Raw genomic sequence first — 115,343 nt, forward strand, 5'->3', positions numbered from 1 at the left:
CAATCCGATGAATCAAAGCAAGACAGTGGATCGGATAAAAATGATGCAGGCAATCAGAGCCCAGAAGATAAGAATAACGATTCTGAGATGCAAGCGGATCCGGACAAGCAGCAACCACAAGACAACTCACAAGCAGATTCTAAAAAAGATAAGCCAAAGAGTGATCAGAACAAACAAGCCGGCAGCGACGATAAGCAGCAAGAAGAGCAAGAGCAGCAGGCTGCTTCTCAAAATACTCAAGCAGCCGATGAAAATTCAGAAGATGCCCAAGCAAAGGCCCAAGCTACTCAAATGCAAGAAGGGCCAGAGGAGCTTCCTCCAGAGATGGAGCGAGCGCTAAGAGGTTTGGTCGATGACCCTCAAGTTTTACTGAGAAATAAGATGCAACTCGAATATCAAAAACGTGCAAGACAAAATACCAACTCTAAGGATCAGCAGCAATGGTAGTTTCCAGACGTTTATTACTAGCCTTAGTGACGCTAGTTTTCTCCATCCCCACTTTTGCCATTAGCCAGCTGGAAACCTCTGTCGATAGAAATCCTGCCGTTGAAAAAGAATACTTAGTACTGACCATCAGTGCCGACGATGATGTCAAAACCGGAGACTTAGATACATCCGCTCTGCTCAAAGACTTCATCGTGGGACGCACCAGTGTCAGTCGTAGCACTCAGATAGTTAATTTTGACTCGAAAAAGCAAACTCGTTGGCAAATCCTCCTAGCACCTAAACACGCAGGAACTCTTGTTATTCCATCTTTGAGCATAGACGGAGTCAAATCTACACCGATTAAACTGAATGTCGTGGCTTCAGGCAGTCAAGCTACACAAATGAAGAACTTGTTTATACGCACCAGCTTATCCACTGAAGAAGCTTATGTAGGACAACTCATTACCTATAAAGTAAAATTATTCTTAGCGGTTGATCTTCAGCGAGGCGTATTAAGTGCCCCTAACTTAGACGGTGCACAAATCAAGCAACTGGGTGAAGATGTCGATAAAACAGAAATTTTCAACGGTCGCCGCTATCGTGTCATTGAGCGTACTTACGGCATCATTGCCGATCAACCAGGAGAACTGACCATAGACGGCACAGGTTTTTCAGGTGATGTCCTCATACAAGGCTCTCGTCGAGGAGGCATGTTCTCTTTCAATGAAAGCCGGCCCATGGAAGCCAGAGCCGCAAAGTCTATCTTACTGATTAACCCTATCCCCAATGAGTATCACGGCGAGTGGTTAGTGTCAGATTTGGTCGCTCTGAATGAAGACTGGCCGGAAGAGACTCAGGAATATCAAGTCGGCAACCCTATCACCCGCACCATTAGTTTACTGGCATCAAATACTGATGAGACTAGCTTACCTGAGATTCTGATACCTGTACCCCAAGGCCTTAAAACCTACCCAGAGAAGCCGGTACGTAAAACATTCTTGCGAGATAAACAAATGGTGTCGCAGCTGACTCAAACCTTAGCCATAGTGCCAACCAAAGCCGGTGAATACACCTTGCCCGCTATTTCTGTGCCTTGGTGGAATCCTCACACCAAGCGTCAGGAGCAAGCGACGCTTCCCGCCAGAACCATCACAGTCATAGGCAGCGATGCACCAGAAGTGAGCCTGCCTCAGAACAATAATATAGCTGAAAACAATACATCGGGTTACTGGCCTTGGTTAAGCTTAATATTTGCCACCCTATGGTTAGCGACCTTAATGCTCTGGCAGAAGAGTCGTATCCAGATTAAAAGGATCACAACAGATCAGGCTGAATTGGCATTGGCCCAACATGTTACAGATGCAGTATCCAGCAAAGAGAGTTTTCCCCCTCAGGCCTCCCCTGTCCTAACGGCTAAACAACAAACGAATCTGTCTATGTTAGAAGCGGCCTGTAAAGAGGAAAACCCAGGAAAAGTTTTGACGGCGCTTCAAGCTCACTATGGTGAACAATATTCTCGTTCCATGAGCCTTGCCGATATTGCCGGATTATCCCTTGAATTAAACAAGGGAATTTCACAACTACAGATCAGCGCATTCAGCAAGGAGCAAACTCCTCTGGATTATCAAATGATCATCGAAGCAGTCAAGTCATCAACAACGAGTAAGGTTCAGCAGCAGACCTCTACACTGGTAGAACTCAATCCTAGCTAGGCCTCTCAACGTCTATGGCAAGAAGTTAACCTAATATTCTTTTATAGTTAACTTCTTGCCATTCCCTTCAAGCAGGTTAAGCTAGCCACTATTGTGGTAGTTAATCGAGCACTAATTTAAAAATGTTTAATCGCCTGCGAAATAAAAAACCCGATTCCTCGGTCAATTCTGACATGCTAAGTAAACAAAGACGATACGATAGCCTTGTCAGGGCACTCCATGCCGATATCTTCCGCTATGCCTATTGGCTATGTGGGGATAAGCATATTGCGGAGGACATCACTCAGGAAACCTTCCTAAGGGCATGGCGCTCACTCGAGTCACTCAAGGATGATAAAGCCGCTAAAGCTTGGCTTATTACCATAGTGCGAAGAGAGAATGCCCGTCGATTCGAGAGGAAGCAATTTGATTACTCTGATGTCGAGCAGGAGCAACTGGAAGATCATATATCCAGTAGCACCGAAGATAACGCTGAACAGCACCTGATCCGCAGACAGATCTCAAAATTAGAGATCGAATACCGTGAACCATTAATTTTGCAAGTTATTGGTGGTTTCAGCGGCGAAGAGATTGCAGATATATTAAAGCTCAATCGTAATACCGTGATGACTCGGCTCTTTCGAGCCAGAAATCAGTTAAAAGAGTTAATAGAACAACCACAAGTAAGAGGTCAATCCAATGGATGAGCTGAAGTTTAGACGCCAGGCCTATGGAGAGCCAAACTGTCAGGACGATGATTTTTTAGCGGCCATGCAAGCCGCTCCTGAACGCGAAGCTTTCGTCAATGATTTAAAGAAGCTCGACAGCAAGCTTGAGCGCGCCTTAAAAATTGATGTCCCTGAAGATTTAGCAGCTAAGTTACTGCTTAACCAACAGCTGCATCAACATCAGACACAGAGGCGTAAATCAGGTTTTACTCTGGCGCTTGTTGCATCAATTGCTTTTATCGCAGGAATAAGTTTCACCCTACTGAGGATGGCCCCTGTTGATTTAGGACAGCATGCCCTCGCACATGTATATCACGAAACGAATGCACTGACCGTAGATCAAAATATCAGCTTTCAGGATGTCAATTTTCAATTGGCCTCTCTGGGCACACTCGGCAATGCGAAGTTCACTCAACAGCCAGGTAAAGTCTATTACAGTACTTTTTGTGACTTTCAGGGCGTAAGAAGCTTACACCTTGTAGTGCAGGGAGAGCATAGCAAGGTGACTCTTTTTATCGTCCCTATTGAGGAGCGCATGGTGCTCGAACAAGCCTTTGCCGATAATAAGTACAAAGGACGAGGTTTCACAACCGACAACGCCTACATGTTGCTAGTCGGTGAAGAAAATGCAGACCTTAGTTACGTAAAAAAAGAAATTCAACAAATCTTCATCTAACCTCGTAACATCCTGTGGTGACATCAGGCCACCACAGGACCGATGAGCTTCACATTTCCAATCAATATTGAGCTTCACATCTAACATCTGCTAGCATGTCGCCCACATTTAAAAATAAAAATTAATGGCATAAGCATGAATATTGAATTACCTATATTAATCACTTTCATCGGCTACCTCTCCCTAATGATGGGGATCGGCCTATGGGCTTATAAAGCAACAGACTCAGTTGACGACTATATTTTAGGTGGCAGAGGCATGGGACCGGCCGTCACCGCATTGAGTGTTGGTGCATCAGACATGTCAGGCTGGCTACTGCTAGGTCTGCCCGGTGCTGTTTACTTGGGTGGACTCGGTGAAGCCTGGATCGGTATAGGTCTGGTCTTCGGCGCTTGGTTAAACTGGCTATTCGTCGCAAAACGTCTTCGTATATACACTGAGTTTACCGATAACGCGCTTACCCTACCCGACTTCTTCGAGAAACGCTTCGAAGACACCAAAGGCTTACTCAAGTTGGTTTCGGCGGTTACGATTCTCATTTTCTTCACCTTCTATGCTTCATCTGGCATGGTAGGCGGTGCAATACTGTTTGAAAAAGTCTTCGGTCTGGATTATACCTTAGCCTTGATTATCGGCTCGACCATTATCGTCGCATACACTTTTGTCGGTGGATTTTTTGCCGTCAGCTGGACCGATTTCTTCCAGGGCTGTTTGATGTTGGTTGCCCTATTAATCGTCCCAGTCGCTATCTTCAGTCAGCCTGAAACCCAAGACGGTTTAGCTAATATCGATCCGGCTATGTTGTCTATGTTTCATGAAAATACCACCTTCATCGGCTTAATCTCACTTCTCGCATGGGGCTTAGGTTATTTCGGCCAACCTCATATTCTGTCTCGATTCATGGCCATCAAGAGTGCTGATGATATTCCGGTATCACGTCGCATCGCCATGAGCTGGATGGTAATCGCCCTCATAGGTGCATTGGCAACGGGTATAGCCGGTAGTTTGTACTTCGCAAACGATCCATTGGCCAATCCTGAGACCGTTTTCATCCATCTGGCACACGCGGCATTTAATCCATGGATCGGCGGACTGCTTATTGCCGCGATTTTATCGGCCATCATGAGTACCATCGATTCACAGCTCTTGGTCTGCTCTAGTGTTATCACTGAAGATTTCTATAAGAAGTGGTTACGCCCACAAGCCAGCAGCAAAGAGTTAATGTTAGTGGGCCGTATCGGCGTACTCGCGATTGCCATTATCGCGGGTATTGTTGCACTCAACCCAGAAAGCAGCGTACTTGGACTAGTCAGTTATGCATGGGCAGGTTTTGGCGCAGCATTTGGTCCTGTAGTGTTGCTCTCGCTATTCTGGAGTGCTTACAGCCGAAATGGTGCGGTAGCAACTATCATAGTCGGTGCGTTCACGGTTGTGATTTGGAAACAGCTTTCTGGTGGTATCTTCGATATCTATGAAATCTTACCAGGCTTCATTTTAGCAACCCTTTCAGGCGTGATTGTGAGTAAAATATCAGCCCCTTCTGATAGGATTAAAGACCAGTTTAGAGTATTTACTTCAAAACTATAATCACTAATAATAAGGCCTTAGGGTCTTAAAAACCAAAAATAGCGTACAGGTGTACGCTATTTTTATTATTTATTTTCACCCCCATCTTTCACAAGCCCGCAACTTAAATTCAAATCAAGTAAAAGCCTTGATACGCCTCGCGATGGGCGCTCCAGCTCACGGTTAAAATACACACACATCATTAGCCTTAAAACCACTGATTTAATTAACAAAAATGCAACCAGCATTTACAACTGGTCGGAGTTGTTGACAGATAAGACCAACCCTAAGATGCACTGGTCTAACAAGTTGACTCGCATCAAACAATAAAAAGCAGATAAAGCTGAGTTTGAATTCCCGGGCCTAAAATTAAAGAGATGATAATGATGAAAAACTTTAACAAGACTCTATTAGCTATCGCCGTTACGCTTGCAAGTACACAAGCTATGGCCGCAGGTTTTCAATTAAACAGCCAATCAGCTACGGGTATTGGCCGTGCTTTCGCTGGTGACGCCGTCATCGCTGATAACGCTTCTGTGCTATCTCGTAACCCGGCCGCCATGGCGTTGTTCGATGAGAAGCAACTCTCTATGGGTCTGACTTACGCCGATGTAGAAGTACAGGTTAATGATGTTACTCATGGCGGTACAGGTCTGGTCTATGGTTCTGTCGATGATGCGGCAGAGGCTAAGATCATCCCTAACTTTTACTATATCAATCCAGTAAACGACAAATTCGCATACGGCGTCGCTATGTTCAGTAACTTCGGTACAGGTACCGATACAACGGAACTGTCTAACAACATCATTGGTGGCGGACAAATACCAGCTCCAATCGATCTGCTTGGAAAAACTGAAGTCACCACAATCAACTTCAACCTAAGCGCATCATACCGCTTCAACGAACATTTCAGCGTCGGTGCCGGTGTCGATGTTATTTATGGTGAAGGCACCCTGACTCGTGGCGGTGCTGTACCAACTGGCGGAGATCCGGTACATATGGATCTCGTCGATGTTGATGCCGATGGCGTCGCATTTGGCGGTATCGTCGGTGCAGTTTATGAAATCAATGCTGATAACCGTTTCGGCATCAGTTATCGTTTCAGTCCAGAAATGAGTGCTGATGGCACAGTGAACTACGGTGGAATTGACTATGAAGAGATCAATATCCCGATGCCTGATATTTTCCAGGTTGCAGGCTTCCACCAGCTCACTGACAAGTTTGCCGTTCACTACACGGCTCAACTAAGTACATGGGGCGATTTTGATGAAATTTCAGTTTCGGACCCAGGTGATGTTCAACTTAAACATTACGCATGGGATGACTCTTGGTTATTCAGCGTCGGTGGTACTTACACACTGAATGATACCTGGACACTTCGTGCCGGTTACATGCATGACCAAGGTGTCGTCGGCGAGCTCAGCTCTATCTCTATCCCGGACTCAGATCGTAACTGGTATACAGCGGGTGCAACTTACAACCTGTCTAAACACACCAGCCTAGACTTCGGCATAGCATTTGTCCGCGGTGAAGATGTATCACTGACAGAAATGAGTGCACTAGTAAATGATATTCATGCCAACACTCGCTCTGATGCGACTTACTACTCTATGCAGTACAACTACAAGTTCTAAATTTATTTAGTCCTTGCTAGTCATAAAAAGCCGCACTCAGTGCGGCTTTTTGCTACCTGAAAAAAATCTTCACTCCTTCCACTTATTAAAAGATCTTAACTAGATCGAAAGAGCAAAAAAAACTATATTACGCCTTCAGATTTATGCCCAAAGGATTGATTTAACCATGAACAAAAACAACACAATAAGTGCACTGATATTAGGCTCCCTACTCTGCCTTGGACTGGCACTGTTAGGCTATGGCATAGGACACAGCCTGATTGAAATGAAATCCATGGAGAGAACGGTTACCGTCAAGGGGCTTGCCGAACAGGAAGTAAAAGCCAATATCGCTATTTGGCCAATTCGCTTTACCGAAGTCGACAATGATCTCACGACCTTATATCAGACGGTACAAACTCAGACAGACAAGGTGATCTCCTTCCTATTGAAACAAGGTTTTACTGTCGATGAAATATCAAGTTCTCTGCCCTCTATCGAAGACAGGCAAGCACAAGGATATGTTGACCCCAATGTAAAATATCGCTACGCGGCTAAAGTGACTATCTCTATTTATACTAAGCGGGTCGATCTACTCTTAGAAAGCAGACAAAATATGCTCGAGCTAGCCAAAGAAGGCATTGCTATCTCCAGTCAAGATTACAACAGCAGAACAGAGTTTCTCTTCACTGAGCTCAACTCCGTCAAGCCCACTATGGTGCAAGCCGCTACGACCAATGCCAGACAAATAGCCGATAAGTTTGCCCAAGACTCAGATTCTGTACTCGGCAAGATAAAAAGTGCCTCACAGGGCCAATTCAGCATATCCGATAGGGACAGTAATACTCCTTATATCAAACGTGTAAGAGTTGTCTCTACCTTGACGTATTACCTCAAGGATTAGCTCGAATTGGACAAGGAAGCATGGGGGATACATTTACCCCATGTAACCCGAACGCTATACTGATTAATGAAGCCTTAGATTGCTAAAATCCCCTGTCATGCTTAATGCTTCAGAATACGCTCACGCTTATAAGTGTGAGCGTAGAGTCTAATCAGGCACATTCATAAATATAAGGAATATAAAGTGAATAATCAGATAAATGCCGCACACAGAAGTATGAAAAATCGCAGCTTTATAGTCATCTTTACGTTACTTAGCCTCTTAGTGAGCCAATTCGCTTTGGCGGCAGATAAAGACCCGAAAGTCACCTGGGATAAAATAGATGCGGGAGCCACAGTGATCGATGTTAGAACGGCTGAAGAATTCGCAGCGGGACATCTAGATAACGCAATCAACATTCCTTTCGAAGAGATAGCCGCTGAAATCAAAAAACTCGATATAGCCAAGGATACCCAAATTGTGCTCTATTGTCGCAGTGGTAGACGTAGTGGCATCGCTTTCGATACCTTAGTTTCTGAAGGCTACACTAATAGCTACAATGGCGGCGGATTCGAAACCTTAAGTCAATTCAAAAAAGCTCAAAAACAAACCTTCAGGGATAACTCGGACAACAAGTGCCGAGTTATCCCCTGAACTCAAATTTTCCTCCCACAACAATCAAGCACGATCCCTTAAAGCATTCAATCCCGCTAATTATTTCAAGAAGATAAGTATTTTCCCTAGTGCAACACATTAATTTTTAGAGTTAAAACCCTACCCCTTACATTAGAGTATTACTTTTAAGAATAAGTTATAACCACAAACCAATTTATACATTACCTGTATTAATTCATTAGCTTACCTTAAAAAAATTCGATTCATAATTCATATCCACCAAAAAGTCATATTGCATACAAAACACTATGAAATATTAAATTACGCATATCGATGCGAATCCCTCCACGACTTACTGACAATAAATGCGTTTTAAACGCAATAATTATGCAGTAAAGATTTCATTACTCTCCCCTCCTTAAAGAACACCATACAGTTAACGTTAATTTTACATTTTAATTACATGCAGTTACATTCACTCTCGAGTAACAGGTTTATTTTAGTTTCGACTAAAAAACCATCTAATAATAATGATTAATGCTAATTAACATGGAAGACAATTATGACAATAAGCAAAACAACATCTGTTGCACTCAGCTTATCAGCCTTGGCTATCGCCATTTCAGCGAATGTACAAGCGGCGCCGACCTTTACCCCGGGGCTTCAATCAAGCGCAGCTGATTTTCAACAACACTCTCCGCTACCAAAGCGCTATATAGTAAAGTTTAGAAATGCTCAGGCAGCTTCAAGCTTTCAATCAGCAAGCGATGAAATGGGCGCAATGAGCTATGTACCTAGAACCAACGAGGTCTTCTCGCATCACAGAACACTCAATAGCGTTTCAGCGAAAGAAATGAAACGAATTGGTCGCAGTAACAGCTATACAGCTAAACTTGACTCTAAGAGCATTCAATCCCTTCGCCTTCGTTCAGATGTTGATTATGTTGAAGAAGACATGCCTAGGCAGCTACTGAGTGAAACAACACCTTGGGGTCAAACCTATGTAGGTGCAACTAGCTTGAGTGACTCAATGGCAGGTAATCGCACTATCTGTATTATCGATTCAGGCTACGATCGCGATCATAGCGACTTGAGTGGCAATAATGTCACAGGTACCAATAATTCGGGTACTGGTAACTGGTTCGATCCTGGTAACAACAATGCTCATGGTTCCCATGTGGCAGGCACTATTGCTGCCATCGCCAACAACTCCGGGGTTGTCGGTGTGATGCCTAACCAGACTGCTAACATTCATGTTATCAAGGTATTTAATGAAGCAGGTTGGGGTTACTCTTCATCTTTGGTCTCAGCCATAGATACCTGTGTCACCAATGGCTCAAACGTCGTCACTATGTCTTTGGGTGGCAGTAGCTCAAGCACCACAGAAAAAAATGCCATGACGGCTCATGCAAATAATGGCGTACTATTAATTGCCGCAGCGGGTAACGCTGGTGATAGCACTCACAGCTACCCAGCATCTTATGATGCGGTAATGTCTGTAGCAGCCGTTGATAACAACAAAGATCACGCTGCATTTTCCCAATACACCAATCAAGTTGAGATTTCTGGCCCCGGTGAAGCAATTCTATCCACGGTGACATTGGGTGAAGGACGTTTAGCCGACATTACCATTGATGGCCAATCTTACTTTGATAACGGTGTTGTACCACACAATCGTTATGTAAAGTCGGGCACCAACCATATTGGAACCCCAATCAACGGCACTGTAACGGGTGAACTAGCAGAGTGTACTGTCTCTGGTAGCAGCTTTAACTGTGGCGATATGACCGCTAAGGTTTGTTTGGTCGAACGTGTCGGTAATCAAGGTGCAAGCTACCCTGAGATAGATGCAGTTAAAGCCTGTAACTCGGCGGGTGCAAGTGCGGTTATCGTCTATGGCAATACCGCGCTTCCAGGCCTTCAAAACCCTTTCCTTGTGGATACTAATAACGAAGCACCACTGGTTTCTGTATCAGTTGATCGCGCAACGGGTCAGGCACTTCAAGGGCAAGTAGGTGCCAGTGTGACTGTCGCTAATACGGCAAACGAAGATTACGAATACTATAATGGTACTTCGATGGCTACCCCTCATGTCTCGGGTGTTGCCACTTTAGTCTGGAGCTATCATACAGACTGTAGTGCCGGCCAAATCCGTAATGCATTGAAAGCCACCGCAGAAGATCTCGATGTTGCTGGCCGTGATGATAAGACTGGTTATGGCCTTATCGATGCGGTGGCAGCTAACACCTACCTGGATGCCTCTTGTGACGGTCCTACCGATCCGGGAACAGGTCCTGGAGAGTCGGTACTTGAAAATGGTGTAGCTAAAAACAGCTTAGCTGCAGCTAAGAATGACGAACTTCACTTCTCACTCGATGTTCCTGCAGATGCAACAGACTTGAGCTTTACCATGAGTGGCGGCAGCGGCGATGCGGATCTGTATGTACAATACGCAGCGGCGCCCACCACAGGCAGCTATGATTGTCGCCCCTGGAAAGGTGGCAACAGTGAGTCTTGCCCTATCAGCAATGTACAAACAGGTACTTACTACGTGATGATTCAGGGTTACAGTGACTTCACCGGAGTTAGCTTAGTGGCTAATTTCACTGAATCGACTGGCGGCGGTAATACAGGTGGCCCCGCAACCTACAGCAACAATAACAGCTACTCAATTCCTGATAACAGCTCAGTGGGTATCACTAGTCCGATATCAGCCACTCGAACTGGTGATTCTGGAACTGTGACAGTGAACGTGAACATCAGTCACACCTACATTGGCGATCTGCAAGTTGAGCTGCACAGCCCATCGGGTCAAGTTGCTATCTTACATGATAATGCTGGCGGTAGTTCAAACGACATAGTCAAGAGCTACACCGCCGATATGGCAGGTGTAGAATCTGCAGGTGACTGGACACTAAAAGCAGTCGACAGTGCTCGCCAGGATACAGGCAGTATCAACAGCTGGGAGTTGACTTTCCAGTAAGTCTGTTCTCCTTTATAAGTTTTTATGAGGGCGCATGCGCCCTCTTTTCCTCCCCAATAACGCCTCCCCTATTCAATCTTGCTCGTTAACTGATATAATTAATTCAATATCAATTAATCTAATGAACTCATGACCCAAGTAAACAATCCACTACATGGTATCAAGCTAGAAGACCTACTCACTGACTTAGTCGAACATTATGGCTGGGAAGAGCTAGGCGCTCGCATCGATGTTCGTTGCTTTAATCATGATCCAAGTATTAAATCCAGCTTGCGCTTCCTGCGTAAGACTCTTTGGGCGAGAGAAAAGGTTGAATATCTTTATCTTAAGATGAATAAATTACCTTTACCAGCAAGAAAGCCCAAAGATGACCACTACCAAGCCAGTGATAAGAGCTTACGCGCAGCCAGTGACAGATCAAATGCTAAATCTGATAAGCATAGCGATGATGACAAACAGCTCAATTCAAATATCTGGGGAAGTTAACACTTTCAATTAATCATAAAAAAAGCCGGATAGACCATAGCGTCTATCCGGCTTTTCTATGTCAATAATACTGATTGGTACTAACCTTTAAGCGGGTAATCCTTACCATCTTTCGCCGTAAAAAGTTGCGAGGCTTGTGAGCCTTCAATATTTCGCTTCTCTTCAATATTAAGCAAGCTAATCCAGTACTCATGCCCTTCTAATCTGACATCATCTATGTGGGCCTGATCTTTATTACCCGTTTTCCCGCCGCGATCGAAGCTCAGTTCCACATGGGTGCCATTACTGTTAAGCAAGATAGCTTCAGGTTCACTCTTATGGCCGTTTAACGCGACAAATTGCCCTGAATCTTTCAAACCTGTATGGGTTCCGTCGGTAAAAAACATCAAGAGTTGCTGGTAATAAACGACGTAACTGCACACCTCTTTATGGGAACCGTTAGCTAATGGAAATGTGTTATCCAGAAACTGCTTGGCATTTGCCATTGTGTCAGTATCTGTGACTGCTTCTGCAGTTTTCACATTGACAATTCCGGCATTGATAAGGTTTGTAAAGTTCTGCTCGCCATACTCATTACTGATAGTTGATATATCCATAGCCTTATCCTCTCAAATCAATCTCGGGTTATTTTCCATTATTAACAAACGACTAGAATTTTCCTGTTAAATTATCACGTAATTTTTCATTTATGTTTAACGTGAGTCACTCATATTCATTCTTTCTCGATTGCTTGATTTGTAGTCTAGCTAATTTTTCACTACAATTTCACAATTAAAATTTTACAGTGTGAATTTTACAAAATGAGAACAACAAAAAGCTTAATGCGAAAATCACATTTTCTTGGTACTAAGATCCGCAACCTAAGAAAAAGAAACCATCTCACCATGGAAGATCTTTCGGCCCGCTGCGTGCGAGTCGACCCGGAATCCGCACCATCGGTATCATACCTATCCATGATAGAACGTGGTAAGCGAGTCCCCAGTGCTGGCATGTTAGCTGTTATCGCGGCAGTGTTTCAGAAAGAGGTAGATTGGTTTTTAGATGATGCACCGGAAGATCAAGCAATTACGCCAGAGAAAGGACGCCGTGGTGGTATAAACGGTATGGCACTGGAGCCAAGTTTCTTGTTTTCCAAAGATATATTACAGATAGCCATACCCGAAATGTTGTCACAAACAGGTATCACCGGACGACAGTTTGCCCATCTTTTGATCCGCGCCCATCAAGAACATCATCAGAATCACTTCCCAGATCTCGAACGTGCAGCCGAAGAGATAGGTCAAAAACGCCTACCACTCGCATTGGAAGATATTATGGATATCGCCAAGGGAATGGGGCTCAAGATAAAATGGGTCGACCGCGCCCCAAAGGATGTTACTGATGAGATGGGAGCAACATCCACTCAACTAGTGACCTCATTTTTTGAACCACCTTCAACCATCTATATCAATAAACACCTGAAAACGAATTCGACTCGACTCAAGTATGATCTGGCCGTACACATAGGTCACTGTGTATTACACAACAAGGATGGATTAAAGTCAGTACTCACCACAGGGCGGAGTCAGGTCAGCACTGAGATGGATAATGGCACACCACAGTCTTCTACAGTCAATGCACAAGATATTCTTCACGCCTGGCGTGATTTCGAATCCAGTTTCTTCGCCGGTGCCCTACTTTGCCCCAAAGTCCCCTTCAGACAGATGTTAGATCGCCATGGCTATGAGATTAATGTTCATGAGAAAGTGGGGGTCTCCGCATCGGTCGCCATGCGCCGTATGACGGTTGTCTCGCCCTATCCGCACTGGCACTATTTCGATGCCTATGCGCCGGGAAAATTAAAGGCCGTATATCGTGGCAATGGTATTCCCCTTCCCTGGGGAAACATGCGCTTAGTTCAAGACCCCTGTCAACATTGGGCTGTCTTTAGAAAAATCAATGAAGCCAGTGCTGGCTCATCTGCACAGTTGTCGATACTCGATGTCGATAATGAGCCTAGGATCTACAGCTGTGAATCGGTAAGAGTAAAGGATATGGCGGATAACAATCACGTACTCTGTGCTGGCATAGATCTTAACCCCGCTATCGATGCGCAAGGAGGAGACGCCAATGCATTAGCCTCTGAATTAAAACAAGCTTGCGTTAAACATGGTGGTGAAGCCGAGATCCCTAGGGCCATAAAGAAGAATTTGATGAGTGTGGCTAAAATTCTTAATATCAACTGGGTCGAGCGAGGCATAGATACTCAAGCCAGACTCATCTGCTCAAGAGGCGCTGTCTGTCCACGTCAGCCTACTTGTTATGAAGCAGGCAAGCCTCAATGTGAGTAGATAATTGAATTAATGAAACAAAGAGCCACAGAACACAATTACGGCTCTTTATTGTGATAATACCGATTGGTATAATTAAAACTAACAAACACGAGTTAGCTCAGATCTTAAACTGCTGTACTAAGCTGGCTAAATGTCGGGAAAGTTGCAACAAGTTTTCACTGGCCGACACGGTATTTTCTACGGCTTGAGTCGTTGAGATAGACCCATCACTGATTGACACTACATTTTGATTAATTTCAGCCGCCACTAGTGCCTGCTGCTCTGCAGAAGTATCGATCATGGCATTAAGCTCATTTATTTCGCTGATTTGATCTTCAATAGTCTTCAGGGCGGTACCGGCTTTTTCCGCTTGTTCAACAACAGATTTAGCATCCTCATCACCTTGGGACATGACGCTTACTGCTTGCTGAGTGCCTGACTGCAGGTTACTGATAATCTTATTTATCTCTTCTGTTGATTCATGAGTCCTTTTGGCTAATGTGCGTACCTCATCGGCAACGACGGCAAAACCTCGACCCGCTTCACCCGCCCTAGCCGCTTCAATCGCCGCATTGAGTGCCAGAAGATTAGTCTGCTCAGATATACCTCGAATAACATCCAGTACAGTCCCTATAACATTGCTGTCTTTCTCAACCCGAGCGATAGCCTGATTAGCATCTGAAATCATATTTGAGAGGCCTAAGGTTTGCTCTACCGAATTCTCTACCATTTTACGGCCATGGCTCGCAGCATCGGTCGCGTTAAGGGTCGCCTGCTTTGCATGCTCGGTATGTTGGGCCACTTCTTGTACCGTAGTGGCCATTTGATTTATTGCCGCAGCGACTTGCTCAGTCGATTGCTGCTGTAGCACCACTCCCTGCTTGGTCTCCTGCATTATGCTCACCAGTTCGGAAACCGCTGTATCGAGTTGCTGACAAGCATCGGTCACCTTGCTCACGATAGTGGAAAATTGCTCCATCATGCGGTTGAAAGCGACCCCTGTAACGCCAATTTCATCCATACTTCTCACTTCGAACCGGCTGGTCAGATCCGATTGTTTTTCGATGCGCTCAACGGTGCTTCGAAGCCGCTCTATGGGCGAACAAATCTCTCTACGCATCACATAGGTATAGATAATGCTCAATATAATAATGATGATAAGTAATATCAAAGACAGGGTGAACAATTCAGCAGTCTTATAAACTATGCTATCAGCCGCCTCCCTCACTTGATTACCGGAACGAGTCACTTCTAAATTGGCCGATTTGGCTTGCAGACTGACCTGTTCGAAATTTTTATCGGCAGTTTGTTGAAAATGTAATATCAACAGTTCTATATCCTCAGCCTGCTTTCTGCTACCAGCAATCAATGAGTTACCTTTAACTCGGTTGTCATCGACATAAGCATCTACAGCCTCAAGCATCACATCATAAAACGCCTGTGTTTTATCTGTGAGTATCTTAGCTAAGTCCCCATCTTGGGTCGCCAGCTCCGCAAGTTTGCTATTAAGGTTCTCCTGGGTGGTATTTGCCTGATCTTCCGCTTCATTTAACCAGCTAACCGACAAGTCCAATAGCCAAGCCCTCAGCTCCCGAAACTCTTTATCGATCTCACTGGCCAGTAAGTATTTATTACGCTCGTCTCTTTGTAGCAGCTGCATCTCTTCTTGGTGTTTAATCGCGCTAATCTGCTGCTCGACCAACTCTTGCTGTTCAACACTGATCGAAGAGATACTTTCAACCGTTGTCAGCACATAAATCAATGCAAAAGCCATTACAGCCGAAAAAACAAAGCTGCCTGCAACCAATTTGGTCGATATCGTCATATTTTTAAACATACCACTACTGCCTCTACTGGTAGATGACCAAACTGATCGCTCCACCTAACTCACCTAAAACACCTCCCTCTTTCTTACCACCGGTAATGTCCCTCTCTCCTTTTGGCATCCCATGACAACCTAAACATGACTTGCCATAGTATTCAGGCAAGATAAACCTAAATGCATCTTTCCCCTTGACCTTTGAGTCCTCAGAAAATGATGCACCTTTGGTATAATCGGCACTCTTAAACAGAGTTTCTATGACATTATTTTCCCATTTATCAGGTCTGTTAGCCCGGTTTCTCACATAACTCTTAGGCGCTGTAAGTTTGATTTTCATCTTTCCAGCCATGCTGGAACTGAATTTATTAGCCACCTGCCTAGCAAAAATTGCGGGTAAGAAACCTTTAAATCCCACGCCTTTCTCATTGATTAGATCTTGGTTTTCATCCATGACAGCCACCACCGCAGACAACATGGCACTCTGGGCGTCGGTAAGATTTTCTGTATCTAAGGGAGTACCACTAGCTTCAGCATAATTTACAAGAGCTTGCTCCCTGACCGATGCACCCGAAAATCCTTTATCACCTATGGAAGCATCGTTGATATGCTGTTGATTTTCTGAGATAACTTTCCTAGCTGCACGATAGAGCGTAGTAAGCTCTTGGCTTATCTCTGAATTTGAATTTGCCACTGCGACTTCGACGTCAGTAAAGAAAAGTAGGAAAACGCAGATTAATGACCCCAATACACGTGATGTGAACATGGCGACCGTCCTGTTAAAAGCGCTCCCCAGCCAAGTTAAAATCGACACTTAACTCAGTTCAGGGCAGCTGACTAAACATCTTTTAATTATAGTAACCATTCACTCAAGTGTTTGGTTTTTGACCACCTATTGGTTGTCTAAAAAGTAATAGAAATACCAAAGAAAAATAGTGCACTCTGGTTAGTTGCATAAAGAAGGAGAGCCACGACCAATCCGTGCTCCCTCCTTTAGTCAAACGAAATGCTCTACTACGCCCTCAATGCTATTTTTCCAACTGCGGCGCCAGATTCTAAACGTGCATGAGCATCGGCAACTTGCCAGATAGTAAAGTCAGATTCATCGAGCAAGGGGATAATTGCACCAGAATCTACCAGTTTAGCTATCTGAGTTAAGATCTCACCATGTGATTGCCGATTAATCCCTTCGACCATAGGGATAAGCATAAGTACACTGTGAAAGCTCAAACTTTTCAATGCCACCTGTAATACGTTATCTATGGGTAAAGTGGTGGCTACAGCACCATTAAACCGAGCGGCCTCGAAGCTAAGCTGAATATTGTCACCGGCTACAGTATCAAATATGGCATCGAACCCCACGCCGTCAGTATACTGCTGAACGTAGTCGGTGACAGATTGCTGCTTGATATCGACTAAGTTATCGGCGCCAATACCGGCAGCAATGTTCATATTACGCGGCGTCGATGTCGCGGTGACTTCGGCGCCAAGATGCTTGGCCAGTTGGATAGCTATATGGCCTACTCCACCCGTCGCGCCATGGATCAGCACCTTATCACCTTGCTTGACTCTTAGTTTATTGCACAAGGCTTCCCATGCCGTAATAGACACTAAAGGAAGCACCGCAGCCTGCTTCATGGTCAAGGTTTTAGGTTTAATAGCCATTAAGTCAGCATCGACCAACATAAATTCCGCTAACGCCCCATCGATACCCGCTATCCCCCCCGCACAGCCGTAAACCTCATCGCCCACCTTGAAATGACTCACGTCATCGGCCACTTCGGTCACTACTCCTGCTACATCACCGTGGAGTATTTCAGGTAAATTTGCAGACCAAGGGGTATCACTCGAGCGCAACATGGTATCTAACGGATTAACGCTCGAGGCCTTCACTTCCACCAGCATATGGCCAAGTTTCAATACCGGCTTAGCTTTTTCGGTCAGTTGAAACACATCGCTGGAACCCAGTTGTTTTATGATCATAGCTTTCATATTTATCGTCTCTGTCATTGAATGGTTACTCGTTAATGGGGTTATTCTAGTTATTGCCTAACAAACCATCAACGCACCACAACGCAAACCATTTTTGTCTTTTAGACAACAATGGTATTCTAGTCATATCACACTAATATTGAGGTACACTCATGAGCATGCTCACTCGATTGCACTACTTTAATTGTGTCGTAGAAAGCGGCAGCATCTCGAAAGCGAGTCGAATCTTCGATATTCAGCCCTCCTCCATCTCCCGGCAATTGATGGCATTAGAGAAAGAACTTGGCATTCGCTTACTTAATCGCAATACACGCAATATAGGCTTAACCGAAGCAGGCTTAACCTATTATCAGTATTCTCAACGTATCGTCTCCGAGCTTGATGAAGCTCATAGGGCGGTAAATGAATTACAACAAAACCCTAAGGGTCATTTGAAAGTCAGCATGACCGTTGGCTTCGGTGAAAGCTGTGTGCTGCCATTGATCCCAGCATTTATACGCCAATATCCGGAAGTGAAAATTGAACTGGAACTCACCGAGCGAGTCATAGATATGGTGGAGGAAAATGTCGATATTGCTATACGAAGTGGTCATCTACCTGATTCAAATTTAATCGCCCGTAAACTGACCGATAATAACTTCTTGCTCTGCTCAAGCCCTTTATACATTGCCAACCGTGGACAGCCGAAGTCATGTGATGACTTGCATAAATTTGATTGTATTAAATATGGCTATGCCGGCTGGCGAGATTGGTTCGTGATGCAAACTGAGGCTCCCCATGCTTTTCAAAAGGTAACCATTTCTGAAGGGCTCACGGTCAACTCGGTCAATGGCCAGAAGCAATTATTATTGAATGATGCAGGCTTTGCCCTGATCCCACGATGGGCGGTTAAGGAGGAGTTGAGCAATGGTAGCCTAGTCCGAATTCTGGAACAGAACACCTTTAGTCCCTGTACCCCTTTGAGTTCGACGTTTGCGCTTTATCAGAAACGGGAATTAATCTCGCCAAAAATCCGGGTGTTTTTGGATTTCCTTAGGGACAAACTAGATGCAGAAACCTAGCTCTAGAAACTAAGCCAAAAAATAAAGCCTAGATAGGAAACTCGAAGATCAAACGCCAGACCTTGACGCCATCGCCGGTACGGACACTGAGCCCCAACCTGTCTATTCCCATCCAGTCCCAGAGGATTGGCTTTGAAAACGCTAAGGTCGCGCCTACTTCTAAACTATTTGATACCAAGACATCTTCACCGAATGGCGTAGCAAACCTGAGCTTATCGAAGTACCAATACCCAGCAGCAAACACCCTAGGCTCGACATCGACGCCTAACCAATCCCAGCGCCAATGAATATTAGTGCCTATATCGATACCGGATTGCAGTGCAGAATATGTCTCACTCTGAGTCCCATCGAAACTCGCATAGCCAGCAAAAAACAGTCGATTAACCCAGACAGGGTCTGATTGTCTTAATTCAAGATCCAATAAGCTGGAGACCCCTGCTGAATAGATAGCGACATTGGTACCCGAGGTAAAATTATTACCATAACCGAGATCTAGGTAAGTTTGAAATTCATGATTTTCAGAGGTGCGGGTACGATATTCGAGCCCCGGAGTTATCGTCATCGTGCCAACGCTTGAAGGCAAGTCGGCCTCAGGAAGATCGCTCCATTTAAAATTGAAGAAGCCCAGAGATATCGGGGTGCGTAGGGTCAGAGATTCAGTATCATTGCTATAAAGTTCGAAACTGATAGGGATATTCACCACGGTGGCGTTCTGCCCTGAGGTTTTATAGATACCACTGCCTAGGTAATTTGCGAATGCGTAATGGGTAAAATCTTCTTCAGCATAGACAGAAAAAGAACCCAGCAGTGTTAAAGTGATAAGGAGTGATCTCAGAACCATATATAATACCATTCCATATAAGTATCTGGTCAGTTCAGAGACTCTCGTTTTTTCAATTCAAGGCACATTGATGAAGAAATGGTTATTCCCTTTTAAGTCAATGTAACACAGAAGTGGAAACACTGAGAGCCTCACGCAGTGCGGGCTTCAAAGCCCTTTATGCTACGTTGAATGTTTTCGATATAGAATAACTATTAGCTTCAAACATTCGCCTTGCCTACAGTGCTTTGAACTCCCGCTGAATGATCAGATACTTACTCGGAATGGCATAAGATACATAAATTATATTATTAGTATGACTCTGAATATAGCGACAGTATGGAGGAAAATCTACAACTTACGTTATTCTTTGCCTTCATCAGCAAAATGATATTCGGACATCAGATGACCCAATTGCGTAGACTTGGTCTTTAAGTAAGACTCATTATAACGATTCTTGCCCACTTGTAGCGGAATACGCTCAACGACCTCTATGCCAAGCTCTTTCATCGCTTTTACCTTGCGCGGATTGTTCGTCATCAACTTGACTTGTTCAACGCCAATCTTCTCCATCATGGGTAAGATCATATCGTACTTACGCATATCGGCGGCGAAACCCAGTTGTTCATTGGCTTCGACGGTATTGGCTCCTTGATCTTGCAGCTCATAAGCTCTTATTTTATTGAGCAGACCTATACCACGCCCCTCTTGACGAAGGTAAAGGATGAAACCTTGGCCCGCATCGGCAATATTTTGCATCGCAGTCTGCAGCTGAAAGCCACAATCACAGCGTAGGCTGAATAGAGCATCACCCGTTAAACATTCTGAATGAATACGCCCAAGGATCGGGCTCTGGCTGTCCAGTTCACCCAATGTCAGCGCAACATGCTCTTTTCCAGTCTCTGTATCTTCAAAACCATGCATAGCAAACACGCCCCAAGGCGTCGGGAGTTTTGAAGAAGCGATATACTTGATCGACATGAAATAACCTTAAAGACTCTCTTTCCCTGAGATGACTATAATCAGAAAAAACAACGAGAATGACCTGTGTCTAAAAACGACGGTTTTATAATCCTACCCTTTCACTCTATCTTGCAGTGAAGGGAGGAATATTATCTGGTTTTACCAGTAAGTGAAATACCCTAGCATTTTAATCGGCTATTGATTCACCTAATAATACTAGCATTCACCTTATAGAGTAGGTAGGAATGATACTACTAGCTACTAGCACTCACCTTACATAGGGAGGAATCATACGCCTGACGAGGACAGAAAAACATGATGTCGCTCACTAAAGAATAACCGTCTAATCGGAATAAGTTAGATAGTTAAAACTCTTTTGGTGCAAAGCCTGTCACAACCTTGATACCCATTTCACGGCCGAGTGCTGTCATAGGATGAACCACGACGAGTCCTTTTACGGATTTCTTAAGTTTACCCATGTCGGCCTGTTCTGCTTTTGTCAGGGGACGATTGAATTTTAAGCTCACTACTGAGCCGCCTTGCTTACTCAACTCGCGGGTCTGTTGAGTCTTAGCGCTGGCAATACGCTTATTCACTGCGTTTATTTCCTGTCTAAATTGCAACATGATGCCTTTATCTCCGCGCTTTTCTGCTGCGGCTAATTTACGACGAAACTGTTCTAGCTTGTCGTTAAGTCCATGAAGCTCTTCTTTTAAATTCATGCTCGTGCCTTAAAAATATTCTGTAAAATGCAAAAACAGCCTCAATGCGCGGCTGTTTTTTAAAATGATTTGAAACCTATGGTCGTCATTATAACAGTAACTGAATGAATACAGTTATCGCTTTTCTGCCAGATTGTGAATTACCTGATTGCTGCTACCATGAAATACCAGACTGACATCTGCATTTTCCTGCTCAAACTTGCCATCCACGAGCACATCGACATAATCTAGCACCCTCTTTTGCTCAGCCGACAACTCAGCTAGCTTGTATCCAGTCCACAACCAAATGTCTTTGCCGGGACACTCATTTTTAACTCGCTTAACTAGGGCGAGTATCTCAGATAGGTTCTCTGGATAAAGAGGGTCGCCACCTGAGAGTGACAAACCTCTGCGTTTGATCCGGCTATCTTGAAGATCATTAATGACTCGTTGCTGCATCTGTAAGTCAAAACGATGGCCATGTTGTGGATTCCATGTGCTCTGATTATAACAACCACGACATTGATGCTCACAACCAGAGACAAACAGAGTCGCTCTGGTTCCAGGTCCATTGATGACATCTACGGGAAAATATTGATGGTAGTTCATAGCACAATTCCAACCTGTCGGTTTAACAGCCCCAGTAAAAAACAAGGCGCCACCGACTCAGTAACGCCTTGTTTTTTTGTTGTATATTATAAGCCAAGCAGATTGATTACAGATGCTTAACCCTGCGCTTCACTTCTTCTTGCTTACCGAAGTTAAAAGGCCTCGCATCAGGGCTACCTAAGTAACCGCAGACTCGACGGGTCACAGAGACTCGGCTCGGTTCATGGTTGCCACACTTAGAACAGGTAAAGCCCTTGCTGGTACATTCAAACTCACCAGTAAAGCCACAGTCATAGCACTCATCGATCGGCGTATTGGTGCCGTAATATGGCACTCGGCTATAACTGTAATCCCATACATCTTCCAATGCTTCGAGATTGTTCTGCATATTGGGATATTCACCGTAACAGATGAAACCACCATTGGTTAACGCAGGATAAGGCTGCTCAAAATCCAGTTTATCGTATGGATTAACTTGCTTTTCAACATCGAGATGGAAGCTATTGGTGTAGTAACCTTTCTTTGTCACACCTTCAATCACACCAAATACCTGAGTGTCTAGCTTACAAAAGCGGCTGCAGAGGTTTTCACTCGGTGTGCTGTAAAGACTGAAGGCATAGCTAGTCTCCTCTTTCCACTTGTTGGTCGCCGCTTTCATATACTCGATGACGTCAATGGCTTTTTGACGCAAGGTTTCGCAATCATAGACATGCTTATCTGTACCAAAGAGGGCATTGATCGTCTCGTGTAATCCGATATAACCCAAGGAAATAGAGGCGCGACCATTTTTGAAGATACTTGAGATATCATCATCGGCACGAAGCCTTACTCCACAAGCCCCTTCCATATATAGGATTGGCGCCACACGGGCTTTAACACCTTCTAAACGCTCAATTCTGGTATCCAGAGCCTTACGGGCGATAGCCAGACGTAGATCTAAGATACGATAAAACTCTGTTTCATCGCCCTTGGCTTCCAGCGCAACCCTTGGCAAATTCAAACTCACCACGCCTAAGTTATTTCGGCCTTCGTGGATCAGCTCACCATCTTCTTCATAGGTACCCAGAAAACTGCGGCAACCCATAGGGGTCTTGAAGGAACCGGTGATTTTCTCTACTTGCTCATAATTGAGAATATCCGGATACATGCGGGTCGTGGCGCATTTAAGCGCAAGTTGCTTGATATCATAGTTACAATCACCCGCCTTGTGATTAATGCCGTCACGAATAGCAAACACTAATTTTGGGAATACCGCCGTCTTGCGATTCTTACCCAAGCCCGCAATCCGTACCTTCATCATAGATGACTGAATAAGGCGAGACTCCCAGGAAGTGCCTAAACCGAACCCAAAAGTGACAAAGGGAGTCTGTCCATTGGCCGTATGTAAGGTATTGACCTCATACTCCAATGACTGAAACGCATCATGACATTCTTTTTCAGTTTGCGCGGTAGCGAAGGCTTTCGCATCAGTGATCCCCCAGTCTAACGCCAGCTGATACTGTTTATCGTAGCTTTTAGCCACAAAGGGAGACAAGACTTCATCAATTCGATTAATGGTGGTACCACCATAGATATGACTGGCTACCTGAGCGATGATCTGCGCTGTCACTGCCGTTGCTGTAGAGATAGACTTAGGCGTCTCAATCTCTGCATTCCCCATCTTGAAGCCATTAGTCAACATGCCACTGAGATCGATCAGCATGCAGTTAAACATGGGGAAGAAAGGTGCATAATCGAGATCATGATAATGGATCTCACCGGACTCATGAGCGGCAACCACATCTTTTGGTAAAATATGGCGGGTAGCATAATGTTTAGCCACAATACCCGCTAACAAATCGCGCTGAGTAGGAATAACTTTAGCGTCTTTATTGGCATTTTCATTCAACAGTGCCGCATTGGTCTGCTCGACTAAGCCGCGGATTTCCTGGTTCAATCGACTGCTTGTTTCACGATGTAAGTCTCTATCATGACGGTACTCGATATAGACGCGAGCGAGAGACTTATAAGGCCCTTCCATCAAATGATTTTCGACTAAGTCTTGTAACTCGTGAATATCTATCTCTGCATGCTCAGCCACACATTTAGCAACGGAGGCGGCAACACTCACCGCATAACTCTTGTCTTCAATACCTGCCGAGTTAGCTGCAGCCACTACAGCATCTCTAATCCTTGTTTCGTCAAAAGGCGTGCGGTAACCATCCCGCTTAATAACCACTGGCATTGTTCAATCCCTCCTCAAGTGACGTCGAAATAACACCATATATAGTGTTTAAATTATAATAAAGCACAATATATTGAGTATTAGGCTACAAAGTCATGAAAAGAACATTGATCGAGATCATGATTTTGGGGATAGGTTTTAACGAGAGTTTATTCCTGCAAACAAGACCACTTATTGATGAAAGTGGTCTTGACGGTCCGGAAAAAGCAAGATAGATGGGAGATTTTAAACTGTAATAATCTAAACAATACGAATATAAATGGCATTAAAAAGCATGCATGTCCTCTAATATTTACCTAGACTTAGGTAACTATTGACCATGCCAACTGCTTGTTGATTTTCCCCCATAGATGACGCCAATTGCATCATAGATTTAAGTCCCTGCCACTGCTCACGGTCGCTCGATGACATCTGAGTATCACTTTTAAGGTAAATATTCAATTGAGCCGATACCCTGGTCGCTTTCTGCCCTACCTCTTTACTCTGAGCATTATCCATCTGATTGAGTACGCTCTGGGCATCGTCTAGCAGGCTAACCAAAACACCTGTCATGCCTTCAGTGTCACCACTCGCTGTTAATTCTTCACGCTTATCTTGAATAAACGCCTTAAAATCATCAGGTTGACCTTGAACTTCCGGTAAATCGAAGCCCCCTTCTGACAAACGATTCAGCTGGGTATCCGACAAGATCCCGTCTTGATGCAGTCGTTGAATAAGTTTTGGCAAGTCGGCAGCAGAGAAGTCGCCCTTAGAGAAAAAATCTTTCGCCATTGATTCAATTTTTTGTGCCCTGGCTGCACGAGGAGAAAGCGACACCGACTCATCTTTAATCCCATCCCTATTGAGTCCGGTCGCCGCCTCTTTCGATTGACTCAGGCTGACCTTATCACTGCTCGACCCAGCTTCAGTCTGATGACTGTTAACACCATAATTGTCGGCCAAACTGGTACTCTTAGCCCCACCATTATTGGCATTGCCTCCGGCAATAGTCCCTGAGTTAATTTGACTGGCAAGGTTAGTGATTGGATTCATTGTCAAAATACCGACATAAAAAGAGATATGCAGGTATTAAGCAGGAAGCATGCCGAAAAGAGATTAAATAACGAATAGTAAAAATAAAAGCGTGGGCATGCTGAATCTAGCTCACTCTTTCCTGTTTAAGTCTTGAGTCAATGTCATGCACATTTTTCTCAAAGATTCAATTTCAGGCTCAGACAGAGTGACTTTATCCAGTAAAACTTGCTTGAGTGCTAATGCCTCTTGTTTCAGTGCGAGCCCCTCAGGAGTGGTTCTAATGGCCTTCTTACGCTCATCTTCTGCGTCAATAGCACGGATCAATAAGTCTTTATTTTCTAACCGCTTGACTATAGGAGTTAAGGTGCCTAAATCCAGACGTGTTGCCTGAGACAGCTGAGTCAGACTTACGCCATCATTTAACCAGAGCGCCTGCATCACCAAGTATTGTGGATAGGTTAAGCCACACTCATCCAGCAAGGGACGATAGGCACGCACTAGGGCATTACCTGCTGTATAGAGTGCAAAACAAACATTGTCTGACAAACAACTGCTTGCTTGTCGATCGTCTGTACTCATTTTTGAATGGATAATTTTGGTCACTAACTCATACCTTCAATGTTATGCAGCATTTAGCTTAGTTAAATTTACATCAGATTTAATTTGCGCGCAAACTAGTTGCACAGCAAAAAGTTTAGGTGTAGAGTTTACCACAATTAATTAGCGCGCAAAGCAAAGAGGTTTTATGAACGCCACACAAATACTATTAGATTCTCGTCCTGAGGGTATGCCAACTGCTGATAACTTTAAGCAGACATCAGTGGAATTGCCAGCTATCACAGACGGTGAGTTCCTGGTTAAAAACCTATGGATGTCTGTAGATCCCTATATGCGCGGTCGCATGATAGACAGAGAGAGCTATATTGCACCATTCCAGATAGGTCAAGTACTGGAAGGAGGCTCTATAGGCGAAGTGGTTGAGTCCAATAACCCCGAGTTTCCTATAGGCAGTAGAGTCAGTGCCATGCACGGCTGGCGTAGCCACTATGTCACCGACGGTAGCGATCACACTAGACTCCCGCAGATCCCTTTAAGTGAGTCTCATTTCCTCGGAGTCTTGGGGATGCCAGGCATGACAGCATGGACTGGATTGACCCGAATTGCCGCCTTAAAAGAGGGAGACACCCTATTTGTTTCTGGCGCTGCGGGAGCTGTCGGTAGCGTCGTGTGTCAGCTCGGTAAATTAATGGGGGCTAAAGTTGTCGCTTCCGTTGGTAGCGACGAGAAGGCCGCTCACCTACGAGACTTAGGTGTCGATGCCGTGATTAACTACAAGACGACAAAAGATCTCAGTGCGGCACTAAAACTGGCTGCTCCTCAAGGCATAGATGTCTATTTTGAAAATGTTGGTGGCGAGCATCTTACTGCCGCTCTGAACAACATGAATGACCACGGCAGAATCGCCGTATGTGGCATGATCTCTCAATACAATGATACAACACCGACACCAGGGCCGAATAACCTTGCCATGCTCATTATCAAGAAACTTAAAATTGAAGGGTTTATCGTATTCGAACACTGGGATCATTATCCAGAATTTGCTCAACAAATGGGGCAATGGTTAGCGACGGGAGCGGTCAAGGCCGAACAAACCGTCTATGAAGGACTCGAACAGGCACCAGCTGCCTTTATCGGCTTATTCGAAGGAAAAAACCGCGGGAAGATGGTAGTAAAACTGAATTAATACCATTCAGACTATTTAAGATTCTAGTTAATAAAAAGGGCCTGAACAGGCCCTTTTGTATATGGATGCACTTATTCCAGAGACCATTGAATTCCTAAGAAAGGATTGATTTCCACCATATTAGTTTTCTCTTAGTACTTGCTTAGCACTGCCTCAATCTGATGCCTGGCGTGTTTCACCGCCAGTTCTCCCGCAGCTATCGCCTCACCGGCACGATGAAATTCCATGGTTCCAATATCGCCAAGATCTGGGATCAGGCAAATATCGGGTGGATCGCCCATGAGTCTGGCGCGCTTATGACGTTGCTCTAGAATATCCATAGATTGTGACATCACCGCCAACATACCGGGATCTGAGCGGCTACCTTTGGTGAATTTGTCGCTCAGGTGACTGACATATTCCCGACCACGAGCAAGCAAATCCATAAAGCCGGTATCTTGATGCTCTTGTGCTTTAACACTTTCCTCTAGTGATGGTTTATTACAGGTCATATCCACTGGCAAGACCTGCATTCGACCACGGCGCTGACCGTTAAGATCTACCGCAATGACTACATCGACGCCCATGGCTCTACTGACAGATACAGGGACAGGGTTGACCACTGCGCCATCCACCAACCAACGTGCACCGACTTTAACCGGCGGTAATATGCCTGGCATTGAGCAGGAAGCGCGAATGGCATGGCGAAGATCTCCATCCCTAAACCAGATCTCCTGACCCGAATAGAGATCGGTAGCAACGGCGATCATGGGCTTTTTTAGATCTTCTATCTGTAAATCGCCAATACGGCTCTGAATCACATCGAAAACTCTATCGCCTCCGATAAGCCCTCCCTTACGCCAACTTAGATCCATCAGACCCAAAACATCCCAGCTGGAGAAACTTCTCACCCAGTGTTCAAGTTCATCGAGCTGCTCATTGGCATAAGCTGCACCGACAAGTGCGCCAATTGAGCAGCCTGACACTTTATCTGGATAGATCCCCATCTCGGCTAATCCCTTGAGTACGCCAATATGAGCCCAGCCCTTGGCTGCACCGCTGCCCAGTGCGATTCCAACTGTCGCCATTCATTCTCTCCAAAACCCATTATTCTAGATGCAAAAAAGCCGATATAAAAAAAGCCGATGTATAACCATCGGCCAATATTACACATTTACCTGCCTTATCCAATCTATGACAGACAAGCATGAAGAATAATTAACACAGTATCACTGAGCAGGCTCAGCACTGTCCAAGCTTAATGTTAACTCTGGGATAGTGATATACACCCGGCGATTATTGGCTCTGTGCGCTTCGGTGATGTTATCGACCTCAGGATGAGTCTCACCTAATGCCTCGACGCTTATTTGTCCTTCGCTCACCCCTAACTCTTTAAGGTAACTGGCAACAGACTCGGCACGTCGCTTAGAAAGCTTAAGGTTATAGCCTGAAGCACCAACGGCATCAGTGTAACCCTGAAGCACGACCGATGAGCTTGGATATTGATTCAGATGCTCGGCAACTTCAACCAAGATATGCGTCTGCAAAGGGACTTCACTATCGAAATCGAAATGTACTGCCTGTGTCATAGCGGTGATAACAATGGAGCTTGGCGTGATGGCAGGCGCAATAACCTGCTCCACTGGTGCTGGCAGAGTTACAGCTTTAGCCGCCGACTTAGTTTGGCCGAAGCGATAGCTGAGTCCTAAACTGGTGAAGTGGATATTACTCCCCCCAAGCTGATCGCTGCCGACCGAATCGAAATATTGATACTCAACACGCGCAGCCCAAGACGGAGTGAGCTTATATTCTAAACCTATGCCAACCATAGGGGACCAGCCATTGTCGCTGCTATAGGAAAATGGGCCAGTGTTGTCACCGTCCCATCTTAATGTTCCGGCTTTACCAAATAGATCTAGGTTTTCGGTGAGTGGCAGGTTGCCCTTCAAAGAGAACTCCCAGCCTTTCATGGTGCCTATATACTCGTTAAGTAACCCAGTTTCAGGGTAAATTGCCGACGCTTGGCCAAAATCATCGTAACCGGCCTCAACTCCCCAATTTCGGTGAAATTGATAACCCGCGAACCCGCCCCAAGCGGTATCGTTGGCATCACAATCGACGGCCTGAGCTTCACAGGCATTTTGATAGTTAACCCAACCGCCTTTGGCACCTAGATAGAAGAAACTATCATCTTGTACAGTTAAGGCATCATTTGCCTTAACCTCATTAACTTGAGCTATGTTGTCTGCAACAGCAAAAAATGAACTGCTTGCCAGCAGTGACAAGGCCGATATTTGAACAAGAGAGGAAGTGCGCTTCAACGAATACATTATCTAATCCTTTATCTAATCTTTATCTGAATCCCTCAACAAGCGGACAAAGCGTTACTCAAGGTATAGCTGAACATGAGAACACTAAGAGATTTTAAGCGTAAGCCATCAAAATAACAAAGAAATTCTCATCACCGGGCCAGTTTGATGACTAATTTATTTCTATTTGATTCGTCATCATCGAGCAGATAAAGAAACTGACTATTTTAAGATATGCTGCCACCTCCGCTTAAAGAGCACGCAAACCGATCAAGATTGAGGGATGTTTATAGCCCAATCTAGCAAAGTCGGGTTATAATACTCAGTCAAATCAAATTTGGAGTACACCTTTGCAATTTACCGATTTTTCACTGGATAAACGTCTGTTAGACACGCTCGATCATATGGGCATTGAAACGCCTACAGAGATCCAGCAGCAGGCTATACCAGTAGGTCTATCAGGAAAAGACCTGATGGCGTCATCAAAAACAGGCTCAGGTAAAACCTTAGCGTTTTTGTTACCGGCGATGCAGAGGATTATTTCGACAAGGGCATTGAGCAAGAGAGACCCTAGAGTGTTGATTTTATTGCCAACACGAGAGCTTGCTAACCAAGTATACAGTCAGCTACGCCTGCTAGTCGCCAACACCCAATACAAGGCAATGAAAATATTGGGCGGCGAGAACTTTAACGATCAGGCAAAGCTACTGGCCCGCGACCCACACTTTGTAGTGGCGACTCCTGGTCGCTTGGCGGATCATCTAGCTCAGCACCATTTACATCTAAACGGTCTCGAGCTGCTCATCTTAGATGAAGCCGACCGTATGTTGGATCTCGGTTTTGCCGAACAGCTAAAAGCCATTAACAAAGCCGCCGATCATAAACGTCGTCAAACCTTGATGTTTTCGGCAACATTAGATCATGGTCAGATTAATGAAATTGCCGCCGAATTGTTAAAGTCTCCAGAGCATGTAGATATAGGTGCAGGCAATATCGAAAATTTAGATATTACCCAGCGCATCTATCTTGCGGATCACTTAGATCACAAAGAAGCCCTGCTAGACAGTATCTTAAACAATGAGACTCATAAGCAAATCATTATCTTTACCGCGACTCGTGAAGATACAGACAGATTAGCGGCTAAATTAGCCGCATCAGGGCACAGTACCGCATCATTGAGCGGTAACTTGAAACAAAATGAGCGTAACCAGATCATGGATCAATTTAGCCGCGGTCTGCAGAAAATTTTGGTCACCACAGATGTTGCATCACGAGGGCTAGATCTTCTCAATGTCTCCCTGGTGATTAACTTCGACATGCCAAAATTTGCCGAAGAGTATGTCCATAGAATTGGTCGTACGGGTCGTGCCGGGGCTAAGGGTGATGCCATCTCTTTCGTCGGACCTAAAGACTGGCTCAGCTTCAAGCAAGTACAGGTATTCCTACGCAAGACATTCGAATTCACTATTATCGATGGTTTAGTCGCTAAATTCTCTGGCTTGAAAGATAAGCCAAACACCAACAAGAGAACTAAGACTACAGCCAAGAAATCGACGGCAAAGAAAACCAAGAATACAGCAAAGGCTAAACCTAAGAAGCAAGACAAGCGCTTCATTACTGGTGTCGATATCGGTGACGCTCCTATGCTAAGAAAACCAAAATCAAAGCTTCAGGAAACACCTGAGTAAACCAAACAGTTAAATAGTCGTTAAATGAGTTTGGCGGCTAGATATCAATTACGATTATCGGCTAAGGTTAAGTCGCTTGGTCAAGAATATTTTAAGGGTTAACATGAGAGTTTGTGGCGTAGAATTAAAAGGCGGAGAAGCGGTAATTAGCTTATTGAGCTATGAAGGTGAGACATTTAATATACCTGATTGTCGTCAGCAATCATTCATCATTTCACATTCAGAAACTACCGAATCGATTCGTGATTTTCAATTCGCTTTTAAGAAGCTAATGGAAGATTACCATGTCGATAAAGTCGTTATCATTTCACGAGAGCAGAAAGGTAAACTTGCTGGCAGTGCTACCACCTTCAAGGCCGAAGCCGCCATTCAGTTGCTCGACTTACCGGTTATTTTGATATCACCAGTGACAGTCAAAGAACGTCTGAAGCGAAATCCACCTCAGGTAGATTTCGAAGGTCTGGGGCTAAAGCGTTTCCAAAAGCCTGCATTTGATGCGGCATACGCTTATCACAACCAGCATATCTTTAATGTTTGGGGCAATGAAGAGTCAGAAAGCTAAGTTTTTTAGACTAAATGCTAAGTTAATATGAGGGCTAAACGCCCTCTTTTTATGCCCTTAACAAAATAATTTATATTAGATTAACTCATGGAAAATCAGCTTAAATACCTAAACGGTTATCGCCAAGAAATAAAAGATCAAGTTTCTAGCTTGCTTGAAAGTGGAAAGCTTCAGTCTGTACTGCTGAGCCGTCATCCCCAAATCCATGATATTCGCACCGACAAGGCTCTATACGATTACACCATCGAGATTAAAAACCGTTACCTACGGAAATCTCAGCCCCTATCGAAGATTCAATATGATGATAAAATATCCCTCAGCCATCAGGCTCTGGGATTACACTCCTTCGTATCTCGGGCACAAGGACGCAAGACTAAGGCGAAGAATGAAATTCGCATTTCATCACGGTTGAAGCGTGTCCCTGAATCGCTACTACGTATGGTGGTGGTTCACGAGCTAGCCCACCTGAAAGAGAAAGATCACAACAAGGCCTTCTATCAGCTCTGCTGCCATATGGAGGGAGATTACCATCAGTTGGAGTTTGATCTCAGGCTACTGTTGACCTTAGTCGAACATAATCAAAACCCTTACACTTAATTGCCATCATGTCATTTGACTTAAGTTATCTTGATTGCGATACCAATCCATATAAAGACAAGGTTTCATGCACAAGTTATTTTATAATGGAATTTCGTCAGGATTATGAAATTTAGTTGGCTCAGATGACAAGAGCGCAGAGCCTAAGTAGCGCTCGAAGATCTGTTTATATTCCTCACTCTCCATAAACTTAGGCAACTCTCGATTAAACGCATCTCTAAGAGATTCATTATGAAAAGCGGCACTGGCAGCGACTGGTGCAATCAATTTATGCTCAGTGAAAATAGACACGTCTCTGGACTTTTCATTGAGCCGATAGAAATAATAAAAAATGTATTTGTCGAGCACGGCAAAATCATAGCGCCCTTTGGCCAATAACTCTGAAATAGCCTCCATATCCGTAAGCTCAGTGTAATATTCTCCCTCGGCAAGTACCTCGAAATCGGCACCAAAATAGCCAGGTGCTCCCTGAAAGGTCACCACGCTATGCCCTTGCATATCTAAAATTGATGCAGGCGCAAGGTTTGCGCTCTTAAGGGAGAACACCATAGGTTGATATTGCACTATGGGTGATGAAATATAACTGCCAGCGACATCAGACTGCATAAAGATAGGTGCACTAACATCCACACGCCCCATCTCAACTTCACGCTTAGCCCGTTTCAAGCCCATAAACTGATAGTCGACTTCATATCCAAGCCGTCTGAGTACCGCCTCGACAATATCAAGATCGATACCGTGATGAATATCATCGATCGTATGAGGAGGCCCCTCGCTCGAAGCGATGACGAGTGGCTCAGATTGTATCGACAAGCAAACCAACAGCAGTAAGCCAGATGATATTTTAAACAGGTGATTTAACGTCAAGTTCATAGATGAGAAACCAAGATATGAGCCCATTGATATCAGTATACATGCTCCCCCCTGTGATCTTGCTGTTCATATCAAACTTAAGCAGAGCCGATATCTGGCAATACAAATAAAAACTGCAACAAAAAAATCTCGGCGGCCACAGACATGTAAGCGCTTTCTCGCTAATATAAACGCCATATAAGCATAAAAAATAATAAAAGCTTAAGGGATGGTTCATGAATACTGTGCTGTTTAACACCCACGATATCGTACTGCTGATCACCCTATATCAGTGCGCATTATTCGCTTTCTTTCTACTCACTTTCAAGCAAGGAAATAAACAGAGCAATACCCTCTTGGCGCTGTTTCTCCTGTCATATGTCGCAATCCCTCTCGATACCTTAATCAATTATGGCGCTGCATTCAGAGCCTATGTCATCGATATATCTCCCAATATTTTTTACGTTTTTGGTCATGCCTATTGGTTAGAGGCCGTACTGCTACTGTTTTATGTCCGCTCACTGATTTATAAAGAGTTCAAATTACAACAACAAGATGCATTGCTATTTGTGCCATTTTTGCTTTACTGTTTTTATCAAATTAACATCTGGTACCTAGTGGACCACTCAAGCAAAATGGCAATACTAAACAACTACCAAGTGGCAGAAGAGCCCCTGTATACTCGTTTTATAGGCCTATTCAGAGAGTGCTTCCGCTTGTTCTGTGGTGTGCTCTGCCTGATTGAATTACAGCGCTATCAGACGAAGATCAAAGATAAGTTTGCCAACATCGAGGAGGTAGATCTGACATGGCTTAAAATTCTGGTCATAGGCTTTCTCTTTATACGTACCGATGCAATATTAGTTTCACTTGCCATGTTCTCTACATTCGAGTTCGACCTTATTATCGATTATGAGTTCTTAGGATTAGCCTCAAATTACACCGTACTTCTGCTAATCAGCGTACTTATTTTCTTTAGTCTTAGCTTTTCCAGTGTCTTTAAAGGCATAGAGGCCGATAAAAAAGACACAGCAACGCTGGATAAAAAACCATAGATATTGAGACGATAAACATGGTGTTAGAGTATATGAAAACCAATAAGCCTTATCTCAATCACTTGCTCACTCTCGAGAACCTGGCGAATCAATTAGACTTGACATCGCGCTCCCTGTCTCAGATTATAAATCGACATTTCAAACAGAATTTCTTTGAATTTATCAACAGTTATCGTATCGATGAAAGCAAACGACTCCTGGAACAAAATGAAAATACCAACACGACTATGTTACAGATCATGGAACAAGCCGGGTTTAACAGTAAAGCGACTTTCAATACTTTCTTTAAAAAAACGCTAGGGTTGACCCCAACTCAATATCGAAAAAATTACCGCCAAGCTACACAAAAAATCACTTAACTAAAACTAACAAAGTGCAGCTAGCCTGATTGCTAAAACTAGCTGCATGATAAGGAGTGAAAGTTAGCGATAAGTAAATCTCGCTTTTTGACGTATATCTTCCACCGATGATCCTAACATCACCTCAAACTCTCCAGGCTCAGCTAACCAGTTATTGGTTTTGACATCCCAAAAAGACAGGTCGCGTTGATTAAGAGTTATCGATATTTCACCACTTTCACCCGCTTTAAGTGCAATTTTACTAAAGCCTTTAAGCTCTTTAATGGGACGAGGCACACTAGCATCAATATCGTGAAGGTAAAGCTGCACAACTTCACTGCCATCTCGCTTACCTGTGTTGGTCACCTTAACGGTTACAGTCAGACTGGCATCTTCCTCGAAACTAGCCGAAGAAAGCTTAATATCACTGTATTCAAACTGGGTATAAGACAGACCATGACCAAAGGGAAATAGTGGCTTAATATTTTGCTGTTCAAACCAGCGATAACCGATAAACACTCCCTCCTTATAAAGGGACTCAACGGCATTGTAGTCATCCAGTGCGATAGGCGCAGTATCAGCAAGCTTAACCGGCAAGGTTATGGGCATCTTGCCACTAGGGTTAACATCTCCAAATAGAATATCGACGTAGGCGTTACCTGCCTCCATGCCCCCATACCAGCCCCAAACTATGGCTTTGGCCTGCTGCGCCCAGGGCATCTCTACCGCCGAGCCACCATTTAAGAAAACGACAGTATCAGGATTAGTGGCGATAAGCTTAGCAATAACTTTATCTTGACCATTGGGTAGCTTCATATCGGCTCTGTCTATGGCTTCTCTGTCATCTGCATGAGATAAGCCGCCAAAGTAAATCACCGCATCAGCCGATTTAGCCGCGGCTAAGTACTCACTCTCAGGAGTAAACAAGGCACTAGGGGCTTCCCACCCCAGAACCACACTGCCACTGCCGTTATAATTAAGTTCGAAATGATATCCTTGGCCCGCGTTGAGCATTATCGAATGTTCGATAATGGTTAAAGATTCGCTTTGATGTGTGAGTACCTGCTTACCGTCGATGGATAAGCTTGCCTGACCATCCAGTGCTAATTGTAATTTATGACTTCCTGTGGCTAGAGGCTTAATTAGAGTGCTTAGTTGCACATACTCGGCCTGTCCAGGCTCGCTGACTCGATAAGCTGAATTGGCTATCCAATCATCGGCTCTTAGTATTTTTTGATGCAGGCGATCAACAAAGCGTGTCAGCTCCCATTGGGGAGTTCCCGTCCAATGGCGAACCGCCATATAATCGGTGGCAATGGGCGACACCGCCGCACCGCTTTGTGCTCTCATTACCGTTATTTCAACCTTGTCACCGAATCTATCTTTGAGCCCTTGTACTGGTGAGATTTCATAGAGCGACTTTACTTCAGATGAACCACCACCTTGACTATGGAGCATCTCAGCATTTGGGCCTAGAACCAATATTGTCTTAATCTTGTCCTCATTAAGCGGCAGCACCTGATCTTCATTTTTTAAAAGCACAACTGCGTTAGCGATAATGTCCCGCGCCGCCTGATGATGCTCCGTAATATTGCGCTGACCGGACAAACGCTTCTTATCCATCATGCCTATGGTCAGCTGCACCCTAAGGATACGCCTGACTTTGTCATCCAGTACGGCTAAGGGCACCTTGCCGGACTCAATCATCTCCAGCAGAGGTTGAGCCAAAAAATAATCATCATAATTTTTGACATTTGTGCCCATTTCGATATCGAGACCGTTCATAGCGGCATCATAGGTATTAATATCAACATTCCAGTCGGTGAGCAAAATACCTTTATAACCCCACTCTCCTTTTAAGATATCCATTACCAAGTGCTTACTCTGGTTAACATTGGTGCCATAGTAACGATTATAAGATCCCATGATAGTTTGAGTGTTGCCCTCTTTCACTGCCGCTTCAAAAGCCGGAAGGTAGATCTCTCGCAATGTACGCTCGTCGGGTTTAGCATCGACGCCAGTACGATTAAGCTCTTGAGTATTAAGTGCATAATGTTTAACTGAGGCGGCAACATCGTTACGCTGAATAGCTTTAACTTGTGGGACCACCAGCTTAGCCGCTAAATAGGGATCTTCACCCAAGTATTCAAAATTGCGCCCGTACAATGGCAAGCGAGCCAAGTTAACTCCAGGGCCTAAGATCACATCTTTTCTGCGATGACGAGCCTCACTACCCAGCACATTACCGTGAAGGGTCGCCATTGCAGGATCCCAACTGGCCGCCACAGCGGTGAGCGGTGGAAGGTATGTCGAGTAGTCATCTTTCCAATTGGCTGAATTCCAGCTATAACGCTCTATCTCATGACGCACCCCATGTGGACCATCAGACATCCACATTTCATGGATCCCTAGTCGTTCGATGGACGCGATTGAGAATTTAGCATTGGCATGGGTTAAGGAGATTTTCTCCTCTAGAGTCAGCAGAGCAAGCAATGCCTCCACTCGCGTTTCCACTGTTGCAAGCCTCTCAGCTAGCCTTTCATCATCTTGCTTGGCCTGACTGACAGCTTGGTGAGCATCTTGTTTCTGAGGGCTGAGTTTTTGAGGGCTTAGTTCTTGAGTGTTTTGGCTATTGTTGCAAGCTGCTAGTGCAGTCAGTGCTATAGGAAGAATAATGCCTTGTAACTTCATCTGTTCGCCTTTTATTGTTATTTAAGCTCTTTCATAGCGAAAGAAAAACTTGTTAACCTAAAATATCAAACAGACTGAACACACTCGACTAAACACAGACAAGTGAGTTAATTTAAACGTTCAACTTTATACATGGAGAAAGTTGAACTTATAATCACTTGTTATTTAAAGATAAAAATATAACCTCTTCGTAATAAAATCTAGCGATGATCTATAGATATGAATATAAGCACCAAAAGTAGGACAAAAAATATCAGCCATTGGCTGATATTTTTTGTCATTCATTTCATTGAAAGCGTAAATCAAATAATAAGCTTAAACTTGGCCCATCATCATCTTGCGAACCTTGACCAGTTGCTCAAACTCAGTCATCTGCTTTTTAGACAGCTTACTGGACATAGGAATATTAGCTGTCATGGGGTTCACAGGACGACCATTAACATGGAACTCATAATGAAGATGCGGGCCGGTTATGCGCCCGGTGTTCCCTGAAAGTGCTATAACCTGGCCACGAGTAACACGTTGGCCTTTATGAACTAAGGCTTTCGACAAGTGCAAATAGCGAGTTCGATACTTATTACCATGCTCTATCACCACATACTTACCGGCATATCTATGATCAGTCACCAGAGAGACGATTCCGTCACCGGGAGCGATGACTTTAGTACCAATTGGCGTCGCGAAATCAGTACCATTATGAGGGGATATTCGCCCTGTCACAGGATGATGGCGATGACGATTAAAGCGTGAACTAATCCGGTAATTCTTCAACAAAGGAATACGCTGAAATGCACGTGACAGGCTACGGCCCTTATCATCGTAAAAGTTACCGTCGCTGTTTTGAAAAGCGGTAATATCACTGCGGCCACGATGAATCGTGATACCTAAGATATCACTGGCACCTGTAGCCGTGCCATCGATAAACTGATCATTCATCAATACCGAGAATCGGTCACCGGCACGTAGATCCCGAGCAAAATTAAGTTTCTCTTTTAGCAGGGATTCGATACGTTGGATCTCTCCAGCATTTAAACCTATCTTCTTGGCCGAAACATAGAAAGAACCATGGATCTCACCTGAGACATTACGATTGCGCCAGATCCCTTCGATATTGTTCTCTTCGACATTGTAACTACCGTCATCGAAACGAGTAAACACCACCTGACGTGCCGCAGAAAAGTAGAGTTCTAACTTTTCAAGCTCTCCCTTGTCATCGAGCCAGAACTTTATTTGGTTACCAGGCTTTAACGTATCTAATGCCAACACATTCAAGTCGGCCTCTAAAACACGATGCATGGTTTGCTGATCCACGCTAGCCTGCATGAATAGACCACTGAGCGTATCACCACTAGTGATCTGATGAATAAAATCTGGCCGTGTGATGACACTTTCTACTGGAGTAGTCGGCTTAAGCTGATCAATCACTGACTCGATATCTAAATCGATCGGAATGCGTTGTGGTAGTGATTCCTTATTCGTGGGCCATAGAATGGCAGCGGCAATAAGTAGCCCCCCGCCGAGCATGACTTTCTTGTGAAAACTAGACTCTTGTAAAGACAAGAATGCCTGAATATTCGATAGGGGTGACTTTAAAAAAGAAACCTTAAAAAATGAAAATTTACCCGTTTGCAACTTGAAGCCCCATCTTACTTATTTTGTTTTAGCACAAAAAACCGGAGCTATCCTGTCAATAAAGTGTCATCCATTATTGGTGTTAGTGACATAAGTGTTGTTATATCAAGGCATGACACACGGTTTTGTTACATTTGTATAAATTTGGATTGTTTATCCACAGGGATAAGCAATCGAGATAATTTATACCAAAATTAAGCCAAAGTACAAACTGATCGGCTAGAAAATTTTGAATAATTATTCTTAATGTGATTTTTATTGCATTAGAGCCATTCGTTTCAACAGAACTAATGCATTAGTTATCCAGCATTCAGAAAGCGCTAATCATACTACGGCAGTACTATGGCCGTTTCGCTGCCAACAGCAGTCTTTATGATATCGATGCGGGTGCCTATCTGCTCCTTCATCTCGGATACATGGGAGATCACCCCTATCATGCGGCCGGAAGATTGCAAATCCATCAAGGTGCGGATAGCTAAATCCAGTGAGTCTTGATCTAAGCTGCCAAAGCCCTCATCGATAAACAGGGTATCTAGCTTAATTCCCCCGGCATAGGCCTGCACAACTTCAGATAAACCCAATGCCATAGAAAGCGCCGCCATAAAACTCTCACCGCCACTCAGGGTCGCCACAGGGCGAACCTTAGAGGTATAAGCATCTTCGACTTCAAGCTCAAGCCCCGAGGCCTTATTGCCTTTTGCACGATCCTCTTTGCGTAACAGACGATAACGGCCTTTACTCATCAGCTGCAGCCGATGACTCGCTTCTAGCAGCACATCATCTAGCAGCACACTTAACACAAAGCGCTGTAAGCTTATCTTGTTGCCCGTCTGTCCATTGGCAACATCAGATAAAGTACCGATAACGGCGTATTCATCCTCTAACTTCTTAGCTTGTGCGTCTGCATCACTCAGCTGCTTTTGAGTCTCAATAAGTTGAGTCACTCTGCTCTGTATAGTCTGCCATCTATGCTCAGCTTCTTGTTGCTCAGTTTGGCTAGTGGATAAACCAGCCTCTATGTCTGTTAAATCTGGCTTAACTTTCCCGTCAAGCTTATCGTTTATTTGAACAAGGGTCGTCTGATTGGCGACACACTCCTTCTGGTACAGAGCTATTTCATCGGCTATTTGCTGTGATTCTTCACCGGATAACAGGGCTTGAATTAACGCCTGTTTATCACTGAATCCAGACATTGCTAATTGAGCCTCAAGCTCGACTTTCGCCTTTTCACTTTGATCTTTTGCCTGCACTAAACTGGACTCGACAGCTATCAATGCCGCGCCATGTGCCGCATTTTGCTCCACCGCTTGAGTATGTGATTGACGAATATCTTGGATCTGCTTCTTAAAACCTGCAACGCTGGATTGTGCTCGGTTAATTGCGGCATTAAGCGCATCTAAACTACGATATTCATCGGGTATTGATGCTGATGCTTGCTCTAACTGGCCCTGAAGAGAAGCGACGCGAGTTTGCACTGCTTGGTATAGCTCCCGTTCAGTCTCGAGCACAATTCTAAGCTCCTGCTCTTTGAACTGCCAAGTTTGCAACTGCAGCCTAAGCTCAGTCAGTTGCTGCGCAGCTGCATTTGCCTGACTCACCTGCTGCTGTAACAGCTGCCAATGGGATTGAAGCGACTCCAGGGTCTGAGATGCCTGTTCGCCTAGCTTATATTGATAATCACCGACTTGTCGCGACTGCTCCAGGTGCTTAGTCTTTAAACCTGAATACTCGGCTCTAGCTTGATTTAATGACTCATTTGCCAACTCTTCATTGCGCTGCGCTTGTTGCAACCCATCTTCTGTCGGCAGTATTTGCTCACTCCTGGTAGGGTTTGGATGCTCCTCACTACCACACACGGGACATGGATCCCCAGCTTTAAGCTGTATGGCCAAACTCGCCGCCTGACCGCGATGCCAAACAAGCTGTAATTGTCGATTATGAGTTTGAGCTTGGGTAAAACTCAAGCGTAACGCTTGTCCCTTCTCTTGAGCGTGTCCTAGGAGCCGCTCTGTTTTCCCCGCTTCTAAACTAGCCTGTTGCCACAGCTGGTAACGCTCAATCAAGTCGCTTTGTGAAGTGAGGGCTTGCTGAGCATTGACCTGCTCACCTGCGACTTGCTCTAACTGAGGAACACGTTGCTCGGCGGCTTGCTTATCTAAGGTTAATGCATCTAACGCTGACTTCGCCTTAGTGCCTTTATCTTTAGCTTGATTGAGTTCAAGTGATGCTGCGCTTAGCTCTTTTTGCTGGCTTTCTAGTCCCTGAAGTTGAGGGAATAAGGCATGTAATTGCAGTTCATCATTCTGGGCTTGCTGTAATTTCAGCTCTAACTCACCTAAGCTGTCGAACTTGGCTTGGCTAAGAGTTAATGCCTGTTCACTCAATTGTTTTGCAGATTGAGTCCTAGTTACCACATCTTGAGCCTGATCCAGTTCAGACTCCCTTGCCACCAGCACATCAACAACCGGCTTAAGCTGCAGAGCTTTGTGCCCACTCTCAAGTCTGAATTGGTGTTGATCAATATCCTTTTTTTTCTCGGCCAGTAATATCGCTGACTGTTTTAATTTATCCTGAACGTCAAAATCATTGACCAGCAACTTAGATGATTCAAGCCGCTTACTTATTTCAATAAGCGCCGAAGTCGCCTTATCTTTGTTCTCTAAGGCAATCGCTAACTCGGGCGATGCCAGTGCAAGCTCAGCGTTTAACGCCTCATCTGACTCGAGGGCAATATTGTGCAACATGCCATCCCGTCTATTACGATGATCACGCACTGCGGTGCGGATGGCAGAAGCCTGAAACTTGAGCTTATCTTCAATCTTGCGATAAATTTGAGTCTGAAATAGCTGGCTGAATATCTTCTCTCTGTCTTTAGAGTCCGCCATCAGGAGTTCGCGGAACTTGCCCTGAGGCAGCACCATTACCTGACGGAACTGATCAGCATCTAGGCCTGTTAGTTGCTCTATTTCAGCGGTCGCTTCTGACACCTTACTCGCCACCAGCAGATGTTCGTTACCGTCACTGTCGATACGATACAACTGAGCCTCAGGTTTCTGCACTGTGTAACCATCACCACTTTTCTTGATTCTTTGCTGCTCGGGTACCCGGCGGATGTGGTATTGAATATCACCTAAGGCAAAACTAAAAGTCACCTCAGTGAGTAGACTGTCTACAGCCAAGTCGCAGCGCATTTGACTGCCTTCACGTTCATCACCTGTGGTCTTGCCATACAGGGCAAAACAGATGGCATCCAAAAGCGTCGTTTTACCCGCACCAGTCGGCCCATTGATCAAGAATAATGGATTTGTGCCCAGCGCCGAAAAATCGGTTTCCTGAGTCGATGCGAAGGGACCAAAGGCCGACATCACCAGCTTTAATGGCCTCATGATGCATTCTCCACTTTGTGTAACTCATCAATCGCCGCGGTCATCGCCTGTTGTTGGGCCTCAGTCATTGACTCACCAAATACCTGAGAGAAGAAGTCACTGAACATATCTAACTCCCCCTTCTTGATATGATCCCGGCTTAGTTCCACTTTGCCATTATCTGCCATCAAGCCCGTACGTTCCAGGTGAAGTACATTAGGATAAACGCCTCTAAGCTTACCCATGGCATCTAAAATGGCAGTTTTATCTAACAGTCTCACCATCAGGTAATCTTCACGATTCAGATCTGTTTTTCCTTGCTCGAGTAACTCAGCCAGCTCTCCTTCGATGATACGCACATCTCTCATCGCAGCCAGTGGCAATAACTCGAAGCTCGCCTGACCTGCATCATCTAACTCGACCAAGGTGACCGATTTATGCTGATGTTGCTCACTGAAAGAGTACTTAAGCATGGAGCCTGAATACCTGACATGCTCAGCTCCCTTATACTGAGGCCCATGAAGATGACCCAGCGCCGTATAATTAAACGGAGTAAATAAGCTTGGGGAGATTTTATCTGCGCCGCCTATACTCAATGGACGTTCAGATTCAGACTCACTGCCGCCATCGAGGAAGCAGTGGCTAATCACGACTTTGGGTAAGCCTTGACTATCGTGGTCATGTACTTGCTCAAGCAATTTAGCCATCGCCTCTTCATGACTACTCAACTCACAATCGAACACATGGCGCACAGTGGCGGGGTCGGCGTAGGGCAAGCCATAAAACACAGCATCACCATTTTTACCCGAGAGAGTAATGGCTGCAATATCCTTACTCAGTGGGCCGATGATGTGTAAACCACTATCAATCATCTGTCTCGAAGCAAAACCCAGACGCTCATGGCCATCATGATTACCCGCTATCATGATAATGGGGATTTTAAGCTCATTAACGAGACGATTCACTACCTCATCGAGCAGCGCCACTGCATTGGCTGGCGGAATGGATCGGTCATAGATGTCACCGGCAATAATTACGCCGTCGACGTCATGTTCGACAGCAAATTCAACGATCTGATTTAAAACGAAGCGCTGATCGTCGAGCAGATTCTGATTATGAAGCTGCCTGCCGATATGCCAGTCAGAAGTGTGGATAAATTTCATGCATTCTCGTTTAAAAATGAGGGAGATAGTGGAGAGTTTCTATTTTGCTATAGTAAGAAAACTCGACCCTTTTCACAAGAACAAAGGCTCTTGCCAGATAACAAATAGGATCACTTGTATGAGAACACCTCTAAGTGCCTAACTGATGAATATTTTACTATTTTCCGAATAAAACATGAGATATTCCAAATTAGTCACAAAAAAATCAAATAATGAGTGCGTTTCTCACTAAAAATTGTTACTACAGGCATTCATAAGCAATTACGGTTTTAGGTATTAGGGTCATGCAGTTTTCAAAGTTTGGTGAAAAATTTAATCGTTACTCAGGGATCACCCGTCTGATGGATGATCTCAATGAAGGGCTACGTACACCTGGCGCCATTATGTTAGGTGGTGGCAACCCTGCGACAATTCCGGCGATGCAGGATTACTTTCACCAAGCAACCACTGAGATGCTTGCTAATGGGGAGCTAGTTTCGGCATTAGGTAACTATGATGGCCCCCAAGGTAAAGATAGCTTTCTAACAGCCTTAGCAGGCCAGTTACGAGATACTTATGGCTGGGATATCAGCGAGAAAAACATCAGTCTGACCAACGGTAGCCAAAGTGCTTTCTTCTATCTGTTTAACTTACTGGCGGGAAAACAACTTGATGGCAGCCATAAGAAAATACTCTTGCCTTTGGCACCTGAATACATAGGATACAGTGATGCGGGCTTGGATGATGATATTTTTGTCTCCTATCGGCCAGATATCGAGTTGTTAGATAACCGCATGTTTAAATATCATGTGGACTTTGAGCGTCTGGAAGTCGATGATTCAGTGGCTGCCATTTGTGTTTCACGCCCAACGAATCCCACAGGCAATGTGTTAACCGACACAGAAATCTCTAAGTTGGATCAGTTGGCACGTGAAAAGGGCATCCCCCTCATCATAGATAATGCCTATGGTACGCCTTTCCCTAATATCATCTTCGAAGAGGTGACTCCGTTTTGGAACAGCAACACCATCTTATGCATGAGTTTGTCAAAACTTGGACTTCCCGGAGTGCGTTGCGGCATAGTGATCGCCAATGAGACGATCACTCAGGCACTGACCAATCTTAATGGCATTATTAGTCTAGCCCCCGGAGGATTCGGCCCTGCAATCGCCAGGCATATGATAGATTCCGGCGATCTGCTGCGTTTAAGCGAAACGGTAATCAAACCTTTCTATAAAGAAAAGTCAGAGTTTGCAGTGTCTTTATTACAGCAATCTATTAGTGATAGCAGATTTAAAATTCATAAGCCTGAAGGCGCTATCTTCCTCTGGTTATGGTTCGATGAGTTGCCGATCCCCACGATGGCGCTTTATGCCAGGTTAAAGGCTCGAGGTGTATTGATCGTGCCCGGAGAGTACTTTTTCTTTGGACAAAAGGAAGACTGGGATCACGCTCATCAATGTTTGCGAATGAACTATGTCCAAGATGAAGCCAAGATGCGTGCGGGAGTTGCCATTATCGCCGAAGAAGTCACCAAGGCTTATGCTGAAAGATAAGTAAATCTTCATTCTGAACTACAGGGAGCAAACTTAGCTTGGCCGTATACCAAAGCTAAGTTTACCTTAAGGCTAGTCCCTGTATAAACTCAATGGGTGAAATCTGTTAGCTGATAGGATTATCTTCCATACTCTGTAGTTTATCCCCTTCGACAAGATGAACATTTGTAGTGTAATTAGCTGTGCTATATTCAATGTTTAGTGAAAAATACAGGCTTTGTTTAAACTCCTTTTTCACTTCTTTTGCTATTTTCTCACTTAATGTGTTGGTAAATTCTTGGTCTCGATGTGGCTTAGTTAATAAAGATACGATTATAAGTACGTGAGGGTATTTGTACTGAGAGCATGGATAGGCTCTTGATTTACATACACCAGCACTTGCATCCTGCGAGTTGATGATGAACTCTACAAGATCAAACACCTTGTTGGTATCGATATCTAAATCATCAGAGTATTTTATTTCTACATGGGGCATATTAATTTATTCCTTTTGTGCATAACAATTTATTACCGAGCCTTCTAATTTTCTCAAACCAGCCATAAGATAGAAGCTCCGCGTCGTGATTAAACCCAAGCAAACAGATCATATTGAGTCGACAGTAGCTTCACACTCATGGCGATAGACATAGTCACTACCAGTGGCTTGATGATTTTTGTTCCTTTGGTAACAACCATACGAGAGCCTAAAGTGGCGCCGATTGCCTGGCCGACAAGCATAATACCTCCGAGTATCCAAAACACCTTACCACCGATGGCAAAGAAGATGAGTGAAGCGATATTAGTCGAAAAGTTCAGCACTTTCGCATGAGCAGTGGCTTTAGCAAGACCAAAACCAGCCAATGAAACAAAGGCTAATGCGAAGAAACTACCAGTGCCAGGTCCAAAAAATCCATCATATAGCCCCACACCGAATGCAGCGGTAAAACCAAACATGACTGGTGTAACAACTTGATGTCTGTCTTCTTCGCTGATCTTCTTTGAAAACAAAAAGTAGCCACCGATGCCTAAAATTAAGAAGGGTAATAATGTCTCTAAGAAAGCCGTATCGATCATCTGTACGGCTATGGTACCGAGCGCGGCTCCGACGAAAGCACACGCTATGGCCAACTTCATTTCTGTGAGTTTCACCATGCCTTTACGCACGAAATAGAGACTGGCAAAGAAACTTCCACCACAGGCTTGCAGCTTATTGGTCGCCAATGCAGCAGTAGGGGGAAGACCTGCCCACATGAGCGCTGGAATAGTAATTAAACCGCCGCCTCCGGCAATTGCGTCGATAAAGCCTGCGAGCATGGCCACGCCGAACAAGAGTGCGATAAGTTCATAGGATAATTCGAATGGCATAAATAAATCTCACAAAAGATAAGGTCTCAATAATGGCGCTATTAGACGATATTTGCACAAGATGCGCAAAGGAGTTATCGTCCACTTAGGGTGAGATATTCTCACACAAATAGTCAATGGAGACATGATGCACTCACCTCTTCCTCCTCTCAATTCGCTCTTGGCTTTTGAATCTGCTGCAAGGCACTTGAGTTTTAGCAAAGCGGCCGACGAGCTTTTTGTTACTCATGGAGCCATCAGCAAACAGATCAAGGGATTGGAATCATTTGTAGGCGTCCCCTTGTTCATTCGTCAGCATAGAAAGTTATTGCTTACAGATGATGCCCAGCGCTATCTAACACAAGTGCAATCGGCACTGCAGACCATAAACCATGCAACCGATGAGATAAAGTCACAACAGATGCGAGCACAAACACTCTCTATCAACGTCTTGCCTAGCCTCACCATTAATTGGCTTATTCCCCGCATGGAGGAATTCAAACGGCGCTATCCTCATCTTTATGTGGATCTTTCCATCGGTGATTTTGCGGTCGATTTTAATATTAGCCGCTGTGATATCGCCATCAGAAGTGCCCAACATGAGCCGACGGACGCCAACTTTATCAAACTGATGGATGAAGATCTCTGCTTGGTTTGTTCTCCTCAAATAGCAGAGCAACTTAACACAGTCGAAGACATCAATAAGATGACCTTGCTTAAGCACACGACCAGACCTGAGCTTTGGCCGTACTGGTCACAGCAGGTTGGCTTGTCTCTGACCACAGATAAGAAATTTGGTATGGAACATTTCTATATGCTTAGCCAAGCTGCGGCTGGAGGCATGGGAGTCGCACTTATCCCAAGATTTTTTATCGAAGATCAGTTAGCCGATGGGAGCTTAGTGATCCCCTTCGATACAGGGTTCACCAGTCCCTACACTTACTACGTGCTGACCCCAAAATCGAGTAATCTGCCACTAAAAGCCCAAGCGTTTATTAATTGGTTATTAGAGATTTTTGCCCCCTACCGTAGCTCGTAGCCAGAATATTAAACATAAAAAAGAAGCTCAAACAGCGCTTCTTTTTTCGACTTTAGAGGGGGCTGAGGCCCTTTAAACTAGACTATCTACCACATCGAAGGCTTGCAGATAATTCATTCCCGGCGCAGCGTCAAACTCAAAATTTAATACCTTCATACAAGTATCGAAGGTATTCTCACCAAACCACTCCTTATCGAAAGAATTAAGTGCTTGAATAATCCCCTCCCTTCCACCGTCTCCCTGTAATGATACTGGAGTCAATGTGGAGATGAAGCTGGCAACTAAACCATAAAGGTCTTTCTCGGCATCACCTTCAGCAGCCCAGAGTTTAGGGTCGGCGTAGCGACTGGCATAGTGACTCGTCGCTATATCTAAGCCTATGCCAAAGTTGACTAAGATAGCTTTCTCTTGGTTACAGATGATATTTTTAGGACATATGGCACCATGGTAGATATCCATCTGATGCATATATTGCAATCCGCTAAGCAGCTGCGTAAACCACATCACAGGTTGCCCCAGCTGAATTTCAGGTAACTCATCCAGAGATACGCCATACTCCCATGCCCGGGCGATAAACAATTCGTCACTCTGGGGTAACTGGCCAAAACCCAACACTTTTTCTACATGGGGGTGATGTAATTTAGACAGGCTCCGATATAAGTTACTCAAGGTGGGCCATTTGGCCTCTACCTTAGTATAAATCGAGATACCACTCTGATATTGCCCCTGAATGTGAGTTGCACGCCAGAACTGGCTATTAGGCGTCGCCGCGATAAATTGCTCCAGCCTATAGTGGTGATCGATAATCGCCCCAGTAGTGACTTCTATACGCTCCGGCAGAGTATCGCAAACGCCATTATCTATCAGAGCCGACAGATCGCACCTAAGGGCATCAAGATCGACTGTGCCGCCTTTAGACGCCAAACGATACCATTGATATATACGCGGTTGTTTAGTGTGCTCGGCTAGAGAAAGGAACCCTTCTGCATAGGCTTGGATATCTTCACTGCTATTAAGGCTGTCTTTAATATCAATAAACTCGACATCCCCCAGATCAGATACAAACACACAGTTCCCTGTCCAGCCACCAACAGTATATCCTCTGCGGTGGATCTGCTGTAGGCCAGAGACCGAACGTCTTAAGATCTCAAGTAGCTGATAAGTCGTTAATGATTCTGCTTCAAGTATGTTTAGCGGTAAGCCTCTAGGCATCCTTATTGGGAGTACTAGCTGCTCACCATCCTGTATAAGCGGTGCACAATAGGGGACGCCACTACAACCACTGAGTGCTTGCAAACGCTTAAACTCAGATCGTAAACGACTCTCATGTTCCTCTGATTGATCTTTATCGGCAAACTGAGTTGGTATAAGAATTTTAAGCAGCCAAGGAGCCGTCCATCCCCCTGGGTTATATTCAGCCTGCCAGACCTCCAAACCGCTCTGGATAAATAGACATTTGAGTTTAGTGAAATCCTGGATCTTATTATTACGTTGCTCAACAAGGGCTACCTGACCTATGGTTTTAAGCACCATCTCTTTCTGCTCATCGGTCACCTGATGACTACGAGGCGCAGTTAAGCCCCACTCCTTAGTTAAAGCGGCAACGATCTGTTGTGGCGTATAGATACTCAAAGATCCTTGCTGCTTCTCCAGTTCAATCTCTTCCCCCTTGCGACCGGTAACAAACACCATCCCCTGACACCAGGGCGCATAAACTCCTACAGGGATCTTATGCTTGACGTTACCCGCCAGAACGCGAGCAACATAGTTGGCCTTGGCCAAACTGTTATCTACCTGCCTACCATCTAAAGACCAGGCATGAAGCCCCGCGTCTAAACGGCCTATATAGCCTTTAACATCGACGACATAAACGCCCCACTCGCCGATAACCAGAGCATCAACTTCCATGGCTTGCCCTGATTTAGTCGGGATCTCCACATTAGTGAGTAGTATGTAATTATCAGGCAGTTCATCGGCTAATAAGGAAAAAGCCCACCGTTCGGCATCATTGACTGGAGTTCCAAAACTTATCTGTTTTGCCATTTTACTTGGTCCTTCTGTGGCAATTGACCTATCCAGCTCATCTAATGGGGAATCGCCCATGTTAATCAAGATGGTGTCATGTAAACAACTTACCACTATCATGAATTACAGGCATAAAAAAAGCCACTCAAATGGTGGCTTAATACAAAATATCTCACATCTCATGGTTTAGGGATGAAAACGCCACGCAGTAGCATCAATCGAGATGCGCAGCAGAGCGATTAGTGCTTACACTCGTCACTACATTCGTGCTCATCATCGGCAAATTCATCATCGCCTTCTTGATGCTGCATTACACCCCAACCATCGGTGACACCACCAAACTCTTGAGCAAATGTATTGAGCTTAATTTCTTGATCGACTATGGCCTGATACTCAGGAACCATGGGAATGCAAACAATCAGCTCCCACTGGCCAAGCTCGTCATTGAGATGAAGCTCAAATTCACCTTCAAGCTCAGACTTTGCCAGCTCTTCACTGGCATATTCGGCATCTCTTTGGTCATCAAAAACAAGGAAAAAGTCGACATCGAGTTGCTTGGTCAGATCGATACCTGCATCGGCCATCGCAGCGAGCATCTTGCCATTGTCATCATCTGGGAATTGCATTTTTTACTCCACTTAATTGTTATTCAATCACCAATTAAGGTGCAGTGACTATCTGTACGGACTCGCCATTAAAAGAAACCACTTCACCAGCCCGGACTTTTTTACGTTTACGGGTCTCGACTTCACCGTCAACGGTTACCTTGCCTTCACTAATAACGAACTTAGCTTCACCGCCCCCGCCAATCATGGCCTGGACTTTCAAAATTTTATATAACTCTATGTATCCTTCACCTGGCAATAGGGCCAAGGTTTCTATTTGTGCTGTCACACGTTTTACCTTTAATCAAAATTCTTATGAGATTATAGCACCGAGCTTAGACAAGGATAATACCTATTCGCCTCTTTCATGGCTCAATAGGCCATAAGTACAATCATCAATCCAGGTATCATCGATTTTATAGTTGTCCCTGAGCACTCCTTCGAGCTGGAAGCCATTTTTTTCTAACACTTTTGCCGATGCGATATTGTCTTTCGCGCACAGGCCGATAAACTTGTGCACCTGAAAGCTTAAGCACGCCCAGTCAATGACCGCCTTCAGACCCTCAGTAGCATAACCCTTACCTTGACCTTCATTGGCTAACATATAGCCCACTTCGGCGTGGCCACAATCGTGATTAACACAATATAATCCGGTATAGCCGATAAACATATCGGTTCCGATCTCCTCTATGACCAGAGTCAACCAGTCACCGGATTCATATTGCCAGGGTGCTAATCTATACTCAAACTTTGCAAAAATCACAGACTCCTCAAGGGGACGTCTAACAAATTGATTGATAATTGGGTCTTGATGAAGCATCAAGAAATTATCCCAATCATCGGCTCTGAGACTGCGAAGCCTGAGCCTATCGGTATAGAGTTCGAGCATAGAGTATGACCTTTTGCTAATTATCCGCGGCTTGTCACTTCAAGCAGGTGATAACCAAACTGTGTCTTAACAGGGCCTTGAACTTCATTTAGAGGCGCATTGAACACGACTTCATCAAACTCTTTAACCATCATGCCTGGGCCGAAAGAACCAAGGTCACCACCTTGAGCGCTCGATGGGCAAGATGAGTTAGCCTTTGCCACATCACCAAAATCTGCACCTGCTAAGATTTCCTGCTTAAGTGCTTCACATTTCTCTTCGCTGCTAACTAGTAGATGTCTTGCTGTGGCTTGTACCATGGTGTAACTCCTAACGTTGTGGTGAATTTGCCTGCCTGTATCTAAATACCTTAGCAATGACAAATTTTAGAAAAAAATAAACCCAGCTAGTATATTGATAAAAGCTGAGTTTAAAAAGACTTTAACTTATGAAAATATGTTTAACTTATCTCGTATTTCATTACTTTTGAGTCTCTACCCAATGATGGATCTTAAGCTCCATCACAGCCATAGGCAGAGAGCCTGAGGTTAAGATCTGATCATGGAAGGCTTTTAGGTCGAACTTATCGCCTAATGCAGCTTCAGCTTCAGCTCTAAGAGAAAGAATTTTAAGTTGACCAACTTTGTAGGACAGTGCCTGTCCAGGTATAGCCATATATCGCTCAACTTCCGCGACTATGTCTGACTCAGCCATAGGCGAGTTGTCTTTCATATATTGAATCGCTTGTTCACGGGTCCAGCCTTTAGCGTGAAGCCCGGTATCGACCACAAGGCGCATAGCACGAAGCATTTCATCAGACAGCTTTCCAAAATACTGATAGGGATCCTTAAACAATCCCATCTCTATCCCTAAGTTTTCGGCATACAGAGCCCAACCCTCTTCGAACGCCGTGTAGTTACCAAAGCGTTGGAACTCAGGCACACCCGTTAACTCTTGCTTGATGGCGATCTGGAAATGATGTCCAGGGGCGGCCTCATGCAAAGACAGGGTCGTCATTCCCCACTTAGGTTGGGCTTTTAAGTTATAGGTATTGATATAAAATACGCCAGGACGAGAACCATCCACCGCAGGAGATTCATATGATGCACCTGCTGCTGACTGTTCACGGAAGCTTTCTACAGGCTTGACCACGTAATCGGCCTTTGGCATCACATTAAAGTACTTAGGTAGCTCGGCATTTATCTGATCTTTAAGGGTCATATAGCCATCGATAAGACCTTGTCGATCGGAGAAGAAATATTCTGGCTCAGATGATAAAGAGGCGAAGAAAGCCTTCAAATCTCCCTCAAATTTTACCTGCTCACGAACTTTGTCCATCTCAGATAGTATACGGGCGACTTCGCTCAGACCAATCTGATGGATTTCATCCACTGGCATCTGAGTAGTCGTGTGAGAATTTGCAAGATGTTGATACCAAACTTTACCGTTAGGTAAGCCCCACCATCCGTCGCTCGCTCGCGCAACCGGTAGGTATTTAGTCTCGAAATACTCGGTTAAGGAGGCTAATGCCGGGATTAAATCTTGATTAATAAGCTTAGTATAACTCGCAGTAAGCTCGGCCTTATCCGAATCAGAGAAGCTCGAAGGCAAGTTATTAATTGGCGTGTAAAACAAACTCTGACTCGCCTCATCAACAAGCTGAGCCTTAAGTTGAGGAATGATACGTTCCACTAATACCCGAGGTAAAACGACCTTGCTTCTTGCTCCCTCATCCATACGCTCTTGTGCAAGCTTAGTCCAAGTGATGAATCCCGATAAACGAGATGCCCAGTTATTGTAATCTTCTACGGTATTAAATGGTTGAGCGCTCTCGCCACTGCCAAGCTGCACCATACTGATAACTGTGCTGTAAAACTGATTCATTGGCATAAAACGAGATGGGAATGTTTCATCTACCAGAGCAACATTTCTATCATAGGCAAACATGTCATAACTTAACTGTAGTTCGGCAGATAAGGCACTTCTGTCTATCTTCTCTACTCTCGCAAGATAGCTAGTGTTTAAGTCGTGACGCGCCTTTAAGTACTCATTTGTCAAATCGCCGCCAAATTGATCGTTATAATCATTAACTCCAACAAATGTGGCATAAATGGGCTCAAGTTTTAGGTAGTCTTTAAAGAATTCATCCACCAATGCTAGATAAGCCTGTTCTACTGGAGTCTGATTATTTTGGCTCGCTTGCGTTACTTCAGAAGAAGCGCTTATGGCTGTTGAACCTGTATCCTTACTCACAGGATTATCATTGTCTGAACAGCCTGTGATCCCCAGTACTAACCCTATTGATACTGCTAAAAAAGCTCTTCTCATGTGTTTCTTTCCCTATATTCGTGCAATTGCTTGTTATTTTCTATACTTATTGCAAACGTTCAACATTATTTGTACTGCTATATTTATACAACTATCTCAATCTTCTTCTTTATAGGACCGAAAGGAGCCAGTCAATGATCTATTCATTTCGCAACTCAGGTTTCAGAGATCCAGAAACTGGCGTCTATAATCAAACCTACTTTATGGAGGTATTTAACCGCGAATGGCATCGCCATATCAGAGACCAGCAAAGTCTGGCTCTATTGTATCTGTGCCCGCATATACATGAAACAGTTAAGCAACCTCATCTGCTCGAATTCTTTATGAAGCAGGTACAAGAAGCCATCTTAAGAACAACAGATTTGGTCGCAAGGCTCAACAATAACAGCTTTGCTTTAGGCTTATTCAACATTGATGAGGCAGGCACTCAGATTGTGTTACATAGAATTGAAGAGAAGATTGAAATTTTCAATTTAGAATATGCAAAAAAACACACGAGTCACGTCGATTATGAGCTCGCTGGTTATACCTGCACACCAGCTAGAAATCTAAGCATTGAGTTGATTTTTAAAGATGTAGAAAGTTTAACTCATGAATTAGAATTGGAAAAACATAGACATATTGAGTTAAGACAGATGCAATAAAAAAGCCCCTTGCGGGGCTTTTAAAAACTCATGTAATCAAGAAAAAGTTACAGCGTTACGTTATGAACACGTGCCTTCTCTTTGATGTAAGAGATATAACTTTTCGCTGAACGAGCCGTCTTCTTATCCTTCGCCGCTAACTTAGCACGCGAATAAGCAGACTTATATTGCTTTAGGTTTAGATAAGCAAGTGCTAGCTCAAATTGAGCCTCACCTGGATTATCAATTCCAGCATCGAGTGACTTCTTAAGCGCAGCAACAGCAGATTTTGACTTACCGTCGAGAGAGAGAATTCGTCCCTGTCTTAGGTAGTATTTACCGTTGTTGCCCGCATCCGCAGCCTTGCCATAATATAAAGCAGCTTCTTTCAACTCTTTCGCGTTGTGATAGAAACCAGCCAAAATCCCAAGAGTCTTCTCTTCCTCTTTGATCATGCCCGATTTCATGTGCTTTTCATATATTTTGGCCGCACGGTATGGCGAACCATTTTGTGCCAATAGCTGAGTTAAACGAGTAATGTTACCCGCAGTCTCAAGAAAACCATTCTTATAAGCAAGATCATAAGTGGCTAACGACTTAGTGTACTTTTCAGTCATCAGATAAAACTGAGCTAACTGAACCCAAAGACGTTTATCGTCCTGGAAAAGTGGCACCATGGTCTCTAGCACTTTTACCGCTTCTGGATACTTCTTCTGGTTGAAGTAAGCCGTCAGCTTCATCTGATACAGACCTTTATCAGGCTTATCTGACAGTCCTAGTCCCTTGTTAGCGACCTCAAGAACCTTGTTCCAGTTCTTCTGTTCTGAGTAACCGATACCTATACGACGATAGACTTGAGCATCCTCTTTACAGGTAAACTCCATCCATTTGTAATAATAAGTGATCGATTCTTTAAACTTCTTCTCTTGAATCAAGAGATCAGCATAAAGTCTCAGAGTTGCAGCATGATCGGTTCCACCCAAGATATCCGCATCGACAGCAGTCTTAAGATACTTGATTGCCGTACCCATCTGAGCTTTTTCGGCGTAGAAATTACCCAACATACGGGCTATATACGCTTTATCGAAATCGTTCTTAGGGTTGGCTTCAAGCAAGATTGCGATAGCGCCGTCGAGGTCACCTTCAGTGTAAGCTTTGAAAGATTTCTGCACTTTTTTAGCTGCACTTTGACCAACGGCTTTAGACTTACGTTTCTCGATAGGACATTTCTCGGCAGCAGATGCTGCCGGAACTAGTGCAAGACTACCACCAAAAGAAAGTAATAAAGCTGCTGCAATGCTAGTTGATTTAAAACTAAATTTTCGCATCCTTATCTACCTCCTTTATCTAGGGTGAAGTCCAACTGAACTGTCATACCTTTCTGCTTAAGAGCCTTACCGTCAACAATCTTTGGCTTGTACTTCCACTTTTTAAGTGCGCGCCTTGCTTCTTTGTTGAACAAGCGCTTAGGTTCAGCCTTGATAATTTTAACGTCTTCAACACCGCCGAGTTCGTTAATCGTAAAGCTAAGTTGTACCCAACCTTCTTTACCATCACGTGCTGCAGCTATTGGATACTGAGGCTCGATTCGTACGATAGGTGTAGCATCACCATCTCGCGTCATCATGTTGCCTAGTTTGAAGCCAGTATTTGCACCACCAGCATCAACACCACCCATGTTAAATGACATGTTCATATCTACATCAGATGAACTATCAGGCGGAGTCGTATCCGGCTTAGGGGGTTGCTCTGGCGGCGTAGGCGGCTTCGGCTTTACCCTTGGTTTCTTCTGTGCTGATGCATCATCTTTGTTCATGGTAATTTCAATGACAGGTGATTCTGTCGAGGCATCGTGGCGGGTTGGACCGCCACCTACCAAAAATGCCATGAAAACAAACAAAGCAAAAGTCACAGCAGCACCAATTATCAGTGATACTATTCCTCTTAGCATATTAATCAGCCCCCGCCGATACAGATATCTTATCGATACCAGCCGCTTTCACGTTATCCAATACTTTAACCACTAAGCCATGCTTGGCATCTTGATCAGCTTGAATAAGTACAGCAGCTTCGGGTGCTTCTGCAAGCATACGTTCAACGTTTGCAGTTACACGCTCGATATCAACCTGACGGTTTTCCATCATAATGACGCCAGTCTTGCTCACACCAATAAAGATGTTAGCTGAAGGCTTCTTCGTCGCTTGCGACGCCTCAGGCTTGTTATAATCAAGGCCTGATGGCTTAACAAACGATGTTGTTACAATGAAGAAAATAAGCATGATAAACACGATGTCGAGCATCGGTGTCATATCAATCTCAGCTTCCTCGTCTACGCTTGAATGCTTTCTACGTGCCATAATCAATCTCTCTCTAGTGGTGCGGCAGGCTGTCTTTTAGCTTTTCTAAACTGATTTTCATTTTAGCGTCAAGACGAGTACTGAAGAATACTCCTGATAACGCTGCAACCATTCCCGCCATTGTCGGCATGGTTGCCATTGAAATACCAGCCGCCATCATACGAGCATTACTCGTGCCATGAACTGCCATCACATCAAACACTGATATCATACCGGTTACGGTTCCTAGAAGACCTATCATAGGACAGATTGCAACTAGCGTTTTGATAAGCAGCATACGTGCCGTTAAATCTTGCTTCGCTTGGGATAACCAAGCTTCACGGATGCGGTGTGCATACCAAGAGGTCGAATCCTCCCGTGCTTCCCATGCCGTAATGATTGCTTTATGTTCCTTTGGTGATATCCAATTTAGATACCAGTAACGTTCAAGCATCAATACCCACATGACAAACAATACACCAGCAACTAGCCAGAGGATGTCGCCTCCGGCAGCCATGAAGCCCCTGACGGAATCCCAGATATCCATCAGGAATAACATTAGGCTTTCCTCTTCTCAGCGTGTGATGCAACGATTCCCGCACTCTGCTCTTCTAGAACCTGTACGATTGACTTACTACGTGCAATAACAACGGCATGCATTAGCATTAGCGGTAGTGCAGCAACTAGACCCTGAACTGTAGTCATAAGCGCCATAGAGATACCACCAGCCATCAGCTTAGGATCACCCGTACCGAACAACTGAATGCTCTGGAAGGTCGCGATCATACCGGTTACGGTACCAAGTAGACCCATCATAGGCGCGATAGCCGCTAATACCTTGATGATAGAGATACGAGTCTCAAGTGCCGGAGTTTCTTTCAGAATTGCTTCATCAAGTTTCAACTCAAGAGTTTCAACATCGACATCTTTGTTGTCTTGGTATGCTTTAAGTACACGACCTAATGCGTTGTTACCTGGATTATCTAAGTTCTTACGCTGAGCCTTAACTTTAGCGCCAACAACACCAAGGGTAACCAAACGCTCAATAGAGATTAGAGCACCAAGAATAAGCAGGGCGATAATGATGTAACCAATGGTTCCACCCGCTTCGATACGCTCTTCGATTGTCGCCTTCTGAGTAAAGATGTTCAGTAACACACCTTTAACTGGGTCAATGTAGAGTTTAGCGACGCCAGAAGTTGTATCTTCAAATGAGCCAACAGTCTTAACTTGATAACCATCAGGTTGCTGAGAAAGCTCCTGAATAAGGCCAAGGTCAGCGTTATAAACAACATACTCACCATCAGCTAGAAGGTTGAATGTACCAACACGAGTAATTGTCGTGTTACGAACACTGCCATCAATCGCAGTTACAGCACCTTCAAACTTTACAACCTTTCCAGATTCAGCCATCTCAAATAGCTGCTCTTCCCAGAAACGCTCTAGCTCATCAATTTTCGGAAGCTGCTTACGAGCACCAAGATCAGCGATGAATGCTTCACGGCCTGGATACTGAGCAGTGATGTTAGAACCAGCTAGCTTACCAGCGAAATCACCAGCATCACCTTTAACAACACCGAACATCTCACCCAAGTCACCTTGAGCCGTCTTCAAATTCTCTTCTAACTCGCCAATCTTGCGCTCGTTATCGAGGAAAGCTTGGTTAAGGTCTTTGCCACGCTGTCTTTCGGCAGCTAAAGCATTTTTTTCACGTTTAAGTAGAGCCGCTTTATCGCCACGCTCATTTCTAAACTCTTGCTCACGCTTCTTGTTTGTCTTAGACGCATTAGCACGATCTGTCTGAACCTGCTTAAGCAGCTGATCGATTGTCTTAGGCGCATCTGCTGCACTTGCAATACCTGAAGATAGAGCCAGGGTTGCAGCAACGATAGCTGTAGTAATTAACTTCTTCATTATTGTGCAGCCTCCGCAGCAGGAATTGGTAACGAGAATAGATCCGGTGCAGCTTGTTTACGTGCTATACGGATACCTTTAGTGATATCACGTAGATAGCTATCAGCTAGCGTATCCCAACCTTTAGTGTCTTCGTTATATACCCAACCAGTCTTTCCATCTAGACTCAGTGCATATAGAGCAACACGGCCTAAATTGAAGAAGTCGACGAGTATTTCTTTACCATCAATCTTCAACTGACCAGTCTTAACGGCAATGAAGCCACCATATTCACGCTCAATGCTATATGCATCAAGGATGAGACGATATTTCTCAGCCAAAGTCACTTCTGCACTATTAAGAAGAGTCTTGAGATTGTTTACACGCTCAACACGAGTCTCTGTGTTGAAAGGAAGATCCAGAGCCACGAACTGCTCTAGTGCATCAACCATCTTAAACATAAGAGGTACAACACCTTGACGAAGAGTATCTACGCCATTGATGTCACTTTGAATTAATTTCATAGTTGCTTCTTGATCTGCGACCAGACCTGCAACGTAATCGTTATAAGATTTCAGTGATTCTCGCTCATCTGCAACTGAACCATACTCGAACACCATGTCCTGAGCTTGGTCAAAGTACTTATCTACTTTCTTTTGAGATGTTGCAGCTTCAGTGTGAATTTTGCTGTCAGCCTTCTGAACGTCAGAAAGAGGATCTGCAATCACTAAGTTTGAGCCTGCTAAGGCTAATGCGCCTACGAGCGCTGTAGCGATTTTTGTTTTATTGCTTACCTTGGACATAGTTCCCAACCAATTTGAAGTAAAATTAAAAAGGTTTAACTTATTAACAACATGGAATTCCGCTTATGTTTGCGATAATTTCCTGCTTATAAGTATGTCTTTCTCTTGTGATTGTTAATTATTATCTTATTTTTCTACACCGCAAAGGTGTAGCACCGCTGGCATCATTTCACAAAATGTTGACCTGTGTCAACAATTGAAACGGTCTAAAACTAGTGGAAAAAGGCACTAGAGGGGGAAAAAGCGGCAAAAGGCAGATTTTTGAACAAATACATAAAAAACATATTAACAACTCTGTGCACCATAGAGAGCAAATAAAGACATAACCACCTGATTAATTGAAGTTTAACCATAAAAAAAATCACCGTTTAAATTTAACATACTGTTAACCTAAACTAGTTAAACCAATAAACAATCTCACTATTTTTATTCGAAATTCACGAAACTAATGATTTTTTAGCTGAATTGACCTAACCAATTACACGAAAAAAAAACACCCCCTCCCCAAGTCACACTTAAAGCCGAATAAGAGACCTAAGTCACATTGAGCATTCTACTAATTACTTTGAACACATGTAACAAAGATGACATCTCATAATGAATTTTTAATAACAGCAAAGGCTCTTAGCCTTTAAATCTATTCGACTTTTTTTCACCTCTGACACTTTCACATCTAAAGCAACGGTCACTCTTTCACTTTTCTCTAATAACGGATTAGTGCCATGCCACATATAAGAAGGGAAGATAACCAGACATCCAGCTTCGGGCTTAATACAATAATCTGGTTCTAAATGTATCCATCGGCTCAATTCTGGCTGACCTAATTTTAACCAACCTTGACCACCACAATGAACTGCGTCTGGCACTGTAACGTAGTAGCTAGCGCTAAATGTTCCTTCACTGTGAAAGTGATTTTTATGATGACCTCCCTGCTTCAAAATTACAGACCAAGATCCTGAATAACTAAAGTTTTCAGTAAGCTTCCTATCCATAAACTGCTTTTCAGATAAAGACAGCTCATGTAAAAATACTTTTATTTCAGTATCAATCTGCTCTTTGAGCTGTAGAACCAATGCTAGGTCAGTATTAAATAACTGCCCTTCTGTTTGAGTCCCCATTCTCAATGATTGGTCTAAAGGATGCCTTCTTGATAAATGTAATTTCTCAAGTTCAACTTTTAAATTTTCATTGAATTTTGATTGAATTAAAGACGGGATTGAAATGACCTTTACCAAATGCTGATAATCATAAAGTTGATTGTATCTGTCAGCTTCTCCATTGAGTTTCAGACATGTTGCAAGTAGCGCTCTCCCACCCTGATTATTTGGATATAATAGGGTCAGCTCTTCCGCTAATTTTGTAGCGATGGCAAATTGATTAAGACACAAATGGGTGATACATCTCTCATTGAGCACTGACGCTAAAGACAGATCTTGTTGCCTTATACTTTTTAAAGTTTCCAATGAGTTGGAAAAGCCTCCTAATTCTCTCTCGATATGCCCCTTAATAAGTAATGCTTCAGTATGATAAACATTGACACTGAGAAAAGGCTCTATTTTTCCTAACGCCAACACCAGTTCATTATTTTTAACCAGCTTTTTTACCAACTCTAGTACTAATGAATTTACAGGGGCGATGTCACAAGCGCTATGATAAAATTGAAACGGCTCCGGCTCTCCATTTGACCAAAGCAGTTTGAATAATTCGTCATGTATTCGATGATCGAATGGATTATCTTGTAATAGATGGGTCAGGACATTAGTCGCTTTATCAACTTGTTTGAGACTCACTAGTAATGACGCATATTTTAGCAAAAATAGTCGATTTGAAGGTGACAGTTTAATGCACTTTAAGAGGATTACTTTATAATTTTCTTCATCATTAGTACTCTCATATATACAAGCTAACGAGTAAAGAACATTACTTGAGTTAGGATAACGATTTAAAAATGCTTTGTAATGAACAATCGCTTCACTAGCTTTATCTAGCTTTATCAGACATTGCCCGTAACCGATGCATGCATCAACATGGGAAGAATTTAATCTATGGGCCTTTAGGTATGAACTTGCAGCACGTTCATATGAGGCTAGACTCTGCTCCAACCGAGCCAGGTTATAGTGAGAATCAAAATAATTAGAATCTATCTTAATCGCTTCAATGAGAAGTTTTTTCGACTTCACAGATAGCTTTATCTCAGCAAGCATATTTGCATAGGAACAAAAATAACCGGGATGTTTATGTAGCAAAGTCAGCTTTTCAAAAAACTCGACACTTTTTTCAAACTCTTTGAGTTGCCGATAACACGAAGCAATGTAAAGTAGAATATTTGGCTCTCTAGGCGCAATACTAAAAAGGGGCAGCAACAAAGAAAGAGATTGTTCATAATCACCTTTTTTAAACAAGTTTACACTTAATTGTAGGTCTTGATTAGCTCTTCTCCGATCCATACATTTACTCGACTACAACTTTAAATATTCAAATTAGCATAAAAAAGGTCAGCAATAAGCTGACCTTTTTAATTTACACTTTTAATAACAGCTTAGAAACTTACATTAACTCGCGCATACCAGTACTGACCAGCAGTATCGTAAGATGCAGGAATCGTGTTCATATCCTGATTGTTAGTAATATATGGAGCATCTTGGTCAAACAAGTTCTTTATACCCATAGTTAACGAAGTATTCTCAAGAACAAAGTAAGTACCTTGAATATCATGATAGAAAACGGCATCAGCAATATTATCTAGGTTATCTTCGCTTGCGAAGTAATCTTCACCTTCTGACTGATAACGAGTCTGCCAAGTAACACTCCAATCATCCATAACGTAGTTTAAGGTCAAGTTTGTGCGCCATTGAGAAAATACTGCAAGCGTAGTTTCCCACTGATCTGCAGCTACTTTACCAGCAGTTTCAACTTTCTCAGCACCATCAAACGGTACATAGTTATATTTATCTAGATAAGTACCATTCAGTACTGCTCCAAAATCACCAGATCCTATAGATGTCTTATAAGAGATATCGAAATCAACACCGCTTGTTTGGAAAGTTGATAAGTTAGCGTTAGTCAATACGACACCAGCAACAGGACCTAAAGCAGTACGGTAAGGCGATGTAGAATGAGGTGCATCACCTGTACGCCCAGGACCTTCAACGAAGTCACATAATGGACTTGAGAAGTTAGCACTTTCCCAACAACCAGATACTACGTTATCTGTACCAGCAGTACCGATACCGTTAGTTATCTCAATGTCAAAATAATCTATACCTATACTAAAGCCACTGTCATGACTGTATACCACACCTACAGTTAAGCTATCGGACTCTTCAGGTTTAAGATCTGGGCTACCACCTGTGATAGTACTAGATTGGTTTGATGAAAGTTCGAAATCTCCTGGAAGCCCCTCGGCAGCACAGTTAGCCTTTACGGTCGCACTTTGGCTACCAGTACCATAACCTTCACATGGGTCATTATAAGCAAGGTTTGTTTCTGACTGCGGAGAGTAAAGCTCTGATACGCTCGGAGCACGGAATCCTGTAGCAACGGTAGAACGAAGCAATAGACCTTCGATAGGAGCCCATTCTAAACCAAACTTTGTATTTGTAGAGCTGTCATCTAAGAAGTCAAAGTCAGAATAACGAATTGCAGCAGTGAAACGTAACGACTCAGCAAAAGCTACGCCAGAAAGTATTGGAAAATCCATTTCAGCATAGAGTTCATCTACAGAATAGGCACCTTCAGTCGCTTCACCAGCAACACCATAAATTTGACCAATTGAAGCCGCGCCATCAGGAGTACTTGAATACTCTTCCCAACGTTTCTCATAACCGGCACCAAACATTACTTCGCCGCCCTGGAGCTCTAAGCCAAATAGTCCACCAGATATGTTAGCTTGTAATTGGCGAGTCTCACCGCGAACAATAGGAGAGTTTGGAACAAATGCATAATCGATCATATCTTGAGAAAGCGTACCAGCTTCAGTGATATTCCAAACCTCTGGACATTCAGCATCTGCATCACATAAAGCAGGGTCAAGAAGAGTATCGATACGATCTGGGTTTACACGACCTTCATCAAGACGAGCATCAACAAAACGTGCGAAGTTATACGAAACGTCCCAATCGTAATCCTCAAAAACCACACCTTCTAGACCGGCAACCATTCTGTAATCAGAAAAATCCTGAGTAAATGCACGACCCGCAGTTTCACGTAAACGACGAACCACGAAAATATCTTCGCCCACTGGGTTATACGGGTTCGATGCTGGCATCGTCGGTCCCCAGAAAGTACCTTCTGGCGCCATTAGCTGATCTGATTTACGGTTTGTGAATCCACCTTCAATAAAAGTACTTAGCGTATCGGTAATATCGAAACGACCTGCACCATTGATGCTGAATACTTCCTGAGGCGTTACCATGTAACTTGTAGTCGCATAGTTAAAGCCATCAATAGCTTGATCAAATGGACGTACTTCACCAGTTTCAGGATCTTTTACATGACCACTGTAATTATCATTGAAGAACTGACCATAAGGAATTGTACCTGAACCACCGCATACTTTCTCGCCATCACGCTCGAAAATAGGACACTCAGAGAATCCACGATCACCTTGAAGAATCTTCTTACGTTCAGTGTATTGTAGAGATAATACAACATTACCACGGTCGCTAGAAGCACCTGTAGTTAGTGAGAGAAGAGTCTTTTCCCCATCGCCTTCACTTGCTTGATCGTACTGAGCTTGAAACTCAACACCTTCGAAGTTTTTCTTGGTAATAAAGTTAATTACGCCGGCAATAGCATCTGAACCGTAGATAGTAGATGCACCGTCACGAAGAACTTCTACACGCTCAACATATGCTGTGGGGATTGAGTTCAAATCACCGGAAGCAAAACGACGACCGTTAATCAGTACAAGTGTACGACCTGAACCTAGACCACGAAGTGACGCAGTAGCAAAACCACGGCTACCGTTGTTCACTGAAGAACCTTCTGCACCACCATTGATCGCTGGAATCGTTTGAATGAAGTCTTCCATTGTTGATACACCTGTAGCGGCGATATCAGCAGCAGAGAATACTGTAATTGGGCTAGCAGTCTCAAGATCAGTTCTTTTAATGCGTGAACCAGTAACCTCGATACGTTCAACTGTCTCTTCTTCAGCAGCCATTACTGTTGGTGCTGTAAATGCAGCTGCAGCTGCACCACTAATTAGTGCGAAGCGCACTGAATTAGCTAACAAGCTATTCTTGTACATGTTGTTTCTCCCTGGACTCTTATTTTTTATATTTTTTAAATGTATCAAAACAAACACAAAGCGTTACATTGAAATACATTCGCAAACAAATAAGACCACACCTGAAACATTTAATCAACAATACGCTGCCAGTTTTTACAACTGTCATCTCCAGCCGATTATTTTGTATACACTTAATAGTTGAAATCTGATTTGGATGCTGTCAATAGTTGAAATTAATTGACCAGCGATGAGAAAGGAATGGGATAGAAAATGGGTTTAGTTTTCGAGTACAGTAATTATCGATGTAAAAACAGCATATTAGAACAATTCAAGAGTATATTTATCGCTCTATTCTTTCTCATTGCCTCAAAGGTAAGCATAAGTTCATACTCGTTTCACACTCTTAAACTTGTATAAATTGACTCAGCCTCTTTACCAGATATCTCGTTTACGTAAACTTTAATGTACAGTTTGTCCATTTTTTGTTTCTCAATCTAGAGAAAAGAGTCTAGGAACTAGTTAGCCGGCCATTCTCGCCAGTTAAACTATTGTTAAATTTACACGTTGAATTTTCCATGTATATTGTCTTTGCACATAAAAAAACGCCCATATAGGGCGTTTCAAGCAAGCTAAGTAGCTAGCAATATTACATGTAGTATCTGATACCGATTGCTACGCCATCACTCTCATCAGGAGTCTGGTTTGCAACGTTGAAGTCACTCATGTCTTTACGAGCTTCGATGTAAAGCATTGTCTGCTCATCCCAAACATAGTGAAGGCCCGCTACGATGAACTGACGCTTAAATTCGCCGTCATTGTAAAGTGCTTCATAGGCATCACCAGCCTTTAGGTAGTTATAAGCAAAGATAGGCTTAAGGCCATTATCAAACTTATAGCTGAACAGTGACTCAAGACCTACGGCATCTGGCATTAAACGACCAATGTTATCAGTATCATGGTATTCGTTCTTGTTGATGTTAATCGCCGCATAGAATCCAGGTTGTTCAAACCCGCCCCAAGTCAAACCAGCACCATAGATGTAATCTGTTTCAGAGATACCTTCACCAGACTCCAACGTACCGTCAAATTCACCTAAGTTAAAACCAGCAGTAAGCGTTAACATATCTGTAGCAGCATAAGTGATAGAACCACCAACAGTATTGTTGTATTCAATTGTACCTAAAGATTCACCAGTAATAGCCACTGGGCTACCGATCATGAAGCTATTATCAGTGGTTGAGAGCAATGCAGAGTCATCTTCAATCAGATCAAAGCTATCTTGCTTTAGCTGCACCTGCAGACCGAAGCTGACATCACCGAATGAATTACGGTATTGAACTGTGTTATCACCACGACCAGTACCGTTTACCGCACCATCGGCCTTGTTGTAAGTGTAAGTGCCCGAGGCATTACCATCCCAAGTGTTTACCAGGTTAGTATTATAGACTACGTCGTACCATACGCCCCACTGCTTACCGATAGAGAGTGAACCATACTTATCGTGTGCAAGACCTGCATAACCAAGACGGTTGGTAAGAAAGTCACCGCTTTGAGATTCGAAGTTACTTTCGCTACTGTAAACAATGTCACTTGTCCCAAATGGGTTTACACCCCATTCAAGTTTTACAAATGTTTTCCAGTCATTATCCATGTCACGGGTAAAACCAAAGTTGATACGTGATGAACCGTTTACCACCTCTGTAGCACCTTGAGTGTTGATGATGCGGGCATCCATCCAACCGCCGATCTCTACTGAGTTTTTGTCATCTTTATAGATTTCAATTGCCGATACTGACGGTACAAATATGACGGCTGCCAATGCCGATGCTACTAAAGTTCTTTTCATGTGATGTCTAACCTTTATGTTTTCAGTCTGCTTGGTTCTATTTTTTATCATTCCATTGTTCTATGTCTTCCTAGTTGCAGCTGAGGTTAGCAAAAGATTAGTTATCGCTCAAAGACGAAAGTCACAAAAACCACCTGTTTTTTCATCAATTTAACCAAGGAAACCATTTTGCAGCAGACGATAAACCATTTGTTAACATAAAAACAGAACAATCTTAAGATAGCACTCACTAAATTAACGACATCTGCTTAGATGCGATGTCCGAGAAGCGTTTATCGAGCAGACCTAAAACAGGTTCGGCGATGGGGGCAAGCTGTCTAGTTAGATAGTAATGATAATCAATAGTAGACTGCCGATATTGAATAGGTTCTGCACCATTAAGCGTCATAAGGTACTCAACCTTAGTCCCCCTCTTTGAGAAACGCTCAGAGCCTGAAAAATCGCACATCATTTTGGCCGCCTTAACGTGTGGAGATGACTTAGCGGTATAATCGGCTATATCTCTACGCAGGCGTTTACTAAAGACGAGTTCTTCATCTAGCTTGCCTTGCATCAGGTCATTGACCACCTCTTGTAAGAAGGCCATCACATCTTGTTTAGAAAATAGGCGGTAATAAAGTGATTCTTGTATGCGCCTGGCCAACGGACTCCAGTCACTGCGTACTTGCTCCATTCCCTTAAAGACGAGCTGCAGTTCTCCTTCATTATTAGTAAGCGCACCTACATAACGTTTCTTAGAACCTTCAGTTGAACCTCTGAGGGTCGGCATGAAGAACTGCTCATAATGACATTCAAATTCTAACTCTAGATGACACGCTAACTTCATCTCTTTATCTAGCTTATGTTTCCACTGGGAGTTAATCGTTTTAACTAATCCCTGCCCTATTTTATCGACATCGATATCCTCAGGGTCTTGTCCCAGCCAAACGAAGGTCGAATCGGTATCGCCATAGATGACTTGGTAACCTAGCTCCTCAATCCAGGCTCTTGTCTGTTTCATTATCTGATGACCCCTAAGGGTGATAGAACTGGCAAGCCTAGCATCATGGAATACACAGCCACGGGAGCCTAATACGCCATAGAGAGAATTCATGATTATCTTAATGGCCTGTGACAGCGGCGCATTCTTCTCCGCCTTCGCTTCTTCCCTATGCTCCGAGAGTGTTTTAATCAATTCGGGTAATATGGGCGAGTCTCGGCTAAATTTCGCCCCCAAGAAACCATCAACATTATCGGCTTCAGGTTCACTGAGTCCCTTAATAAGACCTTTAGGGTCAATGAGAAAGGTTCTGATGATAGAAGGATAAAGGCTCTTAAAGTCGAGCACTAAGATATGTTTATAAAGGCCGGGGATAGAATTCATCACATATCCGCCCGGACTTTCTAGTCCTTGACTCATTGCCATAGCGGGTGCGACGAAGCCAGCTCTATGCAGATGAGGCAAGTATAAGTTATTGAATGCGGCGACTGATGCACCGACTCTACCAAGTTCTAACCCGGTCAGCCTTGAACGTTCTAAGGCAAATTCAAACAATTGAGTTTTTTTGAAAACATCCCACACCAAACGGCTGTCAGTTAAATTATAGTGGGCGAGCGCAGCTTTATCGTGATGAAAGAGTTCAGTGATCTCCTCACCTCTATTCTGAACACCTTTCTCACCACTGGGCAAGGCCTTCCCCTCCTCGAGCAAGGCACGCGAAACAGACTCCAGTGAGAAACTATCGAATCGATAAAATGCCGCCTTTAGCCAATCTATTCCGTCTAACACGACCCGCCCTGGCAAAGAGAGAGTCTCAGGACGATATTTATCTGGAACCTTCCAGCTCAGAACCGTCCCGCCCCTGCCCAATGTCAACTCGATCCCAAGTAACTTTGCTCGTCTATAGATCAGGGCCAGATCGAACGTTACCACCGCCCAGCCTATGATGATATCGGGATCATATTCGTCAAACCAATCGATTAACCTAAGAATGAGCCCTCTCTCATCTGCTACCCATTGAATATAATCAGTCTGGTCATCGGCTATGGTCGACTCATCACTACTGATCTGCTTAGGTGAGCCCACCATAATCACTTTTTTATACTCGACATCCATCGCCTTGCCGTAGAGTCCGACCGAGTAGAGCTCGCCCGACATACTGCATTCAAAATCTAGGGAGATGGCTTTCAGCTGGATATCGACAGCGCTTTTTCTGGCCCGAGTGGCAGTAAATCTGGCCAATTCGCCCTGTGTTTGAGGTTCTAATTGACCAATAAACTCTACATCGAGCGCTATGTACCTTTCTATCAAGTATCTATGTTCGGGCCGAACATCGGTTTCAAACAGAGGAATGGCGAGATCGACCGCACCTCTGATCACATGCCTAAATACCTGTGATGAGCTCGTATAAATAGCCGTAACAGGATCACCATTGAAATTTGTCAGTGACAGCTCCACTTGTCTTACTTTTGCTAATTCCGGTAATGCTTGTAGTCGTAGCAGATCTTTAGTTGCACAAAAACACACATATTCAGCTTGAGGAACTCTAACTAATATGGGGCCATCGGAAGTTTTAATATAATAATGCAACCAAACCATGCCTGAATGCTGCACCGTATGGCGAGAAAGTATCCGCCCCTTAACCGATGAGGTTCCGCTCAACTCTGATGAGGGCTTTACTGGCATAATTTGTCTATCCAAAACAGGGACTCGATGAAAATGGGATCACATTTAGCTCAATAATATAAAATTAGAGTAGTTAAGGCTATGCAATCACTGTTATTATGTACAGCTCTATTTCTCTTGCTTATATACCTATGCTATCGGCCGACGTAAAAACACAGATCCGTTCTATATACAAAGGTATCGCTTCAGCACTACCTGACTTTCGTTCGAGACGGGAGCAAAATTATATCGTCGCCGAGATTTCTAAGACCTTAGCCGGTGAGTACGATAAACACAGGCGTATAATAGTGGTTGAAGCAGGCACTGGTATAGGTAAATCATTAGCCTATATATTAGGCTCTATTCCATTAGCATTGGCCAGCAAGAAAAAGGTCTGTATCGCCACTGCGACTGTGGCACTACAAGAGCAACTGTTGCACAAAGATCTGCCCTTCTTTTTACAGCAATCTGAGCTGGACTTTAGCTTTGGTTTAGTAAAAGGTCGTCAACGCTATGTTTGTCTATCTAAATTAGAGATGTTAATCGGGGCCGATAACGGCACTCAGATGGCGATGTGGCAGACCAAACCCGACAATAGCCAGATCAAGCTACTGCAAACTTTATTAAAGCAGTACCACGAAGGAAAATGGAATGGCGAGCGTGACACTTTAGTTGAACAGCTCCCCGACCACCTATGGCAACAGATTGCTTGTGATAAACACAGCTGCCATAGACAACTCGCCAGCCACAGAAATTGTCCCTTCCATAAAGCACGTGAAGATATCGATAACTGGGATGTGTTGATTGCTAACCATAGCCTCTTGTTTGCCGATCTGGAATTGGGCGGCGGAGTCATTCTGCCGGATCCCGAAGAACTCTATTACATCATAGATGAGGCTCATCACCTTCCTATGGTTGCCAGAGATTTCTCCAGCGCACAAACCACACTCAAGGGTGCTGTGGATTGGCTGGAAAAAATCGATAAGACCTGCAGCAAGTTACAAAATCAAATAAAGAGTAATCATATCATAGGCCCAGCGCAGGCAATGCAGGACCATATTACCGACCTTACTGGCCTACTCACCCAGATAGCCCACTTTTGTGACACCCAAACCCACAGGTTCGACAATCCCGAAAACCGTTTACGCTTCGAGCATGGCAAGTTACCCCAGGCGTTACTCATCCAGGCAGAGAACTTAGCCACAGTATCAACTACCGCCCTCAAGCAATTCAATAAGATGTTAGTCTTGCTCAGCGAAGCGATAAAAGATGGCGATATTCCTAAGCATCAGGCCGAGCAGCTGCTCACAGAAACAGGCTTCATGTTACAGAAGCTGGAAAATTTACAGAAACTGTGGAAGATGATGGCGAAGGAAGATCACCCCAAAGGTGCGCCTATGGCTCGTTGGATTGAGCTATTAACCGGTAAACAGACTGATTATCTGTTCAGCGCATCTCCCATCGAAGTCGGCTTCATGTTAGAAAAGCTACTTTGGGACAAGGCTGCTGGGGTGGTACTTTGCAGTGCGACATTGCGAGCCTTAAATAATTTTAATCATTTCACCCATCAAGTTGGTCTATCACTCAACGACGGTAGCCGTTTTTTAGCCATGGATTCTCCCTTCGACTTTGAACAAAATGCGACCCTGTTTCTGCCTCAGATGAACTATGAGCCCACAGACGAAAAGTTCACCGAAGAACTCGCCCAACAAATTTTGGCACTGATAGAGGGTGAAATGGCCACTTTAGTCTTATTCGCATCTTATTGGCAGATGGAGAAGGTCGTCGATATGGTCGAGAATAAGGTTAAAACAGGCTTACTGATCCAAGGCACTATTTCCAGACAAGAGATTTTATCGGCTCATAAGAAACGATGCGATAACGATGAACCGAGTATCATATTCGGCACGGGTAGTTTCTCAGAAGGACTTGATCTACCGGGCGATTATCTAACGAACCTGATCATCACAAAACTGCCTTTCGCGGTGCCGACCTCTCCCGTTGAGCAGGCTCATGCGGAATATATCAAAATAAAAGGTGGAAATCCTTTTATGCAGCTAACGATCCCCGATGCTTCGCGCAAATTGATACAGAGTTGTGGTAGATTACTACGCAAAGAGCAGGACTATGGACGCATCACGATTTTGGATAGGCGTTTAGTCACTAAACGGTATGGAAAATCACTGCTTGATGCACTTCCCCCCTTTAGACGCGTAATTGAGTAGGATTTATTTTTGGATTTACTGTTTGAACCCAATACTTGGGTAATTCTAGCCGGGATCGGCTTACTCGCAGGTTTCATCGATGCCATCGCGGGAGGTGGAGGTTTACTCTCTATACCAGCCCTACTCGCATTGGGTATTAACCCTCATACGGCATTGGGCACCAATAAATTAGCCGCATGTTTTGGCTCTTCTACGGCTGCGTATACCTATTATAAACAAAACCTATTTACGCCCCACTTGTGGTACTACACCTTTATAGCCACTTTTTTCGGTGCGATAACCGGCACCTTTATTGTCTCTCTTATCGAAAGCCATTGGTTGGAAAAACTGCTTCCGCTGATGATCATGATTATTGCTATTTACACGCTACTCAAACCCAATGCCATGGGCTGTAGTACATTCACGCCACTTAATAAACCAGCATCTAAAATGAAACAATGGCTCCAAGGCTTTCCGCTTGGATTCTATGATGGCTTCGCAGGTCCTGGTACAGGTGCATTCTGGACCATAACCAGTACGACTTACCATAAGCTACCTCTTCTTCACAGCTGTGGTTTAGCCAGGGCAATGACTTTCACCAGTAATCTGACCTCTTTAGTGATCTTTCTCACACTTGGGCAAGTGAATATCATAATCGGTCTTTCAATGGGTCTATGTATGATGCTAGGTTCCTTTATCGGTGCAAGAACGGCGATAAAATTTGGCGTCCAGTTTATCAGACCCGCATTTATCACTCTGGTATTGTTGATCGCAGCCAAGTTAGCTTGGGATGCGTGGGTGTAATAACGATGAAGACAAATGAACTCCTAAGGCAATTATCAGTCCAACTGAAGCAACTAGAGCGGGACGTGCTTCAACACGATGCTAATTTACCCAATAGGGAGCAGAAACTGCTTCGGGATACCGACAGGTTTAACGACGAACTATTTATTCAATCAGGCGCTAAGCTTGCGCCCTGTATAGAACAAATAAACAAGAGTATTAAGCAGCTAGGTAAACTGATCAAAGGTAACATATCTACCGATACTATAGCCTTGAGCTGTGAACGTATTCAAGACAAGTTTACTGCCGTCAGAAGAGCGCTCAATACCACCTCATTAGGGGCCAATTCAGCATCGCAGCAAAGAGCTTTTCGAGTTGCTCAAGCAAAGAAGCGTAGAAATAAGTCCCATAATGAAAGCGGCTTTAATTGGATAGCCGCCGGAGTCATGCATAACAGCCATCAACTGTACGCAGAACTCAACAAACATCTTAACTGGGTGAGTGCATTTGAACAAAAAATACTCACCTTACAATCGCAGCTGGATAACTGTCCTAGTGCCGACAAAATCCAGATGCAAAATGAGCTCCTTTTGGTTCATCGACGACTAGGAAAGTGTCGACAAGCCATCAGTTATATAGAAGATCGCATTCAAGCGTTTGAGCGACCATTCTCTCAAACCTATAAGCCTTTTAATCGTTAAGGAAAAACAATGAAGTCACTCATGTCTATCACCGCAATCTTGGCTCTACTGGGTTCATCTTCGGCCCTGGCGGCTAATTTGAATATCCCCATGTCATTTGAATACCTGGCCATCGACGGTAAGAAAGTCGAAAGCAGCTTATTCAGCCATAAATCAGATCTGGAATTAAGCCAAGGCACCCACAAGATTGCGATCCGTTACCACGACATGGTTCAAGATGATTTCAGTGACAGTGAGAGCTTTGTCAAGTCGTCTCCCTTTATCGTTACTCTTGCAGTCGATGGTGACCATGACTACACATTGAAGCCCGCCGATGGCGATATCGTAAAACAACCTAAATCTTTCGCGAAATCACCACAGGTAGAAATAACTCGCAGCGACAAAGGTGCTGTAATCTATAAAGTCACTCAAACAGACTTCACCGAAGACTCCTTCGTGACTAGCCTGTTTGGTGGGGGAAACAAGCAAGACATCGCAGCTGTAACGACAGCAGCAACTGGCGGCGCGGTTTTAGCAGCCTCGGCAAGTGCAACACCTACGGCTCCTGTCAGTATTCCGGCCCCAGTTGAGGCTATGCCCATGACTCCAGCTTCAGCTGATAAAGGCGAGCATGCCCAGCAAATGTTGCAGTACTGGTGGCTGCATGCCGATGATAAGACCCGTAAAGAGTTTATGAGTTGGGCCATTCAACAGCTATAAGTAACACACTTTATTCGTTTAAAGCGCTAATGCCAGCACATATTGCTGGCATTTTTGTATTTTATAACTGATTAAATACCAAGATTATACTCATTGTCTGAAACCAGACTCTTATTTCAAAGCACTAAGACCAAACAAGCGCTAAAATTATCTTTGAAGATATTGCATTTTTCTATTGCTGCTATTTAAATATGGTTGCAAACTGAACTATCTTTTCTTGTTCGCTATAAACAGCAATAGACACTAACGGTCACGGAGCATCTGTATGCAATTAGAAATTCGAAACTATTACGAAGTCCTTCTTATGGAACTCTTGTCCGATGAAGGCTTACTCGATGAATTACCGGAAGACTATCTGGCAGATCTTTGTTGTGTCACCCTAAACCAACTTCCGGTCCGTTATATACGGCATCTGGTCGATACCTATTTTTTTGAAGATTACAACGAACTGTCCAAGATGAAGTCTGAAATTCAAACTGCATTGGAAAAATCTAGAGCATTTCTCAAGGCTAACCTGCATAAAACAGTTGAAAAATAATATACCATTGAAGAGCTAGGTTTAAAAAGAGTACGCTTAGAACAGAGAGGGGATCTGGAGGTTCCCCTAGAGCCACACGAGTCACTTGCTGCGGTTGCTCCCTTCTGGGTTAGAACAATTCTTCAGTTATCATTATTGGTCATGCGAGTTGCCTAGAGTAGGACGCAAATATTCAGATAAGACAATATGCGCATACCAGATGCCATGACGAGATTGAAACAAATATGGGGGTTTTTAGATAAACTATATCTCATCGAGTGTACCGCCAAGTGTACCACCTGAGGTTATTCTGAACTAAGAGATTGATGTACTAGGAGATTGGAGGTTCCCCTAGAGCCACACCCCGGCACATGAGTCACTTGCTGCGGTTGCTCCCTTCCAGGCCTGGCCGAATTCACGAGTTATCATTGCGGGGGGACCCTAAGGTCACCATTGCTTTCTTTGAGTAAAATACCTCAGAGAACGGCGAGCATTATCTACTAAGCCCGCCAAGCAATCAAGTCCTAAACAGCAACTATTGCCTTGTTGACTGCTGACTGCTGTTTCTATAAACAGATAGTCTATAGATCTGAGCTATAAGCTTAGAAACACCCTATTTTTCTCAACAAGCTTAGGCCCGATCCCCTTCACATTTGAAAGGTCAGCAATCACCTTAAATTTGCCGTTACTCTCTCTATATTCGACAATCGCTTTCGCTTTTGATTCACCAATTCCCTTAAGTAAAACCAATTGCTCTATTGAAGAGGTATTAATATTCACATTTAGTTGTTGAACCTGATGTGTATTTTCATTTTTATTGGGGGTTTTCGATTGGCTAGAAACTTCACCGGCGTAGACGCTGAGTGAAAAAAATGCAGCCATAAGTGTTGCAGAGACAAGTGTTCTCTTCATGGGTAACTCCTTGGTTAGTTATAATCCATTAAAATGCAGCCATTAGTCCATTTATTCCTTGGCCACCCATTAAATGTAGATCAAGCCCGCACTTCCTGCCATTTTTAGATCGAACGACAGCCTAAGAGAGAACAAACACGACAAACGTCACAGTTTTAAATTTTAGAAATTTTCATTTCAACTAGATTTTAAGGAGACAAATGTAAGTTTGTAATTCAATCACATATTTTTTCGATCACTAGGGCGTAATACTTGTCACACACATGGATAGAACACCATATCAGTCACTCAGTTAGGTCTTCTTGAGTGTAACAAAAATACACCTAAAATTATTATGTCGAAATCCTTCTCTAGGTTAGTGTGTGCTAAATATAATAATGAGAAAGAAGGTCTAACTGAGATGGAACAGCTCCAAAAAAATCCCGGCAACTCCCAAGCTAGTTTTAGTCCCCCACAAAAAAAACTAATTATATTATTCGCCGATATCGTACTTTTTATCATGCTCTATAACTTTCTTCCTTTTGAAGAAGGCATTAATACCGGTTTATCCATTCTCATCTTCGCCGCCATCTTGTGGCTAACGGAAGCGATCCATATCAGTATTACCGCAATACTGATCCCTATCCTTGCTGTTGTCCTCGGCGTATTTGAAACCAAAGAGGCGATGAGTAACTTCGCTAACCCGATCATATATCTTTTCTTCGGTGGGTTTGTGTTAGCTGCAGCCTTAAACCATCAAGGAATCGATAAACTCATAGCACAAAAGGTGTTAACGGCCTCTAAGGGGAAACTTAGCTTTGCTTGTATGTTACTTTTTGGAATAACGGCTTTACTCTCTATGTGGATAAGCAATACAGCAACCGCTGCTATGATGCTGCCTCTGGCACTGGGGATTTTACATCAGCTGGATTTTAAAGAGCATAAAAGCACATATCTGTTTATGCTTCTGGGTATTGCCTACTCCGCCAATATCGGCGGTATAGGGACTTTAGTCGGTAGTCCACCCAACGCCATTGCCGCTGCACAAGTTGGTTTAAGTTTCATTGATTGGCTTGAATTTGGCTTGATCACCGTCGCCTTGATGCTGCCAAGCATGCTTATTGCTTTATATCTGTTCCTTAAACCCGATCTTTCAGTGGTATGTAAAATACCGGTCTCTGATAATAAGCTAAATTTTCAAGGAAAATTAACACTCTTAGTCTTCATTATCACAGTCTGCTGCTGGATATTCAGTAGGCCCCTCTCTCAGGCACTTGGAGGCATAGCACAATTTGATACTGTGGTTGCACTCGGCGCTGTCGTCACGTTGGCGGGTCTTGGTCTGGTTGAATGGAAGAAAATTGAGCGAACCACAGACTGGGGCGTGTTGATCTTGTTCGGTGGTGGTTTGACATTGAGTGCAATTTTAAAAGCCACTGGCACCAGCGTATTTCTGGCATATTGGGTTACTGATATTTTCGGTAATACCCATATGGCGCTATTCACTCTTGCCGTTATCTTCTTTGTGGTCATGCTCACCGAATTTGCGAGTAATACTGCCAGTGCCGCACTCTTGGTGCCCGTATTTGCAGCAATTGCCGAACCTCTAGGTTTATCCCCTATCATGATATCTGTGCTTATTGGTATTGCAGCCTCTTGCGCCTTTATGTTGCCAGTAGCAACGCCTCCCAACGCCATTGTTTACGGCTCAGGTTTTATCAAACAATCTGAGATGATGCGGGCGGGTGTCATCATTAACTTTATCAGTATGTTAGTCCTATACGTGGTGGCTCATACTTTTTGGAGTTTTTAGGTTATAGCCATAAATGAAAGCCGCTTCATGCAATGGCATGATGCGGCTTTTCATATAAGCGCTCTAATTACATTGGACTAATGTCGGTTGGTATAGCGTTATATCTTAGCCAAGCCTTGTTCCAGATCGACAATAAGATCTTCAACTGACTCTAGCCCCACAGAGATACGCAATAAATTTTCCTTTATTCCAGCACCTTCCCGCTCCTCTTTCTCATAGGTAGCATGGGTCATAGATGCCGGATGTTGTATCAGTGATTCTGCATCACCTAAACTTACCGCGATGGAAAATAGTTGCAAACTATTGATAAACTCAATGGACTGTTCTAGAGCTGTATCTAGCTCGAAGGCAATAACTCCCCCTCCCCTGCGCATCTGCTTCCCCAGAAGCTGCTGACCAAAGCTCCCCTCTATTCCAGGGTAATACACTTTAATCACTTTAGGATGAGCTGATAGGTATTCGACCACTCTCTCAGCGTTATCGCAATGACGCTCCATTCTGACATCTAAGGTTTTTAGCCCTCGCAGAATCAACCAGGCATCATGAGGAGACAAGACACCACCTAAGTCTTTCATGGTTTCGAATTTTATTTTATCTATCTGCTCATCACTGCCACAGATTATTCCGGCAATAACGTCACCGTGCCCGTTTAGATACTTAGTTGCACTGTGTATAACTATATCGACCCCATGATCCAAAGGTCGCTGCAGTAAGGGGGTCATGAAAGTATTATCTATGATGCTGATCAAACCGTGCTTTCTTGCAATTGAAACTAGCGCATCTAAATCAAAAACATCGAGATGAGGATTAACAGGTGTCTCACAAAAAAGTACTCGAGTCTTATCTGTTATCGCTGCAGAAATCGCATCGAGATCCTTAAAATCAACTAAGGAGACATCGATACCAAACTTGTTTAACTGAGTACTCATTAGTGAAAAAGTACAACCATATACCGCCTTGGAAGCGACCAGATGGTCGCCTTGTGAAAGGTTAGCCAACAGCGCCGAAGAAACCGCCGCCATGCCAGAGGCTGTAGCTGCAGCAGCTACCGAACCTTCGAGCAGTGCCATCTTGCGCTCTAACTCAGCAGTGGTCGGATTACCGAGTCGAGTATAGATATAACCGACTTCATCGCCTGAAAATCTGGCTCCACCTTGCTCTGCACTATCAAATACAAAAGTCGCACTCTGACATAACGGGGACACTAATGCCCCAGAGCTATCCTTAACATGGCCTGCGTGTATGACTTTTGTCGCTAGAGTCCACTTGTCCTTCATAAAATATCTCCGAGGTCTGATCTTAAGTTTCACATCGGCGGTTAATATTTTATAAAATAAGGTTATATGATAGTACCGATGATTATTTAACCATGTACCCAGACACTAGCCGGAGTAAACTTCGGATGAGAAATAATCAAGTTCAAGATGTAAAGTCTTTATTACATTTGACTTTTTCTTTGACCTTGCCACTGAATACAGAAGAAGATAACTCCTTAAGATCTAACAATAACTCTTTATGTATTCCTGACAGCTTAGGCCGAGAAGACTCTTTAAAGGAAAGAGGTCGACACAATGCCATAGCTTGATAACCTAGGCGTGCCGTCAGTAGGCCGCCGCCGAGTCCTTGTCCAAGACGGGCAGATAACTTACCGGACATTTCAACTGAAAGTAGTTGAGTCCCAAGATCAGTGGCTATTTCACTGGTACCTGCATAAATGATGTTAGTGATAACACCTCTTATCAACTTGATACGGCTCCAGTAACCCAATTCAATGCCATAACAGTGTGCAATCTTGACTATCATGCTTTGATTTCGCCAGAGAATAATGGCCATATCCAGGACAGCCAGAGGGCTCGCCGCTAATAACAGTGCCGATTCTTGAGCGAAGCGGCGAACGATCTTTTTCGCGACCCTATCTCGGTCACTCAATATGATTTCATCGAATAAGATCAGCTTCTCAGCGTCATTGTGACCATCTCGATTAGAATCATGATACTTAGATAAATCAATCCCTTGTGGTAGATTATTGATAATATTCCCGATAAATTTATCGGCTTCACCCAGCTGCATACTTTGGGCAAGCCTATCCCCGGTTTGCTGCGCCTCTTCTACCGATTTTAGTCTGACCAACTGACGCCATTCACGAAACACGAGTTTCCCCGCCCATAAGGTGATCAATAGAGTCACACTGGAGTACAAGCCGAATAACCAAGGGCTTTCTAGCCAGGCGTCCCTCAGTCCCAGAGTGGTTTCAGTAATAACCAGGCCGATGAGCCCCATGACGATAAGTTTGGCAAGCACAGTCCAGCGAGGTTTGGCTTTACGTTTGGAACTATTTTCAAATAATCCAGAACGTTCGGATAAGCTGGAGGCGACTTCATTATCTATGACCTCGTCGGTAACGCTCTCATCAGCACTATTTATAGGTATTTCAATAAATTGAGCTTGCTCTTCAAATCGCTTAGCTTCTCGAAAGCTAGGCGTTGCTTCATCCGCTATGGATTCAAACACCTGTTTCTGTTTGATGGTATTTTCCGTCTCACTTTCAGCGCCTTTGATATTATCTTGCGAAGGGGCTGCTTCTCTATCTTTCATATGATTCTCTCAAAAAAGCTTACTATTTGAGCTTGTCACCGAGCAAAAATTGCAACAAGTGATCTAGTCGTATATGTTCAAAATCGGCTCCGTCGGATTGAGGAACATAGTTTGGTGGCGCGAAACTGGTAAATTCAAATCCCTGAGACGCCCAAAAATTAGTCCCTGGCAATGATTTTGGCACTTCCCCTGGAAACAGGGTAATAGGTTTTCTCTCTGTCAAACTGACACCTTTGACGACTTCAATTTCTCCCTTACTTGATCGGATCATGCCGTGTTGGGTGGCCTTGATGGCACTAATCGCCATGGTTTCAACCTCACACCCTTCGAATTTGGCCTGCCTCTGGCTCTGCTTAATCAATTGGGTCAGTAATGACAATACGTTGCCCTGCTGATCCCGGGTAACATGATCAACCTTACTCGCCGCGAAGAGTAGTTTATCGACCCTAGGTGAAAAGAGGCGTTTCAATAGGTTAGATTGTCCAAATTTAAAACTCTCCATGATGCCATTGAGAGCCTGAGTCATATCATCGAACTGCTCCTTGCCTCTGTTTAACGGCGTAAAACAATCGACCAGTAACAACTGACGGTCAAAAGTAGAGAAATAGTCTTTATAGAAGGGCCTTATCACCTTGTCCTGATATTCTTTATAACGCGTTTTCAATACTTGATAGGCCGAGTTAGCTTGGGTATGTTCAAGATCAGCCCTAATATCTTCGGATATATTTAGCAGGGGAAAGAAAGCTAACACAGGAGAACCAGCAAACTCGCCGGGGAGGAGTAATCGACCAGGCTGAGCATAATAAAAGCCGTGTTCATGAACACTGTCTACCAATACCTGCTGGTATAACTCTGCGATATGCTTTAACTCCGATTCGTCGGCATTAGAGGCGAGATCCAATGAATCTAAGGCCCCGACGAAAGCTGGATAATATTGCGACTTAGTGAATATAGGCTTACGTAACGCCTGTGCCATAGACCAGTGTCCATAGTTTTGTTTAAGCATTGGCAAGTCGAGTAACCATTCACCTGGGTAATCTATAATATCTAAATACAGGCTGGCACTGTCAGTGAGTTTAGCCAATATTCCTCTGCTAGGCTGATATTTGAGAGTTAATCTAAGCTCACTAATATTACGCGTAGATGCCGGCCACTGCGGAACGGCTTGCTTTAAAGCATTCATTCCTAAATCATAATCAAAACTTGCCACGGTTAAGTCAGGCTGAAGCGTACGTTTAACCCCATACAAACGCTCATCTCTGGTGACTTGCCATAAAGGAAGGTTATTACTCTTTCCTGTGAGGCCCGCGTTGAGAAGTTGATTAACGAGCCCCGTGATAAAGGCAGTTTTCCCTGAACCTGAGAGTCCTGTGACTGCTAACCTGATATTTCTATCTGATGCCCTATGGGCGAATGATTGGGTTTTATTACTGACTGTATTGCCTAGCTTAGATAAAGAGCGGTTGATACGACCCATAGCCTGCACTTAAAGTTATGTGGGCGACCGGGCCGCCCATTGGAAGGATTAAAGGTTATTGATCTCTTGTTTCAAGTCGAAACTGTCCGAGGTCACATGACGTTCCAATTTTTGAAGTCTGATTTCTAAACTTCTAAATTGAGAGTTTACATCACGCAGAGCCATCTTCGCAGGCTCACCCGATTGCCAAACCTTCTTCTTTATCTCTATATCCTTATGCGCTTTTTTATTATTCTCGGTACCGGGTTTAATATCTAAAATCATCCAAAGTAGTACATAGATGATTAGCACAATTCCCGAGCCACCTAAAAGAAATATTGAAGCGGCGACGACTCTAACTAACCAGGTTTCAAAGCCGAAATAGTCTGCTATTCCAGAACAAACCCCAGCTATTTTACCTGATTGAGGAATGCGATATAAGGTACGTCCTTTAGTGTCACTCATCTCAATTCCTCCGTTTGAAAAAATCTGCCTCGCCGGTTGAAACCATCCACGGTCTGATGTCACTTTTACTCATTGCGACCCCTCCACTGTGGTGCTTCACTGTCTAAAATCGCTTCCAATGTATCGATACGTTGAGCCATCTTATCGGCTCTACCTATTAGTTCATTAAGTTGTGAATACTCTTCTTCAGTAAGTCCCTGGCTCACTTGACGCTTGCTGCGATAGTGAAGTATCAGCCAAATGGGAGCCACGATTATCAGAAAAATAATAATTGGGGCCATTAAAATATCCATGTTCATAACTCACCTCGAAATTGTAATTATTTAGCTTTAGTCTTTGCCTTGCTGCTCTTAATTTTTGCTTTTAATGCCTCAAGCTCAGCGCTGACAGAATCTTCAGCCTCCAGTGCGGCGAACTCATCATTGAGACTTTTCTTATTACCCAAGTCATAGGCATCGACTTGTGACTCGAGCCCTTCGACACGACGTTCATACTGCTCAAATTTACTCATGGCATTATCTATCTTGCTAGAGTCAAGTTGCTTCTTCACTTCTAAGCGTGAAGACGCTGTCTGCTTACGCATAATTATCGTCTTCTGACGAGCCTTAGCATCAACTAGCTTCTGTTGAAGCAAGTTTACTTCTTCTTTCAAGCGAGAAATTTGCTCTTCAACAACCACAAGCTCTTGGGACAAGGTCTCAGCAAGCTCACTCGCCTTCTGCTTTTCAATCAGAGCGGCCTTTGCTAAGTCTTCACGGTCTTTCGACAATGCAAGTTCGGCTTTCCCCGCCCAGTCGAGCACCTGCTCCTGTACCTTAGTGATGCGACGGATTATCTCCTTCTTCTCTGCTAATACTTTAGCCGATGTAGAACGAACCTCTACTAAGGTGTCTTCCATCTCTTGAATAATCAAGCGAACCATTTTTTCTGGATCTTCGGCTTTATCCAGTAGTGAACTAATATTTGAATTTATAATATCTGCGAAGCGAGAGAAAATTCCCATAATGCTGTCCTTAAATTAACGTTGGTTTCGAAGATATTCATCCATTTTCTGTGCCAACTTTTCATATTTAATAAAATACAGTAACTTACCCAATATATTAACTTTTCCTTTCTTTTAATAACAGAGGGTCTTATTATTATTTTCACCAACTATTAGCGTTAAAGACTAAAACTTACTGTGGCAAATCAATTTCAGCAAGATAATCTTATTGGACAATCGAATGCGCTCCTCGAAGTTCTGGAGCATGTTTCTCAGATCGCACCTCTGTCTAAACCCGTTCTTATCATTGGCGAGCGTGGTACAGGTAAGGAGCTAATTGCAGAACGCCTTCATTTCTTATCCGCACGTTGGGATCAAAGTTTTATTAAACTTAATTGTTCCTCACTGAGTGAAAACTTACTCGAAAGTGAACTGTTTGGCCATGATGCAGGTGCTTTTACCGGCGCAAATAAAAAACATGAGGGACGATTTGAACGCGCCGATGGCGGTAGTTTGTTTCTCGATGAACTTGCCAACACCACTGGACTTATCCAGGAAAAGCTTCTTCGCGTAATAGAGTACGGTGAATTTGAACGCGTAGGTGGCAGTAAAACAGTGCGTACAGATGTCAGGTTAATCTGTGCGGCTAACGAAGATCTTCCCTCTTTAGCCGAGGCTGGTGAATTTAGAGCCGACTTGCTCGACAGACTGGCGTTTGATGTGATCACCTTGCCTCCTCTGCGCCACAGGCAGGAAGATATCATTACTTTAGCCGAATACTTCGCTATAGGAATGGCAAGACAACTAAAACATGAACTATTTCCCGGGTTCAGTCCCAGTGCTGTACAACAACTGATGGACCATAGTTGGCCTGGAAACATACGAGAGCTTAAAAACGTGGTGGAGAGAAGTGTCTATCGTAATCCAGATACCGAATCACCCATTACCAATATCGTGGTTGACCCATTTGCCTCGCCCTATCGCCCTACAGCAAGAGTTAAAACACGCGAGAGGCAACAATTACCTAGCAGTCAAACTCCGGTTTCGAGCAGCGACACTGAGTCATCGGCCATACCTGAGTCTAGTAGTAATAAAATTATCTTCCCCATTGATTTTAAAGAGCATTGTGAAGGTTTGGAAGTCGCACTTCTAAAACAGGCATTAGAGGCGGGTCAATTTAACCAAAAGAAAACCGCTGAACTTTTAAACTTAAGTTACCATCAATTACGGGGTATTTTAAAAAAGTACAACTTACTCGATAAAACTTAATACGCCTTAATAACATATGTTCATTGCTCATCGGCGATCAGCACTGCTAAAATGGCCACCAAAGTCCTGAAAAATTGATCTGTCGATGAGAGTGCTGCTTAAGCGTCTATCTTTATATCCCACCATATCCTGCATTTGTGTTTTACTTGCAGGTTGTGGCCCGAAGCTAGTCCCACCAGGGATAGTCTATTGCTCCGAGGGGAATCCTGAATCTTTCAATCCTCAGCTGGTCACTTCAGGAACGACTGTGGATGCAACATCACAGCAGATATACAATGGACTGGTAAATTACAACTTAATGTCCGGCCAGATAGAACCTTCGTTAGCGATACACTGGCAGATCAGTGACGATGAATTAACTTACACCTTTCAATTACGAAAAAAAGTTAACTTTCATCACACCCAAGAGTTCACGCCAACCCGTCATTTCAATGCTGACGATGTGTTATTCTCATTCAACAGAGTGATCGATCCATCTCACCCTTTCCATCATATCTCCAAAACAGGATACCCGTTTTTCCAGAGCATAGGCTTCGATAAACAGATCGACTCAATTGAAAAACTGTCTGAACATGAAGTCGCCTTCCACCTTAAACATAAAGATGCCTCTTTCCTCGCCAACTTAGCTTCTGGGTTTGCAGTCATCTTGTCTGCCGAATATGCTGACACCTTAGTTGCAAAAGGTGAGCAAGAGAAAATTGACCGAAAGCCCGTCGGCACAGGACCTTTTCAACTAGTTAAGTATGTCAAGAATGACTACATACGATACCATCGTAATGAGGGTTATTGGCGACAGCTGCCCAGCGCAGAATTATTAGTGTTTGATATCACGCCTAAAAGTACCACCAGACTGGCTAAACTCATCACAGGTGATTGCAGTGTATCAGCCCTACCAAAGGCCGGAGAACTCTCGGTGGTTTTTCAGCATGATGAGCTCGAAGTAGATTCACTGCCAGGGTTTAATGTTGCTTTTTGGGCGTTCAATACTCAAAAAGCCCCCTTTAATGATGTCAGAGTACGTAAAGCCTTGGCCCACGCAGTAGACAGAAATAATATTCTAAGAGCGGTTTACCAGAAGACGGCTGTCGAATCCACAGGCATGCTCCCTCCTATGTCTTGGGCATATTCTGCAAACCAGAGTCTTGTAGATTATGATCCCGAGAAAGCCAAACAACTATTGAAAGAAGCAGGCATAAAAAATCTTACTATCGATATCTGGGCCATGCCCGTCGCACGTATCTACAACCCTAACGCTCATAAGACAGCGGAACTCATTCAGGCTGATTTGGCAGATATAGGTGTAAAGGTTAATATCGTTAGCTATGATTGGAGTGTATTCAACCAGAAGCTAAGCCAAAGGAGCTATGACTCGGTGCTGATCGGTTGGAATGCCGATAACAGCGATCCTGACAACTTTTTTACTCCCATCCTTAGCTGCGCATCAGTACTGTCCAACAGTAATCGTTCCCGTTGGTGTAACCCAGAATTTGATGACATTCTTATTAAAGCAAAATCAATTACATCAAAAAAAGAACGCAAAGCACTCTATCAGGAGGCTGAGGCTCTATTTGCACAAGAGCTGCCTATGTTACCTCTTGCCCATGCGACTCGGCTTATTTTGAAGAAAAAAGGGGTAGACAATAGCCAGCTCACTCCTTTTGGTGGGATTTCCTTTAATGCCAACCATCAGAGGGATATGATGAGTACTGAGGAGATAAGATAATGGCTCGGTACCTTTTACGTAGAATGAATTTGTTTGTGGCCACATCTTTGGTGCTACTCGCAGTGCTTTTTGTCGCAACACATCACTTCCCGGTCGAAAAACGCTTTGCGCTAACTGGCATACATTCCCCAACAGCTGAACAAATAGTACAAATAGATCAAGATTATCAGCTCGATAGTAATCAATTCGGTCAATTTATAGGATACCTTCAGCAAAGGTTAAGTGGTAACTTGGGGATTTCGGCAACATCACAACAACCTGTTGTCGATGAGCTAGCGGCTGTATTGCCGGCCTCATTCGAGCTAGCCATTGTCGCTGCAGTATTAGCACTACTTTTCGGTATCCCTCTAGGCATTCTGGCATCGATGAGTAAAAATAAGATAACCCAACACACCATAATGACGATCACCTTAACAGGCTATTCTATTCCGGTTTTTTGGCTAGGGTTAACCTTATCACTCTGGTTTGGTGTTCAACTAGGTTGGCTACCCATCTCCGGTCAGCTAAATTTGCTCTATGAAATTGCCCCAGTCACAGGATTTGTACTGATTGACACGCTTCTTTCAGATTCACTCTATGCAGACTCTGCCTTTGTTGATGCAGTGCACCACATCATATTGCCCTCTATCACACTGGCAGTGCTCCCCTTCACTGTGGTGGTGAGAAGCACACGCTCAGCAATCATAGCAATCATGGATAAGACCTATATCAAGGCTGCTGAAGCCAGAGGCCTACATACCAGCCACATCGTATTACGTCATGCTCTGCCCAATGCCTTGATACCAGTACTGAAGAACTTAGGCCTTATGCTAGGCACCTTCGCAAGTTATGCCATGGTTGTTGAAGTCATCTTCTCTTGGCCGGGTGTGGGAGCCTGGTTAGTGTCAGGGATCTACCAGAGGGACTACACCGTTATCCAAGGCGGTGTGTTGGCGGTTGCCTTGATCATCATCTTTTTAAGTATCATGATTGAAGTCTTTCATACGGCAATCAACCCCCTAAGCAGGAAAGAGCTTTATGCCGCAAATTAAAATCTACCAAGAAGATGAGATACCCTCTCCAATGCGCAGGTTCTGGCATGCATTTTCAGACAATCCCTTCGCTTTTGCCGGGTTATGGACTGTGATCTGTTTCTTGTTACTGGCCCTATTCGGTCCGCTTATCGCACCTTATGCGCCAGAACAACAAGATCCTCATGCCCTCTTGTTGGCACCATCATGGGATGCCGCCGGAACAGTAGAGCACTTCCTTGGCACCGATGATTTAGGTCGTGATATCTTCAGTCGTCTGCTCCATGGCGCTCACTTAACCTTCGGTATGGCTTTAGGCATAGTCCTCACGGCGTTAGTTCTCGGTTTTATTATCGGTTCAATCTCAGGCATGATGAAAGGACTCAAGTCGAGTATTCTCAGTCACCTGCTCGATGCTTTGTTGTCAATTCCCTCCCTATTAATGGCAATATTGGTGGTCGCTGTAATGGGACCGGGTTTAGAAAACGTTTTTTGGGCTGTGGGCATTGCGCTCACACCTCAGTTTGTCCGTGCTATTCATCAAGCCATCCATGAGGAGCTCCAAAAAGAGTATGTCACGGCGGCAAAACTCGATGGTGCGAATCAGTTTCAAATTTTCTGGTATGTCATCATGCCAAATATATGGGACACAGTGATCATACAAATCACCTTAGGGATCTCGGCAGCCATTTTAGATATCGCCGCACTAGGTTTCTTAAACTTAGGCGCACAAGCCCCTAGCCCAGAATGGGGCGCCATGGTTTCCCAGGGAATGGATAACCTACTAACAGCCCCGTGGACTGTGACTATTCCAGGCATTGCCATCTTGTGCTGTGTCCTCGCTATTAACTTAGTCGGCGACGGCTTACGATCTGCGTTATCGCCGGTCAATAATTAATTTTGATACCTGATTATGCCCTTACTCGACATTCGTAACCTCACCATTGAACTAGACACCCCGCATGGGCGTGTCAAGGCACTGGATAGAGTCAGTTTAACCATCAGCCCAGCTGAAATTCACGGCTTAGTGGGAGAGTCTGGATCTGGCCGAAGCTTATTAGCTCGGGCTATCTTAGGGATCCCTGGTCATAATTGGACAATCAAGGCCGATCGCATGCTATGGGATGGGCACAATCTGTTAGAAATGAATTCTAAGCAGCGCCGAAATCTGATGGGCAGCGAAATTGCCATGATATTTCAAGACCCATCAGGCAGTCTAGATCCTGTTATTTCTGTCGGTACTCAGCTTGTTGAAGCCATGCCAGAAAATAAGAAACTGCCTTTTTGGCGTCGCAATGCAGATAAAAAGAAGACTGCAAGAAAATGGTTACATAAGGTTGGTATCAAAGACACACAAAAAGTCATGTCCAGTTATGCCTGGGAGCTTTCAGAAGGCGAGTGTCAAAAAGTAATGATAGCCATGGCTATTGCCAATCAACCTAGGTTATTGATAGCCGATGAGCCGACCAACTCCATGGAAATAGACACTCAGGCACAGATTTTTCGCCTGTTGACTAAGTTAAACCAGCTGCAGGGTGTTTCCATTCTTCTGATCAGTCATGAGCTAGATACTTTATCTATATGGTGTGATCAGCTGTCTGTCATGTATTGTGGTCAAATCATGGAATCCGGGCCCACGGCTGAAATTCTTGCTCAGCCCTATCACCCATACACCAAAGCACTGCTTAATAATATTCCGGCGCACACGGGACAGCTTGCTCATAAATCGATTATGCGTACTTTACCAGGCTCGGCGCCAGCGCTACAGCACTTGCCTATAGGTTGCCGACTCGGTCCAAGGTGCCCACGTGCCGAGAAAAAATGCGTGAGTCGTCCCAATTTATGTCATAAAAAGAACCGGTATTTTGCCTGTCATTTCCCCTACCATGAAGAAACATGCAATGAAGACAACACTCCTTCAAGTTAGTAATCTCAGTAAACGTTTCTATGCCGGCTACAAAGGGTTTAAACGTGAGTATAGCCAAGCTTTATCGCCTGTCTCGTTTGAGCTCAACACAGGTGAAACCTTAGCCATTGTTGGTGCAGCGGGTTCGGGGAAGAGTACCTTGGCACGTATACTGGTAGGCGCTGAAGTCCGTAGTAGTGGAGAGATTTATTTCGAAGGTGAAGCGCTTGAGAAGCGAAACCTAAAGCAGAGATGTAAACTCATCAGGATGATTTTTCAAGACCCAAACACATCACTTAATCCCAAATTGACAATCGGGGATTTACTCGATGAACCACTCAAGTTCAATACGAATCTCAATGCCAAAGAGCGAAGAGAGCAGGTCGTCGATAAGCTAAGAAAAGTGGGTTTGTTACCCGAACATGCGGATTTCTACCCTCACATGATTTCTGAGGGCATGAAGCAACGTGTGGCCGTTGCCCGAGCGCTCATGTTGGATCCCAAAATAATTATAGCAGATGAAGCCCTTACCGCTCTCGACTTGTCGGTACGCTCACAAATCCTCAACCTACTGTTAAAACTTCAAAAAGAGATGGGTCTGTCTTATATTTTCGTGTCCCATAACCTCAGTATCATTCGCCACTTTAGTGATAAGGTGATGGTACTTCATCATGGAAAGATGGTTGAGAAAGCAACAACAGAAGATTTATTTAATGCACCCAAACATGAATATACTCAGCGCCTGATCCAAGAGTTAACCCTCTTTAGTCAGAAACGACACAGCAGTCCAACCAAAAAACATGGTTAACCACGGCAGTAAACGCCTCAAACGTAAGAGTAAGTCGGTTTAGATTGATTAAACTGCTCTTACCACTGGCAATTTTAAAAGAAAATCAGGAATAATCAGTGCCATTTTACTCTTGATTAATTATCCTATCGTCACTTTTTTAAGAGAAGCAGAAACATGATAATCAAACCTAAAACACGTGGCTTTATATGCACCACTACTCACCCTGTTGGTTGTGAAGCTAATGTACTCGAACAAATCAATACTACTAAGGCTAAAGGTACGTTAAAGAACGGCCCTAAAAAAGTATTAGTTATCGGTTCTTCGAGTGGATATGGTCTATCTTCTCGTATTGCTGCCGCATTCGGCAGTGGCGCTGCAACCTTAGGTGTATTCTTCGAAAAACCAGGAACAGAAAGAAAGCCTGGCACCGCCGGCTGGTATAACTCAGCAGCCTTTGATAAGTTGGCTAAAGCTGAAGGTTTATATTCTAAGAGCCTCAATGGTGATGCATTCAGCCATGAAGCAAAACAGAAAGCCATCGACGTCATTAAAGCCGACTTAGGTCAAGTCGATATGGTTGTCTACTCTCTGGCTTCTCCAGTACGTAAATTGCCCGATTCAGGTGAACTTATTCGCTCTGCACTCAAGCCTATTGGCGAGACTTATACCGCTACCGCAGTAGACACGAATAAAGACCTTATTATCGAAACCAGTGTTGAGCCCGCCAGCGAGCAAGAGATCCAAGACACAGTCACAGTCATGGGCGGCGAAGACTGGGAACTTTGGCTAGCAGCCCTTGCAGATGCTGGCGTACTGGCAGATGGTTGCAAAACAGTCGCATACAGCTATATCGGTACAGAACTAACATGGCCTATCTATTGGCATGGTGCCCTAGGTAAAGCCAAAATGGATTTAGATCGCGCGGCTAACGCCTTAAATAACAAGTTATCAGCTACAGGCGGTAGCGCAAATGTCGCAGTACTCAAGAGCGTTGTCACTCAAGCAAGCTCGGCTATTCCGGTTATGCCTCTATATATTGCCATGGTATTTAAGAAGATGCGCGAAGAAGGCTTGCATGAAGGCTGTATGGAGCAGATCAACCGCATGTTTGCCGAGCGTTTGTACCGTGAAGATGGTGAGGCGCCACAAGTCGATGACGCTAACCGCTTACGCTTAGATGACTGGGAACTACGTGAAGAGATCCAGCAGCATTGTCGCGATCAATGGCCATTAGTGACCACTGAAAACTTATCAGAGCTTACTGATTACCGTGAGTATAAAGAAGAGTTCCTTAAATTATTCGGTTTTGGCATAGAGTCTGTGGATTATGAACTAGATGTGAACCCAGAAGTCAGCTTCGACGTCGAACAGATTTAGACAAATACTCAAGGGATTTTTCATCCTAATTAGTTAAGTCTTTAAAAAATGCATCACTTCAAAGTGATGCATTTTTTTTAATTAAATTAGCTGCGCCTATAAGTCCCAAGTCCCAAGTCCCAGCATCATAAATGTCCTGACTGCCAAGGATGGCGGAATTGCCAATAAATGAATGGAACATTTATGGCCAGACATAACGAAGATTTATTCCATCTGACCTACAGGAATGTAGGAAATGCCAAGAGAGGTAGGGAACCTCTTTGACCCTGGGCAGCTATAAAAAAGACATAAAAAAGGTCAGCTAATGCTGACCTTTCGTTTAAGTGAGTAAACTCGTTATGCGTTTATTACTGCGCAGAACTGTATACCACTTCGCCTTTAGCTTTTAATGTCGCAATCAAGGCTCGGTAATCACCTTCAATGTATTGGGCACTTAAACGTTGCTTAAGAGCGCCAAGTAAATTGTCATCAATGCCTTCCGCTGCATAAACTTTATCAAGAGCGACAACGGCATAGCCAATAGCCAATAGCCAATGCAACTGTATCAACTACAGCAGTATCGACAGGCTGAGAACTGAAAAAATTCCCCGTCCTCAGCTTGTTTTATCTGTGATTAACAGCCCTTTGGAAATATCCAAACTTCAACAGCGCCATTTTTACTGCCAAAGTCATCACCTGATGAACCAGGATTTGAAGGTGCCGTATCTTGAGTGGGCGCGCTATTACAGGTGGTGGCAGGAATGATCGACCAGCTTCCGCCACCGGCTCCTGCTCCATCATCGCCAGCACCACCGCCACCATAACCACCTCCGCCGCCACCGCCGCCAGAAGCGCTAAAGCTATCATCTGCATTACCGCCCCTGCCGTCCGAACCGACCCCAGGATCGCCATTTACCCATTCACTATTAAGCCCTAAATACCCTTGTCCACCTTGACCACCAATGCCATCTTTGCCGTCATTTGCGCCATTTCCACCATTCCCCCATTCATCTGTGCTGCCACCGTCGGATACACTGATAATGGCTTGGCCTACGCCAATGGTTCCATGACCTATGATTGATGAGGCCGCAACGCCACCCTCGCCGCCATCAGTGCCATCATTAAGCCATCCAGAAGAGTCGCCGCCACCGCCACCGCCAGCAATAAGTATGACATCGTCTTCAAGTGAAGCAGGGCTACTTTCTGCAATCATGACCAGTGTCGAAGAGCCTCCGTCACCATAGACATTACTCAGAGTGCCATTTTCACCGATGAAGAAATTGAATGATGTTTGCCCATAATCGTCTAGGAAATGAGATAACGTTGTGACTGTCGATGCAAAACCGCTCTTACCGCCATCACCACCAGAGGTCCAGAGTCCACCACTAGAACCAATGCCACCTTCTCCCCCCCAGGCTAAAATGGCCATAGGAGTGTCGTTGTCCAGAGTGGTATCAAAGGATGAGCTAACCTGGCTGAAGATATCAACAAGATTAACAGACGTAACCAACTCTGAAGTATCTTTTGCTTCGCAGCTTATTATTGGCGTGGCACCATCAACACCACCATACTCGGTGGTACAAACTTCCTTATCAACGGCTGGCAATAAACACTTATAGACGGTGTTGCCATCATCGGTAACATCCTGCTTAACAGAATCGCACGGGTCTGACTCGGCAACCGCTGTTGAATTACAAAAGCCAACAGAGGTGATATCGCAAATGCCTCCGTCTATCCATGTCGCGCCAACAAGGTTGGCGTTATCAAAATCCGTATCCGTGACAGCCGCTTTATCAAGGTCCGCAGGGGATAATTGAGCGCTGGAAAAAGAAGCCCCATTCAAATTGGCATTACTAAGATCTGCATACGTCATTTCCGAACCACGAAAGTCACCGTTGCTCATATCGGCGCCACTAAAGTTGGTTCCAGTGAGCGTGGATTCAAAAAGGTCGACATTGGTTAATATGGCATCACTTAAATCAGCGCCGGAAAGATCAGCAAATGTGAGTGTTGCATTATCCAAGTCTGCGCCTGACAAATCACAATTCTTACATGCGTTGGTGGAAATAAGCGTAGTCACATTATCATCTGCAGTGTCTGCATAAGCTGGGCTTATCAGGGCATTGCCAATAGTAGTCAGTAGTTTGGAAACAATCGAATAATTAACGCTATTTACTTCTGACAGCGAACCACTATCAGGCGTCGTCACTAAGAAGGTAGTATCAGTGCTATCTACGTGCTGACCGTGGGTCAGTACCAGCTGATATTCCCCCGCAGGTATTACTGCCGATACGCACTCATCATTGGCTGTAATGCTCAGCACTTCATCGCCACTGCGATTGTTAAGCACCATAGAGTGATTTGAATTGCTGTTACCATCTTCATAGCAAAATGTATGCTTGAGGGGACGCGAATAATGGTAGGGTATGAGATCGGAGCCTGACTCGCCATTAGAGTCACCCACTACAGTTGCTGAAGGTGGCTCAAGAAATAAAGCAACGGTACCTTGTTCAGGGTTAGCACGTAAGCGACTATTATTCGCAAAGTCCTTTTCGGTTAAAAGGTCTGATTGTATTTGAGTATCATTGTCGTTGCTATCACAAGCTGTCACGAAGGAGAGAGAAAATGTTAACGCTAACAACACGTTAAACTTGCTGTGGTAATCATTGATAGTCTGCACGTTATTTTCCTTATAATGAAACAGATTTTATAAAGTTGTAGATTTTTATGAAGTTGTAATAATGGGCTATCCCTAAGCCTCTGGACGTGCAGGGCGTCATTATCCTTTATGATAGTGAATCAGGGTGTCGTTTTAGTCAACCTCTCATGAGAATAAGCAACCGATTGCATTTCGTGTCCTGCTTGATGTAGTCACAAGCTCCTATGACCTAGCCCCTAAGCTTCATCAACGCTATCAAGGTGGCCATATTTCATTTATTTCATCCACTTGCTGTTGTGCACTAAAGCGCTCCCATACAATATCATTCACATCAGCATCTTCACTAAACTCTTGTGCAGATGAAGCCGCAGAGCGTATAGGGACATATTTACAGCGACTCGCAGAAGTAACTGCATAACCCCCCGCTAGGAAGCGTTAGATAACCATGAAGGGTTGCCCTTAAAACACACTTCCAAATATCAACGATGCCACAAGCTCAATCAGAAAATGTAACCAGTCTTCATTCGAAGGCTAACAAAGTTTGAGGCAGAGGTGAGTTACGAAGTCTAGCAATAAACCCAAACTGAAAAGATAGGCTGCTTGTGAAAACCTCAGTGTCGATACGGCTGCGGATGTTGATGGCATGGACGCTATCGTCGAGCCTCCATGGATGACTCTTGTGAAATCAACAGCCGGCGTGTAGCAGAAGTAACTACACATGCCTCGCCGGCCAGGCGGTAGGTTACATTGAAAGTATGACCTTCGAACAAACTACCCAATACAAAATCAGCAGAGGCTAAAACAGAAAATGTAACCAGTCTTCATTCGAAGGCTAGCAAACTTTGATGGTGGAAATGCCAATAAATGAATGGAACATTTATGGCCAGACATAAATACTTGCCCTACTCCATCCATGGGGGCAGGCATAAATGTTCCAGACATAAAAAAGGTCAGCTAATACTGACCTTTCCTTTAAGTGAGTAAACTCGTTATGCGTTTATTACTGCGCAGAACTGTATACCACTTCGCCTTTAGCTTTTAATGTCGCAATCAAGGCTCGGTAATCACCTTCACTATATTGGGCACTTAAACGTTGTTCAAGAGCACTCAGCAAGTTGTCATCGATACCTTCAGCTGCATTGACCTTATCTAACACAACAACGGCATAACCATTCGCTAGCGCGACGGTATCAACAACTGCAGTACCCGCAGGTTGAGCCATCTGGAAAGCCTTATTACTGATAGCGGCATCGATAGTTTGATCGAAACGTCCAAGTTTGGTCTGAGTAACAAATTCCGCACTCGACTCGGCATCATCGAAAGAACTCATTAAGGTTTGAGCTTTCTCTCGAGCAACTTCATTGGCTTGCTCCTGCTTCAAACGCTCAACAATACCTGATTTGACCTTTTCAAATTCCACTGTTCCTGCAGCAGTATGAGACTTGATGCGGATAACCATGGCATGGTTAGCATCTAGCTCAATCACATCGCTGTTCATGCCATCAAGCAGAACATTGGTAGAAAAAGCCGCCTTCAACACATCTGGCTTATCGAAAGGCGCAGGTGCATTAGTACGAGTGAACACAGGTGTTGTCATGACTTCGACTCCAAGCTCAGTCGCAGCTTCACTTAAAGTATCCGGCACTTCATAAGTCACATCGGCAAGTGTTTGCTGTAAACCAAAGTAGGTGTCGACCGCTTTCTTCTCTTTCAGCTGAGCGATAATCTTATCTTTAACATCAGCAAAAGGTGCTTCGGCTCCAGGCTGTACATCAAGTAGCTTGATGATATGGTAACCAAAACTTGTCTTCACCACTGTCGAATATGACCCTTTAGACAATGAGTAAAGCACATCATCGAAGGCTGGCTCCATGACGCCTTGTTCGAACCAATCTAGTTGACCGCCCTGCGCGCCACTGAAAGTATCTTCAGATTCGGTTTTAGCAAGTTCAGCAAAATCTTCACCAGCTTGTAGCTTAGTATAAATCGCCTCGGCCTTAGCTTTTGACGCTGACTCATCATCGCCTAAGTTAATCAGAATATGTGCCGCAAGACGTTTCTCAGCTTTTAAATACTGCTGCTTATTCTCATCATAATAAGCCTGGGCTTCTTCATCGGTCACGCTAACATCGTTAGCCATATCCGAAGCATCTAGCTCGATGTACTCAAGACTAAGCGTCTCTGGACTCATAAATTGTGCAATATTCGTATTGTAGAACGATTGCGCCTGCTCATCGGTCACCTTAGCATCGGCTACAAATGGGCTAGCATCGACGATATGATAACGGACATCACGAGTCTGTCCCTGAATACTAGCTAAGTAACTCGTTTCACCTGGAAGGACGAATTCAGAACCAACCAAAGAAGCCACAAGCTGACGGCGAGTCATATCTGTACGCATCATATTTCTGAACGTATTTGCCTGATAGCCTAACTGGCGTAAAATGGCTAAATAGCGGTCGTTATCGAATTGACCATCAGTCTGAAATGCTGGCTCAGTCATGATGGCATTCTTGATCTGCTGATCTGACACTCGCAGACCAAGTTCGGTAGCGGTTTGATCCAGTAACTTTTCAGCGACTAAACGTTCTAACACGCTTTGCTTTACACTTGCCAGATAAGCATCATCCGCGGCTAGCGCTTCGAACATTTCACCCAGTTGCTGCTCTAATCGAGCACGTTCACTTTGGTAGGCTTGTTCCAAGGCTGACTCACTGATCTCTTCACCATTAACGGTGGCAGCAGCTGCCTCTGTCGATGATCCTAAGTAACTACTTACACCAGTAAATGCAAAGGAAAGTATCACTAGAACCAGAATGCTTTTTGCAATCACGCCCTGTGAGCCTTCGCGAATCTTCTCTAACATCTGTTCTCTCGCTCGTTGCGATTAAAAATAAAAAGGCGCATCACGTTTGAGATGCGCCTTTCGTAAACTTGAGGTCATTAGTAACCTATGCTACTTAATGCCTGTCATACTCATTATTCGTAAAAGCACTGCTAAAGCAGTGCTTGTATCTTACGAAACTCTTTAAAAAGAGTAGTAAAACTGATCTTAGTTTACAGCGTCTTTTAGAGCTTTACCTGCTTTGAATGCAGGAATGTTTGCTGCAGCAATCTTGATTTCAGCACCCGTCTGTGGGTTACGACCAGTACGTTCAGCACGTTGACGCACTTCAAAAGTACCAAAACCAACAAGAGAAATCTTATCGCCATCTTTAAGGCCGTCAGTGACTGCGCCGATGAAAGAATCTAATGCACGGCCTGCAGCCGCTTTAGAAATGTCAGCACCAGAAGCGATTTTCTCGATTAGTTCAGATTTGTTCATGTCATCCCCTTGAATGTAATTTTTTTGCACCGCAACCAAATCCTTCGCTAGAGCGGTCTGCGGAGGCTTTTATAACAAGCTTGAATCTAAAACTCAAGCTCACTAGGAAAAGCAAGATAAATATAATTGGAAATAGCTCAAAACCAGTAGCCATAAGGGCTTGAGAAGAATGGGCTATCCACGAACCTAGGCTACCACAGCTAGCGAGTTTAAAAAGCCCCTTTTTGCATTTTTTTTACGACAAAGGGGCAATTTCTTGCGTTAGCCCGTGTTTTTAACGACTTCGAAGCCTTCAATTGGTCGCTCTAACGCCAATTTTAACACTTCATCGATCCAGCGCACCGGATAAATTTTCAAATCGGCAACCACGTTTGCTGGGATTTCTTCCAAATCTCGTTCATTTTCCTTTGGAATCAACACGACTTTGGTTCCACCACGATGGGCTGCAAGCAGCTTTTCTTTTAACCCACCGATAGGCAATACCTCACCACGAAGAGTAATTTCACCTGTCATGGCGACATCAGCACGTACCGGATTCCCCGTTAGACTAGAAACCAAAGCGGTACACATAGCCGCACCAGCAGAAGGCCCATCTTTAGGTGTTGCTCCTTCAGGCACATGCACATGGATATCACGTTTCTCATAGAAATCTGGATTGATGCCCAACTGTTCAGCACGGGCTCTGACCACTGTCATGGCAGCCTGAATAGACTCCTGCATGACATCGCCAAGTGAGCCTGTGTAACTAAGCTTACCTTTACCCGGTACCGAAGTGGCTTCAATCGTGAGCAAGTCACCACCGACTTCTGTCCATGCCAACCCAGTCACCTGACCGATCTGATTATTCGACTCAGCCTTACCATAATCACAACGTTGCACGCCCAAGAATGACTTGAGATTCTCCTGATTCACGTCCACGTGCTTAAGTGTCTTGTCCAGCAAGATACGCTTAACCACTTTACGACAGATCTTTGATAACTCACGTTCCAGCGCTCTGACACCCGCTTCGCGAGTGTAATAACGAATGATACCTATGATGGCACTATCATCGACTGTCACTTCTTTGAGTTTGAGTCCGTTACGTTCAATCTGCTTAGGCAACAAATGCTGCTTGGCGATATTGAGTTTCTCATCTTCGGTGTAACCTGAAAGACGAATAACTTCCATACGATCAAGTAGTGGACCCGGAATATTCATCGAGTTCGAAGTTGCAACGAACATCACATCAGACAGATCGTAATCCACTTCTAAATAGTGATCACTAAAGGTCGAGTTTTGTTCAGGATCTAACACTTCAAGCAGTGCTGACGCAGGATCGCCACGCATGTCACTGCTCATCTTATCTATCTCATCGAGCAGGAACAGTGGGTTTTTAACCCCAACTTTCGACATTTTTTGAATGACTTTACCCGGCATAGAGCCGATATAAGTACGGCGATGACCACGGATTTCCGCCTCATCTCGCACGCCACCCAGGGCAACACGTACATACTTACGTCCGGTCGCCTTAGCGATAGATTGTCCTAATGAGGTTTTACCTACACCTGGCGGTCCTACTAAACAAAGAATTGGACCTTTGAGCAGCTTAACGCGGCTCTGTACCGCTAAGTACTCTAAAATACGTTCTTTGACTTTTTCCAAACCGAAATGGTCTGTATCTAATACATCTTGTGCCTTGGTTAAATCACGCTTAATTTTCGAGCGTTGACGCCAAGGAACTGAGATCATCCAATCAACATAGCTACGAACAACCGTCGCTTCTGCCGACATGGGTGACATCATCTTAAGTTTATTCAGCTCAGCGGTCGCCTTCTCTTTGGCTTCCTCCGGCATCTTAGCCTCTTCAATCTTCTTGGCTAAAGTTTCAAATTCATCGTGAGACTCATCGATATCTCCCAACTCTTTTTGAATCGCCTTCATCTGCTCGTTGAGATAATACTCACGCTGGCTCTTTTCCATCTGCTTCTTGACTCGCGAACGGATCCGTTTCTCGACCTGTAATAGATCAATTTCGGACTCCATCATGGCCATGAGATATTCAAGACGTTCTGCAACATCGACCATCTCAAGCACAGATTGCTTGTCTTCGAGCTTAAGGGGCATATGTGCCGCCATAGTATCGGCAAGGCGTGCGGCTTCGTCGATCCCCGACAGTGAGGTTAACACCTCAGGTGGGATCTTCTTATTCAGCTTTATGTAGCCTTCAAACTGGCCAACGGCAGAACGAACCAACACCTCTTCTTCTTTCTCAGCCATTGGCTCAGATTCAAGATATTGGGCCGTAGCAACGAAAAAAGACTCCTCGTCTGAATATTTCTCGATGCGCGCGCGTTTGCCACCTTCAACCAGTACTTTTACTGTGCCATCAGGCAGCTTCAACAACTGTAAAATTGAAGCAACGGTACCCACTTCAAAAATGTCATCAATGCTTGGGTCATCAAGCTCTGCATCACGCTGAGCCACTAGAATAATTTGTTTGTCTTGCTCCATCGCCGTTTCAAGGCAACGAATAGATTTTTCCCGTCCTACGAATAACGGAATTACCATATGGGGATATACCACCACATCTCTCAGCGGCAGTACGGGTAGTTCGATTCGCGCTTCACTCTCTTGTGTCATAGCTCGATTCCGTTTGATGATAATACTAATGATTATATTGGGATGAATTCATTGGTTTCAATGGCTAACAACAAATATATAACTGAGCGAATAAAAAAGGAGCCAAATGGCTCCTTTTTTATTCAAATGAGTCTGTTTCTAAGAAACTTACTCTGCGCCGGCAGCTTGTGGCTCACTCGTCTCATAGATGAGTATAGGACTAGACTCGCCTTTAACGACAGATTCATCTATCACCACCTTGGCAACATCATCGGCCGAAGGTAGGTCATACATAATATCGAGTAAAATACTTTCCACGATTGAACGCAATCCACGAGCACCAGTCTTACGTGTCATCGCCTTAGCTGCGATAGCCTTCAATGCATCGGCTCTGAACTCAAGCTCAACGCCTTCCATCTCGAACAAAGCTGCAAACTGTTTAGTCAGTGCATTCTTAGGTTCAGACAAAATTTGTACTAACGCTTCTTCATCAAGCTCAGCCAATGTTGAAAGCACTGGCAGACGGCCAATAAACTCAGGGATCAGGCCATACTTAACCAGATCTTCTGGCTCAACTTGCATCAAGGTCTCCGAGATAGTGGCTTTATCATCTTCTCCCTTAACCTGAGCACTAAAGCCGATACCCGTTCCTTTATGACTACGCTGCTCGATGACCTTCTCAAGACCCGAGAAAGCACCACCACAAATGAACAGAATCTTAGAGGTATCTACCTGTAAAAACTCTTGCTGTGGATGCTTACGTCCCCCCTGCGGCGGTACAGAAGCAACAGTGCCCTCTATCAACTTGAGCAGTGCCTGTTGAACACCTTCACCAGACACATCACGAGTAATCGACGGATTATCAGACTTACGGCTGATCTTATCAATTTCATCGATGTAGACTATGCCACGTTGCGCCTTCTCCACATCATAATCACATTTTTGCAGCAGTTTCTGAATGATGTTCTCGACATCTTCACCCACATAACCTGCCTCGGTTAATGTAGTTGCATCGGCCATAGTAAATGGCACGTCAAGGAAACGAGCAAATGTCTCGGCGAGTAATGTCTTACCACTACCCGTTGGACCAATCAGCAAGATATTACTCTTGCCCAGCTCCACACCATCTTTAGGACTCGAATTCTTTAACCGCTTATAGTGATTATATACCGCGACAGAAAGGACTTTCTTTGCTGTCTCCTGCCCGATGACATAATCATCCAGATGAGCTCTTAACTCATGTGGTGTCGGTAACTTGTCTTGATCTTGCTTCGGTGAAATCTCTTTGATCTCTTCCCTAATTATATCGTTGCAGAGCTCAACACACTCATCACAAACATATACTGAAGGGCCAGCGATGAGTTTACGAACCTCATGTTGACTCTTTCCACAAAAAGAGCAGTACAGTAGTTTTCCACTGTCACCGGTACTTTTGTTGTCGCTCATTACACTACCTCTTGCGCTGTCTGCACTACTACTTAATTCTATTTAACGTCTTACTACTCAGCATAGCTCAGCCAAAGACAAAAATCAGCCCCGTTTACTCATCACTGAATCCACAAGTCCATACTCTGTAGCTTCATCGGCGCTCATGAAATTATCACGATCAGTATCGCGTTCAATCACATCTAAAGGCTGGCCGGTATGCTCAGCGAGCATTTTATTCAACTTGTTCTTAATGCCTAAAATTTCTTGGGCATGAATCGCGATATCAGACGCTTGTCCTTGGAAACCACCAAGCGGCTGATGGATCATCACTCGCGAATTGGGTAAACAGTAGCGCTTACCTTCTGCACCACCGGCAAGAAGAAACGCACCCATGCTAGCAGCTTGTCCGATACAGACAGTGCTGACATTTGGCTTAATAAATTGCATTGTATCGTAGATCGCCATTCCGGCAGTAACAGAACCACCTGGGGAGTTAATATACAGGAAGATATCCTTATCAGGGCTTTCCGACTCCAAAAACAGTAATTGTGCAACGACAAGGTTAGCCATATGCTCTTCTACCGGACCAACCAGGAAGATGATACGCTCTTTTAATAGGCGAGAATAGATATCGTACGAGCGTTCACCCTTAGCAGTTTGTTCAACTACCATAGGCACTAGTGCATTTAATACTGATTCTGGTGCATTTTGCATTATTTATAATCCCTAAATAAAAACGGCTCGCATGAGGAACCTCATACGAGCCATTATAAATGGTTAATCACCATTTAAGTCAAGCTAAGCTTAACCTTGTTGTGTAGCCTTGTTCATAAATTCTTCAAAGTTGACTGCTTTTTCAGTCACTTTTGCAGTTTTTAACAAAGCTTCCACCGCTTGCTCTTCAAGAGCGACGTTGCGCATGTTCTGCATCATCTCTTGGTTAGCGTTGTAATATTCAACAACTTCACTTGGATCTTCGTAAGCTGAAGCCATAGAAGCGATAAGACCATTAACACGTTCGTCTTCAGCTTTTAGCTCATTAGTCTTGATCACTTCACCAAGAAGTAGACCGACTTTTACGCGACGTGCTGCTTGCTCAGTGAATAAATCAGCTGGTAGCTCAGGCATATTAGCGGCTTGATCACCGAAACGCTGCATCGCTTGCTTACGCAATACTTCAACTTCGCCATCGATAAGTGACTTAGGCAGGTCGATTTCGTTCTGCTCAAGTAGGCCGTTAAGTACTTGCTCTTTAACACTTGCTTTAAGTGCTTGCTCAAGTTCACGACCCATGTTCTTACTGATCTCAGCTTTAAGCGCTTCAAGACCACCTTCAGTCACACCAAATAGCTTAGCAAACTCGTCATTAACTTCAGGAAGGTTAGCCGCTTGAACTTCGTTCAGTGTAATAACGAAGTTAGCAACTTTACCTTTCAAGTTTTCAGCATGGTAATCTTCAGGGAAAGTCACTTCGATATCGAACTCTTCACCGGCTTTATGACCTTCAACACCAGACTCGAAGCCTGGAATCATGCGGCCACTACCAAGTTGTAGTTCGAAGTTTTCAGCTTTACCGCCTTCAAACTCTTCACCGTCAACTGAACCCACGAAATTGATCATCGCCTTGTCGCCGTCAGCAGCTTCACGCTCTACAGCTTCGAAAGTCGCGTGTTGCTTACGCAATGTTTCGATCATTGCGTCAACATCAACGTCTGTTACTTCAGCAGTTGGTTGTTCTACAACGATTGCATCAAGACCCTTTAGTTCTACTTCTGGGTAGATTTCGAAAGTCGCAACAAACTGGAAGCTATCAGTACCTGACTCACCAGGTACGAAAGTAGGTGCGCCAGCTGGGTTTAATTTCTCAGCAACAATAGCTTCAACGAAATTACGCTGCATGACTTCACCAGTGATATCTTGACGTATAGCCTTGCCATAACGCTTGTTGATGACACTTACTGGCACCTTACCTGGACGGAAACCAGGAAGACGAGCACGCTTTGCTTCGTTCTTTAATGCTTCATTAACGGTCTTTTCGATCTGCTCAGCAGGAACAGAAATAGTTAGGCGACGCTCTAGGCCTTGAGTTGTTTCAACAGAAACTTGCATTGTTTTACCTCGAAATAAGTCTTACGTCCTTTGTAATAGTCGAATGATCAACTATTAAAGTATTCGTTTCTTGATCTTAAAATTTGACTAGAAAGCCCATCACAACTGAATCCCGGCTCTAATCACTCATAGTTGATAATTATCAAGACGCGACATTATAGCTAGGCTTTATCCCAGAGTCGACCTTAAAACGCGAATTACAGACGTAAAAAAAGCGACCTAAGGTCGCTTTTCTACTTTCTTCTGAAAGAAATGGGGTGACTGATGGGGCTCGAACCCACGACAACCGGAATCACAATCCGGGGCTCTACCAACTGAGCTACAATCACCACTGATATGGTGCGCCCGGCAGGATTCGAACCTGCGGCCACCCGCTTAGAAGGCGGGTGCTCTATCCAACTGAGCTACGGGCGCTTCGAAAGTGAGAATTCTCACATCCTGAATAAGCGTTGAAAGACGTATCTTTCTAATTTATCTGCTTGGTTTTCAGATAAATGGATAACTTTGTCGGCCACTCTCTTTAATAAAGAGTGAGGATTCGAAGCTCTTAGCCTCTGTTCCTATTCGACCTTAAGCAGGAAGGTTAACAACCTACTTTAATAAATTTGGTCGGTGATAGAGGATTCGAACCTCTGACCCTCTGGTCCCAAACCAGATGCGCTACCGGGCTGCGCTAATCACCGAAAGTCTAACTTTTACTTCATCTGCAATGAGCACCAGAGTTCCTCTGTTCCACTTCTTATCCTAAACAAGGATGCTTAAGCGGCTGGGCAAATTACCGAAGGTATAATCATTTGAAAATTTTAAGAATGTTTGTAATTAGGAGTAAACATTCAATTTTCTGCTAACCTCGAGAACAATCTAGCTTCTCGTTGAGAACGGAGCGCATCTTAGCCCCTAGCCTCACATGCGTCAACGGTTTTTTTATAAAGAAAGTGAGCTTGGCTATTTTACAAACTATTGGGTCTAAAACCACTCAAATTATCCGTATTATAGAACTGATTGTTGCCGAGCTTAATAAATGACACTCGAGCCTTGTCCTGTTAAAATGACGCCGGTTTTCATTATCGCGCCCCATAAAGGATATCCTACCCCCATGACAGCTCAAAGAATCGATGGCAAAGCGATCGCTCAATCCATTCGAACACAGCTAAAAGAAAAAGTAACCGCCCGTAAAGAGGCAGGACAAAGAGCTCCAGGTTTGGCTGTGATTTTAGTCGGCGCAGATCCGGCATCTCAAGTTTATGTTGGCAGCAAGAGACGTGCCTGTGAAGAGGTTGGGTTTCTTTCTCGCTCATATGACTTAGACAGCAGCACATCTGAAGAAGCGCTACTGGCGCTAATTGATGAATGTAATAACGATTCATCAATCGATGGCATATTAGTCCAACTCCCCTTGCCTGATCATATAGAAGAGTCCAAGGTCATCGAGCGTATTAGACCCGACAAAGATGTCGATGGTTTCCATCCCTATAATGTTGGCCGTCTAGCTCAGCGCATTCCTGTGCTGCGTTCATGCACGCCCATGGGCATCATGACACTGATTAAGTCTACCGGTGTCGATACCTTTGGTTTAGACGCTATCGTAGTGGGAGCCTCGAACATTGTGGGTCGTCCCATGACATTGGAATTGTTACTTGCCGGTTGTACAACAACCACCTGCCATAGATTCACCCGTAATCTGGAACAGAAAGTCAGGCAAGCCGATCTTGTTGTGGTAGCAGTAGGAAAGCCTGGTTTCATTCCAGGCGATTGGATCAAGCCTGGTGCCTTGGTTATCGATGTGGGAATTAACCGCCTCGAAGATGGCAGCTTAGTGGGTGATGTACAATACGATGTCGCGGCGCAAAATGCTGCTTTCATCACACCTGTACCTGGCGGCGTCGGTCCAATGACCATAGCCAGTCTGCTGGAGAACACCTTATACGCTGCCGAAACTTATCACGATGAAGTCTAGGTAGGTTCTAGGCTTGGATATTAGTTGGTTCTAGGTTCTAAAAAGCATAACGAACATTTATGACCAGACACAACGAAGATTTATACCCGTCCCAGGTAAATTTTCATAAGTGTTCCAGACACAAATCCCCTCAATCGCTATCCTTGCGATCGGGGATAAGTACATCCTTGTACAAAAAAGCCTGCATCAGCAGGCTTTTTTATCACTAAGTGAAAGTATAAGTTACTTTTTACGCCAAGTGGTGCCGCTTGGTCCATCTTCTAAGATGACACCTAAGACATTTAAACCATCTCGAGCCACATCAGCAGCAGGCCAGTCTTTCTCGGCTCTGGCACGATTACGTTCGACTATCAATGCCTCGATTTGAGCCACTTCATCATCACTGCCTTCACCCTTGAAGAACACATCTACATCTTGTTCCAGTAGACCTAATACCTCGGCCAACTCTCTTAATTTAACACCCAATGCCGACGCTTGTGCGATGTCACTGCCTTTAAGGCGGTTAATCTCACGCACCATCTCAAACAGTACTGAGTAAGCTTCAGGCGTATTAAAATCATCATCCATCGCCGAATTAAACTTAGCGACAAACTCTTCCGACCCTGCGGCATCAACAGTTAAATCTAAGCCTTTTAATGAAGTATACAAACGCTCGAGTGCAGATTTAGCTTGCTTAAGGTTATCTTCCGAATAGTTGAGCTGACTACGGTAATGACCCGATAACAAGAAGTAACGAATCGTTGCTGCATCATAATGCTTGAGTACATCACGTATGGTGAAGAAGTTGTTCAATGATTTTGACATCTTCTCCTTGTCGATCATCACCATGCCTGTGTGCATCCAATAATTCACGTAAGGCGTGTCATGGGCACAGCAAGATTGAGCGATCTCGTTCTCGTGATGTGGAAACTGTAGATCTGAACCACCACCATGAATATCGAAGTGCTGCCCCAGATGCTTGCTGTTCATTGCCGAACATTCAATATGCCATCCCGGACGACCCGCCCCCCACGGAGACTCCCAAGTAGGCTCTCCCGGTTTAGACATCTTCCACAACACAAAATCCATAGGATCGCGCTTAGTGTCTTCGACTTCGACGCGAGCACCGGCTTGCAGTTGCTCAAGATTTTGCCCCGATAAGCGACCATATTCAGGGAAAGATGAAACGCTAAATAACACATCGCCATTATCAGAAACATAGGCATGCTCTTTCTCGATAAGTTTCTCAACCATATCGATAATTTCCGGCATATGCAGGGTGGCTCTGGGCTCAAAATCCGGGCGCTTCATGTTTAACGCATCAAAATCCTTGTGCATCTCACCAATTAAACGCTCAGTTAAAGATTCACAACTTTCATTATTCTCAGCCGCACGCTTGATGATCTTGTCATCAACATCGGTAATGTTTCGCTGAAAGTTCACTTCATAGCCTGAATATCTCAGATACCTGACGATCATATCAAAAGAGACAAAAGTACGACCGTGACCGATATGACATAAGTCATAGATGGTGATCCCACACACATACATGCCAATTTTCCCTGGCTGTAATGGTTTGAATTCCTCTTTTTGGCGGGTCAGACTATTGTATAACTTCAACATCGCTACTCTCTTCAACGAAAAAACAATAAAAATTAGCCAAGCAGTTTAACATTGCCCCCGTGTCGCTTCCATCTGTTTTACGTGACTCTCTCCATGAAACTTAGCTTTTTATCAGGCATGTGAATGAGTTTTACCCTCATTGGCCTTGGCATTCGGTTTTTATTCTCTTAAGCAAATTATCGACTAGCTCTTTATGCGAAATGGCAATTACGATAGAATCCTGCCACAATTTCTTATTGCTAAACTTAGTGAGAATCAAATAATGATCACTCTTCATACTAACCACGGTGAAATAACCCTGGAACTCGAAACAGAAAAAGCACCGTTAACAGCCGACAACTTTATCAAGTATGCTAAAGATGGCTTCTATGACGGTACGGTATTCCACCGCGTTATCGACGGTTTCATGGTTCAAGGTGGCGGCTTTACAGAAGATATGGAGCAGAAGCGTTGCAGTGAAACCATTAAGAACGAAGCCAGTAATGGTTTGTCAAACGTCATAGGCACTGTGGCTATGGCCAGAACATCAGATCCTCATTCGGCAACAGCCCAGTTCTTCATCAACATCAATGACAATACCTTCCTGGATTTTAAATCAGAAACCGCACAGGGCTGGGGTTACTGCGTCTTCGGTAAGGTCAGTGCCGGCATGGACGTAGTCAACAAGATCAAGGCAGTAAGCACAGGTAACAAGGGCATGCATCAAGATGTGCCTCTAGAAGCTGTAATTATCGAGAAAGTGACCATTGCCGAATAAATCAGCTTAATGCGCACACTTTTTATAGGCGATCTGCATCTATCTGCAGATCGTCCTGATATTACACTCGCCTTCAATCAGTTTCTCGATACCCAACTCGATGATGCCGAAGCACTTTATATACTTGGCGATCTATTTGAAGTTTGGATCGGAGATGATATTGCCGAACCCTTCGCTAATGAATTAGCCGAAAAGCTCCACGGCATCTCACAGAATCTCCCCATATATTATATCCATGGGAATCGAGATTTTTTGATCGGCCACCAATATGCGAAACGTTCCGGCATGATCTTGTTGCCTGAAGTCCATAGTCTTGACCTTTATGGTACTCCAACCGTGATCCTTCATGGCGATAGCCTCTGCACACTCGATAAGGCCTACCAAAGGTTCAGACGTTTCAGAAATAACCCGGCTATTAAGTGGATTTATTCACACTTGCCTAAGCACACTCGCCAAAATATTGCGACCAACATACGTGCTAAAAGTAAGGCGAGTAACATGAATAAAAGCTATACCATCATGGATGTTGAGAGCGATGCCGTCATTAAGCTAATGAATCATTGCGGCGCAACACAGATGATCCATGGCCATACACATAGACCCGATGTTCATCATTTAGGCAAAAATCAGGCAGGAATTGAGAAACGTCGAATTGTTGTCGGTGACTGGTACGAACAAGGCAGTGTACTTAGCGTATCGAAAGATAATCTAGCCTTAACCAGCCTCCCCTTTCAAGCTAACTAATTAACCAGTAATCACTTAACTAAGCAATGACTGGTTATCCCCCACTAAAAACTGCCCAAAGCGATGAAAAGACTTAATAGATATCAAAACTCTGGCGCGCCACTGTGAAATTTAAACTCAGGATCGGCAGATAAGATGAGCTCAGCTTCAGCCTGGCGAATGATGGCTATTCGATCACTTACAGGCACACTTTTCTTAGTCATAGCATTAGCCTGAATCAACTCAGCTAGCACCAAATAATCTTGATAATGTCTCGCCTCTGAACGTAATAAAGAAACATAGAATCGATTTAATTCATCGTCTAGGTATGGTGCTAGTTTTGCGAAACGCTCACAAGAACGAGCCTCGATAAAAGCCCCTATGATGAGCTTATCGACTAAGGCTGCAGGCTCATGGGTTCTGACTTGCTTCATCATGCCTTTTGCATAACGACCTGCAGTCATGTTCTGGTAAGGGATATCTCGTGCTTGCATGATCTCCAATACCTGCTCGAAATGGTGAAACTCCTCCTTAATAAGGCGAACCATCTTGCTTATAAGTTCTGAGCCATGTTCGAAGCCAGATTTAGCGACTAACTCCCCGACAAAATCATTTTTCTTACTGTCACGAGATAAAAAAGCATCTATATCTCTGTCTTTTTGATAAATGAATTCCTCATAAGGTTTTGCCCATTGAAGTAACAATTGACCGCTATCCTTATCGACTGCGTATTTCCTAATAAGAAACATCGCGGTTTGGGCCGCCTTTAACTCACAGTTACAGTGATCGATAAGTAAGTCAGATAAACTTTCCGACTTTTTTGCCACCTCAATCCAGGTGTCTGGTGTTTCACATCCTAAAAAAGCATGGATCGGGGCTAACAATTGCTGCATGGACTCTCTTCTCGAAGTAATTAAATGTCATTTTGATAGATGCAATATTCTAGCATTGACTCAGCCAGACTTAGGGATCTAATTTAATCGTTTTTTATTCACTTGAATGATTAATCCAGAAGTTTGAACTCGATCAAACAAACAGAAACACAGACTTAGAAACAAATAATTAACAAGTAAGACAAGTTCAGCTTGACTAAGGGGTCATTTTGTTCAATAAATAAACTTATACCAAAGCAATTCTTGAGAATATGAGCTAGAAATTAATAAGAGCATAGATTGGCATTGGGTATCGTGAGCCGTAAGGTCTTTGGGAATGAGACCAATAGGCATGTAGGCTCGTCTGAAGTTTGGCGAGCAAAAGTTAAAGCTGAACAAGGATAATTATAATGATATTGAATCACTTAATGGGACTCTACACTCATCCAAAGGAAGAGTGGCACACAATTGAGCAAAATCATGAAGCACTGAAGAGTAGCCTGAGCCATATCTTACTCATTGCACTCATCCCAGTGATCTGCACCTTTATCGCTGCAACTGAACTGGGATGGAACCTAGGTGTTGGTGATCGTCTCTTCTTGACACAAGAAAGTGCACTCTTAATGTCCGGAGGCATGTATTTTGGACTCATTGCTGGTGTATTTGCACTGGCTTACTTGGCTTTTTGGATGGCGAAGACATTCGATGCAGACCCTAGCTATACTCAAGCACTCGAACTCGCATCTTACACGGCAACACCACTATTTATGGTGGGACTCGCCGCATTGTATCCATCAATTTGGTTTGTGATGGTCGTTGGCTTCTTCGGACTCGCCTACTCGGTTTATCTGCTCTATACCGGTGTACCAATCATCATGAATATTCCTGAAGAGAAAGGATTCATCTATGCCAGCTCAGTAGTCACTGCAGGCCTGGTATTACTCGTCGCCTTGATGGCATCGAGCGTTATCCTCTGGAGCTTTGGATTTGGCCCTATGTATCAATAAACAGCAGCGAGCTCAAGACAAAGCTAAGAGTAGCGAATTAACTCGTAGCTCAATCAGTGTCCCGTCCTGAAATAGGTTGACGGTTTTATTAGACCAGTAGCACATGCTTCTGGTCTTTTTTATGCACTTGATTTGGGGTTTTCATTCCCAAGCTTAAGTGCGGCCTCATTTCATTGTATATATAAACTGACTCTTCAACGAGCCGTTTTAGCTCATCAATGTTACTGCATGGGTATAATAAAAATTCCTGCTTCAATATACCGTTAATTCTCTCTGCCAGTGCATTTTGATAGCAGTCATATCCATCTGTCATTGACGGTCTGATATCACTTGCTTTTAACGCTGATTGATAGACTCCAGAGCAATACTGTAACCCTCTATCTGAGTGGTGAATTGCTTGACTCGGATATTGACGATTGTTGACTGTCATATCGAGCGCTTTAACCACATCTGTTGCTTTCATCTCATCACTAAGCTCATAGCCCATGATTTTTCGGCTATATGCATCAGTCACCAGCCATAAGTAGTGAACACCTTCTTCTGTTTGAATATAGGTTATGTCACTAACAAACACCTCCTCTGGTGCCGCAGGTTTAAACTCCTTAAGTAAGTTGGGATGCTTCTTCATCCAATGCTTGCTGTTCGTTGTTTTTGTATAGCTACGTTTAGCTTTAACCAGCAAGCCCTCTGATTTCAAATGAGCAAAGAAGTTATCTCTTCCAAGCTTAATCCCTTGCTCGATAAGTTTTGGTTTGAGTAAAAAGTACAGCTTTCTACCGCCTATTCGCGGCATAAATCGGCGTAAATCTAAAACCATTGCCTTTACCGGAGCGAGTTCAACAGCACGATAGTTCGCCCTAGATTCTTTTTGATAGATACCTTGCCTTGATATGCCAAGTAGCTCGCAAGCACGACTTAAGCTTGCTACTTTCTGTTTTTGAAGGCTTCTCGCTCCTTGGCTAAGTACTTTTTTCTCAGGCCTGCTCCGTACTCTGCATCTATGATATCAACAGCCTCATTGAGTAGTAGGTTACGTAAGTGCTCATCTTCCAACTGCTTTTCAAGACGTTTAATTGTCTGGGCAGGTGTTTCTTTGGCTTTTAGAGTTTTAGGCATGGTCATCCTCGGTGGTTGAGTCCAATTCATCTTACCGTGTTTTCTGAGCCAGGTAAGTACAGTTGAACGGCCTTGGATACCATAGATGCTTTGGGCTTGCTTATAGGTCATGTCGCCTTTTTCAACAGCGGCAACAACCTGCAATTTAAAGCCTAACGAATAATCTCGCTGTGTACGCTTACGATGTGTAGATACTGGAGTTGTCATAATTAAGTCCTAAATGTGTAAACACATTTCAGGACAAGACACAGAATACAAAAAAGGCTTTAGGGAAACCTAAAGCCTTTTTAATTTAGTCACTCTCTACTTACGGAGTCATTACTGAGATGAATCTCGCAGCGCTACCGTCAAGTTGAAGATTAAGTTGTCGGACGTTGAATCTTTGCTGTCTGCACAGAAGTATCCTTCGCGCTCAAACTGATACGCCTTCTCTGCTTCAGCATTAATAAGCCCAGCTTCAACAACACCATGCTTAACAACAAGAGAGGAGGGGTTTAGCACCTCATTTACGGTTTCAGCAGCAGCTGGATTAGTATCAGTAAAAAGCCTGTTGTATAGGCGGAACTCGGCAGGTTTGGCACTGCTTGCTTCGACCCAGTGAATAACACCTTTCACTTTACGCCCATCAGCTGGATTGACACCTAAGGTCTCATTGTCATAAGTACAATAGATAGTGGTGATGTTACCTTCTGCATCTTTGTCACAGCGCTCAGCTTTAATGACATAAGCATTACGTAGGCGTACCTCTTTACCTTGAACAAGACGCTTATACTTCTTGTTAGCTTCTTCACGGAAGTCATCGGCATCGATAAACAGCTCACGACCAAATATGACCTCCCGCTTACCCAACTCTTCTTTGCTTGGGTGAATAGGCGCATTCAAGGTCTCAACTTGCCCTTCTGGGTAGTTTTCGATAATCACTTTAACCGGATTAATCACAGCCATTGCACGCGGTGCATTATCATTGAGTTCTTCGCGAATACAGGCATCTAACATAGCAACTTCAACCATGTTGTCTTGCTTAGTCACGCCGATACGCAGGCAAAACTCACGTATGGATGCCGCAGTGTAACCACGACGGCGCAGTCCTGCCAAAGTTGGCATACGTGGGTCGTCCCAGCCATGTACCAGCTCACGAGTAACCAAGTCATTTAGCTTACGCTTGGACATCAAGGTGTATTCAAGATTCAACCTGGAGAACTCATATTGACGAGTTCTGTTAGGTGCTTGAAAATCATCTAAATGATCAAGTACCCAGTCGTACAAACGACGGTTGTCTTGAAACTCTAATGTACATAAAGAGTGACTGATATCCTCTATAGCATCCGAGATACAATGAGTAAAATCATACATTGGGTAGATACACCACTTATCACCCGTTTGATGATGGTGAGCGAAACGAATGCGGTAGATGATAGGGTCGCGCATGCACATAAAAGACGATGCCATATCGATCTTAGCTCTTAACGCACATTCACCTTCTTTGAACTCACCCTTGCGCATCTTCTCAAACAACTCAAGGTTCTCAGCCGCTGAAGTTTCACGGTAAGGACTGTTCTTACCCGGTGCTTTCAATGTACCGCGATACTCACGTGTCTCTTCACTGTTTAGGAAGCAGACATAAGCTAAGCCCTTAGTGATCAACTCAACAGCATAGCCATGTAGCTGATCGAAGTAATTAGATGAGTAACGAATATCTCCAGACCACTCGAAACCGAGCCACTTTACGTCGTCCTGAATCGAATGCACATAATCGATATCTTCTTTTTCAGGATTCGTATCATCAAAACGTAAATTACATTGGCCCTTGTAATCCTTAGCTATACCGAAGTTCAAGCAGATAGATTTAGCATGACCGATATGAAGAAAGCCATTTGGCTCAGGTGGGAAACGAGTATGCACACTGGTGTGCTTACCGCTTTCGATGTCTTCATCTATGATGTTACGAATGAAGTTACTGGGACGAACTTCGCTGTCCACATGACTCATGTGATTCCTCTTAGAGAACGCTGGCCAGCCATTAGCCTACTTGTATATACAATTAGCTGAATGGGATGGCATATTTAGATGTAATTGGAAAGATGATCCACTATCTCAGTGCCAGATACAACGCCTGATAGCAAAAAACATCAACAAAAATCCATATAATAAAAAAGCAGCGAATAAACGCTGCTTTTTTCATAATCGTCGACGGTAACTTGCTTGTTATGTGATCACTTTTACATCAAGTGTCGTCATCTCAGTCCGTTTGGCTTTCACCTTCAACCAAACATAGAAAATTGCCAGCGCACTGATAAAGAATCCTATCCACAGACTCGATGAAAGCGGATGGTCACTGAATGTTGCCGCCTGATAGAAGACCGTCGCCGTGCCATAAGCTAAGGCAAAGGTCCAAACCCCGGCAAATGCAGCCCAGCGTCCACCGAACTCTCCCACTAACGCGCCCATTGCCGCGACACATGGTGTATAGAGTAAAATAAATAACAAATAGGCAAAGGCTGCCGTGATCCCGGAGAAACCAGCCTGAAGCGCGGTGAAAGTCGAAGTATCCACCTCCAACTCTTCCGATGCGGCTTCTACCGAAGACACATCCCCCACAGAGATAGACAAGGGATCATCGAGTGCAATACCGAACAAGTTTTCCGGAATGGTACTTAAGGCTTCATTGAGTGTTTCAGAAAACGGTGCTAGCTCTTCATCACCCGAACCAGCTGTGCTATACAAGCTGTTCAGAGTACCGACGACCGCTTCTTTGGCAAATATACCTGTGATAATACCCACAGTAGCTGGCCAGTTATCTTGCTCAACTCCCATGGGACCGAAAAATGGCGTCACTTTCTGGCTGGCAACACTGAGTACAGACGCTGAGCTATCTTCATGACCAAAGGTACCGTCTACGCCTATGGCATTGACGAAGTTTAGCAAGGTCACCACGATGACAATGGTCTTGCCCGCACCCAGTATAAAACTTTTAGTTCGTTTACCGGTTCGATTCATTACAGTCTTAAATTTGGGTTTCTCGTAACTCGGTAATTCCATCACCACAGCGCTGCTGCTACCAGGAAGCAAGGTTGAGCGCAGGAGTAACCCCGTGCCTACCGCGGCTAATATTCCTATGATATAGAGTAAGAAAACCAGGTTCTGTCCTGACTCAGGGAAAAAGGCGGCGGCAAACAGCGCATACACAGGAAGCCTTGCACCACAGGACATAAACGGCGCCATCATACCTGTCACTATACGCTCACGTTCACTTCCTAAGGTACGTGTGGCCATAATAGCAGGTACTGAACAACCAAATCCCACGATCATAGGCACGAAGGCCTTACCCGGCAGACCGATGCGACGCATAAGGCCATCGACAACAAATGCCGCACGAGCCATATAACCCGAACCCTCAAGCACAGATAGCGCTAAAAACAAGGCCGCGATAACAGGAATAAAGGTCGCTACAGTTTGAATACCTTGTCCAATACCACCAGCAATGATAGTCACCAGCCAAGCCGGCGAGCCCAAGCTAGACATAAATGCGCCTAGGTGATCGACAAATATTGCGCCAGCGGTAATATCAAAGAAATCAATAAACGCACTACCCACATTGATACTGAACATGAACATCAGATACATGACAAACAGAAATACCGGTACGCCAGCCACAGGGTGAAGAATCACCCTGTCTAGTTTGTCACTCAGGGTTTCACTGCCATCCGATGATACAGAGGAGTCGTAGACACTTTGAACGAAGTCGAAACGTGTGGTTGCCACCATGACTTCTATATCTTGTCCTTGCCTAGAAATCGACTCGGAACACTCATTAACTTCATCGTGCATCTGGCCATTCTTACACTGACCACAGCCTATTCCATTGGCCAACATGGCGAGCGCGCGGCCACGACTTAAACTTGTATCACTGGATAATAAACTCGAAACACCAGTCTCAATGCTAGCGTCGTAATTAAGAATCAAGGCTTTCTCAGACACCCTACCTTCAAGTAAAATCACAACTTGCGCCTTCACTTTCTCGATATCGACTTCATCTCTTGAGCAAACACCCACAACCGGACAGCCTAAGGTTTTGCTCATCTGCTCAACATCGACTTCAATGCCGTGGCTCTTGGCCGCATCTATCTTGTTGAGCACGACAACCATGGGAATGCCGAGCTCACGCAGTTGAATCGTGAGGTAAAGGTGTCGCTCAATATTGGTTGCATCGACAAGGTTGATGATGCCGTCTATCTGCTGTTCAGCGAGGAACTGCTGCGCAATCTGCTCATCCAACGAGCAGTCACAACTTTTACCGGCAGGCAATAAATCATAGATACCAGGAAGATCGGTTAGAGAAACATCGGTATCATTTAAGGTAAATACACCTGTTTTCTTCTCTACGGTAACACCGGACCAGTTACCAACCTGTTGATTGGCTCCCGTAAGTGCATTAAAAAGTGTCGATTTACCCGCATTAGGATTACCGACAGTAACACAATGAAATTGCTTAGCCATTCGTAGGTACCGCCTCAACTTTTTCAACACTAACTCTATCTACATCAATAATATCAGCAAGATCTCTACGCATGCATAATCGGCTTCCTCGAATATCGAGCAAGAGGCCGGATCCCATGGGAGCTTTACGGATCATGTAGAATGACGTGTTTGGGGTGATCCCCATGGAAAGTAATTTTCGTTTAACAACCGATGGCAAACTCAACTGGCCAACTTCTGAAATCGTGGCATGATCGCCAGAGTTTAAATCGCTTAATTTCATTATGCTTTTATACCTTTAACAGGTCTCAATAATTCTTAAACTCGAACTAATTTTAACGGAGGAAAAAGAAGAATAACTTTACCTAGATCAACTTTCTGTATTGGAAACGATAATAGTTTTCAATTGTATTCTATATTATGTGACAAAAGTCCCAACTAATAAATGATTGTGATCAAATAAATCCACAGTGCAAATACGAATGATTACCACTCATGGGGATGGTAGATTTATTAACTGCACGCAATAGTGACTAAGATCACACTTTAGGTTTTTCCCTTCATAATCATCACTCTTTACTGGTCGAAACACCTGAAGTTGTGACTCAAGTGTAACACCCGTGTTCTATAGTTATATGTTAGTAAATTAGATGATTACTAACATAACAATTATTAGCTAAATAGCGCTCAGGATGTGTGATGATGAACATGGGATCTGCTTGGACAAAAAGCAAGGCCTTACCTTGCCTGTTATTTTTATTCACGGTGTTTAGTTTAAATCTAGCGGCTGCCCCTTGGGATGATAAAGACCCTGCCGAAGTAGAAGCTATTCTCGACCAAAAATTTGCCGAAGGTAAATACTCCTCAAAAGGCGCTGACACTTGCCTGATGTGTCACAGAAAGAGTACCAAAGTGATGGCGCTATTTGACGGTGTCCATGGCAATGTCAACATCAAAGGCTCTCCTATGGCCGAATTGCAATGCGAAGCCTGTCACGGACCTTTAGGCAAACACAACCGAGGTGGCAAGGAGCCGATGATCACCTTTGGTATTAATTCGCCAGTTCCGACGCAAAAACAAAATAGTGTCTGCATGAGCTGTCACAATGATGATCAACGTATGGTTTGGAGTGGTAATCATCACGACAACGCCGATGTCAGTTGCGCCAGTTGTCACTCAGTTCACACGGGACACGATCCCATTAGTGACCGTAAAACTGAAGTCGAAGTTTGTACTTCATGTCACACCCAGCAAAAAGCCGATATCCATAAGCGCTCTTCTCATCCGTTAAAATGG

Annotated in this window: 95 protein-coding genes, 3 tRNA genes, 1 other RNA gene and 1 pseudogene (2 of these 100 running past the window's edge); 39 read left to right on the forward strand and 61 right to left on the reverse strand. The window is 44.1% G+C overall.

Features of this window, described 5'->3' with window-relative positions; all coding sequences use genetic code 11:
• The 10 genes from sps_RS08810 to sps_RS08855 all read left to right on the forward strand — a co-directional run.
• Positions 1-447: the 3' end of a vWA domain-containing protein gene (locus sps_RS08810; RefSeq protein ID WP_077752190.1), read on the forward strand. 1,494 nt of this gene lie to the left of the window's left edge; only the last 447 of its 1,941 coding nucleotides appear in the window; its start codon lies off the left edge, out of view; the stop codon is at positions 445-447.
• Positions 441-2,138, forward strand: a complete 1,698-nt coding sequence (locus tag sps_RS08815) for a BatD family protein (RefSeq protein WP_077752191.1) — start codon at positions 441-443, stop codon at positions 2,136-2,138. The genes sps_RS08810 and sps_RS08815 overlap by 7 nt, the downstream gene beginning before the upstream one ends.
• A gap of 122 nt (positions 2,139-2,260) precedes the next feature.
• Positions 2,261-2,824, forward strand: a complete 564-nt coding sequence (locus sps_RS08820) for a sigma-70 family RNA polymerase sigma factor (protein WP_077752192.1) — start codon at positions 2,261-2,263, stop codon at positions 2,822-2,824.
• Positions 2,817-3,521 (forward strand): DUF3379 domain-containing protein, encoded by a 705-nt coding sequence (locus sps_RS08825; RefSeq protein WP_077752193.1) that lies wholly within the window; start codon positions 2,817-2,819, stop codon positions 3,519-3,521. The genes sps_RS08820 and sps_RS08825 overlap by 8 nt, the downstream gene beginning before the upstream one ends.
• A gap of 135 nt (positions 3,522-3,656) precedes the next feature.
• Positions 3,657-5,108 carry a sodium/proline symporter PutP gene (gene putP, locus sps_RS08830; RefSeq protein WP_077752194.1) on the forward strand — a complete coding sequence of 484 codons (1,452 nt, stop codon included), beginning with the start codon at positions 3,657-3,659 and terminating at the stop codon, positions 5,106-5,108.
• Between the two features lie 365 nt (positions 5,109-5,473).
• A complete protein-coding gene (locus sps_RS08835; RefSeq protein ID WP_077755614.1) occupies positions 5,474-6,721 on the forward strand; it encodes an OmpP1/FadL family transporter in 1,248 nt (415 codons plus the stop codon).
• 166 nt (positions 6,722-6,887) lie between these two features.
• Complete coding sequence (locus sps_RS08840) at positions 6,888-7,604, forward strand: SIMPL domain-containing protein (protein WP_077752195.1); 717 nt, start codon at positions 6,888-6,890, stop codon at positions 7,602-7,604.
• Between the two features lie 216 nt (positions 7,605-7,820).
• Positions 7,821-8,237 (forward strand): rhodanese-like domain-containing protein, encoded by a 417-nt coding sequence (locus tag sps_RS08845; RefSeq protein WP_077755615.1) that lies wholly within the window; start codon positions 7,821-7,823, stop codon positions 8,235-8,237.
• A 523-nt stretch (positions 8,238-8,760) separates the two neighbouring features.
• Positions 8,761-11,181, forward strand: coding sequence for a S8 family serine peptidase (locus tag sps_RS08850; protein WP_077752196.1), 2,421 nt, complete (start codon positions 8,761-8,763; stop codon positions 11,179-11,181).
• Between the two features lie 129 nt (positions 11,182-11,310).
• Positions 11,311-11,667: a VF530 family protein gene (locus tag sps_RS08855; RefSeq protein ID WP_077752197.1), complete on the forward strand. Its 357-nt coding sequence runs from the start codon at positions 11,311-11,313 to the stop codon at positions 11,665-11,667.
• Positions 11,668-11,747: 80 nt separating this feature from the next.
• Here the strand turns inward: sps_RS08855 and sps_RS08860 are convergent, their stop codons facing one another.
• The gene (locus tag sps_RS08860; protein WP_077752198.1) at positions 11,748-12,263 is read right to left on the reverse strand and encodes an aldolase/citrate lyase/malate synthase family protein; all 516 of its coding nucleotides are present in this window, start codon (positions 12,261-12,263) and stop codon (positions 11,748-11,750) included.
• 204 nt (positions 12,264-12,467) lie between these two features.
• Here sps_RS08860 and sps_RS08865 point away from each other — a divergent pair, with 204 nt between their 5' ends.
• Positions 12,468-13,997 carry a DUF3612 domain-containing protein gene (locus sps_RS08865; RefSeq protein ID WP_077752199.1) on the forward strand — a complete coding sequence of 510 codons (1,530 nt, stop codon included), beginning with the start codon at positions 12,468-12,470 and terminating at the stop codon, positions 13,995-13,997.
• A 100-nt stretch (positions 13,998-14,097) separates the two neighbouring features.
• On the opposite strand, the gene sps_RS08870 is transcribed toward sps_RS08865, so the two are convergent.
• From sps_RS08870 to sps_RS08880, 3 genes are all read right to left on the reverse strand, one after another.
• A complete protein-coding gene (locus sps_RS08870; RefSeq protein WP_149027249.1) occupies positions 14,098-15,861 on the reverse strand; it encodes a methyl-accepting chemotaxis protein in 1,764 nt (587 codons plus the stop codon).
• The gene (locus tag sps_RS08875) at positions 15,830-16,564 is read right to left on the reverse strand and encodes a c-type heme family protein (protein ID WP_077752201.1); all 735 of its coding nucleotides are present in this window, start codon (positions 16,562-16,564) and stop codon (positions 15,830-15,832) included. Before sps_RS08875 ends, sps_RS08870 begins: the two co-directional genes overlap by 32 nt.
• Before the next feature lie 248 nt (positions 16,565-16,812).
• Positions 16,813-17,790 (reverse strand): zinc-dependent alcohol dehydrogenase family protein, encoded by a 978-nt coding sequence (locus sps_RS08880; RefSeq protein WP_077752202.1) that lies wholly within the window; start codon positions 17,788-17,790, stop codon positions 16,813-16,815.
• 152 nt (positions 17,791-17,942) lie between these two features.
• Here sps_RS08880 and sps_RS08885 point away from each other — a divergent pair, with 152 nt between their 5' ends.
• The gene (locus sps_RS08885) at positions 17,943-18,851 is read left to right on the forward strand and encodes a LysR family transcriptional regulator (RefSeq protein ID WP_077752203.1); all 909 of its coding nucleotides are present in this window, start codon (positions 17,943-17,945) and stop codon (positions 18,849-18,851) included.
• Between the two features lie 28 nt (positions 18,852-18,879).
• Here the strand turns inward: sps_RS08885 and sps_RS08890 are convergent, their stop codons facing one another.
• The 7 genes from sps_RS08890 to sps_RS08920 form a co-directional block, all read right to left on the reverse strand.
• Positions 18,880-19,692, reverse strand: a complete 813-nt coding sequence (locus sps_RS08890; RefSeq protein WP_077752204.1) for a hypothetical protein — start codon at positions 19,690-19,692, stop codon at positions 18,880-18,882.
• Positions 19,693-20,034: 342 nt separating this feature from the next.
• Positions 20,035-20,652 (reverse strand): GTP cyclohydrolase II, encoded by a 618-nt coding sequence (gene ribA / locus sps_RS08895; RefSeq protein ID WP_077752205.1) that lies wholly within the window; start codon positions 20,650-20,652, stop codon positions 20,035-20,037.
• 347 nt (positions 20,653-20,999) lie between these two features.
• Entirely contained in the window at positions 21,000-21,356 is a 357-nt protein-coding gene (locus sps_RS08900; protein ID WP_077752206.1) for a YibL family ribosome-associated protein, read from the reverse strand.
• A gap of 114 nt (positions 21,357-21,470) precedes the next feature.
• On the reverse strand, positions 21,471-21,944 hold the full coding sequence (nrdG, locus tag sps_RS08905) for an anaerobic ribonucleoside-triphosphate reductase-activating protein (protein ID WP_077752207.1): 474 nt from the start codon (positions 21,942-21,944) through the stop codon (positions 21,471-21,473).
• 106 nt (positions 21,945-22,050) lie between these two features.
• Complete coding sequence (gene nrdD / locus sps_RS08910; RefSeq protein WP_077752208.1) at positions 22,051-24,168, reverse strand: anaerobic ribonucleoside-triphosphate reductase; 2,118 nt, start codon at positions 24,166-24,168, stop codon at positions 22,051-22,053.
• A 285-nt stretch (positions 24,169-24,453) separates the two neighbouring features.
• On the reverse strand, positions 24,454-25,200 hold the full coding sequence (locus sps_RS08915) for a hypothetical protein (RefSeq protein WP_077752209.1): 747 nt from the start codon (positions 25,198-25,200) through the stop codon (positions 24,454-24,456).
• Between the two features lie 111 nt (positions 25,201-25,311).
• Positions 25,312-25,761 (reverse strand): MarR family winged helix-turn-helix transcriptional regulator, encoded by a 450-nt coding sequence (locus tag sps_RS08920; RefSeq protein WP_077752210.1) that lies wholly within the window; start codon positions 25,759-25,761, stop codon positions 25,312-25,314.
• Between the two features lie 166 nt (positions 25,762-25,927).
• Between sps_RS08920 and sps_RS08925 the strand changes: the two genes are divergently transcribed.
• Positions 25,928-26,926: an NADP-dependent oxidoreductase gene (locus sps_RS08925; RefSeq protein ID WP_077752211.1), complete on the forward strand. Its 999-nt coding sequence runs from the start codon at positions 25,928-25,930 to the stop codon at positions 26,924-26,926.
• A 131-nt stretch (positions 26,927-27,057) separates the two neighbouring features.
• Here the strand turns inward: sps_RS08925 and rssA are convergent, their stop codons facing one another.
• Together rssA and sps_RS08935 are read right to left on the reverse strand one after the other, a co-directional pair.
• Positions 27,058-27,993: a patatin-like phospholipase RssA gene (gene rssA, locus sps_RS08930; protein ID WP_077752212.1), complete on the reverse strand. Its 936-nt coding sequence runs from the start codon at positions 27,991-27,993 to the stop codon at positions 27,058-27,060.
• A gap of 141 nt (positions 27,994-28,134) precedes the next feature.
• Positions 28,135-29,235 (reverse strand): outer membrane beta-barrel protein, encoded by a 1,101-nt coding sequence (locus sps_RS08935; RefSeq protein ID WP_077752213.1) that lies wholly within the window; start codon positions 29,233-29,235, stop codon positions 28,135-28,137.
• A 329-nt stretch (positions 29,236-29,564) separates the two neighbouring features.
• On the opposite strand from sps_RS08935, the gene sps_RS08940 reads away from it, so the two are divergent.
• From sps_RS08940 to sps_RS08950, 3 genes are all read left to right on the forward strand, one after another.
• A complete protein-coding gene (locus sps_RS08940; RefSeq protein WP_077752214.1) occupies positions 29,565-30,902 on the forward strand; it encodes a DEAD/DEAH box helicase in 1,338 nt (445 codons plus the stop codon).
• A 103-nt stretch (positions 30,903-31,005) separates the two neighbouring features.
• Entirely contained in the window at positions 31,006-31,464 is a 459-nt protein-coding gene (locus tag sps_RS08945) for a DUF3010 family protein (RefSeq protein WP_077752215.1), read from the forward strand.
• A gap of 87 nt (positions 31,465-31,551) precedes the next feature.
• The gene (locus sps_RS08950; RefSeq protein WP_077752216.1) at positions 31,552-32,061 is read left to right on the forward strand and encodes a M48 family metallopeptidase; all 510 of its coding nucleotides are present in this window, start codon (positions 31,552-31,554) and stop codon (positions 32,059-32,061) included.
• An 81-nt stretch (positions 32,062-32,142) separates the two neighbouring features.
• Here the strand turns inward: sps_RS08950 and sps_RS08955 are convergent, their stop codons facing one another.
• The gene (locus tag sps_RS08955; protein ID WP_077755616.1) at positions 32,143-32,934 is read right to left on the reverse strand and encodes a substrate-binding periplasmic protein; all 792 of its coding nucleotides are present in this window, start codon (positions 32,932-32,934) and stop codon (positions 32,143-32,145) included.
• A gap of 215 nt (positions 32,935-33,149) precedes the next feature.
• Here sps_RS08955 and sps_RS08960 point away from each other — a divergent pair, with 215 nt between their 5' ends.
• Together sps_RS08960 and sps_RS28775 are read left to right on the forward strand one after the other, a co-directional pair.
• Complete coding sequence (locus sps_RS08960) at positions 33,150-33,968, forward strand: hypothetical protein (RefSeq protein ID WP_237158036.1); 819 nt, start codon at positions 33,150-33,152, stop codon at positions 33,966-33,968.
• Between the two features lie 32 nt (positions 33,969-34,000).
• Complete coding sequence (locus sps_RS28775) at positions 34,001-34,327, forward strand: helix-turn-helix domain-containing protein (RefSeq protein ID WP_237158037.1); 327 nt, start codon at positions 34,001-34,003, stop codon at positions 34,325-34,327.
• Positions 34,328-34,390: 63 nt separating this feature from the next.
• Here the strand turns inward: sps_RS28775 and sps_RS08965 are convergent, their stop codons facing one another.
• The 4 genes from sps_RS08965 to sps_RS08980 form a co-directional block, all read right to left on the reverse strand.
• Positions 34,391-36,997: a glycoside hydrolase family 3 C-terminal domain-containing protein gene (locus tag sps_RS08965; RefSeq protein WP_077752217.1), complete on the reverse strand. Its 2,607-nt coding sequence runs from the start codon at positions 36,995-36,997 to the stop codon at positions 34,391-34,393.
• Between the two features lie 315 nt (positions 36,998-37,312).
• Entirely contained in the window at positions 37,313-38,629 is a 1,317-nt protein-coding gene (locus tag sps_RS08970) for a peptidoglycan DD-metalloendopeptidase family protein (RefSeq protein WP_077752218.1), read from the reverse strand.
• A 329-nt stretch (positions 38,630-38,958) separates the two neighbouring features.
• Positions 38,959-42,015, reverse strand: coding sequence for an AAA family ATPase (locus tag sps_RS08975; RefSeq protein WP_077752219.1), 3,057 nt, complete (start codon positions 42,013-42,015; stop codon positions 38,959-38,961).
• Positions 42,012-43,157: an exonuclease SbcCD subunit D gene (locus sps_RS08980; protein WP_077752220.1), complete on the reverse strand. Its 1,146-nt coding sequence runs from the start codon at positions 43,155-43,157 to the stop codon at positions 42,012-42,014. The genes sps_RS08975 and sps_RS08980 overlap by 4 nt, the downstream gene beginning before the upstream one ends.
• A 284-nt stretch (positions 43,158-43,441) precedes the next feature.
• Between sps_RS08980 and sps_RS08985 the strand changes: the two genes are divergently transcribed.
• Positions 43,442-44,692: a valine--pyruvate transaminase gene (locus sps_RS08985; RefSeq protein ID WP_077752221.1), complete on the forward strand. Its 1,251-nt coding sequence runs from the start codon at positions 43,442-43,444 to the stop codon at positions 44,690-44,692.
• 106 nt (positions 44,693-44,798) lie between these two features.
• Here the strand turns inward: sps_RS08985 and sps_RS08990 are convergent, their stop codons facing one another.
• Positions 44,799-45,167, reverse strand: a complete 369-nt coding sequence (locus sps_RS08990) for a tautomerase family protein (protein ID WP_077752222.1) — start codon at positions 45,165-45,167, stop codon at positions 44,799-44,801.
• Positions 45,168-45,256: 89 nt separating this feature from the next.
• The gene (locus sps_RS08995) at positions 45,257-46,036 is read right to left on the reverse strand and encodes a TSUP family transporter (protein WP_077752223.1); all 780 of its coding nucleotides are present in this window, start codon (positions 46,034-46,036) and stop codon (positions 45,257-45,259) included.
• Between the two features lie 127 nt (positions 46,037-46,163).
• On the opposite strand from sps_RS08995, the gene gcvA reads away from it, so the two are divergent.
• Entirely contained in the window at positions 46,164-47,054 is an 891-nt protein-coding gene (gene gcvA / locus sps_RS09000; RefSeq protein ID WP_077752224.1) for a transcriptional regulator GcvA, read from the forward strand.
• Positions 47,055-47,126: 72 nt separating this feature from the next.
• Here gcvA and sps_RS09005 read toward each other — a convergent pair whose 3' ends face one another.
• The 6 genes from sps_RS09005 to sps_RS09030 form a co-directional block, all read right to left on the reverse strand.
• Complete coding sequence (locus sps_RS09005; RefSeq protein WP_077755617.1) at positions 47,127-49,097, reverse strand: NERD domain-containing protein kinase family protein; 1,971 nt, start codon at positions 49,095-49,097, stop codon at positions 47,127-47,129.
• 221 nt (positions 49,098-49,318) lie between these two features.
• Positions 49,319-49,705, reverse strand: a complete 387-nt coding sequence (locus sps_RS09010) for a ribonuclease E inhibitor RraB (protein ID WP_077752225.1) — start codon at positions 49,703-49,705, stop codon at positions 49,319-49,321.
• Between the two features lie 34 nt (positions 49,706-49,739).
• Positions 49,740-49,973, reverse strand: coding sequence for an RNA-binding S4 domain-containing protein (locus sps_RS09015; RefSeq protein ID WP_077752226.1), 234 nt, complete (start codon positions 49,971-49,973; stop codon positions 49,740-49,742).
• Between the two features lie 63 nt (positions 49,974-50,036).
• Positions 50,037-50,573 carry a GNAT family N-acetyltransferase gene (locus sps_RS09020; protein WP_077752227.1) on the reverse strand — a complete coding sequence of 179 codons (537 nt, stop codon included), beginning with the start codon at positions 50,571-50,573 and terminating at the stop codon, positions 50,037-50,039.
• Between the two features lie 20 nt (positions 50,574-50,593).
• Positions 50,594-50,872 carry a peptidylprolyl isomerase gene (locus sps_RS09025; RefSeq protein ID WP_077752228.1) on the reverse strand — a complete coding sequence of 93 codons (279 nt, stop codon included), beginning with the start codon at positions 50,870-50,872 and terminating at the stop codon, positions 50,594-50,596.
• Positions 50,873-51,032: 160 nt separating this feature from the next.
• Positions 51,033-52,880: a DUF885 domain-containing protein gene (locus sps_RS09030; RefSeq protein WP_077752229.1), complete on the reverse strand. Its 1,848-nt coding sequence runs from the start codon at positions 52,878-52,880 to the stop codon at positions 51,033-51,035.
• A 134-nt stretch (positions 52,881-53,014) separates the two neighbouring features.
• On the opposite strand from sps_RS09030, the gene sps_RS09035 reads away from it, so the two are divergent.
• Entirely contained in the window at positions 53,015-53,524 is a 510-nt protein-coding gene (locus tag sps_RS09035; RefSeq protein WP_077752230.1) for a diguanylate cyclase domain-containing protein, read from the forward strand.
• 47 nt (positions 53,525-53,571) lie between these two features.
• Here sps_RS09035 and sps_RS09040 read toward each other — a convergent pair whose 3' ends face one another.
• From sps_RS09040 to sps_RS09085, 10 genes are all read right to left on the reverse strand, one after another.
• Positions 53,572-54,831, reverse strand: a complete 1,260-nt coding sequence (locus tag sps_RS09040) for a tetratricopeptide repeat protein (protein WP_077752231.1) — start codon at positions 54,829-54,831, stop codon at positions 53,572-53,574.
• A 2-nt stretch (positions 54,832-54,833) separates the two neighbouring features.
• Entirely contained in the window at positions 54,834-55,454 is a 621-nt protein-coding gene (locus sps_RS09045) for an energy transducer TonB (protein ID WP_077752232.1), read from the reverse strand.
• A gap of 1 nt (position 55,455) precedes the next feature.
• The gene (locus sps_RS09050) at positions 55,456-55,860 is read right to left on the reverse strand and encodes an ExbD/TolR family protein (protein WP_077752233.1); all 405 of its coding nucleotides are present in this window, start codon (positions 55,858-55,860) and stop codon (positions 55,456-55,458) included.
• Positions 55,861-55,873: 13 nt separating this feature from the next.
• A complete protein-coding gene (locus sps_RS09055) occupies positions 55,874-56,398 on the reverse strand; it encodes a MotA/TolQ/ExbB proton channel family protein (RefSeq protein ID WP_077752234.1) in 525 nt (174 codons plus the stop codon).
• Positions 56,398-57,753 (reverse strand): MotA/TolQ/ExbB proton channel family protein, encoded by a 1,356-nt coding sequence (locus tag sps_RS09060; RefSeq protein ID WP_077752235.1) that lies wholly within the window; start codon positions 57,751-57,753, stop codon positions 56,398-56,400. Before sps_RS09060 ends, sps_RS09055 begins: the two co-directional genes overlap by 1 nt.
• Complete coding sequence (locus tag sps_RS09065; protein ID WP_077752236.1) at positions 57,753-58,535, reverse strand: DUF3450 domain-containing protein; 783 nt, start codon at positions 58,533-58,535, stop codon at positions 57,753-57,755. Before sps_RS09065 ends, sps_RS09060 begins: the two co-directional genes overlap by 1 nt.
• 605 nt (positions 58,536-59,140) lie before the next feature.
• Positions 59,141-60,982 (reverse strand): putative 2OG-Fe(II) oxygenase, encoded by a 1,842-nt coding sequence (locus sps_RS09070; RefSeq protein ID WP_077752237.1) that lies wholly within the window; start codon positions 60,980-60,982, stop codon positions 59,141-59,143.
• A 92-nt stretch (positions 60,983-61,074) separates the two neighbouring features.
• Complete coding sequence (locus tag sps_RS09075) at positions 61,075-63,786, reverse strand: TonB-dependent receptor plug domain-containing protein (protein ID WP_077752238.1); 2,712 nt, start codon at positions 63,784-63,786, stop codon at positions 61,075-61,077.
• A 628-nt stretch (positions 63,787-64,414) separates the two neighbouring features.
• Positions 64,415-65,614: a porin gene (locus sps_RS09080; protein WP_077755618.1), complete on the reverse strand. Its 1,200-nt coding sequence runs from the start codon at positions 65,612-65,614 to the stop codon at positions 64,415-64,417.
• Positions 65,615-65,843: 229 nt separating this feature from the next.
• Positions 65,844-68,279 carry a DNA polymerase II gene (locus sps_RS09085; RefSeq protein ID WP_077752239.1) on the reverse strand — a complete coding sequence of 812 codons (2,436 nt, stop codon included), beginning with the start codon at positions 68,277-68,279 and terminating at the stop codon, positions 65,844-65,846.
• Between the two features lie 131 nt (positions 68,280-68,410).
• Here sps_RS09085 and dinG point away from each other — a divergent pair, with 131 nt between their 5' ends.
• From dinG to sps_RS09110, 5 genes are all read left to right on the forward strand, one after another.
• A complete protein-coding gene (gene dinG / locus sps_RS09090; RefSeq protein WP_077755619.1) occupies positions 68,411-70,483 on the forward strand; it encodes an ATP-dependent DNA helicase DinG in 2,073 nt (690 codons plus the stop codon).
• Between the two features lie 9 nt (positions 70,484-70,492).
• Positions 70,493-71,266 (forward strand): sulfite exporter TauE/SafE family protein, encoded by a 774-nt coding sequence (locus sps_RS09095; protein WP_077752240.1) that lies wholly within the window; start codon positions 70,493-70,495, stop codon positions 71,264-71,266.
• 5 nt (positions 71,267-71,271) lie between these two features.
• Positions 71,272-71,946 (forward strand): primosomal replication protein, encoded by a 675-nt coding sequence (locus tag sps_RS09100; RefSeq protein WP_077752241.1) that lies wholly within the window; start codon positions 71,272-71,274, stop codon positions 71,944-71,946.
• 9 nt (positions 71,947-71,955) lie between these two features.
• Positions 71,956-72,645 (forward strand): DUF2057 domain-containing protein, encoded by a 690-nt coding sequence (locus sps_RS09105; protein WP_077752242.1) that lies wholly within the window; start codon positions 71,956-71,958, stop codon positions 72,643-72,645.
• 265 nt (positions 72,646-72,910) lie between these two features.
• Entirely contained in the window at positions 72,911-73,183 is a 273-nt protein-coding gene (locus sps_RS09110) for a late competence development ComFB family protein (protein ID WP_077752243.1), read from the forward strand.
• Positions 73,184-73,510: 327 nt separating this feature from the next.
• Here sps_RS09110 and ffs read toward each other — a convergent pair.
• Both ffs and sps_RS09120 read right to left on the reverse strand, forming a co-directional pair.
• Positions 73,511-73,607, reverse strand: an RNA gene (ffs, locus tag sps_RS09115) — signal recognition particle sRNA small type.
• 149 nt (positions 73,608-73,756) lie between these two features.
• The gene (locus tag sps_RS09120; protein WP_077752244.1) at positions 73,757-74,074 is read right to left on the reverse strand and encodes a ComEA family DNA-binding protein; all 318 of its coding nucleotides are present in this window, start codon (positions 74,072-74,074) and stop codon (positions 73,757-73,759) included.
• 400 nt (positions 74,075-74,474) lie between these two features.
• On the opposite strand from sps_RS09120, the gene sps_RS09125 reads away from it, so the two are divergent.
• Positions 74,475-75,866 (forward strand): SLC13 family permease, encoded by a 1,392-nt coding sequence (locus sps_RS09125; RefSeq protein ID WP_077752245.1) that lies wholly within the window; start codon positions 74,475-74,477, stop codon positions 75,864-75,866.
• Positions 75,867-75,964: 98 nt separating this feature from the next.
• Here the strand turns inward: sps_RS09125 and sps_RS09130 are convergent, their stop codons facing one another.
• The 6 genes from sps_RS09130 to pspA form a co-directional block, all read right to left on the reverse strand.
• A complete protein-coding gene (locus sps_RS09130) occupies positions 75,965-77,143 on the reverse strand; it encodes a trans-sulfuration enzyme family protein (RefSeq protein WP_077752246.1) in 1,179 nt (392 codons plus the stop codon).
• A 142-nt stretch (positions 77,144-77,285) separates the two neighbouring features.
• Positions 77,286-78,461: a TIGR01620 family protein gene (locus sps_RS09135; RefSeq protein WP_077752247.1), complete on the reverse strand. Its 1,176-nt coding sequence runs from the start codon at positions 78,459-78,461 to the stop codon at positions 77,286-77,288.
• Between the two features lie 22 nt (positions 78,462-78,483).
• The gene (locus tag sps_RS09140; RefSeq protein WP_077752248.1) at positions 78,484-79,938 is read right to left on the reverse strand and encodes a YcjX family GTP-binding protein; all 1,455 of its coding nucleotides are present in this window, start codon (positions 79,936-79,938) and stop codon (positions 78,484-78,486) included.
• Positions 79,939-79,986: 48 nt separating this feature from the next.
• Positions 79,987-80,382, reverse strand: a complete 396-nt coding sequence (gene pspC, locus sps_RS09145) for an envelope stress response membrane protein PspC (RefSeq protein ID WP_077752249.1) — start codon at positions 80,380-80,382, stop codon at positions 79,987-79,989.
• A 65-nt stretch (positions 80,383-80,447) separates the two neighbouring features.
• Positions 80,448-80,681 carry an envelope stress response membrane protein PspB gene (pspB, locus tag sps_RS09150; protein ID WP_077752250.1) on the reverse strand — a complete coding sequence of 78 codons (234 nt, stop codon included), beginning with the start codon at positions 80,679-80,681 and terminating at the stop codon, positions 80,448-80,450.
• A 20-nt stretch (positions 80,682-80,701) separates the two neighbouring features.
• Positions 80,702-81,385 (reverse strand): phage shock protein PspA, encoded by a 684-nt coding sequence (gene pspA / locus sps_RS09155; RefSeq protein ID WP_077752251.1) that lies wholly within the window; start codon positions 81,383-81,385, stop codon positions 80,702-80,704.
• A 177-nt stretch (positions 81,386-81,562) separates the two neighbouring features.
• On the opposite strand from pspA, the gene pspF reads away from it, so the two are divergent.
• From pspF to fabV, 7 genes are all read left to right on the forward strand, one after another.
• On the forward strand, positions 81,563-82,633 hold the full coding sequence (pspF, locus tag sps_RS09160) for a phage shock protein operon transcriptional activator (RefSeq protein WP_077752252.1): 1,071 nt from the start codon (positions 81,563-81,565) through the stop codon (positions 82,631-82,633).
• Between the two features lie 85 nt (positions 82,634-82,718).
• Complete coding sequence (locus sps_RS09165; protein ID WP_077752253.1) at positions 82,719-84,356, forward strand: ABC transporter substrate-binding protein; 1,638 nt, start codon at positions 82,719-82,721, stop codon at positions 84,354-84,356.
• Positions 84,356-85,387, forward strand: coding sequence for an ABC transporter permease (locus sps_RS09170; RefSeq protein ID WP_077752254.1), 1,032 nt, complete (start codon positions 84,356-84,358; stop codon positions 85,385-85,387). Before sps_RS09165 ends, sps_RS09170 begins: the two co-directional genes overlap by 1 nt.
• On the forward strand, positions 85,374-86,264 hold the full coding sequence (locus tag sps_RS09175; protein ID WP_077752255.1) for an ABC transporter permease subunit: 891 nt from the start codon (positions 85,374-85,376) through the stop codon (positions 86,262-86,264). Before sps_RS09170 ends, sps_RS09175 begins: the two co-directional genes overlap by 14 nt.
• Before the next feature lie 15 nt (positions 86,265-86,279).
• Positions 86,280-87,293: a peptide ABC transporter ATP-binding protein gene (locus sps_RS09180; RefSeq protein ID WP_077752256.1), complete on the forward strand. Its 1,014-nt coding sequence runs from the start codon at positions 86,280-86,282 to the stop codon at positions 87,291-87,293.
• Positions 87,268-88,080 (forward strand): peptide ABC transporter ATP-binding protein, encoded by an 813-nt coding sequence (locus tag sps_RS09185; RefSeq protein ID WP_077752257.1) that lies wholly within the window; start codon positions 87,268-87,270, stop codon positions 88,078-88,080. The genes sps_RS09180 and sps_RS09185 overlap by 26 nt, the downstream gene beginning before the upstream one ends.
• 156 nt (positions 88,081-88,236) lie before the next feature.
• Positions 88,237-89,439, forward strand: a complete 1,203-nt coding sequence (gene fabV, locus sps_RS09190) for an enoyl-ACP reductase FabV (protein ID WP_077752258.1) — start codon at positions 88,237-88,239, stop codon at positions 89,437-89,439.
• Positions 89,440-89,786: 347 nt separating this feature from the next.
• On the opposite strand, the pseudogene sps_RS09195 reads toward fabV, so the two are convergent.
• The 11 genes and pseudogenes from sps_RS09195 to sps_RS09245 all read right to left on the reverse strand — a co-directional run.
• Positions 89,787-89,966 (reverse strand): annotated as a pseudogene (locus tag sps_RS09195) (hypothetical protein); the annotation flags it as partial.
• Between the two features lie 86 nt (positions 89,967-90,052).
• Complete coding sequence (locus sps_RS09200; RefSeq protein ID WP_077752260.1) at positions 90,053-92,098, reverse strand: pentapeptide repeat-containing protein; 2,046 nt, start codon at positions 92,096-92,098, stop codon at positions 90,053-90,055.
• 979 nt (positions 92,099-93,077) lie between these two features.
• Positions 93,078-94,943, reverse strand: coding sequence for a SurA N-terminal domain-containing protein (locus tag sps_RS09205; protein WP_077752261.1), 1,866 nt, complete (start codon positions 94,941-94,943; stop codon positions 93,078-93,080).
• 186 nt (positions 94,944-95,129) lie between these two features.
• Positions 95,130-95,417 carry an HU family DNA-binding protein gene (locus tag sps_RS09210; RefSeq protein ID WP_257788645.1) on the reverse strand — a complete coding sequence of 96 codons (288 nt, stop codon included), beginning with the start codon at positions 95,415-95,417 and terminating at the stop codon, positions 95,130-95,132.
• A 246-nt stretch (positions 95,418-95,663) separates the two neighbouring features.
• On the reverse strand, positions 95,664-98,021 hold the full coding sequence (lon, locus tag sps_RS09215) for an endopeptidase La (protein WP_077752262.1): 2,358 nt from the start codon (positions 98,019-98,021) through the stop codon (positions 95,664-95,666).
• Between the two features lie 147 nt (positions 98,022-98,168).
• Positions 98,169-99,446, reverse strand: coding sequence for an ATP-dependent protease ATP-binding subunit ClpX (gene clpX, locus sps_RS09220; protein WP_077752263.1), 1,278 nt, complete (start codon positions 99,444-99,446; stop codon positions 98,169-98,171).
• Positions 99,447-99,530: 84 nt separating this feature from the next.
• Entirely contained in the window at positions 99,531-100,142 is a 612-nt protein-coding gene (gene clpP / locus sps_RS09225; RefSeq protein ID WP_077752264.1) for an ATP-dependent Clp endopeptidase proteolytic subunit ClpP, read from the reverse strand.
• A 90-nt stretch (positions 100,143-100,232) separates the two neighbouring features.
• Positions 100,233-101,537, reverse strand: a complete 1,305-nt coding sequence (gene tig, locus sps_RS09230; RefSeq protein ID WP_077752265.1) for a trigger factor — start codon at positions 101,535-101,537, stop codon at positions 100,233-100,235.
• A 253-nt stretch (positions 101,538-101,790) separates the two neighbouring features.
• Positions 101,791-101,866, reverse strand: a tRNA-His gene (locus tag sps_RS09235).
• An 8-nt stretch (positions 101,867-101,874) separates the two neighbouring features.
• Positions 101,875-101,951: transfer RNA gene (locus tag sps_RS09240), tRNA-Arg, on the reverse strand.
• Between the two features lie 192 nt (positions 101,952-102,143).
• A tRNA-Pro gene (locus sps_RS09245) sits at positions 102,144-102,220 on the reverse strand.
• A 413-nt stretch (positions 102,221-102,633) separates the two neighbouring features.
• On the opposite strand from sps_RS09245, the gene folD reads away from it, so the two are divergent.
• On the forward strand, positions 102,634-103,494 hold the full coding sequence (folD, locus tag sps_RS09250) for a bifunctional methylenetetrahydrofolate dehydrogenase/methenyltetrahydrofolate cyclohydrolase FolD (RefSeq protein ID WP_077752266.1): 861 nt from the start codon (positions 102,634-102,636) through the stop codon (positions 103,492-103,494).
• 222 nt (positions 103,495-103,716) lie between these two features.
• Here folD and cysS read toward each other — a convergent pair whose 3' ends face one another.
• Positions 103,717-105,096 carry a cysteine--tRNA ligase gene (gene cysS, locus sps_RS09255; RefSeq protein ID WP_077752267.1) on the reverse strand — a complete coding sequence of 460 codons (1,380 nt, stop codon included), beginning with the start codon at positions 105,094-105,096 and terminating at the stop codon, positions 103,717-103,719.
• 262 nt (positions 105,097-105,358) lie between these two features.
• Here cysS and sps_RS09260 point away from each other — a divergent pair, with 262 nt between their 5' ends.
• Positions 105,359-105,853 (forward strand): peptidylprolyl isomerase, encoded by a 495-nt coding sequence (locus tag sps_RS09260; protein ID WP_077752268.1) that lies wholly within the window; start codon positions 105,359-105,361, stop codon positions 105,851-105,853.
• Positions 105,854-105,862: 9 nt separating this feature from the next.
• Positions 105,863-106,597: a UDP-2,3-diacylglucosamine diphosphatase gene (locus sps_RS09265; protein WP_077752269.1), complete on the forward strand. Its 735-nt coding sequence runs from the start codon at positions 105,863-105,865 to the stop codon at positions 106,595-106,597.
• A gap of 83 nt (positions 106,598-106,680) precedes the next feature.
• Here the strand turns inward: sps_RS09265 and miaE are convergent, their stop codons facing one another.
• On the reverse strand, positions 106,681-107,469 hold the full coding sequence (miaE, locus tag sps_RS09270) for a tRNA isopentenyl-2-thiomethyl-A-37 hydroxylase MiaE (RefSeq protein ID WP_077752270.1): 789 nt from the start codon (positions 107,467-107,469) through the stop codon (positions 106,681-106,683).
• Between the two features lie 389 nt (positions 107,470-107,858).
• Here miaE and sps_RS09275 point away from each other — a divergent pair, with 389 nt between their 5' ends.
• A complete protein-coding gene (locus sps_RS09275; RefSeq protein WP_077752271.1) occupies positions 107,859-108,455 on the forward strand; it encodes a Yip1 family protein in 597 nt (198 codons plus the stop codon).
• Positions 108,456-108,543: 88 nt separating this feature from the next.
• Here sps_RS09275 and sps_RS09280 read toward each other — a convergent pair.
• The 4 genes from sps_RS09280 to sps_RS09295 all read right to left on the reverse strand — a co-directional run bounded on the left by sps_RS09280 (position 108,544) and on the right by sps_RS09295 (position 114,330).
• Positions 108,544-109,778, reverse strand: a protein-coding gene (locus sps_RS09280) for an IS3 family transposase (RefSeq protein ID WP_149027250.1) whose coding sequence is annotated in 2 segments (ribosomal slippage) — positions 108,544-109,421 and positions 109,421-109,778 — 1,236 coding nt in all. Because the reading frame shifts where the segments join, the coding sequence is not laid out codon by codon here.
• Positions 109,779-109,889: 111 nt separating this feature from the next.
• Positions 109,890-111,560 (reverse strand): glutamine--tRNA ligase, encoded by a 1,671-nt coding sequence (gene glnS, locus sps_RS09285; RefSeq protein WP_077752272.1) that lies wholly within the window; start codon positions 111,558-111,560, stop codon positions 109,890-109,892.
• 216 nt (positions 111,561-111,776) lie between these two features.
• Positions 111,777-114,068, reverse strand: coding sequence for a Fe(2+) transporter permease subunit FeoB (gene feoB, locus sps_RS09290; RefSeq protein ID WP_077752273.1), 2,292 nt, complete (start codon positions 114,066-114,068; stop codon positions 111,777-111,779).
• A complete protein-coding gene (locus sps_RS09295; RefSeq protein ID WP_077752274.1) occupies positions 114,061-114,330 on the reverse strand; it encodes a FeoA family protein in 270 nt (89 codons plus the stop codon). The genes feoB and sps_RS09295 overlap by 8 nt, the downstream gene beginning before the upstream one ends.
• A gap of 419 nt (positions 114,331-114,749) precedes the next feature.
• On the opposite strand from sps_RS09295, the gene sps_RS09300 reads away from it, so the two are divergent.
• A protein-coding gene (locus sps_RS09300; RefSeq protein ID WP_418346769.1) for a DmsE family decaheme c-type cytochrome crosses the window boundary here: on the forward strand, positions 114,750-115,343 show its 5' portion. Its footprint extends 369 nt past the window's final position; only the first 594 of its 963 coding nucleotides appear in the window; its start codon is at positions 114,750-114,752; its stop codon lies beyond the right edge, outside the window.

This window comes from Shewanella psychrophila (genome assembly GCF_002005305.1).
Lineage (GTDB): Bacteria > Pseudomonadota > Gammaproteobacteria > Enterobacterales > Shewanellaceae > Shewanella > Shewanella psychrophila.

What these genes read in the sequence shown, in the direction of transcription:
- sps_RS08965 (WP_077752217.1), bottom strand. Translation starts at nt 36,997, where the DNA reads ATGAAGTTACAAGGCATTATTCTTCCTATAGCACTGACTGCACTAGCA.
- glnS (WP_077752272.1), bottom strand. Translation starts at nt 111,560, where the DNA reads ATGAGTCATGTGGACAGCGAAGTTCGTCCCAGTAACTTCATTCGTAAC.
- sps_RS08975 (WP_077752219.1), bottom strand. Translation starts at nt 42,015, where the DNA reads ATGAGGCCATTAAAGCTGGTGATGTCGGCCTTTGGTCCCTTCGCATCG.
- sps_RS08835 (WP_077755614.1), top strand. Translation starts at nt 5,474, where the DNA reads ATGAAAAACTTTAACAAGACTCTATTAGCTATCGCCGTTACGCTTGCA.
- sps_RS08850 (WP_077752196.1), top strand. Translation starts at nt 8,761, where the DNA reads ATGACAATAAGCAAAACAACATCTGTTGCACTCAGCTTATCAGCCTTG.
- sps_RS09055 (WP_077752234.1), bottom strand. Translation starts at nt 56,398, where the DNA reads ATGTTATTCCTGATGGATATCTGGGATTCCGTCAGGGGCTTCATGGCT.
- sps_RS09020 (WP_077752227.1), bottom strand. Translation starts at nt 50,573, where the DNA reads ATGCTCGAACTCTATACCGATAGGCTCAGGCTTCGCAGTCTCAGAGCC.
- sps_RS09260 (WP_077752268.1), top strand. Translation starts at nt 105,359, where the DNA reads ATGATCACTCTTCATACTAACCACGGTGAAATAACCCTGGAACTCGAA.
- sps_RS08825 (WP_077752193.1), top strand. Translation starts at nt 2,817, where the DNA reads ATGGATGAGCTGAAGTTTAGACGCCAGGCCTATGGAGAGCCAAACTGT.
- sps_RS09100 (WP_077752241.1), top strand. Translation starts at nt 71,272, where the DNA reads ATGAAGACAAATGAACTCCTAAGGCAATTATCAGTCCAACTGAAGCAA.
- sps_RS08915 (WP_077752209.1), bottom strand. Translation starts at nt 25,200, where the DNA reads ATGAATCCAATCACTAACCTTGCCAGTCAAATTAACTCAGGGACTATT.
- sps_RS09040 (WP_077752231.1), bottom strand. Translation starts at nt 54,831, where the DNA reads ATGCGAAAATTTAGTTTTAAATCAACTAGCATTGCAGCAGCTTTATTA.
- sps_RS09045 (WP_077752232.1), bottom strand. Translation starts at nt 55,454, where the DNA reads ATGCTAAGAGGAATAGTATCACTGATAATTGGTGCTGCTGTGACTTTT.
- sps_RS08980 (WP_077752220.1), bottom strand. Translation starts at nt 43,157, where the DNA reads ATGAAATTTATCCACACTTCTGACTGGCATATCGGCAGGCAGCTTCAT.
- pspA (WP_077752251.1), bottom strand. Translation starts at nt 81,385, where the DNA reads ATGGGAATTTTCTCTCGCTTCGCAGATATTATAAATTCAAATATTAGT.
- clpX (WP_077752263.1), bottom strand. Translation starts at nt 99,446, where the DNA reads ATGAGCGACAACAAAAGTACCGGTGACAGTGGAAAACTACTGTACTGC.
- sps_RS09080 (WP_077755618.1), bottom strand. Translation starts at nt 65,614, where the DNA reads ATGAAAAGAACTTTAGTAGCATCGGCATTGGCAGCCGTCATATTTGTA.
- fabV (WP_077752258.1), top strand. Translation starts at nt 88,237, where the DNA reads ATGATAATCAAACCTAAAACACGTGGCTTTATATGCACCACTACTCAC.
- clpP (WP_077752264.1), bottom strand. Translation starts at nt 100,142, where the DNA reads ATGCAAAATGCACCAGAATCAGTATTAAATGCACTAGTGCCTATGGTA.
- sps_RS08890 (WP_077752204.1), bottom strand. Translation starts at nt 19,692, where the DNA reads ATGGTTCTGAGATCACTCCTTATCACTTTAACACTGCTGGGTTCTTTT.
- pspB (WP_077752250.1), bottom strand. Translation starts at nt 80,681, where the DNA reads ATGAACATGGATATTTTAATGGCCCCAATTATTATTTTTCTGATAATC.
- sps_RS08875 (WP_077752201.1), bottom strand. Translation starts at nt 16,564, where the DNA reads ATGTTCACATCACGTGTATTGGGGTCATTAATCTGCGTTTTCCTACTT.
- sps_RS09135 (WP_077752247.1), bottom strand. Translation starts at nt 78,461, where the DNA reads ATGAAAGATAGAGAAGCAGCCCCTTCGCAAGATAATATCAAAGGCGCT.
- sps_RS09105 (WP_077752242.1), top strand. Translation starts at nt 71,956, where the DNA reads ATGAAGTCACTCATGTCTATCACCGCAATCTTGGCTCTACTGGGTTCA.
- sps_RS08990 (WP_077752222.1), bottom strand. Translation starts at nt 45,167, where the DNA reads ATGCCCCATGTAGAAATAAAATACTCTGATGATTTAGATATCGATACC.
- rssA (WP_077752212.1), bottom strand. Translation starts at nt 27,993, where the DNA reads ATGGCGACAGTTGGAATCGCACTGGGCAGCGGTGCAGCCAAGGGCTGG.
- sps_RS09005 (WP_077755617.1), bottom strand. Translation starts at nt 49,097, where the DNA reads ATGGCAAAACAGATAAGTTTTGGAACTCCAGTCAATGATGCCGAACGG.
- sps_RS09295 (WP_077752274.1), bottom strand. Translation starts at nt 114,330, where the DNA reads ATGAAATTAAGCGATTTAAACTCTGGCGATCATGCCACGATTTCAGAA.
- sps_RS09110 (WP_077752243.1), top strand. Translation starts at nt 72,911, where the DNA reads ATGCAATTAGAAATTCGAAACTATTACGAAGTCCTTCTTATGGAACTC.
- sps_RS28775 (WP_237158037.1), top strand. Translation starts at nt 34,001, where the DNA reads ATGAAAACCAATAAGCCTTATCTCAATCACTTGCTCACTCTCGAGAAC.
- cysS (WP_077752267.1), bottom strand. Translation starts at nt 105,096, where the DNA reads ATGTTGAAGTTATACAATAGTCTGACCCGCCAAAAAGAGGAATTCAAA.
- lon (WP_077752262.1), bottom strand. Translation starts at nt 98,021, where the DNA reads ATGACACAAGAGAGTGAAGCGCGAATCGAACTACCCGTACTGCCGCTG.
- nrdD (WP_077752208.1), bottom strand. Translation starts at nt 24,168, where the DNA reads ATGCCAGTGGTTATTAAGCGGGATGGTTACCGCACGCCTTTTGACGAA.
- sps_RS08815 (WP_077752191.1), top strand. Translation starts at nt 441, where the DNA reads ATGGTAGTTTCCAGACGTTTATTACTAGCCTTAGTGACGCTAGTTTTC.
- sps_RS09125 (WP_077752245.1), top strand. Translation starts at nt 74,475, where the DNA reads ATGGAACAGCTCCAAAAAAATCCCGGCAACTCCCAAGCTAGTTTTAGT.
- sps_RS08985 (WP_077752221.1), top strand. Translation starts at nt 43,442, where the DNA reads ATGCAGTTTTCAAAGTTTGGTGAAAAATTTAATCGTTACTCAGGGATC.
- sps_RS09075 (WP_077752238.1), bottom strand. Translation starts at nt 63,786, where the DNA reads ATGTACAAGAATAGCTTGTTAGCTAATTCAGTGCGCTTCGCACTAATT.
- sps_RS09010 (WP_077752225.1), bottom strand. Translation starts at nt 49,705, where the DNA reads ATGCAATTCCCAGATGATGACAATGGCAAGATGCTCGCTGCGATGGCC.
- folD (WP_077752266.1), top strand. Translation starts at nt 102,634, where the DNA reads ATGACAGCTCAAAGAATCGATGGCAAAGCGATCGCTCAATCCATTCGA.
- sps_RS08950 (WP_077752216.1), top strand. Translation starts at nt 31,552, where the DNA reads ATGGAAAATCAGCTTAAATACCTAAACGGTTATCGCCAAGAAATAAAA.
- pspC (WP_077752249.1), bottom strand. Translation starts at nt 80,382, where the DNA reads ATGAGTGACACTAAAGGACGTACCTTATATCGCATTCCTCAATCAGGT.
- miaE (WP_077752270.1), bottom strand. Translation starts at nt 107,469, where the DNA reads ATGCAGCAATTGTTAGCCCCGATCCATGCTTTTTTAGGATGTGAAACA.
- sps_RS08845 (WP_077755615.1), top strand. Translation starts at nt 7,821, where the DNA reads ATGAAAAATCGCAGCTTTATAGTCATCTTTACGTTACTTAGCCTCTTA.
- sps_RS08885 (WP_077752203.1), top strand. Translation starts at nt 17,943, where the DNA reads ATGAGCATGCTCACTCGATTGCACTACTTTAATTGTGTCGTAGAAAGC.
- sps_RS09275 (WP_077752271.1), top strand. Translation starts at nt 107,859, where the DNA reads ATGATATTGAATCACTTAATGGGACTCTACACTCATCCAAAGGAAGAG.
- sps_RS08945 (WP_077752215.1), top strand. Translation starts at nt 31,006, where the DNA reads ATGAGAGTTTGTGGCGTAGAATTAAAAGGCGGAGAAGCGGTAATTAGC.
- sps_RS08880 (WP_077752202.1), bottom strand. Translation starts at nt 17,790, where the DNA reads ATGAAAGCTATGATCATAAAACAACTGGGTTCCAGCGATGTGTTTCAA.
- sps_RS09170 (WP_077752254.1), top strand. Translation starts at nt 84,356, where the DNA reads ATGGCTCGGTACCTTTTACGTAGAATGAATTTGTTTGTGGCCACATCT.
- sps_RS08995 (WP_077752223.1), bottom strand. Translation starts at nt 46,036, where the DNA reads ATGCCATTCGAATTATCCTATGAACTTATCGCACTCTTGTTCGGCGTG.
- sps_RS08855 (WP_077752197.1), top strand. Translation starts at nt 11,311, where the DNA reads ATGACCCAAGTAAACAATCCACTACATGGTATCAAGCTAGAAGACCTA.
- sps_RS09065 (WP_077752236.1), bottom strand. Translation starts at nt 58,535, where the DNA reads ATGTCCAAGGTAAGCAATAAAACAAAAATCGCTACAGCGCTCGTAGGC.
- sps_RS09165 (WP_077752253.1), top strand. Translation starts at nt 82,719, where the DNA reads ATGAGAGTGCTGCTTAAGCGTCTATCTTTATATCCCACCATATCCTGC.
- dinG (WP_077755619.1), top strand. Translation starts at nt 68,411, where the DNA reads ATGCTATCGGCCGACGTAAAAACACAGATCCGTTCTATATACAAAGGT.
- nrdG (WP_077752207.1), bottom strand. Translation starts at nt 21,944, where the DNA reads ATGAACTACCATCAATATTTTCCCGTAGATGTCATCAATGGACCTGGA.
- tig (WP_077752265.1), bottom strand. Translation starts at nt 101,537, where the DNA reads ATGCAAGTTTCTGTTGAAACAACTCAAGGCCTAGAGCGTCGCCTAACT.
- sps_RS09180 (WP_077752256.1), top strand. Translation starts at nt 86,280, where the DNA reads ATGCCCTTACTCGACATTCGTAACCTCACCATTGAACTAGACACCCCG.
- sps_RS09050 (WP_077752233.1), bottom strand. Translation starts at nt 55,860, where the DNA reads ATGGCACGTAGAAAGCATTCAAGCGTAGACGAGGAAGCTGAGATTGAT.
- gcvA (WP_077752224.1), top strand. Translation starts at nt 46,164, where the DNA reads ATGCACTCACCTCTTCCTCCTCTCAATTCGCTCTTGGCTTTTGAATCT.
- sps_RS09205 (WP_077752261.1), bottom strand. Translation starts at nt 94,943, where the DNA reads ATGTTAGAGAAGATTCGCGAAGGCTCACAGGGCGTGATTGCAAAAAGC.
- sps_RS08865 (WP_077752199.1), top strand. Translation starts at nt 12,468, where the DNA reads ATGAGAACAACAAAAAGCTTAATGCGAAAATCACATTTTCTTGGTACT.
- sps_RS09130 (WP_077752246.1), bottom strand. Translation starts at nt 77,143, where the DNA reads ATGAAGGACAAGTGGACTCTAGCGACAAAAGTCATACACGCAGGCCAT.
- sps_RS09120 (WP_077752244.1), bottom strand. Translation starts at nt 74,074, where the DNA reads ATGAAGAGAACACTTGTCTCTGCAACACTTATGGCTGCATTTTTTTCA.
- sps_RS09175 (WP_077752255.1), top strand. Translation starts at nt 85,374, where the DNA reads ATGCCGCAAATTAAAATCTACCAAGAAGATGAGATACCCTCTCCAATG.
- sps_RS08935 (WP_077752213.1), bottom strand. Translation starts at nt 29,235, where the DNA reads ATGTATTCGTTGAAGCGCACTTCCTCTCTTGTTCAAATATCGGCCTTG.
- sps_RS09085 (WP_077752239.1), bottom strand. Translation starts at nt 68,279, where the DNA reads ATGCCAGTAAAGCCCTCATCAGAGTTGAGCGGAACCTCATCGGTTAAG.
- sps_RS09185 (WP_077752257.1), top strand. Translation starts at nt 87,268, where the DNA reads ATGAAGACAACACTCCTTCAAGTTAGTAATCTCAGTAAACGTTTCTAT.
- sps_RS08900 (WP_077752206.1), bottom strand. Translation starts at nt 21,356, where the DNA reads ATGAATTTAAAAGAAGAGCTTCATGGACTTAACGACAAGCTAGAACAG.
- sps_RS09035 (WP_077752230.1), top strand. Translation starts at nt 53,015, where the DNA reads ATGATCTATTCATTTCGCAACTCAGGTTTCAGAGATCCAGAAACTGGC.
- sps_RS08960 (WP_237158036.1), top strand. Translation starts at nt 33,150, where the DNA reads ATGAATACTGTGCTGTTTAACACCCACGATATCGTACTGCTGATCACC.
- sps_RS08925 (WP_077752211.1), top strand. Translation starts at nt 25,928, where the DNA reads ATGAACGCCACACAAATACTATTAGATTCTCGTCCTGAGGGTATGCCA.
- sps_RS09030 (WP_077752229.1), bottom strand. Translation starts at nt 52,880, where the DNA reads ATGAGAAGAGCTTTTTTAGCAGTATCAATAGGGTTAGTACTGGGGATC.
- ribA (WP_077752205.1), bottom strand. Translation starts at nt 20,652, where the DNA reads ATGTCGATCAAGTATATCGCTTCTTCAAAACTCCCGACGCCTTGGGGC.
- sps_RS09070 (WP_077752237.1), bottom strand. Translation starts at nt 60,982, where the DNA reads ATGGATCGGAGAAGAGCTAATCAAGACCTACAATTAAGTGTAAACTTG.
- sps_RS08860 (WP_077752198.1), bottom strand. Translation starts at nt 12,263, where the DNA reads ATGGATATATCAACTATCAGTAATGAGTATGGCGAGCAGAACTTTACA.
- sps_RS08920 (WP_077752210.1), bottom strand. Translation starts at nt 25,761, where the DNA reads ATGAGTACAGACGATCGACAAGCAAGCAGTTGTTTGTCAGACAATGTT.
- sps_RS09265 (WP_077752269.1), top strand. Translation starts at nt 105,863, where the DNA reads ATGCGCACACTTTTTATAGGCGATCTGCATCTATCTGCAGATCGTCCT.
- putP (WP_077752194.1), top strand. Translation starts at nt 3,657, where the DNA reads ATGAATATTGAATTACCTATATTAATCACTTTCATCGGCTACCTCTCC.
- sps_RS09060 (WP_077752235.1), bottom strand. Translation starts at nt 57,753, where the DNA reads ATGAAGAAGTTAATTACTACAGCTATCGTTGCTGCAACCCTGGCTCTA.
- feoB (WP_077752273.1), bottom strand. Translation starts at nt 114,068, where the DNA reads ATGGCTAAGCAATTTCATTGTGTTACTGTCGGTAATCCTAATGCGGGT.
- sps_RS09025 (WP_077752228.1), bottom strand. Translation starts at nt 50,872, where the DNA reads ATGGTACAAGCCACAGCAAGACATCTACTAGTTAGCAGCGAAGAGAAA.
- sps_RS09140 (WP_077752248.1), bottom strand. Translation starts at nt 79,938, where the DNA reads ATGGGTCGTATCAACCGCTCTTTATCTAAGCTAGGCAATACAGTCAGT.
- sps_RS08820 (WP_077752192.1), top strand. Translation starts at nt 2,261, where the DNA reads ATGTTTAATCGCCTGCGAAATAAAAAACCCGATTCCTCGGTCAATTCT.
- sps_RS08840 (WP_077752195.1), top strand. Translation starts at nt 6,888, where the DNA reads ATGAACAAAAACAACACAATAAGTGCACTGATATTAGGCTCCCTACTC.
- sps_RS08955 (WP_077755616.1), bottom strand. Translation starts at nt 32,934, where the DNA reads ATGAACTTGACGTTAAATCACCTGTTTAAAATATCATCTGGCTTACTG.